Genomic DNA, 83944 nt, shown 5'->3' with positions numbered 1-83944 from the left:
CACGATGTCAGCGTGTCTCGACTTCGCTCGACACGAACGGGTTGATGGGTTCGTTTAGCGCTTCTCGAACCGCACCAGCCCCGCACCCAGCTCATTCGCCCCTATCGCCAGTGCTTCGCCGCTCCAGTCGGCGACAAACACCGATTTGCGGTCCATGCCCGCAGGCAGGGTCGCACGATTGCCCTCGATCACCAGCCCGCGCGACGGGTTCTTGCGTTCCTCGGCGGCGACCGCGATCAGCGCCGAATAATTTTCCTTGTCGCGGCCCTGCACGAACATGTTGTTCGCGATCCGCCCGACCGATCCCGACGGCAGGTCGATCATATAGTTGGTCGCCGTCCCCTGCGTATCGTCGAAGCTGTTGTCGCGCACGTCGACCACGATCCCACGCGACTTGAAATAATGGCCGCCGCTGCCCTTTTCGAAGCGCGTCCGCGTGACGATCACGCGGCCATAGATGCCGGTGTAGACGCTGTGCGCGCAGCTCAGCCCCCGGTCGCAGCGACCGAGGCGCGAGAAGGTCGAGCGGTCGATGGTCAGCGTCGCCTCGGGGTCGTCGGCGGTCAATATGCCTTCCTCGCTGTTACGGAACAGGCTGTTGGCGATGTCGAGATCGCTTTTTTCGAGCCGGATGCCCGCGCCATTGCCGTCGGGCACGCGCATGTTCTGGAACACGATCCCGTCGACCTTCGCGCCCGCGCCGCGCAGCACCAGCGCCGCCTTGCCCTCACAGGTCACGCCGTCGAAGATCGCGCGCCCGGGTTCGGCGGCGACGAAGGCGATGCGTCCCGCCGTCTGCACCGCGCAGTCGCGATGATAGCCGGACGCGATGCTGATAGTCCCCTGCCCGTCGCCGATCGCATCGACCGCATCCTGCAGGCGCGAATAGCCCCGGCCGTCGATGCTGTAGGGCGCGCTGCCGGTCTGGGCGGGCGCGGGGGCGGCAACGACCACGGCAGCGATGAGCAGCGCGGTGATCAGGCTGGGACGAATGCGGATCATGCCAAGACCATAGGCGAAACGGGCGCGCCAGTCGTTTGCAAGGCTGGTTAACGGGCGGCGCGTCCCGAAAGCGGACGCCCCCGATCACGCGGGTTAACGCCAGGGCTGGATCACCATGTCAGGCGAATAATAGGTCAGATATTGCGCGAGCCGTGGCTGGTTCGAACGGTTCGGGCTCGCCGCATGGGGCAGGTCCTGGCGCCAGATGATCAGGTCGCCCGCGTGGCCCGCGACATGCTTTACATCGGCCGACAGATCGACCTCGCGCGGGTTGGCGCCGTTCAGCCCGGCGAGCCAGCCATCGATGCGCTTGTGGAAACCGGGGACGCAGCGGAACGCGCCTTGATCGGCTTCGGTGTCGGTCAGATAGAGCACCGCCTGCGTATGAAACGGGATCGGTTGGACGAGGCTCGCGTCCCAATGGATATCCGAACCGCTGAACGGATGGCCGGGGCGCTCGGGCGGGTTGAAGCCCATGCGGTCGATGATCACCCACAGATTTTCGGCGCCCCAGAGCTGGGCGAACGCCTTATGGACACGCGGGCTGCGGCGCGCGGCTTCGAGCGCGGGGCTCTGGAAATGCGGGACCATGATGCCGTTCGTTTTGGCGCTGTACCAGCTTTCGACATCGTCGGGCGAGGCCTCGATCACCTGCCACAGCAGCGCCTTGACGGCGTCAATCTCCTCCGCCGAAATCGCATCGGGCAGGATGACATAGCCATGCTCGTCCCAGTGCGCGAGCGCGGCTTCGTCGAGCACATCGGGCATCGCCGCGATCGCATCGAGCGCCGCCTGCGCGTCTTCGCCCGGTGCCATTTCATAGAGCCAGGCGTGAAAGCGGTCGACCAGCAGCGGGTCGGGCGCACCGGCGGTTTCGATTATCCACGCCTGAAAGCCCGCATAGTCCGGCTTCACCAGATAGAGCTGCTCGAACACCTGCTGATTGCCGAGCCCCAATGTGTCGAGCAGCAGCTTGCCGACCATCTCGTCGAGCGGTGGTCCCTTGCCGCTGTGCGACGCCCAAAATTCCTCCAGACAGGCGATTTCAAGCACTTCGGACATGATCGGCTTTCGTCAATCCAGATTGGGGCGCAGCCAGCGCGTCGCGGTCTCGATATCGACCCCGCGCCTTTGTGCATAGTCCTCAAGCTGGTCGCTGCCGATCCGCGCCACCCCGAAATACTGGCTTTCGGGGTGCCCGAAATAGAAACCGCTGACCGCCGCGGTGGGCAGCATCGCAAAGCTTTCGGTGAGCACCAGCCCGGCATTGTCGCCCGCCGCGAGCAGGTCGAACAGGATCGGTTTCAGGCTGTGGTCGGGGCACGCCGGATAGCCCGGCGCCGGACGGATGCCGCGATATTCCTCCTTGATCAGCGCCTCGTTGGTCAGCTGCTCGCCGGGCGCATAGCCCCACAAGGTGGTGCGGACATGCTGGTGCAGTCGCTCGGCGAACGCCTCGGCAAAGCGGTCGGCGAGCGCCTTCAGCAAGATGTCCGAATAATCGTCCTTGTCGGCGCGGAAGCGTTCCGAAAACGGCTCGATGCCGTGGATGCCGACGGCGAAGCCGCCCATCCAGTCGCCCGCCGGATCGATGAAGTCGGCGAGGCACATATTGGCGCGGTCGCGGCTCTTCTTGATCTGCTGGCGCAGGAAGGGGAGCGTCACATGGCGCTCTTCCTCGGCGAGATGGATCGTCACGCTGTCGCCGTCGCGCGCGCAAGGCCAAAGGCCGCACACGCCGCGCGCGGTCAGCCACTTTTCGGCGATCAACTGGTCGAGCATCGCGTCGGCGTCGGCCTTCAGGGCCTGCGCGGTCTCGCCGACCACCTCATCGTCCATGATCGACGGCCATGTGCCGTGGAGTTCCCAGGCGCGGAAGAAGGGCGTCCAGTCGATGCAGTCGCGCAAATCCTCGAGCGACCAGTCGTCGAAGCGGTGCAGCCCTGGCTGGAGCGGCGGTGCGGGCTTGTCGCTGAGATAGGCGTCGTAATAATTGGCGCGCGCCTCTTCGAGCGTGTGGAGCACGCTCTGCCCCTTGCCCGCGCGCACGTCGCGGACATGGGCATAATCGTCCTTGAAACCCTTCACATAGGCGTCGCGCCCGGTGTCGCTGACCAGCGCGGTCGCGACCCCGACCGCGCGGCTCGCGTCGAGCACGTGCAGCACCGGCCCGGCATAGGCGGGATCGATGCGCAGCGCGGTATGGACCTTCGACGTCGTCGCGCCGCCGATCAGCAGCGGCATCGTCATGCCCGCGCGCTGCATTTCCTCGGCCACCGTCACCATCTCGTCGAGCGAGGGGGTGATCAGGCCCGACAGACCGATGATGTCGGCGTCATTCTCGTTCGCCGCTTCCAGGATCTTGGACCAGGGCACCATGACCCCAAGATCGACGATCTCGAAGCCGTTGCACTGGAGCACGACGCCGACGATATTCTTGCCGATGTCGTGGACGTCGCCCTTGACGGTCGCCATCACGACCTTGCCCTTGCCCTTCGCGCCCGGTTCCTTCGACGCCTCGATGAAGGGCAGCAGATGCGCCACCGCCTTCTTCATCACGCGCGCCGATTTCACCACCTGCGGCAGGAACATCTTGCCCGATCCGAACAGGTCGCCGACGACGTTCATACCGTCCATCAATGGCCCTTCGATCACTTCAATCGGGCGCGGCAGCAGCAGGCGCATTTCCTCGGTATCGTCGACGACATGGGCGTCGATACCCTTGACCAGCGCATGTTCGAGCCGCTTGGCGACCGGCCAGCCGCGCCATTCCTCGGCGGCCTTTTCCTGCGCCGGATTACTGCCCTTATAGCGTTCGGCGAGCGCGATCAGCCGCTCGGTCGGCGATTCCACCTCTCCTTCAACCTTGCGGTTGAGCACAACATCCTCGACCGCCTGCCGCAGTTCGGGATCGATCGTGTCATAGACGTCGAGCTGCCCCGCGTTGACGATCGCCATGTCGAGCCCGGCGGGGATCGCATAATAGAGGAAGACGCTGTGCATCGCGCGGCGCACGGTCTCGTTGCCGCGAAAGCCGAAGCTGAGGTTGGAGAGGCCGCCCGAAAAATGGACATGCGGGCAGCGAATACGGATTTCCTTCACCGCCTCGATGAAGTCGACCGCATAATTGTCATGCTCTTCCAGACCCGTCGCGACCGCGAAGACATTGGGATCGAAGATGATGTCCTCGGGCGGGAAACCGATCGTCATCAGCAGCTTGTAGGCACGCTCGCAGATTTCGATCTTGCGCTCGCGGGTGTCCGCCTGCCCGACCTCGTCGAACGCCATGACGACGACCGCGGCGCCATAGGCCATGCATTTGCGCGCATGGGCGAGGAACGGCTCTTCGCCTTCCTTCATGCTGATCGAATTGACGATCGGCTTGCCGGGGACGCATTTGAGGCCGGCTTCGATCACGTCCCACTTCGAGCTGTCGATCATCACCGGCACGCGCGCGATATCGGGTTCGGCGGCGATGAGCTTCAAAAAGGTCGTCATCGCATATTCGGCGTCGAGCAGGCCTTCGTCCATGTTGACGTCGATGATCTGCGCGCCATTCTCGACCTGCTGGCGCGCGACCTCGACCGCTGCGGTGTAGTCGTCGGCGAGGATCAGCTTCTTGAACGCCGCCGAACCGGTGACGTTGGTGCGCTCGCCGATATTGACGAAGGTGGAGGAGGCGGCGGGAGTGTCGGTCATCTCGATCTTCTTCTCCCCTCCCGCTTGCGGGAGGGTCGGGGGAGGGCTTGTATGATTCACGGGCGGCGCTGGAGAGGAGCAGGCCCTCCCCTAACCCCTCCCGCAAGCGGGAGGGGAACTAGGCCGCCATCGTGAAGGGCTCCAGCCCGGCGAGCCTTGTCCGCACCGCCACCTCGGGCAGCGCGCGCGCGGGCAATCCTTCGACCGCCTTCGCGATCGCGGCGATATGCGTCGGGGTCGAGCCGCAGCAGCCGCCGAGGATGTTGACCTGTCCATGACCCGCCCATTCGCCGACCAGCCCGGCGGTGGTATCGGGCATTTCGTCATATTGGCCGAGTTCGTTGGGCAGGCCCGCGTTGGGATAGACCATGATCAACGTGTCGGCGATCTCGCTGAGCGTCTTGACGTGCGGGCGCAGCTGCGTCGCGCCGAAGGAGCAGTTGAGCCCGATCGTCAGCGGCCGCGCATGGCGAACGGCGTGCCAGAAGGCCTCGACCGTATGGCCCGACAGGTTACGGCCCGACAGGTCGGTCAACGTCATCGACAGCATGATCGGCAGGTCGCGGCCCAGCGCGTCGCCGGCCTCGATCGCCGCCATGATCCCGGCCTTGGCGTTGAGCGTGTCGAAGATCGTCTCGATCAGGATGAAATCCACCCCGCCCTCGACCAGCGCGTCGATCTGTTCGCGGTACACCTCTTTCAGATGATCGAAGTCGATCTCGCGAAAGCCGGGGTCGTTGACGTCGGGCGACAGCGACAGCGTCTTGTTGGTCGGCCCGATCGCCCCGGCGACGAAGCGCGGGCGGCCGTCTTTCGCCCGGAACTCGTCGGCGACGCGGCGCGCCATCCGGGCGCTTTCGACATTGATCTCGCGCACCAGATGTTCGGCGCCATAATCGGCCTGGCTGATCCGGTTGGCGCTGAAGGTGTTGGTCTCGGCAATGTCCGCCCCCGCCTCGAAATAGGCGCGGTGGATGCTTTCGGGCACGTCGGGCCGGGTCAGCGCGAGAATGTCGTTATTGCCCTTCTGATCGTGGGACAATCCCAGCGTTCCGGCATAGTCGGCCTCGGACAATTTCCAGTTCTGGATTTCGGTCCCGAACGCGCCGTCGGTGATCAGGATGCGATCCTTGGCGGCCGCCAGCAAGGCTTCACGAGCGATGGTCATGCGGCTTTCTCCGTTGCGGGCGCCGCCGGGCGGACCCCCAGCATATGGCAGATCGCATAGCTGAGTTCGGCCCGGTTGAGCGTGTAGAAATGGAAGTCGCGGACCCCGCCCGCATAGAGGCGGCGGCAGAGTTCGGCGGCGGTGGTCGCAGCAACGAGCTGGCGCGCGGCGGGCAAGTCGTCGAGTCCCTCGAACAGCGACGCCAGCCAGCGCGGCACGTCGGTGCCGCACATCGCCGACATGCGCTGGATCGCGGCAAAATTGCTGACCGGCATGATCCCGGGCAGGATGGGCGCGCTGATCCCCGCCGCCGCCGCCGCATCGCGAAAGCGGAAGAAAGTGTCGGGTTCGAAGAAGAATTGCGTCATCGCTCGCGTCGCCCCGGCGTCGAGCTTGCGCTTGAGATTGTCGAGATCGGCCGCCGGGCTCAGCGCCTCCGGATGCATTTCGGGATTGGCGGCGACCGAGATTTCAAACGGCGCGATCTCGAGCAGCCCCGACACCAGTTCGGCGGCGCAGCTATAACCGTCGGGATGGGCGCGGAAGCTCTCGCCCTTCACCGGCGGGTCGCCGCGGAGCGCGACGATGTGGCGAATGCCCGCATCCCAATAGGCCTGCGCCACCTCGGCGATCTCGTCGCGGCTGGCGTCGACGCAGGTCAGGTGCGCGGCGGCGGGGATGCCGGTTTCCTGGACGATCCGCGCGACGGTCGCATGGGTGCGCTCACGCGTCGATCCGCCCGCGCCATAGGTCACCGACACGAAGTTCGGCCCGAGCGGTTCGAGGGTGCGGATCGAGTCCCACAAGGTCTCGCCCATCTTCTCGGTCTTCGGCGGGAAAAATTCGAAGCTGATGCCGACGTCGCCGGCGAGTCCGGCGAACAGCGGCGACGCGGCGGCGCGATGCGCCTCCGACAGCGAATTGAGATTGGTCGTCATGCCGCAAGCCTTTTGCGCTGTCCGTCCTGCTGGACCGGAGATTGATCTTCGTCGCTGCGGCGACGGCCAAGCCAGAGCTTGACCGCAAGGTCGCCGCCTTCGAGCGTCTGCGAGTTTTCGAGCACCATGCCCGCCGAGGCGAACCAGCCGCGGATCTGCGCGTCCGAAAAGCCGAGGCGGGCGTGCGCCGCGAGCGTGCGCATCTCCTCATCCTCGTGCGGGGCGAAATCGACGATCAGCAGATGGCCGCCGCCGCGCAGCACCCGGCTCGCCTCGGCGATCACCCGGTCGGGTTCGTGCGCGAAGTGCAAGGCCTGATGTACCACGATGCTGTCGATGCTCGCGTCGGCGAGCGGCAGGTCGAGGAAATCGCCCTGCACCAGGTCGATCGGCACCGGCTGGTCCGCCAGCTTGGCGCGCGCGATGCGCAGCATTTCGGGGCTGCGGTCGAGCGCGGTGATGCGACGGACGCTCGGCGCGAAGATCTCGGCCATGCGGCCGGTGCCGGTGCCGATGTCGAGCAGATGACCGAGCCGGCGGTTGTGCATCAGCGCCAGCATCGCCGCCTCGACCTCGCTTTCGGGGATATGGCGCGAGCGGATCGCATCCCATTCGGCGGCATGGTCGGCGAAATAGCGTTCGGCGACCGCCGCGCGTTCGGTCCGCACGGCGGCAAGCCGCTGCGCGTCATAACCGATGATCAACGCCTCGCGCGGCGAAAAGGGCCAGAGTTCGGCGCGGGCCAGAATCTGGCCTACCGGCCCGCCCTCGGCGATCCGCAGAAAGACCCAGCTCCCTTCGCGGCGACGCTCGATGATCCCGGCGTCGGCGAGGATGCGAACATGGCGCGAAACGCGCGGCTGGCTTTGCTCGAGAACGACGGCGAGTTCGCCGATCGCCAGCTCCATCTCGCGCAGCAGGGCGACGACTCGCAAGCGGGTCGGATCGGCAAGGGCACGAAAAATGTCGAGCAACTCGGTCATTTAGAGACATATAAAGATTTCTTTATATCCAGTCAACCGAGCGCCGCGCCCTATTTCCGGCGTCTTGCGCCAAGATGAACGAGCGCCTTGTCTCATTTGCGCCGGAGCACGCAAAAACCCCGTTGCACCGCTTTTTGCGAAATTGTAGCGGTGAAGACGGTTGGCAATTCGCCGGGTCGGAATGGACCGTATCCGGAATGCTACCGATCAGTTCACTCGAGAGGGGTATTCCCATATGAAAAAGACCATCACTCTGTCGCTCGTCCTCGCCGCCTCGCTGGGCCTCGCCGCTTGCGGCGAAAAGAAGGCTGACGAAGCCGCGACCCCGGAAGCAACGACCGAAGCAACCACCGAAGGTGCTGCTGACGGCGCGATGGACGCCGCTGCCGGTGCTGCCGACGCGACCGCCGCTGCCGCTGGTGAAGCCGCCGACGCCGCGACCGGCGCTGCCGACAAGGCTGGCGAAGCCGCCGACAAGGCCGGCGAAGCTGCCAAGGCTGCGACCGAAGCGACCGACGCCGCCAAGGCTGCTGTCGACGCTGCCAAGAAGTAAGCTTCTGGCCGGCCTTTTGGTCGAAGGATTTGGGGGTCGTCGGCTTGCCGGCGGCCCCTTTTCCGTTTTGACGTTTTTTCGTTTTGGAACGGGAACGGCCTTCGCGCGTTGCGGCTGCGCGGTTGCCAACGACCCCGTGCGGAGTTAGTCCTGCACGCAAGGGGCCGGATGCCGGTCGCTTTGGTTTTGAAAGGAATATTCATGCGTAAACTCATCATCGCGTCGATCGCCGCTGCGGCTTTCAGCCTGACCGCCTGCTCGGAAAAGGCGAAGGAAGAAACCTCGGAAGCCGGCGCCGCCGTCGCCGATGACGCCGCCGCTGCGGGCGATGCCGTCGCCGCTGGCGCCGCCGATGCGGCCGACGCGACCGCCGACGCCGCCAAGGATGGCGCCGACGCCGTCGTCGGTGCCGCCGACAAGGCCGGCAATGCCGTCGAAGGCACGGTCAACGCCGCTGGCGACGCCGCCGCCAAGGCCGGCGACAAGATCAAGGAAGAAACCGCCAAGGCCGAAGCCAACGACAAGAAGTAAGTCGTTGGCGCGCTGACGCGTGCTATGAAAGGGGCTCCATTCGCGTGCGGATGGGGCCCTTTTTGCGGGAGTGAGAGACGATGCCGAACCGCAAGACCGCCATGGCCGTGACCGCAGCGGCGCTGATCCTGGCCTCGGGGTGCAGCCGGACGGACAACGAGCCCGGGCCCGGCGGTGTGACCGTCAGCGAGGCCAAGGCGCTCGACGACGCCGCCGAAATGCTCGAAAGCCGCGACGGCACGGCAACCGCCGACCAGGATGCGACCAAGAAATAAGCGGCTTTCGCTGGCGTCGTCCCGGCGCTAGACTGGCGGCGTCCCGCGACTGGCGCTGAAGATGGAGTCCCATCGGGAAGCGGGACGGACCATGGGTCCTGCGAGCCGCGCGCCTGGGTGATCCAACGCCAGCGCCAGGACACGCCCATGACCGATACCCAGCCCACCACCATCGTCTTCCTGCTCTTTCCGGGCATCACCCAGCTCGATTTCACCGCGCCCGCACAAGCCTTGTGCCGCATGCCCGGCGCTATACTCGTCGGGGCGGCGGCGAACCGCGATCCGATCGCCACCGACAGCGGTTTTGCAATCCTGCCGACGCATGATTTCGCGTCGGCGCCGCAAGCCGACATCCTCTGCATTCCCGGCGGGCATGGCGTCGTCGAAGCGCTGCGCGACCAAAGGACGATCGATTTCATCGCGGCACAGGCTGCGGACGCCGCCTGGGTGACGAGCGTGTGCACCGGCGCCTTCCTGCTCGGCCGGGCCGGATTGCTCGCGGGCAAACGCGCGACGACGCATTGGGGCTATACACATCTGTTGCCGCTGGTCGGCGCCGAATGGGTGAACGCGCGCGTCGTCGAGGACGGCAATGTCGTGACCAGCGGAGGCGTGACCTCGGGACTCGATTTCGCGCTAACGCTGATCGCGCGGCTGAAGGGCGATGCGATCGCGCAGGCAATCCAGCTCGCGATCGAATATGATCCCGCCCCGCCCTTCGCCGGCGGCCATCCCGATCACGCGCCTGCGGCGATCACCGCAGGGTTGAAGGCGCGGGTCTATGATGCGGCGGCGGCGCGCATGGAATCGGCGCTGGCGGCGGACGGCTAACGGCAGTCGGTCAGCGCAATTTCGAACAGCTGCGGCCAATATTTTCCGGTCACGAACAGGCGTTTCTTCTTCGCGTCCCACGCAATGCCGTTGAGCACCGAGTCGCCGCCCCTTGCCCCTGCGGTCTTTTTCAGGCCGGTGAGGTCGATGAAGGAGGTGACATCGCCGCTGGCGGGGTCGATGCGGACGATCGCGTCGGTCATCCAGACATTGGCCCAGATTTCGCCGTCGATCGTCTCTAGCTCGTTGAGCATCGCGAGCGGTGCGCCGGCGAAACGCACCGTTACCTTGCCCTTTTCGGTCATCGTCGTGGGGTCGAAGAAGCGCAGGTCCGGCGTGCCGTCGCTCAGCACGAGGTCGTCGCCGCGCAGCGTCACGCCCCAGCCCTCGCCCTTGTAGCGGAAATTGCCGATCGGCTTGAGATCCTTGAGCCGCCAGCGGTGGCCGACCCCGCCCTGCCAGGTGACGCCGATGATCTGGTCCCGCCAGCGGACGATGCCTTCACCGAACTCGTCGGCGGGCAAGGCCTTTTCGGCGAGCGCCTTGCCGGTCGCGAGGTCGAGCCGCGCGATCCGTGAGCGGCCATATTGGCCGGTGCCTTCGTACAGATGGCCGTCGTGCCAGAAGAGCCCCTGGGTGAAGCTGGTGCGGTCGTGCGGATAGGTCTGGACGATGCGATAGCCGCAGCGCGGAACCGCCGGCGGCGCAGGCTCGGTTGCCGTCGGGGCCGCCGTCGGCGGCGTGGCCACGGCGGGCAGCGCCAGCAGCGACGCGGCGACCAGAAGCAGGCGCCGCAGGGTCATGCCACCACCGGCGAAGGCGCGGTCGCCGCGCGCCGACGATCCTCGAGCCGCGCATAGGTCGCGAGCAGGGGCGCGGCGGCGGCGCGCAGTTCGGGCGATGCCTCGCGCTGCTTGGCCTCCGAATCGCCCGCGAAAGCCTGCGTCGGAACCTTTGAATAGCGTGTGCCGGCCGCGACGATCTTTTCCAATGCCGCCGCGTCGGGTTCGACCCCAAAATGCGGCAACAGCGCGTCGGCGAGCGCGCCGGGAAGCTGCTCATAGTTGAGGAGCAGGCAGTCTTCATCGATCGCATCGGCGGCCGAACGGCAGATCCGGTCGAGAATCCACGCCGCATAATTGTCCGACGCGGCGGCGTCGGCCGCATCGACGCCATAGGCGTCGAGCGGCAGCACCCCCGGCCGGACGTGCATGCCGGGGCGGCGCTGCTGCGACACCAGCACCTCGACCGGGTCGCGATAGAGGAAAGTCCAGGGCGTGTCGGGCCACACCCCGCGCAGCAGCGGCAGCACGAAACAGTGCCAGGCATCGAGCTTGAGGAAACGGTGCCGTGCCTGCCCGTCGCGGTCGCGGGTCAGCGCGCCCGCCATCGCGCGGATCATCACCGGCGACAGCGTGCCGCGCCCGACAAGCTGGATCATCGTGTCGAGCACCGGGGGTTCGGCCACGACGATATGCCCGGGCGCCGCGCCGAGCATCTGGCCGGCCAGCGTCGAGCCGCAGCGCGACATATGATAGACGATGCCATCGGGCGCGGGGGCGTCGGCGAAGGGTTCGAGCGCCGCCAGCGGCGTCGCGCAGCGCATCAGCCGGTTGAACGGCAACAAGCGCACCTTGCGCCATGTTTCCTCGAAAAAGGGATCGGTGAGCGGCAAGCCCGCGAAATGCAGCCATTCGACGGCGATCGCGCCCTGATAACCGAGAAGGTCGACCGGCAGCCAGTGGCGCGGCGGTGCCTCGGCCAGCCGGAGCGCCGGAAGCTGCTGTTCCATTTGCGGGGTCGCGGCGCGGGCGAGCCCGGCAGCGAAGGTATCGCGGGCGATCGGCAAACCCAGCCCCGCAGCATAAGCGGTGATCGCATCGAGAAACGCCGCCGTGTCGGCGATCGGCGCAAGCCGGAGCTGCGCCGCCTCATCGGCGAGCAGCGCGGCGCGAAGGCGGTCGATGGGGGGCGCGGTGGTCATGGACATGGTCTCTAATGGGCGAACGCCCTGGCAACAAGCTTCTCCCCTCCCGCTTGCGGGAGGGGTCGGGGGAGGGCCTGTTGCCCAGCGCCGAGTCATATCCGACACGCCCTCCCCTAGCCCCTCCCGCAAGCGGGACGCGGACAAAAGGAAAGGGCCGGGAGATCGCTCTCCCGGCCCTTCCTGTCAGCTTGCGCCGAGCGATGGGTGCAGAGGACTTAGAAGTCCATGCCGCCCATGCCGCCCATGCCGCCGCCGCCCATGGGCATGGCGGGCTTGTCGTCGGGCGTTTCGGCGATGCCGGCTTCGGTGGTGATCAAGAGACCGGCAACCGAAGCGGCGTCCTGCAGCGCGGTGCGGACGACCTTGGTCGGGTCGATGACACCGGCCTTGACTAGGTCTTCATAGACGTCGGTCGAGGCGTTGAAGCCGAAGTTGCTGTCGTTCTGGTCGAACAGCTTGCCCGCGACGACACCGCCGTCGAAGCCCGCGTTTTCGGCGATCTGGCGAACCGGAGCCTGCAGCGCACGACGGATGATGTCGATGCCGCGAGTCTGGTCTTCGTTGACGCCCGACATGCCGTCGAGAGCCTTGGTCGCGTACAGCAGCGCGGTACCGCCGCCGGGGACGATGCCTTCTTCAACCGCAGCGCGGGTCGCGTGGAGAGCGTCGTCGACGCGATCCTTGCGTTCCTTCACTTCGACTTCCGACGCGCCGCCGACCTTGATCACCGCAACGCCGCCGGCGAGCTTCGCCAGACGTTCCTGCAGCTTTTCCTTGTCGTAATCGCTGGTCGTGGTTTCGATCTGCGCGCGGATCTGTTCGACGCGACCCTTGATCGCATCGGCTTCACCGGCACCGTCGACGATGGTGGTGTTGTCCTTGTCGATTGTGACGCGCTTGGCCTGGCCGAGCATGGCGAGCGTGACGCTTTCCAGCTTGATGCCCAGGTCTTCGCTGATCATTTCACCGGCGGTGAGGATCGCGATGTCCTGCAGCATCGCCTTGCGGCGATCGCCGAAGCCCGGCGCCTTGACGGCCGCGACCTTCAGGCCGCCGCGCAGGCGGTTGACCACCAGCGTAGCGAGCGCTTCGCCTTCGATGTCCTCGGCGATGATCAGCAGCGGACGGCCCGACTGCACCACGGCTTCGAGGATCGGCAGCATCGCCTGCAGGTTCGAGAGCTTCTTTTCGAAGATCAGGATGTAGGGATCGGCCAGCTCGACGAGCATCTTTTCCGGGTTGGTGATGAAATAGGGGCTCAGATAGCCGCGGTCGAACTGCATGCCTTCGACGACATCGAGTTCGAAATCGAGGCCCTTGGCTTCCTCGACGGTGATCACGCCTTCCTTGCCGACCTTGTCCATGGCTTCGGCGATCTTCTCACCGACTTCCTTGTCGCCATTGGCCGAGATGATGCCGACCTGGGCGATTTCAGCGGTGCCCGAAACGGGCTTCGACTGCGCCTTGATCGTTTCGACAACCTTGGTGACCGCGAGGTCGATGCCGCGCTTCAGGTCCATCGGGTTCATGCCGGCGGCAACCGACTTCATGCCTTCGCGCACGATCGCCTGGGCGAGAACGGTCGCGGTGGTGGTGCCGTCGCCGGCCTTGTCGTTCGCCTTCGATGCGACTTCGCGCAGCATCTGGGCGCCCATATTCTCGAACTTGTCCTTGAGTTCGATTTCCTTGGCGACGGTGACGCCGTCCTTGGTGATGCGGGGCGCACCGAAGCTCTTGTCGATCACGACGTTGCGGCCCTTGGGACCGAGGGTGACCTTCACCGCGTCGGCGAGGGTGTCGACACCGCGCAGAATGCGCTCACGCGCGTCGCGCGAGAATTTGACGTCTTTAGCAGCCATGTGCTTGTTCCTTTGAAAATGAAAACCGCGGAAAACCGCGTAACTTCACACTGAAATCGCATCCGCAAGGGATGCCGGGACCCTTCAGGCGATGACGCCCAGAATGTCCGATTCCTTCATAATCAACAGCTCTTCGCCATCGACCTTGACTTCGGTGCCCGACCATTTGCCGAACAGGATGCGGTCGCCCGCCTTGACGTCGAGCGGGGTCACCTTGCCGTCGTCGGCGCGGGTGCCGGTGCCGACGGAGACGACTTCGCCTTCCTGCGGCTTTTCCTTGGCGGTGTCGGGGATGATGATGCCGCCGGCGGTCTTTTCTTCGGCTTCGATGCGGCGAACCAGCACGCGGTCGTGCAGAGGACGGAATTGCATGGATATCTCTCCAGAGGTGCAAATGATGTCGTTCTTAGCACTCACAAGGCGCGAGTGCTAACAGGCGGGCATATGGGTGGGAGTCCCATGGGCGTCAAGCGCCCGGGATCAAGTTTTTTGCGTCAGGCCGGAAGCAGGCCGAGACGGGCGCGCATCCGCCAGCGCAGCAGCAGCAACCCGGCGACCAGCACCAGCCCGACCGCCAGCCCGATCCATACGCCGACGCCGGCCCATGGAGTCCAGAAGCCGAGGTAGATCGCGGTGCCATAGCCGCCGATCCAGTAACCGCAGATCGCGATGATCATCGGCGTGCGCGTGTCCTGCAATCCGCGCAGCGCGCCCGCCGCCACCGCCTGCGCGCCGTCGAACAGCTGGAAGGCGGCGGCGACGACCAGGAACTGCAGCGCGAAGCCGACGAGCGCCGCGTTCTTTGCAGCATCGACATCGACATAGATCGACAGGACGAGCGACGGGAACAGCCACATCGTCAGCGCGGTCACGCCCATGAAGCCGATGCCGAGGATCATCGCCGCAGTGCCGGCATGGGCGATGCCGCGGTGGTCGCCCGCGCCATAAGCGAGGCCGACGCGGATCGTCGCCGCCTGCGCCACGCCGAACGGAATCTGGAAGGCCAGCGCCGCGACCTGCAGCGCGATCGTGTGCCCAGCCAGCTGCGCCTCGCCGATGCGGCCCATCAGGAAAGCGGCGCCGGTGAACAGACCCGCCTCGGCCAAAATGGTCAGCGCGATCGGCGCGCCGATGCGCAGCATGTCGAAGAAGCGCGTCCATTCGCTGCGCCACCAGTTGCCGAACAGGTGATAGCGCCGCAGCCGCCGGTCGGACTGGATGATGACGACATAGGCGAGCAGCATCAGCGTGCTGGTGATCACGCTGGATATCGCCGAGCCGTGCAGCCCGAGCGCGGGCATGCCGAGGTTGCCGAACACCAGCATCCAGTTGCCGAGCGCGTTCACGCCGAGCGCACCGAAGGTGATCGCGGTCGCGATCGTCGGGCGGCCGAGCGCCGAGACGAAGATGCGAAGCACGCTCGCCGCGATCATCGGGAACATGCCCCAGAGCAGGATGAGCAGGAAGCCCGCAGCGCGCGCCGACGTATCGGCGGCCTGGCCGGTTGCGAGCATGATCGGTCCGCCCGCCGCGCAAATGCCCATGAAGATCAGCGAGATCAGCGCGCTGAGCCAGAGCGCCATCCGCACCGTGCGCCGCACCTCGCGCACCGCATGTTTGCGGCGGCCAAGCTCGGCGGCGATCAGCGGCGCCGCTGCGCCGACAAGACCCGAGCCGGTCCACAGCAAGAGCCCGAAGATCGACACGCCGAGCGACGAGGCGGCGAGGGCGGCGTCGCCGAGCCGCGCCACGAAGATCACGTCGATCGCATGGACGAGCATCTGCAACAGGTTCGCGGCCGCCAGCGGCCAGGCGAGCGCCAGCGTTGCGCGAAATTCGGCGCGAAGACCCGACGGAACATCCGCGGTCAGGGGGGTAGCGGTCTGCAACACAGCCGGCCCGGATAGTCGCGGGTTGCGGGGGTTTCAATCGGGCGTTGGCGCCGGATCCAAGATTGTCGGCGATGGTGGCATATTGGCCACATTCCGCGATCACCGCAGGCCGGGGTGATAGGGCTCCATCAGATAGATTTCGACGCGCCGGTTCGTCGCGTCGCCTGGGTCGTGGCCGGGCAGCGGTTGCCCCGCGCCTTTGCCGGTCCAGGTCAATGTTCCTTCCGGAATCCCCTTCAGCGCGAGTTGTTCCGCCATTTTGATCGCCATGCCGGAGGCGTCGCGGCTGTTACCGCCCTTCTCCACATAACCCTCGACAACAACCAGCCCCGGACAATTCCTCCACGCGAGCCAGACGCGGTCGACCGTCTGCTTCCATTGCGGTTGCAGATCGGTACGTCCGGGCAAGGCGGCGATGCGATAGGGATTGGTTCCGGGGCACCGCGCGGGCTTGTCCTTTGCCGCCGCCACGGTCGCCGCCCGGGCGGCGTCGGGATCGTTCGGCGCAGCCACGCCTTGGGACGGACGTTCGGACCGCGCGCCGGCGATTGCGCCCTTTTGTGTCTGATCGCTGGTCGTGAAACGATCGAAAAGCGCGATCATCGCGAACAACAGCAGCACGGCGATTGCGACGGTCCAGCCGTGACGATGTATCCATGACGGCGGGGATATGGCGGCGGATTCGGTTGGCGCCGGTATCGGGATGGAGGGCGTCGGCGGCGCGATATCGGCTGCGGGCGCCGCGGCTTGCGCTATCGACAAGGCAGGCTCGGGCCGCATCAGCAGCGCCAGCCGCCGCTTTGCCTTGTCGCGCAGCGGATCGCCAAGGTTGCCCGCAATCCATGCGCGCCAGCAATCGGCGTCGGCCTGCTGTTCACAACCAACATAATCGCCGAGGCCGGGGCGACCGACGAGGCGACCGATGCGGCCGACGACCTGACGCCAGCCTTCGCTCGCCTGCCAGTCCCCATCGGAAGAAACGTCACGATGGTCGAACAGGTCGATCGCCTGGACCGACGCAAATTCGAGCGGCGGCAGGCAATCGTCGAGCCGGATCGCGACCAGCCGGTTCGCCTGACGTCCGGTGCGCGCCTCGGCGCGGATCCAGTCGCTGTCGGCGGCGCGTTCGGACCAGAGGACAAGCACCGCGCCGGCAGCGCGCACTTCGCGCTCGATCTCGCGGTCGAAATCGGTGCCGGGTTCGATATGCGCGTCGAACCACACCGACAATTCCAGATCGACGAGCGCGTTATAGATGGCGACGCAGCGCGGGCGCTCTTCGCGCTTGTAGCTGATAAAGACGTCGGTCATTGCTGCCCTAATGCATCACGCCGTCATTTGCTCCACTGCATCGCCATTTCGACCGCAAAAGCGATGAAGGTCGCGGTCAGCCCGACGACGAAAAGCCGATAGGCATAAGCCAGATAACGATATTTGCGCCGCGCGAGCACGATGCCGTTCTGATAGGTGTCGCGCAGCATCGTCTCGTACAAATCTTCCTCGGTGCGCAGCCGCGCCTTTACCGCCTGGATGAACTCATCCTCTTCCATCTGCTCGAACCGGCCGAAGAAGAGGATGTTGCTGTGATCCTTGCCGTCCTTATAGACCACCGGCGGCGCCTTGCCGACGCGCGGCAGCACCGCCGAAATCGCGAGCAGCGCCGACAGGAAGGAAAAAGTCGCGAGGATCGCGAGCGGGATGGCGAGCGCCCCCGCTCCCGCACGCGCCTGCCCGATCGCGAGGGTGAAGACGACGAAGGTCGCGCCCATCAGGATCGACGCCTTCTGGTCGGCCATTTGCGACAGCGTCATCGTCAACTGCTGGTTGGTGCGCACCAGATGAACCGCGTTCGGCGGAAAGCTGATCGCGGGCGGCGGCGCCGCTTTTGTCTCGCTGACCTTGTCGTCCATCGGCTTGCCCCTGCCATGCCTGTGCGGTGCGACCCGCAGCAGCGATGGCACGTCCGTCCGGCGCGGGCAAGATGCTGCCCGAATCCCGCCGCATTCGCTTGCCAAGCGGGGGACGGCGCGGCATGCCCGCGCGCAAGTTTATTTCCTTAAAGGGACGCACCCATGAGCACCGCCCTCACCGACCAGATCCACGGCCTGATCGAACCGTTCAACAAGAAGGGCGTCGAACTGACCGACGCCACGACCTTTGCCGGCGACCTCGAATGGGACAGCCTGACGGTGATGGATTTCGTCGCGGAAGTGGAAGACACCTTCGACATCATCATCAGCATGAACATGCAGGCCGAGATCGAAACCGTCGGCCAGCTGATCGCCGCGGTCGAAAAGCTGCAGGGCTGATCCGCCGATGACCGACCTCTTCTCGAAATTCGACCCGCTGATCCAGCAGCGCGAGGACCTGCTCGCCACCGGCGTCACCGATCCGTTCAGCCTGGTGATGGAGCGCGTCGTGTCGCCGACCGTCGCGATCTGCAACGGGCGCGAGACGATCCTGCTCGGCACGTACAACTATATGGGCATGACCTTCGACGAGGATGTCATCGCTGCGGGCAAGGACGCGCTCGACAAATTCGGCAGCGGCACCACCGGCAGCCGCGTCCTCAACGGCACCTATCAGGGGCACAAGGAGTGCGAAGAGGCGCTCAAGGAATTTTACGCCATGGATCATGCCATGGTGTTCTCGACCGGGTATCAGGCGAACCTCGGCATCATTTCGACGATCGCCGGCAAGGGCGACTATGTCATCCTCGACATCGACAGCCATGCGTCGATCTATGATGGCTGCGCGATGGGCAACGCCGAAATCGTCGCCTTCCGCCACAATGACGTCGAGGCGCTCGAAAAACGGCTGAAGCGCCTGCCCCCCGAGGCGGGCAAGCTCGTCGTGCTCGAAGGCGTCTATTCGATGCTCGGCGACATCGCGCCGCTCAAGGAGATGATCCGCGTCTCCAAGGAAAATGGCGCGATGGTGCTGGTCGACGAGGCGCATTCGATGGGCTTCATCGGCGAGCATGGCCGCGGCGTCGCCGAGGCGCAGGGCGTGATGGACGATGTCGACTTCATCATCGGCACCTTTTCGAAGAGCGTCGGCACCGTCGGCGGCTTCTGCGTCTCGAACCATCCGAAGTTCGAGATTTTGCGCCTCGTCTGCCGTCCCTATGTCTTCACCGCCTCGCTGCCCCCCAGCGTCGTCGCGACCGCCGCGACGAGCATCCGCAAGCTGATGCACGGGTCGAACAAGCGCGCGCATCTCTGGGAAAATTCGAAAACGCTGCACAAGGGGCTGCGCGATCTCGGCTTCACGCTCGGCACCGAGGAGCCGCAGTCGGCGATCATCGCCGTCATCATGCCCGACCTCGAAAAGGGCGCGATGATGTGGGAGGCGCTGCTCGAGGAGGGCCTTTACGTCAATCTCGCGCGCCCGCCGGCGACCCCGGCGGGCATGACGCTGCTGCGCTGTTCGCTCTGCGCCGAGCATAGCAGCGAGCAGGTCGGCGAGATCCTCGGCCGCTTCGAACGCGCGGGCAAGCGCGTCGGCATTATCGGCTGAACCGAGCGCGCGCGCCGACCAGCGGACTCCTTTTCGGGGCGAGTTGATTTGGCGGGCGGCTGGCGACTCGTTCGCGGCTTTGCGATGCCGCGCTTGTCCGGTAAAAGCATCGGGTGTTCGAGCGGGATTTTGACAGCGAAAGCGACAGTCGGCGGGAGCGGGTCCGCTTCTGGCTGACGATCGGCGTCGGAGCGATCCTGGTCGGGGTCGTCGTCGCCCTCGTCCTGCTCGTCACCCGCGCCAACGACAATTATGACCGCTCGCTCGGCTGGCAGGCGCACAGCCTGGAAGTGATCTCGCAAACGCGCAGCCTCGACGCGGCGCTGGCACGCTCGGAAGCGGCGCTCGGGCGCTTCGCGGTCGGGCTGCAGAAAGAGGATGGCCGCGTTTTCCAGCAGCAATGGGGTCTGGCGCAGCAATATCTGGCCTTGCTGCGGCGCAATGTCCGCGACAATCCCAAAGCCGCCGGTCTGGTCAAGCAGCTGACCACCGAACTCGACCGGCGCGGGGCCCAGCTCGGCGACGCGGCGCTCAGCGCCAATTACCGGCAGACCATCGCCGCGATCTCCAAATATAACGCCGCCGGCCATGACGCGGCGCTGGTCCGCATCGATCGGCTGCTGACCGAATTGATCCGCAATGAGCGGGCGCTGCTCACCGAACGCAACCGCATCGCGGCGGCGGACCGCGACAACCTGAGCCAGGCGATCCTGCTCTTCTCGCTGCTCGGGGCGGCAGCGGCGGTCATTGCGATCGCCGCGACCTTCTCGCTGATCCGCGCCGAGGGCGAACGGCGGCTGGCGCGCCGCGAGCAGCTCGCCGAGAGCGACCGCGCGACCCAGCTCGAAGCCGCGGTCGGCGACCGCACCGCCGAACTCGCGCAGGCGAACCTCGCGCTGCGCAACGAAATGACCGAGCGCGCCGTCGCCGAGGACCAGCTGCGCCAGGCGCAGAAGATGGAGGCGGTCGGCCAGCTGACCGGCGGCATCGCGCATGATTTCAACAATATGCTGGCGGTGGTGGTCGGCGGGCTCGAACTGGCGCAGCGCTGGCTGGTCGAGGCGCCCGACAAGGCGCAGCGGCATATCCACAACGCGCTCGACGGCGCCAACCGCGCCGCCGACCTGACCCGCCGCCTGCTCGCCTTTGCGCGGTCCGAACCGGCGCGGCCCGAAATGATGGTCGTCGACGACAGCATCGCCGCCTTTGCCGAGCTGATCGAACGCACAATCGGCGACCGCATCGCGCTGACCCTCGACCTGCGGACGCCCGGGCTCGCGGCGTGGCTCGACCGCCAGCAGTTCGAAAATGCGCTGCTCAACCTTGCGGTCAATGCCCGCGACGCGATGGAGGGCCATGGATCGCTAACGATCCGCACCGTGCGCGACGAAGAGGATCAGCCGGCGGCGCTCGCAGTGCAGGTGATCGACACCGGCTGCGGCATGTCGCCCGAAGTCCTCGCCCGCGTCTTCGACCCCTTCTACACCACCAAGCCCGCCGGTCAGGGCACCGGCCTCGGCATGAGCCAGGTCTTCGCTTTCTGCCGCCAGTCGGACGGCGAGGTGCAGATCCAGTCGACCGAGGGCCAGGGCACCAGCGTCGCGATGCTGTTGCCGGTGGTCCAGCAGCCCCAAGCCCTGCCGCCCGAAATCGCCGCATCGCCGGTAACCGCGAGCGAGACGGCCAGCGAGGCGCTGCATATATTGGTGGTCGAGGACGACCCGCGCGTGCTCACCGCGACGGTCGAGGCGGTCGAGGAGCTCGGCCACCGCGCGGTCGCATGCGGCGACCCGCGCGACGCCGAGGCGCTGGTCGAAAAGCACGGCTTCGACCTCATCCTGTCCGACGTGCTGATGCCCGACCTCACCGGCCCCGAACTGGTCGCCGGGCTCAAACAGCGCTGGCCGGCGCTGGCGGTGTTGTTCGTGACCGGCTTTGCCGGCGACGCGAGCGAGGTCGCCAGCTTCGGCGACCATGATGTGCTGCGCAAACCCTTTACGCTGACCCAGCTCGAACAGGCGATCCGCCGCAGCAGCGACCCGCGCCCGACGGAGAAGATCGCGGCGTTCGGTTAGGGGCGTCTGGAAAGCGCTCTGCTAGCCGAGCCGTCACATTGCCGCTACGGGCAGGCAGCCAGCGTGACGGAATTGGTAGACGTATCGCTACAGCGATCCCGGCAACGGGTGCGGGTTCGATCCCCTGCCGCTGGCAACTTCTGAGACCGGGCTTTGCTCGGACCGTCCTCTATTTTCGTTCGCGCCGAGCAAAGTCGAGACGCCCCGAAGGCGTGCGTTGCTGGGGGTATCTCGACTTCGCTCGACGCGAACGGGATTTGTGGTGCTCTTTCGGCCGCAACCGCCCTACCGGATCGCCCCGCTCCGCATCAAACGCGGCACCAGCGTCAGCGCCGCCACCAGCGGCCAGCGGCGTTGCCAGGGCTTGATCTCGATCTTCGTTCCGGCGTGGCGGTTGATCTTCCACGCCAGATAATCGATCCCGCCGGCATAGGTCAGGCTGGCCTTCGCCAGACGGACGACGCTCAGCGCCTTGCCCTCGGCACGGCGGCGCAGCCAGCCGCCGCTGCGCGCGCCCATCGGAATGGCGGCGATCGCCGCGTTGCTGAAGCGCCGGTAGCGTTCGGGGTCGGCGTCGACCACCGACTGCGCCCGGCTCTTGCGTTCGGCGCGCAGTTCGGCCGAATAAGTGAGCGCGAAGGCGCGGCGCCACCAGTCGAGCGGCTCCTCGCCATCAATGGCGCCAGCGGCGGCGAGCAGGGTCGGTGCGGCGCGCGCCACGGCGGCGATGGCGCGGTCGGCGGCGGTGTCGTCGACCGCCCAGGCGAGCCGCGACGGCTGGGCGAAACGCGCCCACACCGACACGTTGCGCGTCTCGGCTCCGTTGAGGCGGTCGAAATCCCCCTCGCTCAACACCGCATATTTGGCGATCAGCCCGTCATGCTGGAAGGGAAAGACGTTCGGCGGAATCAACCGGTTCGCCGCCGCCATCCAGCGCCGGTCATAAGCGTCGCTGTAATCCGACACGATCAGGTAGAAATCGAGCATCAGCCCGTCGAGCTGCGTCTCACGCAGGCAGCTGCCGTAAAACAGCACCGCCCGCGCCGACCCGGGATATTCGGCCGCCAGCGCCGCCGCCATCGCCCGCGCGCGCGGATCGACAGGAAGCGCCAGTTCGGCGCGGACCAGATCGGTCAGGCGCTCCGCCATGACGACGCTCAGGCGGCGAGACGCAGGAAGGGAACCGGCTGCGTCGAGGTCAGGACGATCGGACGCCCCGAATTGGCCACGAAGATCTCGCCGTCAAGAATGACATTGGACCGCTCGCCCTCGATGCGGATTTCATCGCCCTGCTGGAAATGCACACCTTCGAGATGGTTCTGGCCGAGCGTCCCGCGAAAGGTGGCGCCGAGCATGCGGAACAGCGCGCCGGCGCCGCGCTCGACCGCGAGCAGCTTCATCTGGCCGCGCGGCCCAGGACTGTCGTTGGTGCGGATGCTGAGCAGCAGCTTTTCGAGCGTGGTGACGATCAGCAGCGAGAATTTGCCATGGAGTTCGCCCTGGCGGATCAGCGACACGACCATCGGCTGCGGCTTGGGCGGCAGGCGGCCGCCGCCGATGCCGAGCAGCATCGCGAACAGGCCGAGGATCGCCGCCAGCACATGCGACAACCCGTTGGGCAGACCGAGCGGATAGATGCGGTTGCGGCAATAGAGCATCACGTCGGCGAGATAGGCGCCGCCGAGGAACATGCCGAGCACCGGGCGCTCGTCGCCGCCGCTGTTGAGCGCGATCAGCTGGCGCTGGATGACATGATCCTCGATCCGGCCGCTCTCGACAAGCTCGATCACGCGCTCGAGCGCCTTCAGCGGATCGCCCTCGGCGCCAAGGTCGAGCGCGATCAAATTGGTCTTGCCGTTGGGCAGCACCGCGACCGGCGGCGGCGAACCGCCGAAATAGTCGCCCGAATAGAGCTCGGTCAGCGCCGCCTGAACGGTGCCGTCGCCGCCGTTGACGACGATGATGCGTGGGCTGACCATCGCAATGGTGCGGATCGCCTCGCCGATCTGGTCGACGTCCTCGACCTCGTAATGGAAAATGTCCGGGTGCGCGGCGCAGATTTCGCGAACACGCGGCAGCAGGGCGCGGTTGCCCGTCGAGCGTGGATTGGAAAGGAGCGCAACGCTGGACATAGATCCTTACATATATTTCATGCTGATCGAGATCGTCTTCGGCGCATCGCCGACCGCAAACGCCGTCTTCTTGTAGCTCGGCTTGCCGAGGTTGAAGATGTTGATGCTCGGGTTGTTCGACATGCCGCCACCGTCCGAGGACAGGTCGGTCTTGCCATTGCCGTTGACGTCGTGACGCACCGCGATGCCATAGCTGCCCGCTGCGGGAAGCGGCACGCAGACGGTCATCGATCCGGCGCGCGCGGCGACCTCGGTGCGGGTCACCCAGCGGCCCTTGGCCAGCCAGTCGGCGGATGTGGCGCGATAGCTTTGGATACGGAGCCTGCCGCCGCCGCTCTTGATACCGCTGATCTGAACGAGGGTGGACGGCCCGCTCTTGCATTTCGACAGATCGTTCGACAGGACCTGCCCCTCTGCCTGGGCCGGTCCCGAGACCGCCAGCAGAATGATACAGAGTGACGTCGATACAAATTTCGACATGACGCATTAGCTCCCAGTGGCTATAGCCATGCCAGCCAGAGCCGGCACGGGTCCCTGTCGCCCTTGAATCGGCATATCGGAATCATTTGCGGCCAAATCATGGTGATGGGGCGACGAAAGCTTGAATAGATTGCCCGCCATCGACCGCTACATCGCGCGTCTCATCTTCTTCCCCATGCTCGGCACGCTCGTCCTGTCGGCCATGCTGCTGGTGCTCGAGAAGATGTTGCGGCTGTTCGATTTCGTCGCGACCGAGGGCGGCCCGGTCAGCGTCGTGTGGAAGATGCTCGCCAATCTGATCCCCGAATATCTCTCGCTCGGCATTCCGATCGGTCTGATGCTCGGCATTTTGCTGGCGTTCCGCCGCCTTGCGACGTCGAGCGAACTCGATGTTTTGAAGGGCGTGGGCATGAGTTTCGGGCGGCTGCTGCGCGTGCCCTATGCCTTTGCGATCGCGCTCGCGCTGCTCAACCTGGCGATCGTCGGCTTCATCCAGCCCTATGCGCGCTACGCTTATGAAGGGCTGCAGTTCGAATTGCGCTCGGGTGCGCTCGGCGCGTCGATCAAGGTCGGCGAATTCACCAATCTCGGCTCGCGCATGACGCTGCGCATCGAGGAAAGCTCGAACGAGGGCCGCAGCCTGCGCGGCATCTTCGTGCGCGGCGAGCAGAAGGACGGCCAGAGCGTGTCGGCGACCGCAGCGGCCGGCCAGTTCCTCGCCACCGACGACCCCGACACGATCATCCTGCGGCTGACGCGGGGCGTGCTGATCCACGAATCCCCGAAATTCGCGGTGCCGCGCGTCCTGACCTTCGACAATCACGACCTGCCGATCCCGCTGCCCAAGATCGACGCCTTTCGCACTCGCGGCGGCGCCGACCGCGAGCTGACGATTCCCGAGCTGTTCGTCGTTGGCAAGGATGCGCGCGAGCCCTTGTCCACGCGGCTCGAATCGCGGGCGAATTTCCATTTCCGGATCGTCGAGGTGATGTCGATGTTCCTGATCCCGCTGATCGCGATCGCACTGGCGATCCCGCCCAAAAGATCGACCTCGTCGCTCGGCATCTTCCTGTCGATCGTGCTGCTGGTGACGCAGCACAAGATCAATGAATATGCCGAGGATCTGGGCGCGCGCGGCGGCGTCGACCCGCTGATCGCCTTGTGGGTGCCGTTCCTGCTGTTCGCGGCGCTGGCGATCTGGATGTATCACCAGACCGCGCATGTGCCGGGCGGCCAGCCGATCGGCGCGCTCGAACGCGTCGCAGCGAAGGCGGGCGAGCGCCTCCGCGGGCTGGTCAAGCTGTTCCAGCGCAAGCCGCGGCCCGCGCTGCAGGCCGCCGAATAATGCACCAGCTCTCCTTCTTCCCGTCGCGCACGATGGCGCTGTATGTCGGGCGGCTTTTCCTCGTCCGCACCTTCGCGATCCTGTTCGCGCTGGTGCTGATCCTCCAGACGCTCGACCTGCTCGGAGAGAGCGGCAAGATCCTTGCGGTTCCGGGCAATGGCGATGCCGAGGTGTGGCGCTATGTCGGCATGCGCATCCCGCAGATCGTCGAGACCTTCCTGCCCTTTTCGGTGCTGCTCGGCACGATCCTGACGCTCATCACGCTGAACCAGAACAGCGAGGTGATCTCGATGAAGGGCGCGGGCATGTCGGCACATCAGGTGCTGGCGCCGCTGTTCCTCGCCTCCTTCCTCGTCGCCGGGATCAGCTTCGCGTTCAACGAACGCATCGTCACGCGCTCGGCCGCCGCGCTCGCCGCCTGGCAGAAGGTGCAATATGCGCAGGTGCCGATCGACAATGGCGTGCGCAGCAACATCTGGGTGCGCGCCGGCGACGACCTGATCAACGCCGCGACCGTGCAGACCGGCGGCCCCGTCGTGACGCTGGGCAAGGTCACCATCTATGAACGCACCGGCGGCATATTGTCGTCGATCCTGTCGGCCGACAGCGCGCGCGCGGTCGCCGGCGGGTGGGAGCTCACCAACGCCAAGCGCTTCATCCGCCGGTCGGGCACGCTCCAGCCGCTCGGCACAATCATCGCGGCCAAGGGCGTCGCGCCCGACCAGTTCACGCTGGCACAGGTCAAGGGCGACCAACTGCCCTTCCTCGAGCTCAAGCGGGCGATCGACGATCTGGAAGCGGCGGGGCGTCCGGTCGACGCGCTGAAGGGCGTGCTCTGGCACAAGATTTCGGGACCGCTGTCGGCGATATTGATGCCGCTGCTCGGCGCGGTCGCGGCGTTCGGGCTGGCGCGCTCGGGCAAGCTGTTCGTGCGCGCGATTTTGGGGATGGCGCTCGGCTTCGCCTATTTCGTCGCCGACAATTTCGCCCTCGCGATGGGCGACCTTGGTGCCTACTCGCCGTTTCTGGCGGCGTGGGGGCCGTTTATCCTGTTCGCGCTGATCGGCGAGATGATCCTGATACGGACCGAGGAATAGTCCTTATGCCGTCTCGGCAGCGTCGGTCATTGGTCGTTGATTTCAGACTGGTCGCGTCGCTCGTGACGATCGTCGCGCTTTCCGGGTGCGTGAAAAGTCCGATCAGCGCGCCCTCCATCCCGGTCGTTACGGTAGATGCCCTGCGCGAAGCGCCCGAAGCATGGGACGGCAAACAGGTGCGAGTCACCGGCTGGCTGACCTACGGATTCGAAAATATGAATCTTTATGCCTCGCGACAGTCGGCATGCAGCGTGCGTGGCGACACTAGTGTCATCGGGGCGATTACCGGAAAGCTGCTCAAACCCGGCACAATGCGGCAGGGCATCTTCGAAGGAAGGTTCAGCAATTATTACGGCGTGATGCATAACGATGAGATCGTCGTCAGCACAGGACATGCATCGCCCGGACCACTGAAAGACATACTGGTCGTCCAATGGACCTCACGACCCGAGCCAGTGTGCGATTAGAAGCCTCAGTCGAGCGACGGATTCTCAGGCCGCAGCCCCGCCCCGCGCCGAACCCTGTACCAGCCGCACAACCAGCCCGGGCAGGCCGTCGTAATTCGCGCCATGATATTGCGAATCAGCGGGCAACGCGTCCTTCAGACGGCGGTGCGCCTCGGGCAGCGCGTGGTACGGCACGCCCGGCAGCAGATGATGCAGCGCATGGTAACGCAGCCCGACCGGCGCCCACAATTCGGGCAGCAGCCCCGGCGGCGGCACGTTGACGCTGTCGAGGAACTGCGCGGTGACGGTCAACTCGCCGCCGTCATTTTCCCACAGATGCGCGACGAGCGTGCGGATCTGGTTGAACACCAAGGTCGTCGCGGCGATCGCGCCGAAGATCAGCAGCGCGCGCAGCGGGATCCAGCCGAGGACGCCCGCGACGATCAGCAAGGTCGACCAGGCCCAGGCCCCGCCTTCCTGCCAGGCCCATTGGCGGCGGAACTCGCCCTCGGGCGGGCGGCGGCGGAACAGCGGGTTGATGATCAGCCCCGAATAACGCTCCATCACCAGCTTGCGCAGCGGCGGGATCAGGAAGGACAGCGGCGTCAGCACCGCGAAGCGGAAGACCAGCGCGATCGGCGCAAAGGCCGCAACGACGACAAACAGAGGCACCGTCCACGGCTTCATCAACGCGAGCGGCAGATATTCGGGATCCTCGACCGTCCCATATTTGGTGCGGTTGTGGTGCAGGCTGTGGATGCCTTCGTAAAGAAAGGACGGGATCAGCATCGGCACGCCGACGAGCGCATTCCACGCGAGGCGGAAACCCGGCAGCGCATTTTTGCGGATATGGGTGAGTTCGTGGATGAAGCTGCCCGCGCGATAGAGCGCCAGCACCGCGACCAGCGCCGCAGCGAGCATCCAGCCGGTCGAGGGCGCGAGGATCGCCCCGGCGACGCCGGCATAGCCGAGCAAGGTCGAGACGAGAAAATCGGTCCAATAGATGCGCGCGCTCGGGGTCACCAGGTCGCGCGTCAGTTCGGACGCCGCACGCAGCATCGCCTTGTCGTCGGCGATCGCCGATTTGGGGATCTTCGCCGCACCGGACACGAAGGGGGTCGCGATCCGATCGGCGGGGGGATTGATCGTCGTCATATCCATGTCTTCACCATGATTTCATGGCAGCAAAATGGCCGAATGCGGGTCGCCAGCGCCATCGTCATGCCCTAATGCCTCGCCACAGATATAGGACACATCGTTCAGGAAACCAGTCATGGCCGCACATCATCAGGGCCCCGTCACCATCCACCCGGTCAAGACCAAGGCCGACACGCGCGAATTCGTAGAGCTCGCCTATCGCCTCAACCGCGGCGATCCGGCGTGGGTGCCGCCGCTGAAGGGCGAGGCCTATGCGCTGCTCACCCCGGGCAAAAATCCCTGGTTCGAACATGGCAAGGCGCAATTGTTCACCGCGCGCCGCGATGGCCGGACGGTCGGGCGCATCTCGGCGCATATCGACGACCTCGCGCTCGCCCAGCCGGTCGAACAGGGCATGGGGCCCGGCACCGGCAATTGGGGACTGCTGGAGGCCGAGGATGCCGAGGTCACGCGCGCGCTGCTCGTCACCGCCGAGGATTGGCTGCGCAGCCAGGGCATGCATCGCTCGCTCGGCCCGCTGTCGATTTCGATCTGGGACGAACCCGGGCTGCTGATCGAGGGGTTCGACAATCCGCCGACGGTGATGATGGGGCACAACAGCCCGCTCTATCAGGCCTGGATCGAGGCCGAGGGGTATCGCCCGGTCAAACAATTGTTCAACTATGACCTGCCCGTCGAGGACGGTTTCCCGCCGCTGGTCAACCGCATCGTCGCGGCGGGCGAAAAGAACGAGCGCATCCGTATTCGCCGGGTGAACAAGAAGAATTTCCACGCCGAAGCGACGCTCATCATGGGGCTGCTCAACGACGCCTGGTCGGACAATTGGGGCTTCGTCCCGCTCACCGACAGCGAGATCGCCTTTGTCGGCAAGAAGCTCAAGACATTGGTGTTCGAGGATTTTGTCCGCGTCGCCGAAGTCGATGGCGAACCCGTCGCCTTTATGATCGTGTTGCCCAATATCAACGAATTGCTGATCGACATGGAGGGATCGTTGCTGCCCTTCAACTGGGCGCGATTGCTGTGGTGGCTGCGGAAACCCAAGAGCCGGACGTTGCGCGTGCCGTTGATGGGGGTCGCCAAGCAGCTGCAGAACAGCCGCATGGCGAGCACGCTCGCCTTTATGATGATCGAGCTTATCCGCCGCGACGCGGTCGCGCATTACGGCACGAAACGCGGCGACCTCGGCTGGGTGCTCGACGACAATCAGGGCATGAACGCGGTCGCCAAGGCGATCGATGCCAAGGTCAACCGCGTCTATCAGATTTACGACAAACCGCTGACCTGAGTCCCCTCGCCACGCCCCTCCCCCTCGTGTAGCCTCTTCGTCGTGGGGCCGGAGGGGACAGACGATGTGCCGGGCGATGATGTATCTGGGCGAGCGGGTGACGCTCGACGACCTGCTGTTCAAGCCCGATAGCAGCCTCGTCAACCAGGCCTATATGCCCAAGATGCTGCACATGCTGAACCTCGCGGGGTTCGGGATGATGGCGTGGGACGCCGCGTCGCACGTCCCGCACGAACCGCATCGCTACCGCTCGCCCTCGCTGCCGGTGTTCGACGGCAATTTGAAATCGCTGGCGGTCAAGACGCGCGCCGAATGCGTGATCGCGCATGTCCGCGGCGTCGCTTACTCGACGACGGTCAAGGTCAGCGAGCAGAACACCCACCCCTTCCACTTCCCCGGCGCCGCGGTCGCGATGGCGCATAATGGCGACATCTATCGCATCGGCGAGATGAAGGGCACGTTGATGCCCGACATCGACCCCGATTTGCTCGCCCAGATATCGGGATCGACCGACAGCGAATGGGTCTATGCGCTGCTGCTGTCGCAGCTCGCCGACTGGCGCGCCGAGCCCGGGGGCGACGCGCTGATCGCGGCGGTTCAGGCGACGGTCGACATATTGGAACGCGCGCGGCGCCACCATGGCATCGCCATCTCGTCGAGCTGCAACCTGTTCCTGACCACGGGGCGCCAGATCCTCGGGCTGCGTCACTGTTTCGACTTCGGCCATTACCGCACCGGATCGCCCGACCAGGTCCATGAGGCGAACATGAATTTCCTGTCGATGTGGTTCACCACCGGCCGCGACTACGGCCTCCACGATGGCGAGTGGCAGATGGTCGGCGGCGAGGAGGAGCCGCGCGCGATCATCGTCGCGTCGGAGCCGCTGTCGTCGAACAGCGCGACGTGGATGCCGGTCCCCGAATATGCGATGCTCCACGCCGCCATGGACGGCGATAGGCCGAAGTTCCGCGTGGTGCCGCTGGCGCGGTGAGGCGAATACCGACGCCCCAATGGCGCGCCAATCCAAAGAAACTACTCGTCGAAAATGGAGTGGCGAGCGCCGCTAGGGATCGATCTGATAGAGGTCGAGATGATAAGGCTCGGCCAACACTACCAGATCGCCCTCTTCTGAGAACGATGCCGCGAACCAGTCGCCGGACAGTATCGGAAATTCTATTGTATTTCGTGTCTCGCCCGTGGCGTAATGCAAATGCAGGACGTCAGCGCGAGGATCGAATTCATATGAGATCGTCGATCCGCCTGTTGTCAGAATCGGTGCCGAGTCTTCACGGCCCCAGCCTACAAAGTCTGATCTGGCGGCGATTTCGTATGGCGCATGACTGGTGGGCTCAACGCTAACCGAGACGCCGATGACGACTTCCCATACTTCATCGTGATCGCAAACCAAGAAGCCCTGATTTCTAGGTATCGTAAATCCGATCAGCCGCTCGGACGGTATCGATAGGTCTATTCGCCTCATCGTTCCCCACAGAACATGATATTGGCCTTCGCAGATCCAAAGGCGGAACGCCTTTCGTCAGAAATGAAAATCCGGCAATTCCGCCAGCGCAATCCCCAGCGCCTCGGCCCAGCCGTCAGCGACGCTTTCGAAATAGGGGTCGTTGCGCTCGAAGCGCCGCTCGCGCACGGTGGTGAAATCGTCGCGCTCGTGGATCTTGAGGTCGATCGGCAGGTCGACCCCGGCGTTGGCGCGGATCGTCGAATCGAACGAGACGCAGAGCAGTTTCACCGCATCCTCGAACGACATCGCGGGGTCATAGGAGCGCACGATGATCGGGCGGCCATATTTGGTTTCGCCGATCTGGAAGAAGGGATTGTCCTCGCCCGCCTCGATGAAATTGCCCTCGGGATAGATCATGAACAGGCGCGGTTCAGCCCCCTTGATCTGGCCGCCGACGATCAGCGAGGCGCGAAAGGCCGAGGCCGCCGCCGGCCCCTCGGCATTGTAGCGCATGACGATCTGACGCAGCGTCTCGCCCACCAGGGTCGCGACCTGGAACATCGACGGCGCGGCGAGGATCGACGGGTGGCGATCCTCGGGCGCCTTGGTGCGTTCGTCGAGCAGGCTGACCACCGCCTGCGTCGTCGCCAGATTGCCTGCCGACATCAGGGTGATGACGCGCTCGCCCGGAACGTGCCAGCTGCGCATCTTGCGGACCTGCGCGATGTCGTCGACGCCCGCGTTGGTGCGGGTGTCCGACATGAACACCAGTCCCTTGTTCAGACGCATCCCGACGCAATAAGTCATTTTAGATTCGGCCCCCCAAAACTGCCCGCTATCGCTTATTGCTGCACCTGCAATTGGACAACCAGATTTTCTTGCGCTGCACCATAGCGCATCCCGCGCACCGGCGCCGCATCGTGATAATCGAGCCCCGTCGCGACGCGGATATAGCGCCGGTCGGGCGAATGGCCGTTGCTGACGTCGAAGCCGACCCAGCCGATCGCGTCGAAATGCGCCTCGGCCCAGCCGTGCGTCGCATCCTGCTGCGTGCGGTCGTTCATCATCAGATAGCCCGACACATAGCGCGCCGGATGGCCGAGGTGGCGCATGACCGAGATGAAGATATGCGCATGATCCTGGCACACCCCGCCCGCCCCGCCGAGCGCCTGTTCGGCGGTCGTCTCGGCGCCGGTAACCCCGATGCTATAGGGTAGTTTCTGAAGGATCAGCGCCGACAGCGCATGGGCGCGTTCGATGTCGGAGGCGAAATCGCGCTTCATCTCGGCCGCCAGCGCGCGGACGTGCCGCCCGGCGCGGGTCAGCGGGGTCGGGCGCAGGAAGGTCCACAGCGGCATCGCGCCGCGATGGACGCCGATCACCCCGTCCCAGGTGATCAGTTCGACCTCGCCGACGCAATGGATCACCAGCTCGCGCGCGCCGCTATCGACCGCGACCAGGTCGACGCCATTGCCATGATGGTCGGTGTAGTGGAGCTGGTTGGTGCCGCCGCTGATCTCGACCGCCCAATGGTGGATCAGTTGCTGCCCCGGCCGCTCTTTGGGGGTCAGTTTCAGCTGCTGCAGCGCATAGCTGACCGGGCTGTCATATTCATAACGGGTGGTGTGTTCGACGCGCAGGCGCATGACCTTAAACCCTAAACCACAAATCGGTAGTCGCGCTCGATCTGCTGCGCGAGCGCGGCATTGGCGCGGAGGAAGTCGGTGATATATTCGTGCAGGCCGCCATCGAAGATCGCCTGGATCGGCCCCGCCAGCTTTTTCTGGTGCAACGCCTCGACCAGGTGGCCGGCCTCGGTCTCCTCGCCATAGCCGCGCTGCAGCCAGCCTATATTGTCTTGCATCTTCTGCGCGCAAAAGGCCAGGCTGCGCGGCATCTGTTTATAGAGGATCAGGAATTCGGCGATCTTCAATGCGCTGATCTCGGTCCCATAAAGCCAGTGATAGGCGCGATGCGCCGACACCGAACGCAGGATCGTCTCCCACTGCACATTGTCGATCGAGGTGCCGATATGCGCGACCGAGGGCAGCAGCAGATAATATTTGACGTCGAGAATGCGCGCGGTGTTGTCGGCGCGTTCGAGGAAGGTGCCGAGGCGCGCGAAATTATAGCCGTCGTTGCGTAGCATCGTACCCGAAAAGGCGCCGCGCACCTGCGCGCTTTGCTGGCGGATCGCCGAGAGGACGTCGGGCAGATCGTCGTCGCGCACCTGGCGCTTGAGCAGGCTTCCCAGCGTCATCCAGCTGGTATTGACCGCCTCCCACACCTCGCGCGTCAAATAGGTGCGCGCGGTGCGGGCATTGTCGCGCGCCTGTTTGACCACCGACAATATGCTCGACGGGTTGTGCGTGTCGCGGAGCATGAAGTCGACGACCTTCGCCGAGCTATATTCCTGCCCCGTCGCGGCATAGGCCTGATTCGATCCCGCGGTAACGAGGATCGATTTCCATTCGGCCCTGGCGGTGCTCGACCGGGTCAGCGCGATGCGGAACCCCGCGTCGATCAGCCGGGCATTATTCTCGCTGCGTTCGAGATAGCGTGCCATCCAGAAGAGGCTGCCTGCGGTTTTGCCCAGCATCAGTCTTCCAGCACCCAGGTGTCTTTCGTGCCGCCGCCCTGGCTGCTGTTCACCACCAGCGACCCCTTGGTCATCGCGACGCGGGTCAGGCCGCCGGGGGTGATGGTGACGCCTGCGGGCGACATCAGCACGAAAGGCCGCAAATCGACATGACGCGGCGCGAGGCCGCTCTTGGTGAAGATCGGAACCGTCGACAGCGAGAGCGTCGGCTGCGCGATATAGTTGCGCGGGTTCGCCTCCAGCTTGGCCCGGAAGGCGGCGATCTCCTTCTTGCTCGCGGCGGGACCGACGAGCATCCCGTAGCCGCCCGACCCATGGACTTCCTTGACCACCAGCTCGGGCAATTTGTCGAGCACCTCGCGCAGATGCTCGGGCTCGCTGCAGCGCCAGGTCGGCACATTGGGCAGCAACGCCCGTTCGCCGGTGTAGAATTCGATGATGTCGGGCATGTAGCTGTACAGCGCCTTATCGTCGGCGATGCCGGTGCCCGGCGCATTGGCGATGGTGATCCCGCCGGCGCGATAGACGTCCCAGATGCCGGGCACACCAAGCACCGAATCGGGACGGAAATTGAGCGGATCGAGGAAATCATCGTCGACGCGGCGATAGAGGACGTCGATCGGCTTGTATCCCTGCGTCGTGCGCATCGCGACACGCCCGCCGACGACGCGCAGGTCGTGGCCCTCGACCAGTTCGGCGCCCATCTGGTCGGCAAGGAAGCTGTGCTCGAAATAGGCGCTGTTGTGGATGCCCGGGGTCAGCACCGCGACCGTCGGCGTGCCCTCGCACATCGGCGGCGCGCAGGCGCTGAGCGAACGCAGCAGGTTGATCGGATAATCGCTGACCTCGCGCACCGGCACCTTCGCGAACAGCTCGGGAAACATCTGGAGCATCGTTTCGCGATTTTCGAGCATGTAGGACACCCCCGACGGGGTGCGCGCATTATCCTCGAGCACGTAAAATTCATTGGCCCCGGTGCGGACGATGTCGGTGCCGCTGATATGCGTATAGACGCCGCCCGGCGGGTCCATGCCCATCATCATCGGCAGGAAGGCCTCGTTGCGCGAGATCAGCTCGACCGGGACGCGACCGGCGCGGAGGATCTCCTGGCGGTGATAGATATCGTAGAGGAAGGCGTTGAGCGCGCGCACCCGCTGTTCGATGCCGCGCGAGAGGCGGCGCCACTCGCTCGCCGAGATGATCCGCGGCACGACGTCGAAGGGGATCAGCCGTTCGTCGGCGTCTTCCTGGCCATAGACGTTGAAGGTGATGCCGGTGGTGCGAAAAAACGCCTCGGCCTGCTGCGCCTTGCGGTGGATGCGCGCGGGTTCCTCGGCGTCGAACCACTCGCAAAATTCTTGATAGGGCGCTCGTGTGTCGCCCCCCTGCCCCTGCATTTCATCGAAGAATTGAATGGAGCCAGCCCTTTCCACGCAACATGCCTTAGCCCGCCGCAACCGATCGCGGCGCTCCCTTGTTCCAGCTGCTGCGCGCCCGTCGGCTGCGTGGCCGCCAAGCTTGTGGGAGCGATGCTAGCACTCCGGCACGGGAAGGCAAGATGGGTAAAAGGCCTCAGAAACCAAAGAGCAGGCGGATCGCGACAAAACCCACCAGCAAGGCGGTCAACCGCCGGATCAGCACCGCCGGTCCGGTCTTCACCGCGATCTGCGTCCCGATCGCGCCGCCGATCAGCACCGCGATCAGCAGCGGCCAATGGTCGGCGACCGCATGGAGCATCTCGCCGCCCTTGCCCTTGATGAGCTGGCCGGTCAGCCCGAACAGGCTGTTGACGAGGATGAACAGGCTGGCGGTCGCCGCGACGCTGCGCGCCTCGGCCCAGCGCACGAGGTGGAGGATCGGCGCGAGGAAGATGCCGCCGCCGATGCCGACGACCCCGGCGAGATAGCCGAGCCCCGCCGCGACCGGCAGCAGCAGTTTCGGCGACAGATTGACCGGCTTCGCGGTCTGCGGCTGCACCATCAGCGCGATCGCCGACGCCAGCAACGACAGGCCGAGCAGGATGACAAGCACGCCCTGTTTGACCGGAGTCAGCCCGCCAAGAAAGGCGAGCGGCGCCGCCACGGCGATGAGCGGCAGCGCCTTGGCCCAGGGCATCGCTCCCGAGCGCGCGAAGCGGATGGTGCCGCCGGTCACGACGATGACATTGCACGCGAGGCTGATCGCCGGGACGAGTCCCACCGCGACCCCGCCGAGCAGCAGCAGCGCGGTATAGGTCGACCCGCCTCCGAACCCGACCGCCGCATAGAGCAAGGCGGTGAAACCGAACGCGATTGCCAAGCCTGCCATGAAATCCCCCTTGCCTCTCGGCCTAGGCCATATACAGCGAAATACAGCTTTGCCAGTCCGAAGGATCCCGCGACCATGCCCCGCGCCGCGCTTTTCGCCCTGTTGCTATCGGTCGCCGCGCCCGCGATCGCGGCGGACCCCGCGCCCTGCCCCGCGCCAGCCGACCTCGGCGCGACGCCCTATGCCGGCTGGACCGCAACCGACGGCGATGCGACGGCGGTTGCGGTCGGCACGCCGGTCACCCTGCCGCTCGCGGATGGAGCGGCATCGCGAAGCCTGACGATCGCAACCGCCGGACGTTACGGCGTCGCGGCGGGCAGCAAGGTGTGGATCGATCTCGTCGCGAACGGGGCCACGCAAACCTCCATCGAGCACGGCCACGGCCCTCAATGTTCGGGCATTCGCAAGATCGTGTGGTTCGACCTCACGCCGGGGACCTATGAGCTGGCGCTGAGCAAGGGGGAGGCCGCCAGCGTGCGCGTGCTGGTGGTGCGGGCGCCGTAGCGGGGCCATTTCCTTTCGCCGATTGCCGCTTTGGGGTAGGGCGCGGACGTGGCTCTCCCCTCCCGCAGGCGGGAGGGGTTGGGGGTGGGCCAGCAGCGTTGCGGTCTGCCCACCCCGCTGCGACTAGGGCGCAAGCGCCCAAGTCTCGCTGCCCCTCCCGCCTGCGGGAGGGGGTCAGCTCGATTGTTCAACGTCGCCTTCCGCCCCAAACCAGCCCCTCACGCCGGCTTCAGCAACCCGCCAAGCGCCGCCAGCTCTTGCTCCGCCGCCGCAACCGCTGCCGCCTCGCCCCGGCGATAGGCGGCCAGCACCGCCCGCGCATCCTCGCTGAGCTGCGCGCCAGCGCCGGGCCGCGTCTCCACCAGCGGCGCCGCGAAGCAGCCGTTCATTTCCTCGACCAGCAGCCAGGCGCGGCGATAGCTCATGCCGATCGCCCGCGCCGCCGCCGAAATCGAGCCATGTGCGTCGATCGCACCCAGCAGATCGGCCTTGCCCGGCCCCATCGCAATGGCGTCGCCGAGCCGGATGCGCAGCCGAAGCTCGATCCGGCCGGCGTCCGTCATCACAGGGCAGCCATTACAGCGCGCCGTGGCAGTGCTTGTATTTGCGGCCCGATCCGCACGGGCACGACGCGTTGCGGCTGAGTTCGAGCTCGGCATAGGGGTTGTCGCCCTGCGGCAGGTCCGGGCGCGGGATCTGCATCGGCGGCAGGGTATTGGCGATCGCCCCGAACGATCCGCCGTCGATATCGGCGCTGTTGTCGTCGCCGGTGAACGGATCGATATGCGTCGTCAGGAAATCGGGCAGGTCGGGAAGCGGCATCGGCTCGGGTTCGTCGAAGCGCAGGTCGATCCGCGCGATCGTGCGCGTCACATCCTCGCGGATCGTCGACAACATGCGTTCGAACAAAGCGAACGCCTCCTGCTTATATTCGTTGATCGGCTGTTTCTGCGCATAGGCGCGCAGGAAAACGACCTGGCGCAGCGCGTCGAGGGTCGACAGATGCTCTTTCCAATGATGGTCGAGCGTCTGCAACAGCACCGATTTCTCGATGCTCTTCCACGTATCGGCATCGACCAGCGCCGCCTTTTCGGCGGCGGTGGCGTCGGCGCGTTCCTGGATACGCTCCTCGAACACCTCGGGGTCGACGGCATCTTCCTGCAGCCAGTCGTCGACGGGCAGGTCGAGGTCGAGCACGTTGAGCGCGCGTTCCTTCATGCCCTCGACATTCCACTGCTCGGGATAGCTGCCCGGCGGGCAGGCGTCGGCGACGATCGCGTTCACCGTCTCGGCGCGCATCGCATACATCACCTCGTCGACGGTCTCGCTGTCGATGATCTCGCCGCGCTGTTCATAGATGACCTTGCGCTGGTCGTTCATCACATTGTCGTACTCGACGACCTGTTTGCGGATGTCGTAGTTGCGCGCCTCGACCTTTTTCTGCGCGGTCTCGATCGCCTTCGACAGCCATTTCGACCCGATCGCCTCGCCATCCTCCAGATTCTTGTTCATCATCTTGGAGAAGAGCGTGTCGGGGCCGAAGATGCGTAGCAGGTCATCGTCGAGGCAGAGGTAGAATTTCGACAGGCCGGGGTCGCCCTGACGCCCCGAACGGCCGCGCAGCTGGTTGTCGATGCGGCGGCTTTCGTGACGCTCGGTGGCGAGCACGAACAGCCCGCCTGCGGCCTTGACCGCTTCGCGTTCGGCCCCGACCTCGGCCTTGATGCGCGCGATCGCGGCGTCGCGCTCGGGCCCTTCGGCGATGTCCTTCAGCTCGTCGTCGATGCGGAATTCTTCGTTGCCGCCGAGTTTGATGTCGGTGCCGCGACCCGCCATGTTGGTGGCGATGGTCACCGCGCCGGTGCGCCCCGCCTGCGCGACGATATGCGCCTCGCTCTCATGGAAACGCGCGTTCAGGACGCTGTGCGGTACGCCTTCCTTTTCGAGATAGGACGACAGCAGCTCGGACTTTTCGATCGACACGGTGCCGACCAGCACCGGCTGGCCGCGTTCATTGGCCTCGCGGATCGTCTTGGCGATCGCGCCGAACTTGTCGGTGATATTCTTGTAGAATTCATCCTCGTCATCCTTGCGCGCGATCGGGCGGTTGGTCGGGATGGTGACGCAGTTCATCTTGTAGATGTCGAAAAATTCGGCGGCTTCGGTCGCGGCGGTGCCGGTCATCCCCGAAAGCTTGGGATACATGCGGAAATAATTCTGGAAGGTGATCGACGCCAGGGTCTGGTTCTCGGGCTCGATCTGCACGCCTTCCTTGGCCTCGACCGCCTGGTGCAGACCGTCGGACCAGCGGCGCCCGTCCATCATGCGGCCGGTGAATTCGTCGATGATCACGACCTTGCCGTCCTTGACGATATAATCGGTATCGATGCGGAACATGATGATCGCCTTCAACGCCTGATTGACGTGATGGACGACCTGGGTGTTCTCGATGTCGTAGAGGTTGCTGCCCTGGAGCAGGCCCGCCGCTTCGAGCAGGCGCTCGACATGCTCGGTGCCGTCTTCGGTCAGGCTGATCGACTTGGACTTTTCGTCCTTCTCATAATCCTCCTCGACGAGCTGGTGGACCACCTCGTTGACCCGGATATACAGCTCCGACTTGTCGTCGGTCGGGCCCGAGATGATCAGCGGGGTGCGCGCCTCGTCGATCAGGATCGAATCGACCTCGTCGACGATGCCGAAGTTGAAGGTGCGATGGACCATCTGCGTGCGGTCGAACTTCATATTGTCGCGCAGATAATCGAAACCCAGCTCGTTGTTCGTCGCATAGGTGATGTCGCTGTTATAGGCGTCGCGACGCTGCATCTCGTTGAGGTTCGGGACGATGATCCCGGTGGTCAGGCCTAGGAAGCCATAGACGGTCCCCATCCATTCGGCGTCGCGGCGGGCGAGATAGTCGTTGACGGTCACGACATGGACGCCCTTGCCCTCGAGCGCGTTGAGGTAGCAGGGCAAGGTCGCCATCAGCGTCTTGCCCTCGCCCGTCGCCATTTCGGCGATCTCGCCGCGGTGGAGCACGACGCCGCCGATCAGCTGGACGTCGAAATGGCGCATACCGAGCGTGCGGACCGCCGCCTCGCGCACCGTCGCAAAGGCTTCGGGCAGGATGTCGTCGAGCGTCTCGCCGGCGTCGAGCCGGTCGCGCAGCTTCTGCGTCTGCGCCTGCAGGGTCGCGTCGTCATAGGACTGCATCGTCGGTTCAAAGCTGTTGATCTTGTCGACGATCTTGCGGATCGAGGCGACATAACGGTCGTTGGACGAGCCGAACAGGCTCTTGGCAAGGCCAGCAAACATGGCGGATTTCCTTGGGATATGATGAGAGAGAGGACCGCATCGGCGGTCGTCGGCCGCGCAAGCGCACGGCCGCAACAGGCTTCGGGCGCCGGAACGCCCGGAATTCAGAGTCTATTCGAGCGCGCGATCGCTGCCGATGAGCAGGCCTGGCAGGTGCGGCGCCGCGGCCTTGCGCGGCTTGCGGCCCGAAGTGACGGTGCGCCGGGGCGGCGTCGTCGTGACGGGGCGGCGTTCATTGTCGGTCGTTTCGGTCTGCTGCCCCGTTTCGGCAAGCAGCAGCATCGACCCCATGGCAGCCGGCGTCGCCGGGGCCGCCATGGCGCGATCCGCGCCGGCGAGTCCGGTGAGCAAAGCCAACAGGGTCAGCAACAAACGCAAAGAAAAACGCCCCTTTTTATCCAGTGCGCGGTTTATAGCACGCTGGATACTGAACATAGGGTGAAAGTCGCGCGGCGTCCAGATGCCGCCGACTATTTCGGCGCGAGGCCGGATGCCGACATATCCTCGAGCTTTATGTCCATGCCGATCCGGTAACGCCGGTCTACGGCATTCTGCGCAGCGTCGCGCGGCGGCTGATAGGGTGCCAATTGGCGAATCGCGCTACAGCCGTCGCGCAGTTCCAATCCCTTCGCCCCCCTTGCCAGGAATCCTTCAGTGTGCGCCGCACACTCTGTCACCGTCCCGGCGGAATCGATCACATATTCGAGCAGGGCACTCCCCGCTTCGGTGGGAAAGGGATTCGTCCTGATTGCGGGCTTTGGCAGACTACCAGCCGTCGCGGCGACAGGCGAAGGCAATCGCCAGACGAAATAATGATTCACGCGTCCTGCCACGGGCCGACCCTCGATATCCAGCGCTGGGTCGAACTGTCCTTCGGACTTCAATATCGCGCAGGTCGCGGCGTCCAGCGACGCCGTTCCGCTGCCCAGGGTAACCGTACAGGTCTTGACCGCGCCGGCGGCATCGATGTCCAGGCGAAACCCGACGTCGCCTTCGGCACGGGCGTCGAGCGCGGCCTTCGGATAACGGCCCGCCACATCGATGTTGCGCAGCGCCATCCGTGCGACGGGGCCGCGTGGAAAACTCTCCAAATCACCCTCCCGGCCATAGCCTGACGGAGGCCCTGCCGGGATGCTCCATCTGATCCGGTTGCTATATGTGCCGCCCATTGGATTGCCCGCCCGATCCTTGCCCGGCTGAAAGCGCGCCCGACTCATCGTCAGGTCGCACGTCATCGTGTCCAGGTCGGCATGTCCGCTACTCGACACGATTTCGCATGTTTTCGGCAGACCGCTGTCATCGTAGGAAAGGCGAAAACCGGTCGTGCCTTCACGCTCTTCGCGCATCGCGCGGGCGGGATAGTCGTCACTCGTTACCCAGGTTCCGGGATTGGTCGTCGGGCGTCCGGGTTCGGACAGGTCATCCTGTGCGATCAGCGGCGGCAACGGCGGCGCTTCTTTCGCCTGCATCGTCATCGCCGCAAGCATCAACATCATCGCCCCGCTCGGCATCCCATTCTCCGTCCAACGAAATCCAGCTCCCTTACCTGCCAGCCGTACGCGCCCTTGCCAATCCCGCGATTGCCGCTTGACGTCGCCACGCGCATCGCATCATCTGCCACTGACAATGATGTCAGGAGAGGGCGCGATGGTCGATACGGGAACGAGGAAGGCGATTTTCATTACCGGCGGGGGATCGGGCATCGGCCGCGCCACCGCGCGCCATTTCGCCGGCCAGGGCTGGTTCGTCGGCATCGCCGACGTCAACGCGCAAGGGATCGACGAAACCGCCGCGCTGCTGCCCGACGGCGCCTCGTCGCGCCATGTCATGGACGTGCGCGACCGCGACCAGTGGGCGGCGGCGCTTGCCGATTTCGCCAAGGCCAGCGGCGGGCGGCTCGACGTCTTGTTCAACAACGCCGGCATCGGCACCGGCGGTCAGTTCGTCGACATGCCGCCCGCCGAGGCCGACCGGCTGATCGCGATCAATTTCGGCGGCGTCGTCAACGGTATCTATGCCGCGCTGCCGCTGCTCCGCGCGACGCCCGGATCGACGATCCTCAACACCGGCTCGGCCTCGGGCTTCTATGGCGTCGCGGGGCTCGCCATTTATTCGGCGACCAAATTCGCGGTGCGCGGGCTGACCGAGGCGCTCGAGATCGAATTCGCCAAATATGGCATCAGGGTCCGCTCGCTGATGCCCGGCTTCATCGACACGCCGCTGCTCGACCAGGTCAGCGCCGACAGCAACGAACCCGCGCGCGACCGGCTGGCGTCGAGCGGGTTCGAGATCGTCCCCGTCGAGCGCGTCGGCGAAGCGGCGTGGGAGGCGGTGCATGGCGACAAGGTCCATGTCACCGTCGGCAAGATGGCCAAACGCCTGGCGCGCCTCGCGCGCTGGTTCCCGGGTCTGATTATGAAGCAGTCGAAGAAGATCGACGGTTTGGGGGCCGCAGGGCAGTAGCCCTTATTTCGCCGCCCCGCATTGCACCGTGCCGCTGCCCGCGTTGCGCACCGTGCAGACCGGCTTGCCGAGCACGACCGTCCGGCCCAGCCCGCGCGTGGTGATCGCGGCGCTCTTCACCGCCTGAAAGACATGGTCGCCGGTGCCTTCGCTGCTGGTGACCAGTTCGCCGACCGCGAGCTTGCCGGCATCGACCGCGCCCGCGCCCGACAAGGTCATCTGCGCGATTTTCGCGGTCCCGCCGAGCGTCATCGTGCCGTTGCCGATCATCGCGACCGACAGCCGGTCGGTGGTGACCGCGCCGACGGTGAGCCGCCCCGGCCCGCGCAGCCCGATCTCGACCTTGGTGCCCTTGAGCCGGTCGATCTGCAGCGACCCCGCGCCGACGATCGACGCCGAGCGCAGATTGGCGGCGTTGACGCGCAACAGAACCTGGCCGAGCGGCTGGCGCCGGTTCTCGTCCCCGGCATAGATTTTTTGTCCGATGATCAACCGGCCGTCGCGCGCCTCGACCGTCAGCCGGTCGAGGGCATCGGGCGAACCGGTCGCGACCGCGCTCACCGGCGACCGCGTCACCACCTCGACCGCGACATCGGCGGTGACCTCGATCGTCTCGAAGCTGGTCAGGCCATAGCGTTTCTCGGCCGCCGACGCCGAGGTCGCGGTCAGAAGGGTCGCGGCCGCAAGCGCGGTCCATCGGATCAGGGAAGCCATGACGCCGCTCTAACCCGTCCGGCGGAGCGGCGCCAGTAGTGGCTTATTTGCAGGTCGCGGTGCCCGATCCCATCGTCTTGGTCGAACAGGTGCCACCGCCGGTCAGGTCGACATCGCCCGAGCCCAGGATGCGGATATCGGCCTTTCCGGTCGCCTGCGCGCCGACATTGCCCGATCCGGTGACCGAGATGTCGAGCGTCTGGGCGGCCAGCCCGCCGGCGTCGATGTCGCCCGAACCCGTGATGCCCATTTCGCCCGACGCGATCGCGCCGCCGGCGACCTGGAGGTCGCCCGACCCCGACACCGTCAGCTCGGCGCTCTTGCCGGTCAGCTTCGCGATCTTGAGGTCGCCCGATCCGGTCAGCGCCGCCTCGACCGCGTCGCCGTCGACACTGTCGGCGTCGACCGAACCCGACCCGGTCAGCCGCACCGCGCCAAGCTTGGGCATCGTGATGGCGATCTGGACCCCGTCATGGTCGCCATGGCTGAAGCTGAAGCCTTCGCGCTTGCGCCCGATCGACAGCGTCTGGCCATCGAGTTTGATCTCCAGTTCCTCGACCTCGGCCTTCGGGCCCTTGGCGGTGATCGAAAAAGCGTCGCCCTGGCGGATCGTGACATCATCGGGACCGGTGACTTCGACCCCGGTGAATCCGGTGAGCGCGAAATTCTGCGTCGTCGGCGGACCGGCGTCGGCCGAATGCGTCCTGGCATCGCCGCTGCCCTTGTCGCCATCGGTGGTCACCGTACCGCTGCACGCCGTCACCGTCAGGGCCAAGGCGAGCGGCAGCGCCGCCATCGTCCAGTTACGCATCATCCAATCTCCTTCGTGTATTATTTGGATAACACACGAAGGCGGGCCTGTCCAGATGCTACCAGCGCAGCAGCGGCGCGAGCAGCAGGCGTCCGGCGAGGCCCGACAGCGCGACCGCAAGGCCGTGCCACAGCGCGATATGCATCATGTCGTTCGACGCGCAATGGAGCGCGATGATCGTCGCGCCCGCGGCGCCCGCGGCGATGCCTATCGCCCAGCCCGCGCGCGCCGGAGAGGTCGGCGCCGCGCGCTTCAGCCAGGCGAACAGCGCCACGCCGACGCCCAATCCCGACGCCACGCCCTCCAGCATGCAGCGCAGCCCGTTCTCGGGACGCGCCGCCTCCATCGCGGCGTGATGATCGCCGAAACCGATCACCAGCGCGGTGAGCGGCAGCGCCAGCGCGGCGAGCCCGGCCCAATGCCAGCCGCTGTAATCGCGGCCGACCCCGGGCAATCCCATGCGCAGCGCGCTCCACGCCGCCGCGACGCCGAGCGCGACGATGGTCCAGAAGGCGAGCAGCGGCAGCGCGGGCATCATCGTGCCGGCCGCAAGGTCGTGGCGCATCCCGGTGAGCCACAGCAAGGCGGCGGCGCCGACCAGCCAGCCCACGGCAACCCAGAGCGAGCCACGCGCGATCCGACGCGGTTTCACCGGCTGCAGGTCGCCGGCCAGTCCGTCGATCAATTCGTCGATCGATGCGTCGGTCATCTCATTCACTTTCAATCAGGAGCGCGAGCTTCTTGAGCCCGCGATGGATATTCACTTTGACCAAAGATTCGCTCTGGCCGCAAATCTGCGCGGCCTCGGCGATCGAGGCGCCTTCGATCTTGACCAGAGTGATCGCCTGCGCCTGTCCTGCGGGCAGATGCGTCAGCATGCGGTCGAGACTGAGCCGCGCGTGGACCGCCTCATCCTCGGCCTCGACAAAGGCATCGTCGTCCTGCAGTTCGGCGGCGTCGCGCTGGCGGCGCAGCGCGTCGATCCAGCGATAGCGCGCGATCGCGGCGAGCCAGGGCAGGAACGGCCGGTCGCTGTCCCAGGTCGCCAGCTTGCGATGCATCGACACCAATGTTTCCTGCACCAGGTCGTCGATCTGGTGCGGCGCGATGCGGCGCGCAAAATAGCGCGACAGCCAGCGCCGGCAATCGGTCAGCAGCGCACGATAGGCGGCGCGGTCGCCGCGCTGCGACGCCGCCATCAGCCGCGCGAGCGACGGTTCGTCGATACTCACCGGCCGCGCCATTTCAGCGCCAGCGCGTCGAGCGACAACAGGCCGCCGCCGCGCACGATCAAAACCGCCGCCATCGCCGCCCACAGGCTGTGCACCGGCCACCAGGCATCGGGAAAGACGAAAATCTGGATCACGAGCGTCATCACCAACAGCGCGCCCGCCGAAAAGCGCGTCGCCAGTCCTAGCAGCAGCAACATCGGAAAGACATGTTCGGCGAAGGTGGTCAGCGGCACCGCGATCGACGGGTCGAGCGGCAGCCCCGAAAACTCGCTCTTGAACAGATCATAGGTGCCGGGGTCGATCCGCAGCCAGCTGCCCTCGACGACCTTGGTGCGGCCCGAGCGCCAGAAGACGCCGGCCAGCGCGACACGCAGCAGCAACAGCGCCAACCCCTCGGGCAGGCGCGCGCTGACGAGGCTCACCGCGCGGTCGTAGGAAATCATCGCTTTTGTCATCGTCCGACCCTTTCAAAGGCGCCCGCCGCGATCAGCGGCACGACGGCCGCCCCGTCGCCATCCGGCTGTTCGGCGAGGCTTGCGATCAGGTTACCGAGCGGCGTAATTTTCCGAGCGGCGGCGAGCATCGCGGCGGTCGCGAAGGGGATCGGCGACATGAGCACTTCGGCGTCGGGCCGGGTGATCAGCAGCGCCGCCGTTCCGCCGGGCAGGTCGGGATCGAGGATCGGCGCGGCGTCGCTCACCAGCACCGCCGCCAGGGCGGCCGGATGACGCCGTACGGGCAGCGCGAGCAGGCTCGCCTCGTCCTGTCCCGCCAGGTCGGCGAGCGTCAACGTGGGGACATCGGCAGCATGAAAAACGGTCAGCCAGGCCCATTCTACGCGCGCCAGATCGGCCGCGATGCCATCGCATTGCCGGGCCAGAAAATCGGGAAATCCCGCACCGATCTGCGCTTGAGCGCATCCCAGGGCGCCACCCCGCTCGGTGAAATCGCGCGACACGCGGTTGAAGGCGGCTTCGCCAAGATACGCACGCGTGCGCGGAAATGTCTCCTCCAGCGCGACCAGCCGCGCGTGCGAAATATTGTTGGCGTGCACCGTCATCGCACGCAGCACCTGCGCCCGGTCGCCCGCAAACAGGCCGGGCGGCAGATACGCCGGCCCCTCACGCAGCGCCGTCGCGATCGCCGCCTGGTCGCGTTCAAGCATCGACGCACGCCGCGTCGAGAAGCGCATCGGCGATCCGGACCTCGGCCATCAGCGTCGCGAAATTGGGAACATGGCTGTCCCATTCGACGAGCACCGGTTTCGGCCCGACCCGGCGCAGGAAAGCGGCGAGCCGGTCCCAGCAGCTGGCGCGCACCGCCGAGCCATGATCGTCGATCGCGATATAGCCGCCCCAGCCATCGTCCTTCACCTTATGGCCCGCGACATGGATTTCGCCGACCAGCGCGGGGTCGACGGCGGCAAGCCAGGCATCGGGATCGAGCCCGAGATTATGCGCCGACACCTCGACATTGTTGATATCGAGGATCAACCCGCAACCGCTGCGGCGGCAGAGTTCGTGCAGGAAATCGACCTCCGACCAATCGTCACCCGCATAGGCGACATAGCGCGAGGGGTTTTCGATCAGCATCGGGCGTCCGAGCCGGTTCTGCACCCGGACGACCTGTGCCGCGAAATGATCGAGCGCGGCGTGGCTGTACGGCACCGGCAGCAGGTCGGGGAATTTGTCGCCGCCGCCATTGCTCCAGCTCAGATGGTCGGAGACCATCGCGGGACGATAGCGATCGCAGAGCGACGCGAGGGCTTCGAGCTCGTCCGTATCGACGCCCGCCGCCGAGCCGAGCGACAGCCCGACCGAGTGGAAACTCAGCGGCAGATGCGCCGCGATCGCGGTGAGCCAGCGATGAGGAGGCCCGCCTGCGCCGAAATAATTTTGGGGGTGGATTTCGGCCCAGGCGGGCAGGGTCGCCCGCTCCGCCGCCGCCAGCACGTCGGCATAATGTTCGGGCTTGAGCCCGAAGCCGGCGCGTCGCGGCAAGTCGCGGAGCGGACGGGGGTTCAAGCGGCTCAGCCCTTCCGGGCGACCGGTTTGGCGTTGCCCTTGTGCGCGGTCAGCGTGCCGCCGATCTTGACGCAGCTGCCCTTGGGGACATTTTTCCAGGCGTTGCCCTGATAATCGACGGTCGAGGTGCCGGCACAGCTGGTGCCCGGGCCCGCGGCACAGTCATTCTTGCCCTTCAGCGCGACGCCATAGCATTTTTCCTTGGCGCCGGCGGCGAAGGCGGGGCCCGAAAGCGTGGCGCCGGCGGCCATGGCGAGGATAGCCGAGGCGGCGAGCGATAGTTTGAGGCTGTTCGACATGCTGGATACTCCGATAAAAAACCGTGATGCGGGGGATGGCATCATGCGGCTGTTCGCGGGTCCGCACCGCCGGGTTACGCCGCGCCCGAAATTTCGCGCCATCTTGTCGCCACCTTCCTGCGCCAAAGGCCCCTTTCCCCCTTGATCCGAGAGAGTAACGATGAGTGTCGCATTTCGCCGCGAAAGCGACGATGAGCATATGGAACCCGCGTTCGAATGGCCGATCCCCGTCGGCCCGAACCTGGTCACCCCGCGTGGCTTGCGGCTGCTCGGCGACGAAGCGGCGCGGCTCGCGGACGCCATCGCGGGCGCGACCGAGGAGGAGGCGCGCAAGAAATTGCTCCGCCGGCAACGCTATATCCACACCCGCCAGTCGACCGCCGAGGTGCAGGCCGCGCCCGCCGCCGATGTCGTCGGCATCGGCAGCAAGGTGAGCTTCGCGCTGAACGGCAACGAACGCACGCTGACCATCGTCGGCCATGACGAAGCCGACCCGGCGCAGGGCACCATCGCCTTTTCCTCGCCTGTTGCGCGCGCCCTGATGGGCGCCGAAGCGGGCGAGACACTCGAATATCAGGGCCGCGAGGATGCGATCATCGTCATCGCCGCGACGGCCGATCCGGAGACGCAGGCATGAAAGACAAGTTCGAACGCCACAAGCAGCCGTGGACCGCAGCCGAGATCGACAAGCTGCACACGCTGGCCAAGAAAGGCATGGCGCTCAAAGCCATCGCCAAGGCGCTGACCCGCAGCGAGGAATCGGTGAAGACCCGCGCCAAGGCCGACAATCTGTCGATCGCCAAGCTGCACTGACGCTTCATGTCCGCGACCGAATTTGATGCCATCGTGCTGGGCGCCGGCGCGGCCGGGCTGATGTGCGCCGCGACCGCGGGGCAGCGCGGCAAGCGCGTGCTGCTGCTCGACCATGCCGATGCGCCGGGCAAGAAGATCCTGATTTCGGGCGGCGGGCGCTGCAATTTCACCAATGTGAACACCCAGGCCGACCGCTTCCTGTCGGCGAACCCGCATTTCGCCAAGTCGGCGCTCGCCCGCTACACGCCGTCCGACATCATCGCGCTTGTCGACCTTCATGGCATCGCGCACCATGAAAAGACGCTCGGCCAGCTTTTTTGCGACGGGTCGGCGCGGCAGATCGTGGCGATGCTGCTCGAGGAATGCGCAAAGGGCGGGGTCGATGTCCGTGTCGGCCAGCCGGTTGGCGCGGTCACCCAGAACGACGGCCGCTTCACCGTCCGTTTCGGCGATCAGGACTTCGCCGCCCCCGCCCTCGTCATCGCGACCGGCGGGCCATCGATCCCCCAGATGGGCGCGACCGGCTTCGCCTATGACCTCGCGCGCCAGTTCGGGCTGAAAGTCGTTGAACCCCGCCCCGCGCTCGTCCCGCTGACGCTCGGCGGCGACGATGTGCTGTTCCGCAGCTTGTCGGGCATCGCCGCGCCGGTCGAGGCGCGCGCGGGCAAGGCGGCGTTTCGCGAGGCGGCGCTGTTCACCCACAAGGGGCTGTCGGGTCCGGCCATCCTGCAGGTCAGCAGCTATTGGCGCCACGGCGAACCGGTAACGATCGACTTCCTGCCCGATGCGCCGCAAGGCTGGCTCACCGACGCCAAACGCAGCCGCCCGCGCGCGACTTTGCGCGCCGCGCTCGGCGCCCAGCTTCCCGACCGTCTCGCCGAAACCCTTGCCGACCGGCTGGCGCTGCCCGGCGAACTCGGCGCGCTGACCGACCGCAAACTGGCCGACGCCGAGACGCGCCTTGGCCGCTGGATGTTCCGCCCCAACGGCACCGAAGGATTCGCCAAGGCCGAGGTCACGATCGGCGGAATCGCCACCGCTGGCCTGTCGTCGCAAACAATGATGGCCAAAAGCACCCAAAACCTCTATGCGATCGGCGAAGCCGTTGACGTCACCGGGTGGCTGGGCGGCTATAATTTTCAATGGGCCTGGGCCAGCGGACACGCTGCCGGACAGGCGCTTTAGGAAAAAACCAAGAATATTCCTCGGGATGCTGGCTGGGCGATGGCCCGGCCACTTTGCATCAATTGCCTGATGGCGGCGAGGATACCCAAGAAAACGGCATATCGCCGCTCAGGATAAGAAGAACAATAATGGCTTTCGAAACACTGTCTCCCGTCCTTGCGGACGCTCTCACCGCGCGCGGTTACGAAACTCTCACCCCCGTCCAGGCGCAAGTCGTCGAACCCGACGCAATCGGCCGCGATCTGCTCGTGTCGGCGCAGACCGGTTCGGGCAAGACCGTCGCCTTCGGCCTTGCGATGGCCGACCAGCTGATCGAGGACGGCCGCCTGCCCTTCGCGACGTCGCCGCTCGCGCTGATCATCGCCCCGACCCGCGAGCTCGCGATGCAGGTCAGCCGCGAACTCGGCTGGCTCTATGCCAAGGCCGGCGCGCGCATCGCGACCTGCGTCGGCGGCATGGACGCCAGCAAGGAACGCCGCGCGCTGAACCAGGGCGTGCAGATCGTCGTCGGCACCCCGGGCCGCCTGCGCGATCACCTCGAACGCGGCGCGCTCGACCTCACCGCGCTGCGCGTCGCGGTGCTCGACGAGGCCGACGAGATGCTCGACATGGGCTTTCGCGAAGACTTGGAAGAAATCCTCGACGCGACCCCCGAAACGCGCCGCACCCTGATGTTCTCGGCGACCATTCCCAAGCCGATCGCGAACATGGCGAAGCGCTACCAGCGCGACGCGCTGCGCATCTCGACCGTCGGCGAGGATCGCGGCCATGGCGACATCAGCTATCAGGCGGTGACCGTCGCCCCCGCCGATATCGAGGGCGCGGTGATCAACCTGCTGCGCCTCCACGACGCCGAAACCGCGATGCTGTTCTGCGCGACGCGCGACAATGTCCGCCGCCTCCACGCCAGCCTGACCGATCGCGGTTTCGCCGCCGTCGCGCTGTCGGGCGAGCATAGCCAGAATGAGCGCAACGCCGCGCTGCAGGCATTGCGCGATCGCCGCGCCAAGGTCTGCGTCGCGACCGACGTCGCCGCACGCGGCATCGACCTGCCCAGCCTGTCGCTGGTGATCCACGTCGAAATCCCGCGCGACGCCGAAACGCTCCAGCACCGCTCGGGCCGCACCGGCCGCGCGGGCAAGAAGGGCACGGCGGTCATCATCGTTCCCTATCCGCGTCGCCGCCGCGTCGACGGCATGCTGCGCGGCGCGCGGATCAACGCCGAGTGGATGGATGCGCCGACCGCCGCCGACGTTCGCACGCGCGACCAGGAACGGCTGATCGAGAAATTGCTCGCCCCGATCGAGCATGAGGCCGAGGATATCGAACTGGCGCAGCGCCTGATGGCCGAACGCTCGCCCGAGGATATCGCCGCATCGCTCGTCCGCGCGCACCGCGCGCTGATGCCGGCGCCCGAGGATCTGATCGACAACAGCGCGCGCGGCCGCGAGCGTCCCGACCATGGCGACCGCTTCGAGCGCGAACCGCGCGACCGCGGCGAGCGCCGCGAAGGTTTTGACGACAGCGTCTGGTTCAAGCTCAACATCGGCCGCCGCCAGAACGCCGACCCGCGCTGGATCCTGCCGCTGCTGTGCCGCCGCGGCCATGTGACCAAGCAGGAGATCGGCGCGATCCGCATCGGTCCGAGCGAGACGATGTTCAACATCCCGCGCGCCATCGCCGACCGCTTCGCCGAAGCCGTGGTGCGCAGCGCCAACGAGGATGGCGAGGACGACAGCGGCGTCGCGATCACCCCCGCGCCCGACGGCCCGACCTATCCGCCGCGCCGCGAAAAGGGTTCGGGCGACCGCGCCCCGCGCGCCACGCTGGGCCGTGCGCCGGGCGGCGACCGCGACCGTTCGGGTCCGCGCGGCCCGCGTGGTCCCGGCGGCCTCGGCGGCAACGCCGAACGCTACAAGCCCAAGCCCTACGGCCAGCGCAGCCCGCGCCGCCCGTCGAAATAAGCGAACGGTCATCATCTAAAGCATCGTCCTTGCGAGCGGAGCGAAGCGATCCGGAGCGGCCCTGCCCCGCCCTGGATTGCTTCGCCGCCTTCGGCTTCTCGCAATGACGATGTCGATGGGCGACTTGCCCTTGCACTCCCCCGCCCGCCCCACCAGATGGACGGGACAGCAGGAGCGCGATCATGCAAGCAGTCCAGGCCTTCATCGAAACGCAGGGCGGTCCCGAGGTCATCGACTGGCGCGAAGTGACGCTGGGCGATCCCGCCCCGGGCGAGATATTGCTCCGCCACACCGCGATCGGGCTCAACTATCTCGACACCTATCACCGCGACGGCACCTATCCGATTCCGCTGCCCAGCGGCCTTGGCGTCGAATCGGCGGGTGAGGTGGTCGCGGTTGGCGAGGGCGTCCACGGGCTCCAGCCCGGCGACCGCGTCGCGACTTTCGGCCCCGATCGCAACGCTTACTCGACCGCGCGGCTCCTCCCCGCCGCCTCGCTGTTCAAACTGCCCCCCGGCATCGAAGACGAAACCGCTGCGGCGGGCCTGCTCAAGGCCTGCACCGTCGAGATGCTCGTCGAACGCTGCGCCAAGGTCGAGGCGGGCTGGCCGGTGCTGGTCCATGCCGCCGCCGGCGGGGTCGGGCTGATCCTCGTCCAATGGTTGAAGGCGATCGGCGCCACCGTGATCGGCACCGTCAGCACCGAGGCCAAGGCCCAGGTCGCGCGCGAGGCCGGCGCCGACCATGTGCTGCTCTACAAGTCCGACGATGTCGCGGCGCACGTCCGGAGCCTCACCGACGGCCAGGGCGTTCCCGTCACCTTCGACGGGATCGGCATGGCGACGTGGGAGGTCTCGCTAAAGGCCACCGCGCGGCGCGGGCTGATCGTCAGCTATGGCAATGCCGGCGGGCCGGTGACCGGCGTCAACCTCGGCGTGCTGGCGCAGCACGGCTCGCAATTCGTGACCCGCCCCACCCTGTTCGACTATTATCTGCACCCCGGCGAACGCGCCGCAGGCGCCGCGCGCGTGTTCGAGATGATCGAAAGCGGCGCGGTGAAGATCAATGTCGGACAGCGTTACGGGTTGCAGGACGCAGCGCGGGCGCACGCCGACCTCCAGGCCGGGCGCACGACCGGATCGACGGTGCTAATTCCCTGACCAGATAATCCCTCCCCTTCAGGGGAGGGCAGCGAGACTTACGAACTTGTTCGTTAGTCGCAGCGGGTGGGGTTTCGCGGCCTTGCGCTAAGCCGCGAACCCCACCCCAACCCCTCCCGCCTGCGGGAGGGGAGCAATTACGCCTTCAACCTTTCCGCATGCCACGCGACATGCTCGCCCAAAAAGGTCGAGATGAAATAATAGCTATGGTCGTATCCGGGCTGCATGCGGATCTCGGCCTTTTGCCCGTTGCGCTCGCACGCCGCGACCAGCAGCTCGGTCTTGAGCTGTTCGACGAGGAAAGTATCGGCCTCGCCCTGATCCACCAGCAGATCGGGCACGCGCAGCCCCTGGTCGAGCAGCGCGCACGCGTCATAGGCGTGCCAGTCCTCGCGCGCGTCGCCGAGATAATTCGACAGCGCCTTTTCGCCCCACGGACATTGCAACGGCGCGACGATCGGCGAAAAGGCCGACACCGAGCGGAAGCGGTCCTGGTTGCGGAGGCCAATGGTCAGCGCGCCATGCCCGCCCATCGAATGGCCGGTGATCGCCTGACGCGCCAGGTCGGCGGCCGGAAAATTGCGCAGCACCAGCGACGGCAGCTCGTCCTCGATGTACGAGCGCATCCGGTAATTCGCCGCCCAGGGCTCCTCGGTCGCATCGACATAGAAACCCGCGCCCAGTCCGAAATCCCACGCCGCGTCGGGATCGTCGGGAACACCCTCGCCGCGCGGCGAGGTGTCGGGCGCGATGAAAATCACGCCATGCTCGGCGCAGGCGGCGCGATATTCGCCTTTCTCCATCACATTGGCATGGGTGCAGGTCAGCCCCGACAGATACCAGAGCACGGGCAGCTTAGCGCCCTTATCATGGTCGGGCACGAAGACCGCGAAGGTCATGTCGGTGCCGGTCGTGGTGCTGCCATGCTTGTACACGCCTTGCGTGCCGCCATGGCTGCGAACGGAGGAAAGGGTTTCGAGGGTCATATCATTGTCCTGCTTGTCTTTTCGCGAGCCTGGTTCATGCTGGCGCGACATCAAAAAGGGAGAGGCCGGTTGTTCGATAGTCAAATTCACGGCACATGTCAGGACCGCTTCGCCGCTGTCCGTCTTGGCATGGCGGCGAGCCTCGCGAGCGGGGCCGATATCGGCCTGTCCTTTTGCGCGACGATCGACGGCGAGACGGTGGTCGATCTGTGGGGCGGCCATGCCGACGCGGCGAAGACGCGGGCGTGGGAGGCGGACACGATCGTCAACGTCTATTCGACGACCAAGACGATGACCGCGCTCACCGCGCTGCTGCTCGCCGACCGCGGCGAACTCGATTTTGCGGCGCCGGTCGCGCATTACTGGCCCGAATTTGCGGCGAACGGCAAGGCGGACGTCACCGTCGCCCATCTGATGAGCCACGCTGCCGGCCTGTCGGGCTGGGAGGTGCCGATCGCGCATGATGACCTCTACGACTGGGACAAGGTCACGTCGCTGCTCGCGGCGCAGGCGCCCTGGTGGCAGCCCGGCAGCGCGCCCGGCTATCATGCGATCACCCAGGGCTATCTGGTCGGCGAGGTCGTGCGCCGCATCACCGGCAAGTCGCTCGGCACTATGTTCCGCGAGGAGATCGCCGAACCGCTGGGCGCCGATTTCCACATCGGCCTGCCCGCGTCGGAGGACCACCGCGTCGCCGACCTGATCCCGCCGCCCGAGACGATCAGCGACTTTTCGACCGACATCCAGCGCAAGACCTTCACCAACCCCGGCGTCGATGTGTCGGCGACGCGCACCCGCGCCTGGCGCGGCGCCGAAATTCCCGCCGCGGGCGGCACCGGCAATGCGCGCAGCGTCGCCGAAATCCATGCGCTGCTCGCCAATGGCGGCGTCGCGAAAGGCAAGCGCCTGCTCTCCGAAGCCGGATGCCGCAAGGCGCTGGACCTGCAGGTCGCGGGCACCGACATGATCCTTGGCATCCCGATCCGCTACGGCATGGGTTTCGGCCTGCCCGGCGAGATGGTGCCGCTGCCCAATCCGAACACCATCTATTGGGGCGGCTATGGCGGATCGCTGATCATCATCGACATGGATGCCCGCGCGACCTTCAGCTATGTGATGAACAAGATGAACAGCGGCCTGACCGGCGACCCGCGTTCGTTCACCCTGATCGGCGCGATGTGGATGGCGATGGCCGCGAGCTAGTCCTGTAACGGGATCGCCGCCACCAACGGGTCGTGCCCCCAATGGCGGAGCAGGCCCAAAATCGCCGTGCCGGCCAACCCCAATGTCGCGGTGTTGCGCAGCGGATGGACGTTGACGGTATCGGCCGCCGCAAGTCCCGCGTCGATGACGACGGTGATGCCGCCCGGCGGCGCGTTGATCGCGGCGAGCGGGGTGACCGAGCCCGGCGATATGCCGAGCAGCCGTGCCATGTCCTCGGCCTTGCCAAAGCTGACGCGCTTGCTGCCGATCGCGGCGGGCAGCGCCTTCAGGTCGACGCGCGCCTCGCCGGGCACGGTGACGAGCCAATAGGCCCCGTCTTTATCCTTGAGGAACAGATTCTTGGTGTGCACACCCGGGATCGCGGCGTTCACCGCATCGCTCTCGGCGACGGTGAACACCGCGACATGGTCGAAGGAGGCGAAGGGGATGGCGAGCGCGTCGAGGTCCGCCAGCAATCCCGCTTCGCCCCGCATATCGGGTCAGACGACGCGGTGCAGCGCGCAGAGCTTGTTGCCCGACGGATCGCGCAGATAGGCGAGGTAGAGCGGACCGAAACCGCCTTCGCGCACGCCCGGAGGATCTTCGATCGAGGTGCCGCCATTGGCGACGCCGGCGTCGTGCCAGGCCTTGGCCTGTTCGGGACCGTCCATCGCAAAGCCGATGGTGCAGCCGTTGCCGGCCGTCGCCGCTTCACCGTCGATCGGCGCGCCGACCAGGAACAGCCCGCCATTGTGCATATAGATCAGGCGGCCCTTGTCGTCCTGGATCGCGGGCTTGCCGCCGATCGCCTGGAAGGTCGCGTCATAGAATTTCTTGGCGGCGGCCAGGTCATTCGACCCGACCATATTGTGGCTGTACATGTCTCTCTCCTCTGGTTGATTTCGTATCAGCGGGGCGGCGCGGCGCAGCTGTTGGGGCCGACCGGGTCCCACACGCGGAGCCCGCCGCGCCAGCTGAGATCGGCGCTCTCGCTGTTGAGCATCGACTGGGTGACGCCGGCGATCTTGTAGACCCATTGGCCGGGTTTCAGATAATGGGTCCGGTTCGCGCCCCAATCGATCAGCCGTCCGTCGCGCGTCTCGGTCATCGTCATGTCGACCATGAAACAGACCGGTTTCCGGCTGCTGTTATAGGCGTGATAGAGCATACCGGGCAGTTGCACCGGGGTCTTGCACTTGGCGCAGCTGACCGTGACGATATTGTCCTGCTGCAAAACGACCCGCCCGTCCTTCGATTCATAGCGCTGCGCGCCATGCGCGGTCGTGACATAGCTGGTGTCGGGTTTGGGTCCGGCGTCGAGCTTTTCGGCCGCCCATACCGGCGTAGCGACAAGGACGGCCAGCGCCGTCAGCAAGAGTCGGTCGGTCATCGCGCGAAGTCCCGTCATGCGTTGCGAATCAAGACCCGCATGCTGCCCGTATATTCAGCGGAATACCACCGTCTTGCGGCCGTCGATCAGCACGCGCTGCTCGGCGACCCAGCGCACCGCCTTGGCGAGCACCTGAGCCTCGACGTCGCGGCCGATGCGGATCAGGTCGTCGACCCCGTCGCGGTGGTCGACGCGCTCGACCGCCTGTTCGATGATCGGCCCCTCGTCGAGATCCCCGGTGACGAAATGCGCGGTCGCGCCGATCAGCTTGACCCCGCGTTCGTGCGCGCGGTGATAGGGCTTGGCGCCCTTGAAGCCGGGCAGGAAGCTGTGGTGGATATTGATGCAGCGCCCCGCGAGCTGCGCCGACAGCGCACTCGACAATATCTGCATATAGCGCGCCAGCACCAGATAGTCGGCGCCGCCGCGCGCCATGACATCGAGGATCGCCTGCTCCTGTTCCGCCCGGTTGGCGTCGCCGACGGGCAGGTAATGGAAGGGCACGCCGTGCCATTCGGACAGCCGCCGCTGCGCCTCATGGTTCGACACCACGCCGACGATGTCGATCGCGAGATTGCCGGTCGACCAGCGGTGGAGCAGGTCGTTGAGGCAGTGGCTGCCCTGCGACACCGCGATGACGAAGCGCGGCTTGACCGCGGCATCGCTGATCCGCGCCTCCATCGCGAAGCGCGCAACCACCGGCGCGAACGCCGCCCGCACCTCGGCGAGACCCTGCGGAAAGCGTGGCCCGGCGCCGCGAAACGCGACGCGCATGAAGAAGCGCCCCGTGTCGAGGTCGGCATATTGCTGGCTGTCGAGGATGAAGCCGTCGGTATCGGCGAGCAGCCCGGTGACGGCGGCGACAATGCCAACCGCGTCGTCGCAGCTGAAGGTCAGGACATAGGGTCCGGTCAAATGCTTCCTCCCTCTGACCGGCCCAACGTTTTAATCCGTTCGCCCTGAGCTCGTCGAAGGGCCGTTCTTCTTCGCGCGCCCTAGAACGAAGAACGGTGCTTCGACAAGCTCAGCACGAACGGAAAATTAGAAAGCTCAGTAAACCACCACGCTGCGAATGCTTGTCCCCGCGTGCATCAGGTCGAAGCCCTTGTTGATCTCTTCCAACCCCATGACGTGGGTGATCATCGGGTCGATCTCGATCTTGCCGGTCATATACATGTCGACGATCTTCGGCACGTCGGTGCGGCCCTTGGCGCCGCCGAAGGCGGTGCCGCGCCAGTTGCGCCCGGTGACCAGCTGGAACGGACGCGTCGCGATCTCCTTGCCCGCCTCGGCGACGCCGATGATGATCGAGGTGCCCCAGCCGCGATGGCACGCTTCGAGCGCGGTGCGCATCACTTCGGTATTGCCCGTGGCGTCGAAGGTGTAATCGGCGCCGCCGTCGGTCAACTGCACGATCGCGGCGACCGTGTCTTCGCGGCTCATGCCCCGGGTGTTGAGGAAGTCGGTCATCCCGAACTTGCGGCCCCATTCTTCGCGGTCGGGGTTGATGTCGACGCCGATGATCTGGTTCGCGCCGGCAAGCCGCGCGCCCTGGATCACGTTGAGCCCGATGCCGCCGAGCCCGAACACGACGACATTGTCGCCGACCTGCACCTTCGCGGTGTTGATCACCGCGCCGACCCCGGTGGTCACGCCGCAGCCGATATAGCAGCTCGACTGGAAGGGCGCGTCCTCGCGGATCTTGGCGACCGCGATCTCGGGCAGCACGGTGAAGTTCGAGAAGGTCGAGCAGCCCATATAGTGAAAGATCGGCTGCCCCTTGTAGCTGAAGCGCGTCGTGCCGTCGGGCATCAAGCCCTTGCCCTGTGTGGCGCGGATCGCGGTGCAGAGGTTGGTCTTGCCCGACAGGCAGCTTTTGCACTGGCGGCATTCGGGGGTGTAGAGCGGGATGACATGGTCGCCGGGAACGACGCTGGTGACGCCGGCGCCGACTTCGCGCACCACACCCGCGCCCTCATGCCCCAGCACACTCGGGAAGATGCCCTCGCTGTCGAACCCGTCGAGCGTGTAAGCATCGGTGTGGCAGATGCCCGTCGCCATGATCTCGACCAGCACCTCGCCCGCCTTCGGGCCTTCGAGGTCGAGTTCGACGATTTCGAGCGGCTTCTTCGCTTCGAACGCAACGGCGGCGCGGGTCTTCATGGACGGGTCTCCTCTTCGCTGGCCCCAATCACGCAAACGCCGCGCCAATGCAAGCACCCGATACCCTAGCTTCGTCACACCGGGCTCGACCCAGGGTCCCGCTTTTCACGGTCGCCAGCGGGACCCCGGATCAAGTCGGCATTTATCCCCTTTGCATCCGTATCTGCCCCATCCCACCGTCATTGCGAGCGAAGCGAAGCAATCCAGAGCGGTTACCGCTACTCTGGATTGCTTCGCTTCGCTCGCAATGACGGGAATACGGATGCGAAGGGGATAATCACGAAACAGGTTCAGGGTGACGAAGGTGGAGGAAACACGGCTTCTGCCAGCTTCCCGATTTCTATGTGATGCCGCACCTGCAAAGCGGCGCACTCGCCTCGCTCCTCGTCTCGCTCCACCCGCAAGAGGAGCCGATCTGAGTGGTCTATCCGCAGCGGCGGCATTTGCTGTCAAAGGTGCGGCTGCTGATCGACAAATTGCGCGAGGAATTGCCGGGGGCGTTGCAGCGGAGTGAGGTATCTTAGGCTCAAAAGAGTCTCAGCCCACCGAACCTTCAGATCAGGATAAGTTCGCCGTCCACAAATCCGATTCCGAGGCCGTTCACCGATCTCAGCTTCGTCGACAGTTGGGAGGGTTCGTTCAGCAGCGATGCCACGAGGCCCTTCATTTTATCGAGGCAAGCCTCCCAATCTCCGTCGCAGAAGCTGGAAGGAATAGCAAAATTGCGACCGTTGGAAGGCTCCCAAACTTCTGCGCACGCCCAATCAGGATCATGCGGGTCGAATTCCGAAGCTCCTACGAACTCTACAGCATAGCGAGCATCATCTGAGCTTTTTTCCGAGAGGTTGAACGCGAAAGCAGCAACGGACGATGGCACGCCGTCACTCAACGATTCCTCTAACCACGCTCGAAACTCTTCGTTAAATTTTTCCATCCGAACCCGATCTACGCGCAGCTTTTATCTACAAGCCGCCCCTCAACACTCCACCACACTAACCGCCAGCCCGCCCTTCGACGTTTCCTTATACTTATCCCGCATGTCGCGCCCCGTCTGCAGCATCGTCACGATCACCGTGTCGAGGCTCACCACATGCGTGCCGTCGCCGATCATCGCGATGCGGCTGGCGTCAATCGCCTTGATCGCGCCCATCGCGTTGCGCTCGATGCACGGGATCTGCACCAGACCTCCAATGGGATCACAAGTGAGGCCGAGGTTGTGCTCCATGCCGATCTCGGCGGCATTCTCGACCTGCGCGTTGGTGCCGCCGAGCGCCGCCGTCAGCCCCGCCGCCGCCATCGAACAGGCGACGCCGACCTCACCCTGACAACCGACCTCGGCGCCCGAGATGCTGGCGTTGCGCTTGTACAGCGCACCGACCGCCCCCGCCGCGAGCAGGAAGGTCCGCACCCCCGCGTCATCGCCGCGATAGCCGCGGCGGTAGAAACGGATCACCGCCGGGATGATCCCCGCCGCGCCGTTGGTCGGCGCGGTGACGACCTTGCCGCCCGCGGCGTTCTCTTCGTTCACCGCCATCGCCCACAGGTTGATCCAGTCCATCATCGCGAGCGGATCGGTCAGATTTTGTTCGTGCCGCGCGCGGATGTCGTCGGCGATTTGCGGCGCGCGGCGCTTGACCTTGAGCCCGCCCGGCAAAATCCCGGTGCTACAACAACCGGATTCGATCGACGCGTCCATCGCCCCCGCGATCGCGTCGAGCCCGGCGTTCACCTCGTCGAGGTTGCGGTGCACCAGCTCATTCTCGAGCATCATCTCGGCAAAGCTCTTGCCCGAAGCCGCGCCCATTTCGAGCAAGTCGGCGCCCGAGGTGAAGGCGAAGGGCAGTTCGACCTCATCCTCCGCCCCGCGACTGTTGCGCCCCGCCTCGTCCTCGTCGACGACGAAGCCGCCGCCGATCGAGAAATACATGCGCTTGGCGAGGATTTCGCCGCCCGCGTCGCGCGCGGTGAAGCTCAGCGCATTGCTGTGGAACGGCTGGCGCTGGCGCATCTGGAAATGCAGGTCGCTTTTCGGTTGAAAGCGCACGCGCTGGCGGCCGAGCAGGTAGAGAAAACCATCGCCCTCCGCCCGGTCCCAATGCGCCTTGATCGCGGCGAGGCTGGTCGAGGCGGGGATTTCGCCCGCGAGCCCCGCGACGATCGCGGTGTCGGCGGCGTGGCCCTTGCCGGTCAAGGCGAGCGAGCCATAGAGATCGGCCTCGACATGCGCGGTTCTGGTCAGCAGTTCGGCCTCGTCGAGCCAGACGGTGAAGCGCCGCGCCGCGACCATCGGGCCGACGGTGTGCGAACTCGACGGTCCGACGCCGATCTTGAACAATTCGAACAGGCTGATGGTCATGGCCGGGATTTTTCCGAGGATGTCGGGGTGATCGCTTCGAGCGGCAGCTTCGCCGCCAGGTCGCGCGACGCGCCCAAGGTATAATGGCTGATGTCGAAGTGAAAGGGCGATCCGTCCGACGCGAAAAGCGGGCAGACGCCCTTCGGGCATTCCAGGTCCTGCATCGAGACATAGGTGCCGCCTGCGGCGACCACCGCGTCGCGCATTGCGCGATCCTCGACGAGGAGGTCCATGCGGCGGCTGTCGCGCGCCAGGTCGACGTCGCCGCGCGCCGTCGCACGAGCGAGCAGGCGCGCCAGCGGCTCGTCATATTCGACCGCCGGCCCCAGCACCGTCACCGGAATGCCGCGCGCGCGAAAATGCGCCACCGAGCGCGCCAGGTCGGGCAGCTGGCCTTCGCGCCAACGCGCCGACAGGATCACCCGGTCGATCCGTCCGCTACCCAACAACCTGTCCTCGAAACCGAGCGCCATGACCCGGGTGCAGCGCGGATCGCCGCGCAATGGCAGCACCGGGTCGCATCCCGACGCGGTCAGCCGCAATATGTTCATGCCCCGCAGTCGCTCGGCGATCGCCTGGACGATATGCCCGGCATGGCTGTCGCCCATCACCAATATGTTCGGCCGGTCGGGCCGGCGTGTCGCGCATGTTTTGGGGTCATAGGTCGGTTTTGCGGTGTCGGCCATGCACACGCCGCGCTTGAACTGGAAAAAGGACTGCGGGCTGTCATCATAGTCGAGATAGGTCAGCAGCCGGGCCACCTCCGGATTCTCGATCCGCGCCCCCGCCGCCTGCACCGCGAGCAACGCCGCGACGCCCGCGACGAGCAGCATCGCGGCCAGCGCGCTCCACAGCACGCGCGGCGTCGCCCAGGCCTTGCCGCGCTCGAGGAAGGGCCGCTCGATCAGGCGATAGCTGAGGATGGCGAGCGCGAAGGAGATCGCGATCGTCGCGGCCATTTCCCACGGCTCGAGCGTCAGCCCGCGCTCGAAGCGCCACAAAGCCATCACCGGCCAGTGCCACAGATAGAGCGAGTAACTGATGTCGCCGATGAAGCGCATCGGCGGCAGCGAGAGCAGCCGCGCCGTCCCGCCGACCTCGCCATAGGCGATCAGCAGCGCGGTGCCGACGCACGGCAGCAACGCCCAGGGCACGGGGAAAGACAGGCCTTCTTCGATGACGAACAGCGACACGACGACCAGCGCCAGCCCGATCCACGTCGCGACGGCGCGCAGCCGCGCCCCCAGCGCCGGGAAGCCGCCGGTCGCGACCAGCCCGCCGAGCGCCAGTTCCCACGCCCGCGACGGCAGCAGGTAAAAGCTCGCCTGCGCCTTGTTGATGTGGTTCAGCCCGAACCCGATCGCCAGCGACACGGCCGCGATCACCCACAAAGCCGCGACGATATGACGCGGCAGCCAGCGGCGCAGCGCGATCAGCAACAGCGGGTAGAAGATATAGAATTGCTCCTCGACCCCCAGCGACCAGGTGTGGAGCAAAGGCGTCAGTTCGGCGTCGCCGAAGTAATTGACCGTCCGCCAGAACCAGATGTTCGACCCCGACAGCGCGGTCGCCGCAGCGCTCCACGACAGATCGCGCATATCCTGCGGGAACAGCCGCCACCAGCCGACCGCGAGCACGACCACCAGCAGGACAAGCAGCGCGGGCAGGATGCGCAGCGCGCGGCGGCGATAGAAACCGGTCAGCGTGAAGCGACCCGCGTCCATCTCCTTCAGGATGATGCGGCTGATCAGATAGCCCGAGATGACGAAAAAAATGTCGACGCCGACAAAACCGCCGGGAATCGCGGTAAGCCCGGCGTGGACGAGGAGGATCGGCAGGACCGCCAAAGCGCGCAGTCCGGCGATGTCGTTGCGATACTGCATGATTCCCCAAATTCGCTGGCCGGCGCGCGCTTGCTGCCTAGCCGCTTGGCGTCATTTGGGAAAGGGGGGACGGGGCGGACCGATGGCCCGCCCCGCCGGAATCAGGCCGGATAGGTCCAGCTGCCTTCGCGCGCGAAATTCTCCGCCGCGAAATCCCAGTTCAGCAATTCCTCGACCGCCGCCTCGACATAGGCAGGGCGCAGGTTCTTGCGGTCGATATAATAGGCATGTTCCCACACGTCGACGACCAGCAAAGGCTTGATGCCTGCGGTCACTTCGGTGCCCGCGTCATGCGTGTCGGTGACCGACAGCGTGCCGTCGCGCGAGACGAGCCAGGCCCAGCCCGACGCGAAATGGTTGATCGCGGTCTCTTTCAGCTTCTTCTTGAGCTCGTCGAGCGAACCGAAGTCGCGATCGATCGCGGCGGCGAGGTCTCCCTCAGGCGCGGTCTTGGCCGGCGACAGGCTGCTCCAGTAAAAGCCATGGTTCCACGACTGGGCGGCGTTGTTGAACAGGCCCTTGTTGCCCGACCCTTCGGCGTGGTGGATGATTTCCTCGAGGCTCTTGTCGGCGAGTTCGGTGCCCTCGATCGCGGCGTTGAGCTTGTCGACATAGGCCTTGTGATGCTTGCCATGATGCGTCTGCAGCGTTTCGGCCGAAATATGCGGCGCCAGCGCATCCTCGGCATAGGGCAGGACGGTGAGAGCGATCGTCATGGCAGTCTTCCTTTTTTATCGGGGAGTATGGGCCCCTTAACTCGGGATAGCGCGCCGTGGTTGCAAGGTTTTGGCGCGCAATTTTTCCTTGTTCGCAAGCCACATCGCCTATCCCGGCGGTTACGGGGACGGGCTAGGTCGCCATCGCCAGCAGCGTCGCGATACGGTCGGCTTCTTCCGCCGGCTTGTCGCGGCGGATGCGCGATATGCGCGGGAAACGCATCGCGAGGCCCGACTTGTGGCGCTTCGACGCATGGATCGAATCAAAGGCGACCTCGAGCACCAGCGACTTTTCGACCTCGCGCACCGGCCCGAAGCGGTTCAGCGTGTGGTCGCGCACGAACTTGTCGAGCCATTTCAGCTCCTCGTCGGTGAAGCCCGAATAGGCCTTGCCCACCGGCAGCAGCTCGCCCTGTTCGCTCCAGCAGCCAAAGGTATAGTCCGAATAGAAGCTCGCGCGGCGGCCGTTGCCGCGCTGGGCATACATCATCACGCAATCGGCGGTCAGCGGGTCGCGCTTCCATTTATACCACAGCCCGGCACGCCGCCCCGCCACATAGGGCGCATCGCGGCGCTTGAGCATCACCCCCTCGATCGCGGCGTCGCGCGCGCCCGCACGGCGCGCGGCGAGGTCATCAAAATCCTTCGCGTCGATGACCTGCGACAGGTCGAAATGGCTGGCGGCGAGGCGCGGCACGAAAGCCTCCAGCTGGCGTCGTCGTTCGGTCCACGGCAGGCCGCGCAGATCGTCGCCGTCGACCGCCAGCAAATCATAGACGCGCACGAAGGCGGGATAGTCGGCGAGCATCTTTTTCGACACCGTCTTGCGGCCCAATCGCTGCTGCAAGGCGTTGAAGCTCGCCGCCTCCCCGCCTTGAGTATCGCCGCGCACCAACAGCTCGCCGTCGATCACCGCGTCCTGATCGAACGCCGCGACCAGTTCGGGAAACGCGCCGCTGATCTCCTCGCCGCCGCGGCTGTAGAGCCGCGTCTCGCCGCCGCCCCCCTTCCCACCGCGCACGATCTGGACCCGGATGCCGTCCCATTTCCATTCGGCGGCATAGTCGGCGAGATCGATGCTCTCCTCCTCCAGCGGGTGCGCGAGCATGAAGGGACGGAAGAAGGCGACGTCGGCGAGGTCGGGCCGCGCGGCGCGCCCCTCGCCCCACGCGAAGAGCGGCGCATAGGGCGGCGGGATCGCGTGCCACAGCTCCTCGACATCGTCGACGGGCACGTCAAAGGCCAAAGCAAAGGCCTGTTTCGCGAGCCGCGCCGACACCCCGACGCGCATCCCGCCGAGCGCGAGCTTGAGCAAGGCATAGCGCCCGTCGGCATCGAGCCGGTCGAGCAGGCCCGCGACCACGGCGGGCGCATCGCTGCGGCTGGCGGCGGCAAGAGCATCGACCGCCTGCGCGACGCTGAGGTCGTCCTTCGCCCCCGGCGCATCGGGCCACAGCAGCGCCGCCGTCTCCGCCGTATCCCCCACGAAATGCCGCGACAGGCGGAACAATTCCTCGTCGACACGGCTTCCGAGCAGCGCCCGCACCGTCCCCGCTTTCACCGCCGGAAAGTCGAGGCTCTCGGTCAGCGCGGCGATCGCCCAGCCGCGATCGGGATCGGGGGTGTGTTTCAGATAATCGACGATCAACGCCAGCTTGCTGTTGCGCGAGCGCGTGTAGATCAGCCGGTCGATCAGGGCCGCGAAGCGCTTCACGCTTCCTCCTCCAGATCGCGGCCGACAAGGTGCAGCGCCTTGGCTTTCCGCTGATGCAATTCGCACCAACGCAACAGCCCGTCCTCGCTGCCATGGGTGATCCAGGTCTCCCTGGGGTTCACCTCGACGATCGTCGTCGTCAGTTCGTCCCAGTCGGCATGGTCCGAAATCACCAGCGGCAGCTCGACCATCCGCTGCCGCGCGCGTTGGCGCACGCGCATCCAGCCCGACGCCATCGCGGTCACCGGATCGGGCAGCCGCCGCGACCAGCGGTCGTTCAGCGCCGACGGCGGCGCCAGCACGATCTGTCCGGCCATCGCAGCCTTGTCGGTCTCGCTGACCAGCCGCAATTCGCCAAGATCGACACCATGCGCCGCGTAAAGCTGGCACATTTTTTCGAGCGCGCCGTGGATATAGATCGGCGCCTCCCATCCCGCACCGCGCAATTCGGCGATCACCCGCTGCGCCTTGCCCAGCGCATAGGCGCCGACGAGCACCGAGCGGTCGGGCTCGGCGCGCACCGCACCGATCAGCTTGGCGATCTCTTGCCCCGTCGGCGGGTGGCGGAACACCGGCAGGCCGAAAGTCGCCTCGGTAACGAAGATGTCGCATGGCACGACCTCGAACCGGACGCAGGTCGGGTCGGGCCGCCGCTTGTAGTCACCGGTGACAATGATCCGTTCGCCCGCATATTCCATCAATATCTGCGCGCTGCCCAGCACATGGCCGGCGGGATGGAAGCTGAAGCGCACCCCGCCGCGCTCGAACCCTTCGCCATAAGGAAAAGCTGCATTATGGCTCGCCTCGACATCGACGCCATAGCGCAGCGCCATGATCGCCAGCGTCTCGGGGGTCGCGAACACCGATCCGTGCCCGCTGCGCGCATGGTCAGCGTGGCCGTGGGTTACCGCCGCGCGCGCGACGGGACGCGACGGGTCGATCCACACATCGGCGGGTTTGACATAGATGCCGCTCGGGTGCGGCTCGATCCAGGTCCTGGCGCGGGTCATCCCCGCCCCATAGCACAACGAACAAAGATCGAACAAACCCGCTTCAGTCGCGTCGCCCCAAGCGCATGTGAAACGCATCGAGGTGGAAATAGCTCGGGTCGAAATCGCACATCGCCGCCAGCGCATCGGCGTCGAGGAAGCGGATCCACTGCCGGTTCATCTCGATATAGCCCTCGCGCACCAGCCGCCGCAGCACCCGGTTGGTATGGATCGGGGTCAGCCCGAGCGTGTCGGCAATCTGGGTTTGCGTCATCGGCAGCCGCATCGTGTCTTCGCCCGCCAGATTGACGATCTGCGCGCGGCGGTGGAGTTCGAGCAGCAGATGGCCGATCCGTTCCTGCGCGCTCTGGCGCCCGTTGCGGACGATCTGCTCGCGCAGGAACGCCTCCTCCTGCACCTGTGTCCACCAGAAGGCCATGCTCAGCGCGCCCGACCCGGCGAGCAGGTCGCGTACCGCGCCCGGCGGGATGGCGTAGAGCGATCCGGCGGTGATCGCGAGGACGCTATGGTCGGCCTCCGCCGCGACGAGCACCTGCAGGTCGAAGATGTCGCCGGGGAGCAGGATGTTGAGGATCTGGCGCCGCCCGTCCTCCAGTTCCTTGTAGCGCGCGGCCCAGCCTTCGCGCACCACCAGCACCGCGTCCATCGGTTCGCCGGCGCTGACCAGTTCGGCGTTCGCGGCAAAGCTGCGCACCTTGCCGCCGAGCGCGAGCATCTGCGCGCGGTCGCCGTCGCCGATATCGCTGTAGAAATGCAGGCGCGCGACCAGCGCTTCCAAGGTCATGGGGCCCGCCTCGAAATCATGCGTCGCGCCACCGCGCGGGCAAGGTGATGGTGCAGACCAGCCCGCCGGGCTCCCAGCGTCGCTCGATCGTCCCGCCAAGGTTATTGCGTACGCTACGTTCCATCAACAAGGTGCCAAAGCTGGTCCGGTTGGGGGGACCCGCGATCGGGGCGCCGCCGCTTTCGGTCCAGGTCAGGCGGAATTGCCGGTCGGGCACATCGTCGGCCTCCTGCGTCCAATCCACCGCGACGTCGCCCTGCTCGCTGGCGAGCGCCCCATGCTTGACCGCGTTGGTGGCGAGCTCGTTGAATAGGAGCGCCATAGCGACCACCGCATTTTCGGGCAATTCGAGGTCGGGGCCCGACCAGGTGATGCGCGGAAAGGCGGCCTCGACCTCGCGCAGCAGCGCGTGCATCGATCCGGTCAGGAAATTGGCGCCGAGCAGGACATTCTGTGCGCGATTGAGCGCGTCGAGCCGGCTGCTGATCCGCTCGACATAATCATCGACGTCGGTGGCGGCGTGGCGGGTGAGCGAGATGATCGCGCCGACGGTCGCGAACAGGTTGCGCATCCGGTGGTGCAGTTCGCGCATCAATATGGTGTCATTGTCGCGCCGGTTGCGCTGTTCGGTGATGTCGATGCTGACCCCCGTCAACATCGCATCGTTCGTCCGCACGTCCCAGTCGCCGCGGATCGACAGCCAGCGGATGCCGCGCTCGGGGTGCAGGATGCGATGCTCGACCGCATAGGGGGTGCCGTTGGCGATCGATTCGTCGAGCACCGCGCGCACCACGCCATGATCCTCCGGATGGATGCGCGCAAATGCCTGTTCGGCGGTGGCGAGCGCGGTTTCATAATCGGCGCCCCACAGCTCCGCCACCGCCCCGTGCCAGCGCAGGGCATCGGTGCGCGGATCGAGCTGCCAGGTCGCGACGCCCGAAAAATCGAGCGCGCGTTCGAGCATGTGGCGCGCCGCGTCGCGTTCGATTCCCGCCCGGTGCAGCTCCGCCTCGGCCATGATGATCGCCGCAAAATCTTCGAGCCGTTCGAGTTCGCGCGGCGTCAGCGTCGGGCGCGGCTTGCGGTCGATGATGCACAAGGTGCCCAGGATCGCGCCGTTATAGGCGCGCAGCGGGACCCCCGCATAAAAGCGGATATGCGGTTCGCCGGTAACGAGGGGATTCTGTTCGAAGCGCGGATCGACCTGCGCGTCGGGCACCATGACGGGCTCTGATTCGGCGATGACATATTGACAGAAGCTGATGTCGCGCGCGGTTTCGGGGACATCGAGGCCGAAGGATGATTTGAACCATTGCCGGCAGTCGTCGACCAGCGAGACCAGAGCGATCGGCGCATCGAACAGGTCGGCAACAAGCTTGGTGATCCGGTCGTATCCCGGTTCGCGTGCCGTATCCAGAATGCGATATTCGCGCAGCGTCCGCAGTCGCCTGCTCTCGTCATGCGCGAGGTCCCTGTCCCCACCGTCCGCCAAACTTGCCCCCCTGTCGTCCCCTGGCGTCATCGCGCCGTGCCCCGGGGTCGCTGTGCCATGAAACCGGTCCTCAAAAAAGCATCGCGGCCGTCCGGGTCGAAAAGCCGGAAAACCGACTTTTCGCACCGCAGCCTGTTAACGTCCCGCCCCTTCCTTACGCATCGCACGCCGACAGGTTGCGCAGATTCTGTCGGAGGCGCGGGAACCCGATCGCGCGCAGCGGCGTATGAGCTTATTCAGAGGGAGGTCATTGCATGAGTTTGGGTGAGGAAATCCGCGGCCATCTGCCCTTCCTGCGCCGCTACGCCCGCGCGCTGACCGGCACCCAGCAGCATGGCGACAATTTCGTCCATACGATGCTCGAAGTCATCGTCGCCGCCCCCGATGAATTCCGCTCCGACGACGGCATCCGCATCGACCTCTACCGCACCTTCCACCGCATCTGGGAAAGCGCCTTCATCGACGACGGCGAAGGGAGCGACGATGCCGAAAACCCGATCGTCCGCGCCGCCAACCGCCGCCTGGCGCGGATCACCCCGCTGGGACGCCAGATCTTGCTGCTCACCGCGCTCGAAGGCTTTTCGACCGAGGAAGCCGCGCTGATTACCGGGACCGACGCGCCGACGGTGGAAAGCCTGCTCGCCGAAGCGGTCGGCGATCTCGACCGCGAAGCGCGCACCTCGGTGCTGATCATCGAGGATGAGCCGTTGATCGCGATGGACCTCGAGCAGATCGTCCGCGGGCTCGGCCATGATGTCGCCGGCGTCGCGACCACCCACGACGACGCGGTCGCGGCGTTCACGGCGACCGACGCCGGGCTCGTGCTCGCCGATATCCAGCTGGCCGACGGATCGTCGGGGATCGATGCAGTACAGGATATTCTCGCGCTCGCGCCGGTGCCGGTCATCTTCATCACCGCCTTTCCCGAACGGCTGCTCACCGGCAGCCGTGTCGAGCCGACCTTCCTGATCTCGAAGCCGTTTCGCGAAAATACGGTGCGCGCGGCGATCAGCCAGAGCCTGCTCTTCACCCCGCAACTGGCGGTTTGATCTTCTCCCCTCCCGCTTGCGGGAGGGGTCGGGGGAGGGCGTGTTTTATCAGGGAGTGCGCCGACATGCCCTCCCCTAGCCCCTCCCGCTGGCGGGAAGGGAACCGCGGCCTATCGCTCGCTCGGGCCGTTCGCGGTCAGGCTGTCGACATCGTCCATGATGCTGCGGAAGACTTCGCTCGCGGGCAGCACGTCGCCGCTGCGCCGCGGCATCTGGCCGCCCTCCAATATCTCTTGCAGCGCGGTGCGCGCGCGCGACACGCGGCTTTTCATCGTGCCGACCGCGCATTCGCAGATCGCCGCCGCTTCCTCATAGGATAATTGCCCCGCACCGATCAGCACCAGCGCCTCGCGCTGGTCGACCGGCAGCATCATCAGCCCGCGCTGGACGTCGCCGAGGTGCAGGCTGTCGTCCTGGTCGTCGGGCGCGACGAGCAGCCGTTCGGCGGCGAGTTCGTCATAATCGGCGGTGAATTTCTTGCGCCGCATCTGCGACAGGAAACAGTTGCGCAGGATGACGAAGGCCCAGCTCTTCATGCTCGATGGGCCGGGAATATATTGGGCGCGCGCCTTCCACGCCTTCAGCATTGTTTCCTGCACCAGGTCGTCGGCCAGGTCGGCGTTGCCGCAGAGGCTGCGGCCAAAGGCGCGCAGGTGCGGGAGCATCGCCGCGAGTTCGCGCTTGAACGTCGCGTCGTCGAGCGGCTGGGCGGTGTCGCTGGTCGTCACAGGCGTCGCTCCGGACGCCTTGGCAGAGCCTTGAAGTTAAACATCATCTTGGCATGGCTTAGCCCGTTCGGGTCGCGATGCAAACCGATATGGCGGCCGCACCCGCGCGGCAGAGGGCGGGCCATCGGCGCGATCACGCTCCGCCGGCGCGACCAAGCGCGAGGAAGTTCGTCATCAGCCGGCCGTCCTGCGCGTCGAGCGCCCCGCGCGCCGCCAGCCGCGACAGGTCGGCGTCATGGTCGCGGAACAGCGGGCTGTAGAGCATCGAAAAGGCGGCGAACTCGCGCTCGTCGATCAGGCGGCGGCGAATTTCGATCATGCCATTGTGGCGCAAGTCGGCGCGGATGCGCGCCAGGCACGCCTCGACCCGCGCGACCGGCCCTTCGAGCAATTGCATGAAATTCTGGCCGTTGTAGATCAGCGCGCCGGTCAGCGCGTCGCGGGCGTTGTTCGCCTGCGCCTTGCCGACCAGCGATGCGATATCGGCGGGCGCCAGGCCGGGATCCGCGACGCTGACATAGATAACCGAAAGCAAGAACGACCCTCCCGTGCGCCGCGGCGATGATCCGCAGCATCGCCGACCCTACACAGTCGCCGGTCGGGCCATGCTAACTTGCGTTAATCGCGCGAATCTTTTGTCGCCTTCACAATCCGTCGCAAAAAACCACCTTGTTCGGGAACCTGGGGCCTTTTTCTTCGTTCCTCGGGCATGGCAACGCACGGCGAACATAGGACAAAAGGCGATGGCGCCGCGCAGCGTGTTCGCATGGAGCGCCGGCCGACCCCGGGCAGCTTCCCCGGAACCGGCAGCGACCAATGGTATCGCGCGCTCACCGGGCGGCAGGCCCCCGAGCCGGTCAACACCAAATTGCGCATCATCTATGGCAATATCGTCGCCGAACCCCTGCCCGACGGCATGCTCGACCTTCTTTCGCAGATCGATCAGAAAGCGTCCGATCAGGAATGACCCAGGCCAGTGCCGTTTCATCGCGGGAGGGCGGAAGCCTGTCCGACCGCGAGTTCAAGACCCTGCTCGCCGGCGTCATCCCCCATTTGCGCGCCTATGGCCGCAGCCTGTCGGGCAATCCCGACCTCGCCGACGACCTGACGCAGGATACGATGGTCAAGGCCTGGGCCTCGCGCGACCGGTTCGAGGCCGGAACGTCGATCAAGGCCTGGACCTTCGTCATCCTGCGCAACACCTTTCTGTCGCAGATGCGCCGCAACAAATTTGTCGGCGACTATGACGAGACGGCGGTCGAACGCACCCTGTCGACCCCCGCCAGCCAGGAAGACAGCGGCGAGATGGCCGACCTCCAGCGCGGGCTGATGGAATTGCCGCAGGACCAGCGCGAGGCGCTGATCCTCGTCGGCGCCGGCGGCATGTCCTATGAAGAGGCGGCGAGCATCTGCGGCTGCGCGCTCGGCACGATGAAAAGCCGCGTGTCGCGCGCCCGCACCGCGCTCGAAGAGATTATGACCGAGGGTCAATTTTCGCAGAAACGCGCCGAAGCCGCCCCCGCCAGCGAAGCGATGGCGGCGATCATGGACAGCGTCGAAACGATCGCGGCGCGCCACGACGCCGGAAGCCGCTGACGCTCCCGGCCTTGACAGGCTCGACTTTGCACGGCGGGCGCGGCAGACAGGCCGTCCCCCCAGCAAAGCGAGTTCATCGATGAAAACCGCCCCCCATCTCGCCTCCCATTTCGTCATCGCCGCCGCGATGTTCGTCGGCGCCTGTTCGACCGGCGCGACGCCGAGCGAAGCGGCATCCACCGGCCCCGCCGCGATCGACGCCAATGGCGCCCAGCCCGCGACCCCGCTCGCCGACGCCCCCTTCACGGTGCAGGAGGTCGCCAGCTTCAACGAACCCTGGGCGATGACCTTCCTGCCCGGCACCCCCTTCGCGCTCGTCACCGAAAAGTCGGGCAAGCTGAAATTGTGGAGCGAACGCGGCGCCCCCGTCGATGTCGCGGGCGTGCCCGCCGTCGCCTATGGCGGACAGGGCGGCTTCGGCGACGTCCTCGCCGCGCCCGATTTCGCGACCAGCGGCACCATCTATCTCAGCTGGGTCGAGGCGGGCAGCACCGGCACCTATGGCGCGGTGGTCGGCAAGGCCAAATTCGACCAGAGCGGCGCCCCGACGCTGAAGGACCTGCAGATCATCTGGAAACAGGATCCCAAGGTGACCGGGCGCGGCCATTTCTCGCACCGCCTCGCCTTTTCGCCCGACGGAAAATATCTCTTCATCGGCTCGGGCGAGCGGCAGAAATTCGACCCGGCGCAGGACATGAAAGCCAATCTCGGCAAGGTGCTGCGCCTCAACCCTGACGGCAGCGTGCCCGCCGACAACCCCTTCGCATCGCAAGGTGGCGTCACCGCGCAAATCTGGTCGCTCGGCCATCGCAATATCCTCGGCCTGACCTTCGATGGCGCGGGTCAGCTGTGGAACCAGGAAATGGGGCCGAAGGGCGGCGACGAGGTCAATCTGGTCGCGGCGAAATCCAATTACGGCTATCCGATCGTCTCGAACGGCGACCATTATGACGGCAAGGATATTCCCGACCACCCGACCCGCCCCGAATTTGCCGCGCCGAAACTGTGGTGGAATCCCTCGGTCTCGCCCGCCGGGCTCGCTTGGTACGACGGCGACCTTTATCCGGGCTGGAAGAACAGCCTGTTGATGGGCGCGCTGTCGGGCGAAGGGCTGATCCGCATGGCCATCGACGGCGACAAGCTCCACAAATCCGACCGCTGGGACTTCGGCCGGCGCATCCGCGAGGTCGAGGTGCGCGGCGACGGGTCGGTCTGGCTGCTCACCGACGGCAGCGACGGCATGCTGGTGAAGCTCGTCCCGAAGAGGTAGGCGCAACCGCAGATCTGAACCGTAGCCCTGAGCCTGTCGAAGGGCGCTTCTCGGATAGGCGCCCTTCGACAAGCTCAGGGCTACGGTAAATAGCTGCACGGCTTTCACCGAACGACGCTCGAAGCTATAGGCCTCCCATGCTCCGCGACCTCCTCGCCCGGCGCGCCGAATGGCCGGCGCGCATCGCCGACCCCGATGCGCCGCCGTCGCTCGGGCTGCTGTGGCGCGAGGCGACGTCGCTGATGCGCGCGCTGTGGGGCCGCATCCGCGCGATGCCGCCCGAGCCCAATCCCGACAGCGACCATCCGCCGGTGATGGTGCTCCCCGGCTTCCTGTCGGGCGACTGGGCGACCAAGGCGCTGCGCGGCGACCTCCGCCGTTCTGGGTTTCGCTGCTACGGCTGGGGCCTCGGTTTCAACCGCGGCGCGACGGCGGACATCATCGAGCGCATCGACACCCGCGTGCAATGGATCATCGACCGCACCGGCCATGTCCCGGCGCTCGTCGGGTGGAGCCTCGGCGGCATTTACGCGCGCGAATATGCCAAGCATCATCCCGAAAAGGTCGCGCGCGTCGTCACCCTCGGCTCGCCCTTTTCGGGCAGCCGCCGCGCCAACCGCGCCTGGCGGCTCTATCACCTGATCGCGCGCCACCCGGTCGACAATCCGCCGATCGACTTCCACCCCGCCCCGCGCCCCGAAATGCCGACCTTCGCCTTGTGGTCGGCCTATGACGGTGTCGTCGCGATCAACAGCGCGCGCGGCGCCCCGCACGAAAGCGACCGCCAGATCGAGGTCGACTGCGGCCATATGGGCTTCGCTTATGCGCCGACGTCGGTCGCGGCGATCGCCAAGGCGTTGCGGGAAGAGGTCGGCGAATCAAGCGGATCGGCGGCGGCTTGATCCGATCTTAACGATGAACCGGCATAGCCGGGCCTCTCACTCGGAGGGAAGGCCATGCTGGTTCAACGAAAATTCCATGCCTATGCGCTTGTCGCCCTCGTCGCGGCGGTCCCGATCATCGTCGGCGCCACCACCGCCGACGACGGATTTGCGAACGACAGCACCCGGTTGACGGTCACCGGCCAGGGCCTCGACAGCCAGCCCGCCGAGGTCGTGCAGATCCTGGCCGGGGTCGAGGAGTTCGCCCCGCGCGCCTCCGACGCGGTGCGTCGCAATGCCACGAAGCTCGACGAGATGCGGCGATCGCTCAAACGGCTTGGCGTGAAGGAAGAGGATTTCTGGACCTCGAACATGACGCTGTCGCCCGAGAAGAAATATGACGGGTCCGAAAAAGTCGACGGCTTCATGGTCCGGCACAATCTGATGATCAGCTTTCGCGATCCCAAGAATGCCGGCGAGATGATCGACCATCTGGTCGACGCCGGCGCGACCAATATCCAGGGGCCGATCACCGCATGGGATGCGACCCCCGAATCGGCGGCGCGCGCCCGCGCCGCCGCGATCAAGGACGCGATGGACCGCGCCGACGTCTATGCCCGCACGCTGAAAATGCGGGTCAAGCGCGTCGTGTCGATCACCGACAGTTCGGGATATCGCCCGTATCGGCCCAGCGCCGCCATGGCGCGGGTCAACGTCGGCAGTACCCGCATCGACCCCGCGCCGGAAAATGTCACCGTATCGGTCGGCGTGGTTTTCGAACTCACCAAGAGCTGAAGCCGTCGGCGACACGGGCGCCGCCGCGCGCCAGGCTTCAGCACACATCGATCCCCGTCCCCGCGCGCCAGACCAGCCGCATCCGGCCGGGACGGCGTCCCCGCTGCCCCGTCGAGACAAAACCGATGCGGCGCAGCAGCGCGCGCGAGCGTGTGTTGCCGGGATGGCATTCGGCGACGATCGAACAGCCCGGCCGCGACGCGACCAGCGCGCCGACGACCGCGCGCACCGCCTCGGTCGCGATGCCGCGCCCCCGCGCGCGCGCCGCGAACCAGTAACCGATCTCATATTCCGGCCCCGCGCGCCGATGGACCCCGATCACCCCGTTGAGGTCGAGCCCCTGCTCGTCGCGCACCGCATGAAACACGTCGCCGCCGCCCGACCCCGCGATCAGCGCGCGCGCATCGGCTTCGGTGAAGGGCGTGGGCAGGAAATGCACCTGCGAGGTCACGCTGTCGTCGGTGATCGCGGACAGCGCGCGCGCATCGTCGGCAAAGAGCGGCGTGATGCGGCAATGGTCGGTCGAGAGGGCAAGCAAGCTATCGGTCATGTCGCGTCTTCTTCAAAAAGCGCACGCCGTGACGGGGGGTGGTGGTATGATGATGACCATTCGCCTTGTCCGAACACGGCGGCGATGGTCACAGGTGATGCCATGCCGCTCCTATGTAAAGGAGCGCCAATACGCCTTGAATCGCAGGGATTGGTCGTGGGTCATCATCGGCGGACCTAACAGCGCCGCGCCGGCCGATCAAGTCCCTTGCCATGTCAATTTATACAATATATTGCGCAATATATTGTATAAATCGAATCGCAGGTGAAATCTCCATGAAGACCCGGTGTTGGACCATCCTCCTTGCTGCCACGACCTTTTGGCTCGCCACGCCTGCCGCCGCCGATGAAGCGCCGCTGACCGCCGCCGACAAGCGCGCGGTCGTCGAACAGCTCGGCGCGACGCTCGAGGCCAATTATGTGTTCCCCGACAAGGCGAAGACGATCGCCGCGACCTTGCGTAGCCGCCTCGACGCCGGCGACTATGACGCCGCGCCCGACCGCCGCGCCCTCGCGAGCAAGCTCACCGACGACCTGATCGCCGCGAGCAACGACCTGCATTTTTCGGTCGGAGTCGATCCTGAATGGGTCGCCGACTATGCGGCAAAGCAGGACCCGGCGCGCGCCGCCGCGTTGCGCGAGCAGGACCGCCGCGACGAGGCGCGGACGAATTTCGGTTTCACCGGGCTGCGCTATCTCGACGGCAATATCGCCTATGTCGACCTGTCGCATTTCGCCGATCCCGAACTCGGCTATGACGCCGCCGCCGCCGCGATGCGCTTTGTCGAGAATGGCGACGCGGTGATCTACGACCTGCGCTACAACAATGGCGGCTATCTCGAGATGGCGCAGTTGCTCGCAAGCCAGCTCTTCCCCGGCGACAAGGATCAGGAGCTGTTCGATTATGATTATAATCTCGACGGCCGCCGCGTCGAACGCGGGCAATGGGTCCTCCCCGCGCTGCCCGCGAAGCGGCTGACCGGCAAGCCGGTCTATGTCCTCACCGGTTCGACCAGCTTCTCCGCCGCCGAATGGTTCGCCTATACGCTCAAGAAGCTTGGCCGTGCGACCTTGGTGGGCGAACGCACCGCGGGCGGCGCGCATCCGGTCGACCGCAAGCCCGTCGGCACCGACTTTTTCCTGCAGGTCCCGATCGGCCAGATCCGCGATCCCGTCGATCGCGGCGATTTCGAGGGACAGGGGGTGACCCCCGACCATCTCGTCCCCTCCGCCGATGCGCTCGCCGTCGCGCACCGCCTCGCGCTCGCCGATCTGGTGAAGGCCGATCCGGCGAAACAGGCCGACGCCGACTGGCTCGCCCCCCTGCTCGCCCCGCGCCCCGCGCCGACCGCCGCCGCGCTGAAGGCCGTGACCGGCCGCTACGAAGGGCGGCGCATCGACCTGGTCGATGGCAAATTGCTCTACACCTGGCGCGAACGCTTCCGCCTGGCGCTCGAACCGCTCGGCGACGACCTGTTCGCGATCGAGGGCGTGCGCGACTTCCGCTTTCGCATCGCGCGCAAAGGCGGCAAGATCGTCGCCCTCACCCGCATCGACCGCGATGGAACGACCACGACCTATGCCCGCCTCGACTGATAGCGCTTCCGATCTCGACGACATCTCGTTCCTCGGCCGCCTCAGCGAAGCGCTGAGCCAGCGGATCGAGGAACAGACGCGCGAGCTGTTCGACGATGCGGGCATCGTCATCCCGGTCCGCTCCTGCTCCCTGCTCACCGCGCTGCGTCAGGCCGGTGAAGCGTCGGCCGCCGAACTCGCGCGCGCGCTCGGCCAGTCGCACCAGCTGGTCGTCCAGAAATGCCCGGCGCTGCTGCGGCTGGGCCTCGTCACCCAGCACGCCGACCCCGCCGATGCGCGGCGCAAGCTGTTCCGGCTGACCGACAAGGGCGCCGCGCAAATGGCGCTGCTCGACAGCTATACGGCCGGGATTTCCGCCGTGTATGAGCGCCTGTTCGAAGAGACTGGCGATGCGCACGCCATATTGCTGAAAACGCTGCGCGCGCTCCAGGACCGCCCGTTGCGCGAACGCGCCCGCGACTAGGTCACAGCGTCCGAAACATCACCAGCGCATCGACGGACCCCAGCGCCGGATGGTCGAACGCCGCCGGCAACCGCCCGACGATGGCGAAGCCCAGCGACTGCCACAGCCCGACCGCGCGGGTGTTGCTCGCGACGACGAAGTTATACTGCATCGCCCGAAACCCGCGCGCCTTCGCCTGCTCGAAGCTATGCAGCGCCATCGCCCGCGCCACCCCGCGCCCGGTCGCCGCCGCGCCGGTCATATAGCCGCAGTTCGCGACATGCGCGCCGCCGCCGGCCTGATTGGCGCGGAGATAATAGGTGCCGAGGACGACGCCGTCTTCCTCGGCGACGAACACGTCCTTGTCGGCGCCGAACCAATAAGCGATCGCATCCGCCTCGCCCATGTCGCGATCGAGCGCATAGGCCTCGCCCGCGCGTATCACCGGTTCGAGGATCGCCCAGATCGCAGTGGCATCGTCGGGCGTGGCGGGGCGGATCGAAAGCGTCACGCTTGGGGACCGAGGAACGGCGCCACCACCTCCGCCGTCACGCGCAGCGGCCGCCCGCTCGCCTTGTCGAGCAGCGCCCACACGGTGCGTGCGCGGACATGCACTTTGCCGTCGGCGCCGGTGAATTCCATGAAACGGTCGAACTTCGCGCCCTGCGGCTTGTCGGCGACCCAGGTGCGCGCGGTCACCGTCCCGCCGGGGCCAAGCGCGCGCAGATAATCGATCTCGTGGCGCACCACGACCCAGATGTAAGCGTCCTTATGCGATTGCGGCGCAGCGGCGTCCCAATGCCCCGTCGCGACCTGCTGGATCCACTGGACCCAGACGGCATTGTTGACATGGCCGAGCTCGTCGATGCTCTCGGGGGTGGCGGTGAGGGAGAGGGTGAAGGATTTCATGGGGTGTGCTTAGCCTCGGCGTCTGGCGACAAAAAGCCTCGTCATTGCGAGGAGCGAAGCGACGCGGCAATCCAGAGTAGGAGTAAACCGCTCTGGATTGCTTCGCTCCGCTCGCAATGACGATGGGACTGGAGGCTAAGCCAGCTCGACCGTCGTCACCATATAGCCCGCCTCGCGCAGCGCGGTCACCAGACTGTCGAGATGCTCGCGGTCGCGCGCCTCGCACTCGATGTCGGTGATCAGCCCCTTGGCGGGCAGCGTCGTGAAGATGCGCTGGTGATAGATTTCGATGATGTTGACCTGCTTCTCGTCGAACAGCTTCATCACCTTGAACAAGGCGCCCGGCCGGTCCTGCAAGCGGATGCGCAGCCGCGCGATGCGGCCCGAGCGCGCGAGGTCGCGCAGCAGCACATTGGCGAGCAGCCGCGTATCGATATTGCCGCCGGTCAGCACCAACCCGACCTTGCGGCCCTTGAACTCCTCGGGATGCGCGAGCATTGCCGCGAGGCCGGCCGCGCCCGCGCCCTCGACCACCGTCTTTTCGATCTGCAGCAACAGGCTCACCGCCCGCTCCAGATGGCGTTCGGCGACCAGCACGATATCGTCGTTGAGTTCGGCGACCAGCTTGCGCGTGTACGATCCCGGCTCCTTCACCGCGATACCCTCGGCCAGCGTGTCGCCCTCGCACGCCATGTCGACGCCGTTCAGCTCGGCGTACATCGACGGATACAGCTCGGCCTGCACGCCCACGAGGCGCATGTCGTTCTTGATCCCGCGCGCCGCAGTGCCCATGCCCGCGAGCAGCCCGCCGCCGCCGATCGGCACGATCAGCGTGTCGAGCTCGGGCACATCCTCGAGCATTTCGAGCGCCACCGTGCCCTGCCCCGCCGCGACATGCGGATGGTCGAAAGGATGGACGAAGGTCAGCCCGCGCTCCTTTTCGAGCACGCGCGCATGGGCATAGGCATCGTCGAATTTCTCGCCATGCAGCACGATCGTCGCGCCATGGCTCGCGGTCTGCGACACCTTCACCTGCGGCGTCGTGCTCGGCATCACGATGGTCACCGGCACACCGAGGCGCTTGCCATGATAGGCGAGACCCTGCGCATGATTGCCCGCCGACGCCGCGATCACGCCGCGCGCGCGCGCTTCGTCGTCGAGCAGCAGCAGCGCGTTCAAGGCGCCGCGTTCCTTATAGGCGGCGGTGAACTGGAGGTTTTCGAACTTCAGCCACACCTCGGCGCCGACCATTTCGGACAAGGTCTGCGAATGGAGCGTCGGCGTCCGCACGACAGCGCCGTCAATTCGGCCCGCCGCCGCGCGCACATCGTCCAATGTGATCGCCGGAAGATCGGCGGCGGAGGTCAGGGTGAGTTGATCGGTCATAATGCAGCTGGCCCTAGCCTATCTGGCGCGTCGCGCAAACCATGGTTATGGGTTGGCCCATGAGCGAACAAAAATTGCGCATCAGCTTCCTCGGCATCGGCGTCATGGGCGGCCCGATGGCGGGCCATCTCGCCAAGGCGGGGCACGACCTCACCGTCTACAACCGCACCCGCGCCAAGAGCGACGCCTGGGTCGCCCTCCATGGCGGGCGCGCGGTCGCCACCCCCGCCGAGGCGGCGGACGGCGCCGACGTCGTGATCACCTGCGTCGGCAACGACGATGATCTGGCGCAGGTGACGCTCGGCCGCGACGGCGCCTTTCGCGCGATGCGGCGCGGCGCGCTGTTCATCGACCACACCACCGTCTCCGCCCGCATCGCCCGCCAGCTGTCGGTCGAGGCCGAGGAGCCGGGGCTGCTCGTCGTCGACGCCCCCGTGTCGGGCGGCGAAGCGGGCGCGCAGAACGGCACGCTGTCGATCATGTGCGGCGGCAAGAAGGCGGCGTTCGAGGCGGCAGCGCCGGTGATGCAGGCCTATGCCGGGCGCATGGTGCATATCGGCGGCCCCGGCGCCGGGCAGACGACCAAGATGGTCAACCAGATCGCGATCGCCGGGGTGATCCAGGGCCTGTCCGAAGCGTTGCGCTTTGCGCAGGCCTCGCGGCTCGACACCGACAAGGTGTTCGAGGCGGTGTCGGGCGGCGCCGCCGCAAGCTGGCAGATGCTCAACCGCTGGAAGACTATGGCGAAGGACGAATTCGACTTCGGCTTCGCGGTCGACTGGATGCGCAAGGATCTCGGCCTCGCGCTCGACGAAGCCCGCTCGAACGGCGCGACGATTCCGGTCGCGGCGATCGTCGACCAGTTCTACGCCGATGTGCAAAAGGCGGGGAACGGACGAAAGGATACCAGCTCGCTGGTGACGCGGTTGCCGAAGTGAGCGGGGCGAGCGACAAAAACCACGCCCTCCCCTTCAGGGGAGGGCAGCGAGACTTGGCAGCTTGCTGCCTAGTCGCAGCGGGTGGGGTCCATCGGCCTTGCGCTATGCCGCGAAACCCCACCCCAACCCAGTGTCAGGGAAACCGTCCCCCGGACGGTTTAGGTCATGCCGGGGGCATGACCGACCTGACACTCCTGAAGGGGAGGGGCTTTATGCTCGCCGCCTTGGCCGCCCTCCTCCTCGCCACCCCTGCCCACGCCGACACGCTCGTCGACAATGTCAACGGCATCACGCTCGACAAGGACGGCAAGCTGGTCCGCTTCACCGGGCTGGTCATCGGCAGCGACGGCAAGGTCAGGCAATTGCTCGACCGCAAGGACAAGCGCCCCGAACGCCCCGATTTCCAGGAGGACGGCAAGGGCAAGACGCTGATCCCCGGGCTGATCGACGCGCATGGCCATGTCATGGGGCTCGGCTTTTCGCTGATGCTGCTCGACCTCAGCGAGACGAAATCGCTGGCGGAAGCGCAGGCGGCGATCCGCGCATATGCCGCCGAAAATCCCGAAATGCCGTGGATCATCGGGCGCGGCTGGAACCAGGAAAAATGGGGCCTCGGCCGCTTCCCGACGGCCGCCGACCTCGACGCCGCGGTGTCCGACCGCGCGGTCTGGCTCGAACGGGTCGACGGCCATGCCGGCTGGGCGAACAGCGCCGCGATCGCTGCGGCCAAGGTCACCGCCACCACCAAAGCGCCCGAGGGCGGGCGGATCGAAATGGCGGGCGGCAAGCCGGGCGGGGTCTTTGTCGATGCCGCGATGAGCCTGATCGACCAGGCCAAGCCCAAACCGCAGGCGCGCGACCTCGACCGCGCCTTCCTGCTCGCGCAACAGAAATTGCTTTCGCAGGGGATCACCACGATCGCCGACATGGGCACGACGATCGCCGAATGGCAAAGCTATCGCCGCGCCGGCGACAAGAAACAGCTGGCGATCCGGATCATCAGCTATGGCGGCGACATCGACAATATGGCGCTGATCGCGGGCAGCGAACCGACGCCCTGGCTTTATGACGACCGGCTGCGCATGGTCGGGGTCAAGCTCTATCTCGACGGCGCGCTCGGCTCGCGCGGCGCCTGGCTCAAGGCGCCCTATAGCGACGCGCCGGGGCAGAAGGGCCTGCCGCTGCTCACCCCCGCGCAACTGCGCAACAAGATGGTGCGCGCCAGCTTCGACAAATTCCAGGTCGCGATCCACGCGATCGGCGACGCCGCCAATGCCGAAGCGCTCGACGCGATCACCGACCTCAACGCCGACCTGCCCGGCGAGCGCCGCTGGCGGATCGAACATGCGCAGGTGATCGACCCGGTCGACATCCCGCGTTTCGCGCAATTGAAGGTCATCGCCTCGATGCAGCCGGTCCACCAGACGAGCGACCGGCTGATGGCCGAGGCGCGGCTCGGCCCCGACCGGCTGAAGGGCGCCTATGCCTGGCGCAGCCTGCAAACGGCGGGCGCGCGCCTTGCCTTCGGCTCCGACGTGCCGGTCGAAAGCGCCAACCCCTTCCCCGGCATCGCCGCCGCGATCTCGCGCACCGACGCCGCCGGACAGCCGCTCGGCGGCTGGCACCCCGAAGAAGCGGTGAACCGCGAGACCGCGCTCGACGGCTTCACCCGCACCGCCGCCTTTGCGGGCTTCGCCGAGGATCGCATCGGCACCTTGATGCCCGGCATGCGCGCCGACTTCCTTATCATCGACAGCGACCCGATGCTCGCCAGCCCCGACGAGATCCGCCGCATGACCCCGCTCGAAACCTGGATCGGCGGCTATCGTTATTACAAGAAGGGCAATTGACGGCGTGCCAGCGACCCGTCTGATCCCGCGCCGCGTCGCCAAGCCCTGGGGCCGCGACGACATCGGTCCGCTCTTTGATGCGGGCGGCGAGCGGATCGGCGAAATCTGGTTCGAGCTTCCCGCCGGGTCGGCCGAACCCGCGCTGCTGGTCAAATATCTCTTCACCTCCGAGGCGCTGTCGGTGCAGGTCCACCCCGACGACGCGCAGGCGCGCGCGGCCGGCGCGCGGCAGGGCAAGGAGGAGGCCTGGCTGATCCTCGACGCCGCCGACGACGCGGTGATCGGCCTCGGCCTCGAACAGCGCGTGTCGCCCGAAGCGCTCCACGCCGCCGCACTCGACGGCCGCATCGAGGATCTCATCGACTGGAAAGTCATCGCCCCGGGCGATCATTTCCATGTCACCCCCGGCACGATCCACGCGATCGGCGGCGGGCTGACGCTGATCGAGGTCCAGCAATATGCCGACATCACCTATCGCCTCTACGATTATGGTCGCCCGCGCGACCTGCACCTCGCCGAAGCGATGGCCTGCGCCGAAGCGGGGCCTTATCTCACCGCCAATTTGCGCACGCCGATCGCGGTCGGCATCGACCGCCTCGTCGATGGCCCGAAATTCGGCCTGGTGGACGCGCATAGCGAGGATTTCGCCGCCCTCCCCGATATCGGCGCCCACGGCCCCGTCTGGTTCATTCCCGTCGACGGAAACGGCACAGTCGGTGCGGCCGCCTGGCAACCCGGCGAGTGCTGGCTGCTGGGCGACGCCGCCGACCTCGCCACGCTCGGCGGCCAAGGCCGCGCGCTCATCGCCTGGGCCAAGGCATGACGACGCGCCGCACGCTCCTCGCTGGCCTCGCCGCCTTCCCCGTCGCCACCGCCGCCGCGGCGGCCGAGCGCAAGGAACGCAAGCCGAAGAAACGCAAGCCCGCCCGGCCGACTGTCCAGCATGTCGATGTCGCGGTGATCGGCGCCGGCGTGTTCGGCGCCTGGACCGCCTGGCACCTGCTGCGCGCGGGCAAGAGCGTCCGCCTGTTCGACGCCTATGGCGCCGGCCATGTCCGCTCCTCCTCGGGCGGCGAAAGCCGCGTCATCCGTATGGGCTATGGCGCCGACACCATCTATTCGCAGATGGCTCGTGAATCGCTCGAATATTGGAAGGACCTGTCGGACACCGCCTCCGCCCCGATCTTCCACAAAACCGGAGTCCTCTGGTTCGCGCCGCAGGGTGACAGCTACGCCGCGCAATCGCTCGCCTGGCTGCAGGCGAACCGTATCGGCCACGAACAGGGCGATGTGAGCTGGCTGCAGAATAAATATCGCCAGATCCAATTCTATCAGGGCGAAACCGGCATCCTCGAAACCGAGACCGGCGCGCTGATCGCGGGGCGCGGCGTGCAGGAGGTGATCGCCGACGCCCAGATCGCGGTCGAGCCCGTCGTCATGCCCGCGCCGCTGCTGGCGAAGAAGATTCAGCGTCACACTTTGCCCGACGGCGGCACCGCCGATCATCTCGTCTATGCCTGCGGGCCCTGGCTCGCCGAAATCTTCCCCCAGCATCTGATGGGCAAGATCGTCGCGACGCGGCAGGAGGTCTATCATTTCGGCGCGCCGCAGGGCGACACCCGCTTCGCGCCGCCGAACCTGCCGGTCTGGGCCGATTTCAACAACGGCCGCATCGTCTATGGCATCCCCGACCTTGAGGGTGCGGGGTTCAAGATCGCGATCGACGCCCATGGTCCGGTGGTCGATCCCGACACCCAGGACCGCGCGCTGACCCCGGCGGGCATCGCCGAAGCCCGCGCCTATGTCGCGCGCCGCTTCCCCGGCCTCGCCACCGCGCCGCTGATCGGCGGGCGCGTCTGCCAATATGAGAACAGCTCGAACGGCGACTATCTGATCGACCGCTTCCCCGGCCAGCCGCATGTCTGGCTCGTCGGCGGCGGATCGGGCCATGGTTTCAAAAACGGCCCTGCGGTCGGCAAACGCGTCGCCGCGCATATCCTCGACGAAAGCCTGCCCATCGAACCCCGCTTCAGCTTCGCGAGCAAGGGCACTGTCGCGGCGCGGACGGTTTATTGATGCCCGGCGCGGACATTTGCTGCCGTTCGTGTCGAGCGAAGTCGAGACACGTCGATGCTGCGCCAGACGCATCTCGAC

General features: G+C 66.1%; 87 protein-coding genes, 1 pseudogene and 1 riboswitch. Of the genes and pseudogenes, 33 read left to right on the top strand and 55 right to left on the bottom strand.

Going from position 1 to position 83944, the window contains the following annotated elements; all coding sequences use genetic code 11:
• Positions 1-54: 54 nt before the first annotated feature.
• From ACREB7_RS02365 to ACREB7_RS02340, 6 genes are all read right to left on the bottom strand, one after another.
• Entirely contained in the window at positions 55-1002 is a 948-nt protein-coding gene (locus ACREB7_RS02365) for a right-handed parallel beta-helix repeat-containing protein (RefSeq protein WP_431590705.1), read from the bottom strand.
• A gap of 93 nt (positions 1003-1095) precedes the next feature.
• On the bottom strand, positions 1096-2064 hold the full coding sequence (locus ACREB7_RS02360; protein WP_431590704.1) for a phytanoyl-CoA dioxygenase family protein: 969 nt from the start codon (positions 2062-2064) through the stop codon (positions 1096-1098).
• Between the two features lie 12 nt (positions 2065-2076).
• Positions 2077-4701, bottom strand: a complete 2625-nt coding sequence (gene metH, locus ACREB7_RS02355; RefSeq protein WP_431590703.1) for a methionine synthase — start codon at positions 4699-4701, stop codon at positions 2077-2079.
• 118 nt (positions 4702-4819) lie between these two features.
• Positions 4820-5869: a homocysteine S-methyltransferase family protein gene (locus ACREB7_RS02350; protein WP_431590702.1), complete on the bottom strand. Its 1050-nt coding sequence runs from the start codon at positions 5867-5869 to the stop codon at positions 4820-4822.
• Positions 5866-6807: a methylenetetrahydrofolate reductase [NAD(P)H] gene (gene metF, locus ACREB7_RS02345; RefSeq protein WP_431590701.1), complete on the bottom strand. Its 942-nt coding sequence runs from the start codon at positions 6805-6807 to the stop codon at positions 5866-5868. Before metF ends, ACREB7_RS02350 begins: the two co-directional genes overlap by 4 nt.
• The gene (locus ACREB7_RS02340) at positions 6804-7790 is read right to left on the bottom strand and encodes an ArsR/SmtB family transcription factor (protein ID WP_431590700.1); all 987 of its coding nucleotides are present in this window, start codon (positions 7788-7790) and stop codon (positions 6804-6806) included. The genes metF and ACREB7_RS02340 overlap by 4 nt, the downstream gene beginning before the upstream one ends.
• Before the next feature lie 235 nt (positions 7791-8025).
• Here ACREB7_RS02340 and ACREB7_RS02335 point away from each other — a divergent pair, with 235 nt between their 5' ends.
• The 4 genes from ACREB7_RS02335 to ACREB7_RS02320 all read left to right on the top strand — a co-directional run bounded on the left by ACREB7_RS02335 (position 8026) and on the right by ACREB7_RS02320 (position 9980).
• Positions 8026-8343: a hypothetical protein gene (locus ACREB7_RS02335; protein ID WP_431590699.1), complete on the top strand. Its 318-nt coding sequence runs from the start codon at positions 8026-8028 to the stop codon at positions 8341-8343.
• 201 nt (positions 8344-8544) lie between these two features.
• Positions 8545-8874: an entericidin EcnAB gene (locus ACREB7_RS02330; RefSeq protein ID WP_431590698.1), complete on the top strand. Its 330-nt coding sequence runs from the start codon at positions 8545-8547 to the stop codon at positions 8872-8874.
• Between the two features lie 80 nt (positions 8875-8954).
• Positions 8955-9149 carry a hypothetical protein gene (locus ACREB7_RS02325; protein WP_431590697.1) on the top strand — a complete coding sequence of 65 codons (195 nt, stop codon included), beginning with the start codon at positions 8955-8957 and terminating at the stop codon, positions 9147-9149.
• 35 nt (positions 9150-9184) lie between these two features.
• Positions 9185-9275, top strand: a riboswitch (ZMP/ZTP riboswitch).
• A 21-nt stretch (positions 9276-9296) separates the two neighbouring features.
• Positions 9297-9980, top strand: a complete 684-nt coding sequence (locus tag ACREB7_RS02320; RefSeq protein WP_431590696.1) for a DJ-1/PfpI family protein — start codon at positions 9297-9299, stop codon at positions 9978-9980.
• On the opposite strand, the gene ACREB7_RS02315 is transcribed toward ACREB7_RS02320, so the two are convergent.
• The 7 genes from ACREB7_RS02315 to ACREB7_RS02285 all read right to left on the bottom strand — a co-directional run bounded on the left by ACREB7_RS02315 (position 9977) and on the right by ACREB7_RS02285 (position 17628).
• Positions 9977-10783 (bottom strand): glutaminyl-peptide cyclotransferase, encoded by an 807-nt coding sequence (locus ACREB7_RS02315; RefSeq protein WP_431590695.1) that lies wholly within the window; start codon positions 10781-10783, stop codon positions 9977-9979. The two genes, ACREB7_RS02320 and ACREB7_RS02315, sit on opposite strands and share 4 nt — an antisense overlap.
• A complete protein-coding gene (locus tag ACREB7_RS02310) occupies positions 10780-11964 on the bottom strand; it encodes a hypothetical protein (RefSeq protein ID WP_431590694.1) in 1185 nt (394 codons plus the stop codon). Before ACREB7_RS02310 ends, ACREB7_RS02315 begins: the two co-directional genes overlap by 4 nt.
• Positions 11965-12182: 218 nt before the next feature.
• Complete coding sequence (gene groL / locus ACREB7_RS02305) at positions 12183-13826, bottom strand: chaperonin GroEL (protein WP_431590693.1); 1644 nt, start codon at positions 13824-13826, stop codon at positions 12183-12185.
• 84 nt (positions 13827-13910) lie between these two features.
• Positions 13911-14198: a co-chaperone GroES gene (gene groES / locus ACREB7_RS02300; protein ID WP_037514464.1), complete on the bottom strand. Its 288-nt coding sequence runs from the start codon at positions 14196-14198 to the stop codon at positions 13911-13913.
• Positions 14199-14320: 122 nt separating this feature from the next.
• Complete coding sequence (locus tag ACREB7_RS02295; RefSeq protein WP_431590692.1) at positions 14321-15718, bottom strand: MATE family efflux transporter; 1398 nt, start codon at positions 15716-15718, stop codon at positions 14321-14323.
• A gap of 99 nt (positions 15719-15817) precedes the next feature.
• Positions 15818-17029, bottom strand: a complete 1212-nt coding sequence (locus tag ACREB7_RS02290; RefSeq protein ID WP_431590691.1) for a TIR domain-containing protein — start codon at positions 17027-17029, stop codon at positions 15818-15820.
• 23 nt (positions 17030-17052) lie between these two features.
• Positions 17053-17628: a Pycsar system effector family protein gene (locus ACREB7_RS02285; RefSeq protein ID WP_431590690.1), complete on the bottom strand. Its 576-nt coding sequence runs from the start codon at positions 17626-17628 to the stop codon at positions 17053-17055.
• A gap of 162 nt (positions 17629-17790) precedes the next feature.
• Between ACREB7_RS02285 and ACREB7_RS02280 the strand changes: the two genes are divergently transcribed.
• The 4 genes and pseudogenes from ACREB7_RS02280 to ACREB7_RS02265 all read left to right on the top strand — a co-directional run bounded on the left by ACREB7_RS02280 (position 17791) and on the right by ACREB7_RS02265 (position 21448).
• Positions 17791-18027: an acyl carrier protein gene (locus tag ACREB7_RS02280; protein ID WP_077148728.1), complete on the top strand. Its 237-nt coding sequence runs from the start codon at positions 17791-17793 to the stop codon at positions 18025-18027.
• Between the two features lie 7 nt (positions 18028-18034).
• Complete coding sequence (gene spt, locus ACREB7_RS02275) at positions 18035-19237, top strand: serine palmitoyltransferase (RefSeq protein WP_431590689.1); 1203 nt, start codon at positions 18035-18037, stop codon at positions 19235-19237.
• A 113-nt stretch (positions 19238-19350) separates the two neighbouring features.
• A complete protein-coding gene (locus ACREB7_RS02270) occupies positions 19351-21312 on the top strand; it encodes an ATP-binding protein (protein WP_431590688.1) in 1962 nt (653 codons plus the stop codon).
• Between the two features lie 57 nt (positions 21313-21369).
• Positions 21370-21448: pseudogene (locus ACREB7_RS02265) on the top strand.
• 149 nt (positions 21449-21597) lie between these two features.
• On the opposite strand, the gene ACREB7_RS02260 reads toward ACREB7_RS02265, so the two are convergent.
• The 3 genes from ACREB7_RS02260 to ACREB7_RS02250 are packed head-to-tail and all read right to left on the bottom strand — an operon-like array spanning position 21598 to position 23924.
• Positions 21598-22461: a hypothetical protein gene (locus tag ACREB7_RS02260; RefSeq protein ID WP_431590687.1), complete on the bottom strand. Its 864-nt coding sequence runs from the start codon at positions 22459-22461 to the stop codon at positions 21598-21600.
• 8 nt (positions 22462-22469) lie between these two features.
• On the bottom strand, positions 22470-23444 hold the full coding sequence (locus ACREB7_RS02255) for a diacylglycerol/lipid kinase family protein (RefSeq protein WP_431590686.1): 975 nt from the start codon (positions 23442-23444) through the stop codon (positions 22470-22472).
• Between the two features lie 6 nt (positions 23445-23450).
• Entirely contained in the window at positions 23451-23924 is a 474-nt protein-coding gene (locus tag ACREB7_RS02250) for a DUF2141 domain-containing protein (protein WP_431590685.1), read from the bottom strand.
• A 121-nt stretch (positions 23925-24045) separates the two neighbouring features.
• Between ACREB7_RS02250 and lptF the strand changes: the two genes are divergently transcribed.
• From lptF to ACREB7_RS02235, 3 genes are read left to right on the top strand one after another with little or no spacing between them, the layout of a single operon-like run.
• Positions 24046-25269 carry an LPS export ABC transporter permease LptF gene (gene lptF / locus ACREB7_RS02245; RefSeq protein ID WP_431590684.1) on the top strand — a complete coding sequence of 408 codons (1224 nt, stop codon included), beginning with the start codon at positions 24046-24048 and terminating at the stop codon, positions 25267-25269.
• Positions 25269-26366, top strand: a complete 1098-nt coding sequence (lptG, locus tag ACREB7_RS02240; RefSeq protein ID WP_431590683.1) for an LPS export ABC transporter permease LptG — start codon at positions 25269-25271, stop codon at positions 26364-26366. The genes lptF and lptG overlap by 1 nt, the downstream gene beginning before the upstream one ends.
• A gap of 29 nt (positions 26367-26395) precedes the next feature.
• Complete coding sequence (locus tag ACREB7_RS02235; protein ID WP_431590682.1) at positions 26396-26833, top strand: hypothetical protein; 438 nt, start codon at positions 26396-26398, stop codon at positions 26831-26833.
• Between the two features lie 24 nt (positions 26834-26857).
• Here ACREB7_RS02235 and ACREB7_RS02230 read toward each other — a convergent pair whose 3' ends face one another.
• Entirely contained in the window at positions 26858-27967 is a 1110-nt protein-coding gene (locus ACREB7_RS02230) for a fatty acid desaturase family protein (RefSeq protein WP_431590681.1), read from the bottom strand.
• Positions 27968-28085: 118 nt separating this feature from the next.
• Here ACREB7_RS02230 and ACREB7_RS02225 point away from each other — a divergent pair, with 118 nt between their 5' ends.
• Both ACREB7_RS02225 and ACREB7_RS02220 read left to right on the top strand, forming a co-directional pair.
• Positions 28086-29255 carry an N-acetyltransferase gene (locus tag ACREB7_RS02225; protein WP_431590680.1) on the top strand — a complete coding sequence of 390 codons (1170 nt, stop codon included), beginning with the start codon at positions 28086-28088 and terminating at the stop codon, positions 29253-29255.
• Positions 29256-29319: 64 nt separating this feature from the next.
• A complete protein-coding gene (locus ACREB7_RS02220; RefSeq protein WP_431590679.1) occupies positions 29320-30246 on the top strand; it encodes a class II glutamine amidotransferase in 927 nt (308 codons plus the stop codon).
• 72 nt (positions 30247-30318) lie between these two features.
• Here the strand turns inward: ACREB7_RS02220 and ACREB7_RS02215 are convergent, their stop codons facing one another.
• The 6 genes from ACREB7_RS02215 to ACREB7_RS02190 all read right to left on the bottom strand — a co-directional run bounded on the left by ACREB7_RS02215 (position 30319) and on the right by ACREB7_RS02190 (position 35623).
• Positions 30319-30735: a hypothetical protein gene (locus ACREB7_RS02215; protein WP_431590678.1), complete on the bottom strand. Its 417-nt coding sequence runs from the start codon at positions 30733-30735 to the stop codon at positions 30319-30321.
• A 57-nt stretch (positions 30736-30792) separates the two neighbouring features.
• Positions 30793-31524 (bottom strand): peptidase, encoded by a 732-nt coding sequence (locus ACREB7_RS02210; RefSeq protein ID WP_431590677.1) that lies wholly within the window; start codon positions 31522-31524, stop codon positions 30793-30795.
• Between the two features lie 35 nt (positions 31525-31559).
• Positions 31560-32363: a transglutaminase family protein gene (locus ACREB7_RS02205; protein ID WP_431590676.1), complete on the bottom strand. Its 804-nt coding sequence runs from the start codon at positions 32361-32363 to the stop codon at positions 31560-31562.
• Between the two features lie 11 nt (positions 32364-32374).
• Positions 32375-33316, bottom strand: coding sequence for an alpha-E domain-containing protein (locus ACREB7_RS02200; RefSeq protein WP_431590675.1), 942 nt, complete (start codon positions 33314-33316; stop codon positions 32375-32377).
• Positions 33316-34713: a circularly permuted type 2 ATP-grasp protein gene (locus ACREB7_RS02195; protein WP_431590707.1), complete on the bottom strand. Its 1398-nt coding sequence runs from the start codon at positions 34711-34713 to the stop codon at positions 33316-33318. Before ACREB7_RS02195 ends, ACREB7_RS02200 begins: the two co-directional genes overlap by 1 nt.
• Before the next feature lie 175 nt (positions 34714-34888).
• Complete coding sequence (locus tag ACREB7_RS02190; RefSeq protein ID WP_431590674.1) at positions 34889-35623, bottom strand: sulfite exporter TauE/SafE family protein; 735 nt, start codon at positions 35621-35623, stop codon at positions 34889-34891.
• Positions 35624-35698: 75 nt separating this feature from the next.
• On the opposite strand from ACREB7_RS02190, the gene ACREB7_RS02185 reads away from it, so the two are divergent.
• Positions 35699-36127, top strand: a complete 429-nt coding sequence (locus tag ACREB7_RS02185) for a hypothetical protein (protein ID WP_431590673.1) — start codon at positions 35699-35701, stop codon at positions 36125-36127.
• Positions 36128-36345: 218 nt separating this feature from the next.
• Here the strand turns inward: ACREB7_RS02185 and ACREB7_RS02180 are convergent, their stop codons facing one another.
• The 4 genes from ACREB7_RS02180 to ACREB7_RS02165 all read right to left on the bottom strand — a co-directional run bounded on the left by ACREB7_RS02180 (position 36346) and on the right by ACREB7_RS02165 (position 40935).
• A complete protein-coding gene (locus ACREB7_RS02180; RefSeq protein WP_431590672.1) occupies positions 36346-36690 on the bottom strand; it encodes a winged helix-turn-helix domain-containing protein in 345 nt (114 codons plus the stop codon).
• Between the two features lie 13 nt (positions 36691-36703).
• Positions 36704-39439: a preprotein translocase subunit SecA gene (gene secA / locus ACREB7_RS02175; RefSeq protein WP_431590671.1), complete on the bottom strand. Its 2736-nt coding sequence runs from the start codon at positions 39437-39439 to the stop codon at positions 36704-36706.
• A 111-nt stretch (positions 39440-39550) separates the two neighbouring features.
• The gene (locus tag ACREB7_RS02170; protein ID WP_431590670.1) at positions 39551-39874 is read right to left on the bottom strand and encodes a hypothetical protein; all 324 of its coding nucleotides are present in this window, start codon (positions 39872-39874) and stop codon (positions 39551-39553) included.
• A 35-nt stretch (positions 39875-39909) separates the two neighbouring features.
• Entirely contained in the window at positions 39910-40935 is a 1026-nt protein-coding gene (locus ACREB7_RS02165; protein WP_431590669.1) for an energy transducer TonB, read from the bottom strand.
• 151 nt (positions 40936-41086) lie between these two features.
• Between ACREB7_RS02165 and ACREB7_RS02160 the strand changes: the two genes are divergently transcribed.
• The gene (locus ACREB7_RS02160) at positions 41087-41902 is read left to right on the top strand and encodes an SDR family oxidoreductase (RefSeq protein WP_431590668.1); all 816 of its coding nucleotides are present in this window, start codon (positions 41087-41089) and stop codon (positions 41900-41902) included.
• 3 nt (positions 41903-41905) lie between these two features.
• On the opposite strand, the gene ACREB7_RS02155 is transcribed toward ACREB7_RS02160, so the two are convergent.
• Genes ACREB7_RS02155 through ACREB7_RS02120 form a run of 8 tightly spaced genes read right to left on the bottom strand, consistent with a single transcriptional unit; the run spans position 41906 to position 46982 of the window.
• Positions 41906-42616 carry a head GIN domain-containing protein gene (locus tag ACREB7_RS02155; RefSeq protein WP_431590667.1) on the bottom strand — a complete coding sequence of 237 codons (711 nt, stop codon included), beginning with the start codon at positions 42614-42616 and terminating at the stop codon, positions 41906-41908.
• 43 nt (positions 42617-42659) lie between these two features.
• Positions 42660-43427, bottom strand: a complete 768-nt coding sequence (locus ACREB7_RS02150; protein WP_431590666.1) for a head GIN domain-containing protein — start codon at positions 43425-43427, stop codon at positions 42660-42662.
• 58 nt (positions 43428-43485) lie between these two features.
• Positions 43486-44136: an NrsF family protein gene (locus tag ACREB7_RS02145; protein WP_431590665.1), complete on the bottom strand. Its 651-nt coding sequence runs from the start codon at positions 44134-44136 to the stop codon at positions 43486-43488.
• Between the two features lies 1 nt (position 44137).
• Positions 44138-44659 carry a sigma-70 family RNA polymerase sigma factor gene (locus ACREB7_RS02140; RefSeq protein WP_431590664.1) on the bottom strand — a complete coding sequence of 174 codons (522 nt, stop codon included), beginning with the start codon at positions 44657-44659 and terminating at the stop codon, positions 44138-44140.
• Positions 44656-45114, bottom strand: coding sequence for a DoxX family protein (locus ACREB7_RS02135; protein WP_431590663.1), 459 nt, complete (start codon positions 45112-45114; stop codon positions 44656-44658). The genes ACREB7_RS02140 and ACREB7_RS02135 overlap by 4 nt, the downstream gene beginning before the upstream one ends.
• Positions 45111-45824 (bottom strand): HvfC/BufC family peptide modification chaperone, encoded by a 714-nt coding sequence (locus ACREB7_RS02130; protein WP_431590662.1) that lies wholly within the window; start codon positions 45822-45824, stop codon positions 45111-45113. Before ACREB7_RS02130 ends, ACREB7_RS02135 begins: the two co-directional genes overlap by 4 nt.
• Positions 45817-46683 (bottom strand): MNIO family bufferin maturase, encoded by an 867-nt coding sequence (gene bufB / locus ACREB7_RS02125; protein WP_431590661.1) that lies wholly within the window; start codon positions 46681-46683, stop codon positions 45817-45819. Before bufB ends, ACREB7_RS02130 begins: the two co-directional genes overlap by 8 nt.
• A gap of 5 nt (positions 46684-46688) precedes the next feature.
• Entirely contained in the window at positions 46689-46982 is a 294-nt protein-coding gene (locus ACREB7_RS02120; protein ID WP_431590660.1) for a BufA1 family periplasmic bufferin-type metallophore, read from the bottom strand.
• 160 nt (positions 46983-47142) lie between these two features.
• Between ACREB7_RS02120 and ACREB7_RS02115 the strand changes: the two genes are divergently transcribed.
• From ACREB7_RS02115 to ACREB7_RS02095, 5 genes are all read left to right on the top strand, one after another.
• Positions 47143-47619: a GreA/GreB family elongation factor gene (locus tag ACREB7_RS02115; RefSeq protein ID WP_431590659.1), complete on the top strand. Its 477-nt coding sequence runs from the start codon at positions 47143-47145 to the stop codon at positions 47617-47619.
• Positions 47616-47795, top strand: coding sequence for a hypothetical protein (locus tag ACREB7_RS02110; RefSeq protein ID WP_431590658.1), 180 nt, complete (start codon positions 47616-47618; stop codon positions 47793-47795). The genes ACREB7_RS02115 and ACREB7_RS02110 overlap by 4 nt, the downstream gene beginning before the upstream one ends.
• Positions 47796-47801: 6 nt before the next feature.
• The gene (locus tag ACREB7_RS02105) at positions 47802-48980 is read left to right on the top strand and encodes an NAD(P)/FAD-dependent oxidoreductase (RefSeq protein ID WP_431590657.1); all 1179 of its coding nucleotides are present in this window, start codon (positions 47802-47804) and stop codon (positions 48978-48980) included.
• Positions 48981-49108: 128 nt separating this feature from the next.
• Complete coding sequence (locus ACREB7_RS02100) at positions 49109-50944, top strand: DEAD/DEAH box helicase (protein WP_431590656.1); 1836 nt, start codon at positions 49109-49111, stop codon at positions 50942-50944.
• Between the two features lie 182 nt (positions 50945-51126).
• Positions 51127-52104 (top strand): quinone oxidoreductase family protein, encoded by a 978-nt coding sequence (locus ACREB7_RS02095; protein WP_431590655.1) that lies wholly within the window; start codon positions 51127-51129, stop codon positions 52102-52104.
• A gap of 137 nt (positions 52105-52241) precedes the next feature.
• Here the strand turns inward: ACREB7_RS02095 and fghA are convergent, their stop codons facing one another.
• Complete coding sequence (gene fghA / locus ACREB7_RS02090) at positions 52242-53090, bottom strand: S-formylglutathione hydrolase (RefSeq protein ID WP_431590654.1); 849 nt, start codon at positions 53088-53090, stop codon at positions 52242-52244.
• Between the two features lie 69 nt (positions 53091-53159).
• On the opposite strand from fghA, the gene ACREB7_RS02085 reads away from it, so the two are divergent.
• A complete protein-coding gene (locus ACREB7_RS02085; protein ID WP_431590653.1) occupies positions 53160-54293 on the top strand; it encodes a serine hydrolase domain-containing protein in 1134 nt (377 codons plus the stop codon).
• Here the strand turns inward: ACREB7_RS02085 and ACREB7_RS02080 are convergent.
• From ACREB7_RS02080 to ACREB7_RS02020, 13 genes are all read right to left on the bottom strand, one after another.
• The gene (locus tag ACREB7_RS02080; RefSeq protein WP_431590652.1) at positions 54290-54787 is read right to left on the bottom strand and encodes a prolyl-tRNA synthetase associated domain-containing protein; all 498 of its coding nucleotides are present in this window, start codon (positions 54785-54787) and stop codon (positions 54290-54292) included. The two genes, ACREB7_RS02085 and ACREB7_RS02080, sit on opposite strands and share 4 nt — an antisense overlap.
• 6 nt (positions 54788-54793) lie before the next feature.
• Complete coding sequence (locus ACREB7_RS02075; RefSeq protein ID WP_431590651.1) at positions 54794-55174, bottom strand: VOC family protein; 381 nt, start codon at positions 55172-55174, stop codon at positions 54794-54796.
• A 26-nt stretch (positions 55175-55200) separates the two neighbouring features.
• Entirely contained in the window at positions 55201-55683 is a 483-nt protein-coding gene (locus ACREB7_RS02070) for a hypothetical protein (RefSeq protein WP_431590650.1), read from the bottom strand.
• Between the two features lie 54 nt (positions 55684-55737).
• Positions 55738-56598, bottom strand: a complete 861-nt coding sequence (gene purU, locus ACREB7_RS02065; protein WP_431590649.1) for a formyltetrahydrofolate deformylase — start codon at positions 56596-56598, stop codon at positions 55738-55740.
• A 135-nt stretch (positions 56599-56733) separates the two neighbouring features.
• The gene (locus ACREB7_RS02060) at positions 56734-57846 is read right to left on the bottom strand and encodes an S-(hydroxymethyl)glutathione dehydrogenase/class III alcohol dehydrogenase (protein WP_431590648.1); all 1113 of its coding nucleotides are present in this window, start codon (positions 57844-57846) and stop codon (positions 56734-56736) included.
• 553 nt (positions 57847-58399) lie between these two features.
• Positions 58400-58780, bottom strand: a complete 381-nt coding sequence (locus ACREB7_RS02055; RefSeq protein WP_431590647.1) for a hypothetical protein — start codon at positions 58778-58780, stop codon at positions 58400-58402.
• Between the two features lie 42 nt (positions 58781-58822).
• Complete coding sequence (locus tag ACREB7_RS02050) at positions 58823-60202, bottom strand: L-serine ammonia-lyase (protein ID WP_431590646.1); 1380 nt, start codon at positions 60200-60202, stop codon at positions 58823-58825.
• Positions 60199-62085 (bottom strand): acyltransferase family protein, encoded by a 1887-nt coding sequence (locus ACREB7_RS02045; protein WP_431590645.1) that lies wholly within the window; start codon positions 62083-62085, stop codon positions 60199-60201. Before ACREB7_RS02045 ends, ACREB7_RS02050 begins: the two co-directional genes overlap by 4 nt.
• A gap of 101 nt (positions 62086-62186) precedes the next feature.
• Complete coding sequence (locus ACREB7_RS02040; protein ID WP_431590644.1) at positions 62187-62801, bottom strand: superoxide dismutase; 615 nt, start codon at positions 62799-62801, stop codon at positions 62187-62189.
• 133 nt (positions 62802-62934) lie between these two features.
• Entirely contained in the window at positions 62935-64515 is a 1581-nt protein-coding gene (locus tag ACREB7_RS02035; protein WP_431590643.1) for a cisplatin damage response ATP-dependent DNA ligase, read from the bottom strand.
• Positions 64512-65525 carry a ligase-associated DNA damage response exonuclease gene (locus ACREB7_RS02030; protein WP_431590642.1) on the bottom strand — a complete coding sequence of 338 codons (1014 nt, stop codon included), beginning with the start codon at positions 65523-65525 and terminating at the stop codon, positions 64512-64514. Before ACREB7_RS02030 ends, ACREB7_RS02035 begins: the two co-directional genes overlap by 4 nt.
• 43 nt (positions 65526-65568) lie before the next feature.
• Entirely contained in the window at positions 65569-66309 is a 741-nt protein-coding gene (locus ACREB7_RS02025) for a Crp/Fnr family transcriptional regulator (RefSeq protein WP_431590641.1), read from the bottom strand.
• A gap of 16 nt (positions 66310-66325) precedes the next feature.
• A complete protein-coding gene (locus tag ACREB7_RS02020; protein ID WP_431590640.1) occupies positions 66326-67801 on the bottom strand; it encodes a GAF domain-containing protein in 1476 nt (491 codons plus the stop codon).
• Between the two features lie 254 nt (positions 67802-68055).
• Between ACREB7_RS02020 and ACREB7_RS02015 the strand changes: the two genes are divergently transcribed.
• Entirely contained in the window at positions 68056-68850 is a 795-nt protein-coding gene (locus ACREB7_RS02015; RefSeq protein ID WP_431590639.1) for a response regulator, read from the top strand.
• Between the two features lie 110 nt (positions 68851-68960).
• Here the strand turns inward: ACREB7_RS02015 and ACREB7_RS02010 are convergent, their stop codons facing one another.
• Positions 68961-69515 carry a sigma-70 family RNA polymerase sigma factor gene (locus ACREB7_RS02010; RefSeq protein WP_431590706.1) on the bottom strand — a complete coding sequence of 185 codons (555 nt, stop codon included), beginning with the start codon at positions 69513-69515 and terminating at the stop codon, positions 68961-68963.
• A gap of 196 nt (positions 69516-69711) precedes the next feature.
• Positions 69712-70113: a BLUF domain-containing protein gene (locus ACREB7_RS02005; protein WP_431590638.1), complete on the bottom strand. Its 402-nt coding sequence runs from the start codon at positions 70111-70113 to the stop codon at positions 69712-69714.
• 231 nt (positions 70114-70344) lie between these two features.
• Between ACREB7_RS02005 and ACREB7_RS02000 the strand changes: the two genes are divergently transcribed.
• From ACREB7_RS02000 to ACREB7_RS01980, 5 genes are all read left to right on the top strand, one after another.
• Positions 70345-70545, top strand: coding sequence for a NepR family anti-sigma factor (locus ACREB7_RS02000; RefSeq protein WP_431590637.1), 201 nt, complete (start codon positions 70345-70347; stop codon positions 70543-70545).
• A complete protein-coding gene (locus tag ACREB7_RS01995; RefSeq protein WP_431590636.1) occupies positions 70542-71174 on the top strand; it encodes a sigma-70 family RNA polymerase sigma factor in 633 nt (210 codons plus the stop codon). The genes ACREB7_RS02000 and ACREB7_RS01995 overlap by 4 nt, the downstream gene beginning before the upstream one ends.
• Positions 71175-71253: 79 nt before the next feature.
• Entirely contained in the window at positions 71254-72444 is a 1191-nt protein-coding gene (locus tag ACREB7_RS01990; protein ID WP_431590635.1) for a PQQ-dependent sugar dehydrogenase, read from the top strand.
• Positions 72445-72581: 137 nt separating this feature from the next.
• The gene (locus ACREB7_RS01985) at positions 72582-73346 is read left to right on the top strand and encodes an alpha/beta fold hydrolase (RefSeq protein ID WP_431590634.1); all 765 of its coding nucleotides are present in this window, start codon (positions 72582-72584) and stop codon (positions 73344-73346) included.
• Between the two features lie 54 nt (positions 73347-73400).
• Entirely contained in the window at positions 73401-74120 is a 720-nt protein-coding gene (locus ACREB7_RS01980) for an SIMPL domain-containing protein (protein WP_431590633.1), read from the top strand.
• A 37-nt stretch (positions 74121-74157) separates the two neighbouring features.
• Here ACREB7_RS01980 and ACREB7_RS01975 read toward each other — a convergent pair whose 3' ends face one another.
• Positions 74158-74670: a GNAT family N-acetyltransferase gene (locus tag ACREB7_RS01975; RefSeq protein WP_431590632.1), complete on the bottom strand. Its 513-nt coding sequence runs from the start codon at positions 74668-74670 to the stop codon at positions 74158-74160.
• 275 nt (positions 74671-74945) lie between these two features.
• On the opposite strand from ACREB7_RS01975, the gene ACREB7_RS01970 reads away from it, so the two are divergent.
• Together ACREB7_RS01970 and ACREB7_RS01965 are read left to right on the top strand one after the other, a co-directional pair.
• Entirely contained in the window at positions 74946-76265 is a 1320-nt protein-coding gene (locus ACREB7_RS01970) for a S41 family peptidase (protein WP_431590631.1), read from the top strand.
• On the top strand, positions 76249-76728 hold the full coding sequence (locus tag ACREB7_RS01965) for a MarR family winged helix-turn-helix transcriptional regulator (RefSeq protein WP_431590630.1): 480 nt from the start codon (positions 76249-76251) through the stop codon (positions 76726-76728). Before ACREB7_RS01970 ends, ACREB7_RS01965 begins: the two co-directional genes overlap by 17 nt.
• 1 nt (position 76729) lies before the next feature.
• On the opposite strand, the gene ACREB7_RS01960 is transcribed toward ACREB7_RS01965, so the two are convergent.
• From ACREB7_RS01960 to ACREB7_RS01950, 3 genes are all read right to left on the bottom strand, one after another.
• Positions 76730-77218, bottom strand: coding sequence for an N-acetyltransferase family protein (locus ACREB7_RS01960; RefSeq protein WP_431590629.1), 489 nt, complete (start codon positions 77216-77218; stop codon positions 76730-76732).
• Entirely contained in the window at positions 77215-77616 is a 402-nt protein-coding gene (locus ACREB7_RS01955) for an acyl-CoA thioesterase (protein WP_431590628.1), read from the bottom strand. Before ACREB7_RS01955 ends, ACREB7_RS01960 begins: the two co-directional genes overlap by 4 nt.
• A gap of 135 nt (positions 77617-77751) precedes the next feature.
• Positions 77752-79002 (bottom strand): threonine ammonia-lyase, encoded by a 1251-nt coding sequence (locus tag ACREB7_RS01950; RefSeq protein ID WP_431590627.1) that lies wholly within the window; start codon positions 79000-79002, stop codon positions 77752-77754.
• A gap of 59 nt (positions 79003-79061) precedes the next feature.
• Here ACREB7_RS01950 and ACREB7_RS01945 point away from each other — a divergent pair, with 59 nt between their 5' ends.
• The 4 genes from ACREB7_RS01945 (at position 79062) to ACREB7_RS01930 (ending at position 83866) form a co-directional block, all read left to right on the top strand.
• Positions 79062-79940, top strand: coding sequence for an NAD(P)-dependent oxidoreductase (locus ACREB7_RS01945; protein WP_431590626.1), 879 nt, complete (start codon positions 79062-79064; stop codon positions 79938-79940).
• A gap of 212 nt (positions 79941-80152) precedes the next feature.
• Entirely contained in the window at positions 80153-81790 is a 1638-nt protein-coding gene (locus ACREB7_RS01940; protein WP_431590625.1) for an amidohydrolase, read from the top strand.
• A gap of 4 nt (positions 81791-81794) precedes the next feature.
• Complete coding sequence (locus ACREB7_RS01935; protein WP_431590624.1) at positions 81795-82613, top strand: class I mannose-6-phosphate isomerase; 819 nt, start codon at positions 81795-81797, stop codon at positions 82611-82613.
• Positions 82610-83866: an FAD-dependent oxidoreductase gene (locus ACREB7_RS01930; protein WP_431590623.1), complete on the top strand. Its 1257-nt coding sequence runs from the start codon at positions 82610-82612 to the stop codon at positions 83864-83866. Before ACREB7_RS01935 ends, ACREB7_RS01930 begins: the two co-directional genes overlap by 4 nt.
• Positions 83867-83944 lie beyond the last annotated feature (78 nt).

Origin of the sequence: Sphingopyxis sp. (assembly GCF_050725615.1) — a bacterium.
Taxonomy (GTDB): domain Bacteria; phylum Pseudomonadota; class Alphaproteobacteria; order Sphingomonadales; family Sphingomonadaceae; genus Sphingopyxis.
This window is presented reverse-complemented; position numbering and strand designations above follow the sequence as displayed.

Bases quoted from the DNA above. Each gene is read 5' to 3' on its own strand.
- ACREB7_RS02030 (WP_431590642.1), bottom strand. From the start codon at position 65,525: ATGACCCGCGCCAGGACCTGGATCGAGCCGCACCCGAGCGGCATCTAT.
- ACREB7_RS02230 (WP_431590681.1), bottom strand. From the start codon at position 27,967: ATGACGACGATCAATCCCCCCGCCGATCGGATCGCGACCCCCTTCGTG.
- ACREB7_RS02325 (WP_431590697.1), top strand. From the start codon at position 8,955: ATGCCGAACCGCAAGACCGCCATGGCCGTGACCGCAGCGGCGCTGATC.
- ACREB7_RS02075 (WP_431590651.1), bottom strand. From the start codon at position 55,174: ATGTACAGCCACAATATGGTCGGGTCGAATGACCTGGCCGCCGCCAAG.
- ACREB7_RS01980 (WP_431590633.1), top strand. From the start codon at position 73,401: ATGCTGGTTCAACGAAAATTCCATGCCTATGCGCTTGTCGCCCTCGTC.
- ACREB7_RS02360 (WP_431590704.1), bottom strand. From the start codon at position 2,064: ATGTCCGAAGTGCTTGAAATCGCCTGTCTGGAGGAATTTTGGGCGTCG.
- ACREB7_RS01940 (WP_431590625.1), top strand. From the start codon at position 80,153: ATGCTCGCCGCCTTGGCCGCCCTCCTCCTCGCCACCCCTGCCCACGCC.
- ACREB7_RS02010 (WP_431590706.1), bottom strand. From the start codon at position 69,515: ATGCTCCCGCACCTGCGCGCCTTTGGCCGCAGCCTCTGCGGCAACGCC.
- spt (WP_431590689.1), top strand. From the start codon at position 18,035: ATGACCGACCTCTTCTCGAAATTCGACCCGCTGATCCAGCAGCGCGAG.
- ACREB7_RS01965 (WP_431590630.1), top strand. From the start codon at position 76,249: ATGCCCGCCTCGACTGATAGCGCTTCCGATCTCGACGACATCTCGTTC.
- ACREB7_RS01995 (WP_431590636.1), top strand. From the start codon at position 70,542: ATGACCCAGGCCAGTGCCGTTTCATCGCGGGAGGGCGGAAGCCTGTCC.
- ACREB7_RS02115 (WP_431590659.1), top strand. From the start codon at position 47,143: ATGAGTGTCGCATTTCGCCGCGAAAGCGACGATGAGCATATGGAACCC.
- ACREB7_RS02250 (WP_431590685.1), bottom strand. From the start codon at position 23,924: ATGTCGAAATTTGTATCGACGTCACTCTGTATCATTCTGCTGGCGGTC.
- ACREB7_RS02150 (WP_431590666.1), bottom strand. From the start codon at position 43,427: ATGCGTAACTGGACGATGGCGGCGCTGCCGCTCGCCTTGGCCCTGACG.
- ACREB7_RS02185 (WP_431590673.1), top strand. From the start codon at position 35,699: ATGCCCCGCGCCGCGCTTTTCGCCCTGTTGCTATCGGTCGCCGCGCCC.
- ACREB7_RS01985 (WP_431590634.1), top strand. From the start codon at position 72,582: ATGCTCCGCGACCTCCTCGCCCGGCGCGCCGAATGGCCGGCGCGCATC.
- ACREB7_RS02145 (WP_431590665.1), bottom strand. From the start codon at position 44,136: ATGACCGACGCATCGATCGACGAATTGATCGACGGACTGGCCGGCGAC.
- ACREB7_RS02335 (WP_431590699.1), top strand. From the start codon at position 8,026: ATGAAAAAGACCATCACTCTGTCGCTCGTCCTCGCCGCCTCGCTGGGC.
- ACREB7_RS02330 (WP_431590698.1), top strand. From the start codon at position 8,545: ATGCGTAAACTCATCATCGCGTCGATCGCCGCTGCGGCTTTCAGCCTG.
- ACREB7_RS02040 (WP_431590644.1), bottom strand. From the start codon at position 62,801: ATGACGATCGCTCTCACCGTCCTGCCCTATGCCGAGGATGCGCTGGCG.
- ACREB7_RS02255 (WP_431590686.1), bottom strand. From the start codon at position 23,444: ATGTCCAGCGTTGCGCTCCTTTCCAATCCACGCTCGACGGGCAACCGC.
- groL (WP_431590693.1), bottom strand. From the start codon at position 13,826: ATGGCTGCTAAAGACGTCAAATTCTCGCGCGACGCGCGTGAGCGCATT.
- ACREB7_RS02105 (WP_431590657.1), top strand. From the start codon at position 47,802: ATGTCCGCGACCGAATTTGATGCCATCGTGCTGGGCGCCGGCGCGGCC.
- groES (WP_037514464.1), bottom strand. From the start codon at position 14,198: ATGCAATTCCGTCCTCTGCACGACCGCGTGCTGGTTCGCCGCATCGAA.
- ACREB7_RS02160 (WP_431590668.1), top strand. From the start codon at position 41,087: ATGGTCGATACGGGAACGAGGAAGGCGATTTTCATTACCGGCGGGGGA.
- fghA (WP_431590654.1), bottom strand. From the start codon at position 53,090: ATGACCCTCGAAACCCTTTCCTCCGTTCGCAGCCATGGCGGCACGCAA.
- ACREB7_RS02365 (WP_431590705.1), bottom strand. From the start codon at position 1,002: ATGATCCGCATTCGTCCCAGCCTGATCACCGCGCTGCTCATCGCTGCC.
- ACREB7_RS02195 (WP_431590707.1), bottom strand. From the start codon at position 34,713: ATGCAGGGGCAGGGGGGCGACACACGAGCGCCCTATCAAGAATTTTGC.
- ACREB7_RS01975 (WP_431590632.1), bottom strand. From the start codon at position 74,670: ATGACCGATAGCTTGCTTGCCCTCTCGACCGACCATTGCCGCATCACG.
- ACREB7_RS02165 (WP_431590669.1), bottom strand. From the start codon at position 40,935: ATGATGTTGATGCTTGCGGCGATGACGATGCAGGCGAAAGAAGCGCCG.
- ACREB7_RS02050 (WP_431590646.1), bottom strand. From the start codon at position 60,202: ATGACCATCAGCCTGTTCGAATTGTTCAAGATCGGCGTCGGACCGTCG.
- ACREB7_RS02315 (WP_431590695.1), bottom strand. From the start codon at position 10,783: ATGACCCTGCGGCGCCTGCTTCTGGTCGCCGCGTCGCTGCTGGCGCTG.
- ACREB7_RS02100 (WP_431590656.1), top strand. From the start codon at position 49,109: ATGGCTTTCGAAACACTGTCTCCCGTCCTTGCGGACGCTCTCACCGCG.
- ACREB7_RS02320 (WP_431590696.1), top strand. From the start codon at position 9,297: ATGACCGATACCCAGCCCACCACCATCGTCTTCCTGCTCTTTCCGGGC.
- ACREB7_RS02120 (WP_431590660.1), bottom strand. From the start codon at position 46,982: ATGTCGAACAGCCTCAAACTATCGCTCGCCGCCTCGGCTATCCTCGCC.
- ACREB7_RS02260 (WP_431590687.1), bottom strand. From the start codon at position 22,461: ATGGCGGAGCGCCTGACCGATCTGGTCCGCGCCGAACTGGCGCTTCCT.
- ACREB7_RS02215 (WP_431590678.1), bottom strand. From the start codon at position 30,735: ATGAGGCGAATAGACCTATCGATACCGTCCGAGCGGCTGATCGGATTT.
- ACREB7_RS02060 (WP_431590648.1), bottom strand. From the start codon at position 57,846: ATGAAGACCCGCGCCGCCGTTGCGTTCGAAGCGAAGAAGCCGCTCGAA.
- ACREB7_RS01970 (WP_431590631.1), top strand. From the start codon at position 74,946: ATGAAGACCCGGTGTTGGACCATCCTCCTTGCTGCCACGACCTTTTGG.
- ACREB7_RS02180 (WP_431590672.1), bottom strand. From the start codon at position 36,690: ATGACGGACGCCGGCCGGATCGAGCTTCGGCTGCGCATCCGGCTCGGC.
- ACREB7_RS02070 (WP_431590650.1), bottom strand. From the start codon at position 55,683: ATGACCGACCGACTCTTGCTGACGGCGCTGGCCGTCCTTGTCGCTACG.
- ACREB7_RS02170 (WP_431590670.1), bottom strand. From the start codon at position 39,874: ATGTTCAGTATCCAGCGTGCTATAAACCGCGCACTGGATAAAAAGGGG.
- ACREB7_RS01930 (WP_431590623.1), top strand. From the start codon at position 82,610: ATGACGACGCGCCGCACGCTCCTCGCTGGCCTCGCCGCCTTCCCCGTC.
- secA (WP_431590671.1), bottom strand. From the start codon at position 39,439: ATGTTTGCTGGCCTTGCCAAGAGCCTGTTCGGCTCGTCCAACGACCGT.
- ACREB7_RS02340 (WP_431590700.1), bottom strand. From the start codon at position 7,790: ATGACCGAGTTGCTCGACATTTTTCGTGCCCTTGCCGATCCGACCCGC.
- ACREB7_RS02290 (WP_431590691.1), bottom strand. From the start codon at position 17,029: ATGACCGACGTCTTTATCAGCTACAAGCGCGAAGAGCGCCCGCGCTGC.
- ACREB7_RS02055 (WP_431590647.1), bottom strand. From the start codon at position 58,780: ATGGAAAAATTTAACGAAGAGTTTCGAGCGTGGTTAGAGGAATCGTTG.
- ACREB7_RS01950 (WP_431590627.1), bottom strand. From the start codon at position 79,002: ATGACCGATCAACTCACCCTGACCTCCGCCGCCGATCTTCCGGCGATC.
- ACREB7_RS02130 (WP_431590662.1), bottom strand. From the start codon at position 45,824: ATGCTTGAACGCGACCAGGCGGCGATCGCGACGGCGCTGCGTGAGGGG.
- ACREB7_RS02190 (WP_431590674.1), bottom strand. From the start codon at position 35,623: ATGGCAGGCTTGGCAATCGCGTTCGGTTTCACCGCCTTGCTCTATGCG.
- ACREB7_RS02210 (WP_431590677.1), bottom strand. From the start codon at position 31,524: ATGACTTATTGCGTCGGGATGCGTCTGAACAAGGGACTGGTGTTCATG.
- ACREB7_RS02000 (WP_431590637.1), top strand. From the start codon at position 70,345: ATGGAGCGCCGGCCGACCCCGGGCAGCTTCCCCGGAACCGGCAGCGAC.
- ACREB7_RS02110 (WP_431590658.1), top strand. From the start codon at position 47,616: ATGAAAGACAAGTTCGAACGCCACAAGCAGCCGTGGACCGCAGCCGAG.
- ACREB7_RS02205 (WP_431590676.1), bottom strand. From the start codon at position 32,363: ATGCGCCTGCGCGTCGAACACACCACCCGTTATGAATATGACAGCCCG.
- ACREB7_RS01990 (WP_431590635.1), top strand. From the start codon at position 71,254: ATGAAAACCGCCCCCCATCTCGCCTCCCATTTCGTCATCGCCGCCGCG.
- ACREB7_RS02285 (WP_431590690.1), bottom strand. From the start codon at position 17,628: ATGGACGACAAGGTCAGCGAGACAAAAGCGGCGCCGCCGCCCGCGATC.
- ACREB7_RS02310 (WP_431590694.1), bottom strand. From the start codon at position 11,964: ATGACCACCGCGCCCCCCATCGACCGCCTTCGCGCCGCGCTGCTCGCC.
- ACREB7_RS02280 (WP_077148728.1), top strand. From the start codon at position 17,791: ATGAGCACCGCCCTCACCGACCAGATCCACGGCCTGATCGAACCGTTC.
- metH (WP_431590703.1), bottom strand. From the start codon at position 4,701: ATGACCGACACTCCCGCCGCCTCCTCCACCTTCGTCAATATCGGCGAG.
- ACREB7_RS02080 (WP_431590652.1), bottom strand. From the start codon at position 54,787: ATGCGGGGCGAAGCGGGATTGCTGGCGGACCTCGACGCGCTCGCCATC.
- ACREB7_RS02200 (WP_431590675.1), bottom strand. From the start codon at position 33,316: ATGCTGGGCAAAACCGCAGGCAGCCTCTTCTGGATGGCACGCTATCTC.
- ACREB7_RS02135 (WP_431590663.1), bottom strand. From the start codon at position 45,114: ATGACAAAAGCGATGATTTCCTACGACCGCGCGGTGAGCCTCGTCAGC.
- ACREB7_RS02045 (WP_431590645.1), bottom strand. From the start codon at position 62,085: ATGCAGTATCGCAACGACATCGCCGGACTGCGCGCTTTGGCGGTCCTG.
- ACREB7_RS02220 (WP_431590679.1), top strand. From the start codon at position 29,320: ATGTGCCGGGCGATGATGTATCTGGGCGAGCGGGTGACGCTCGACGAC.
- ACREB7_RS02095 (WP_431590655.1), top strand. From the start codon at position 51,127: ATGCAAGCAGTCCAGGCCTTCATCGAAACGCAGGGCGGTCCCGAGGTC.
- ACREB7_RS02025 (WP_431590641.1), bottom strand. From the start codon at position 66,309: ATGACCTTGGAAGCGCTGGTCGCGCGCCTGCATTTCTACAGCGATATC.
- ACREB7_RS02350 (WP_431590702.1), bottom strand. From the start codon at position 5,869: ATGACCATCGCTCGTGAAGCCTTGCTGGCGGCCGCCAAGGATCGCATC.
- ACREB7_RS02225 (WP_431590680.1), top strand. From the start codon at position 28,086: ATGGCCGCACATCATCAGGGCCCCGTCACCATCCACCCGGTCAAGACC.
- ACREB7_RS02155 (WP_431590667.1), bottom strand. From the start codon at position 42,616: ATGGCTTCCCTGATCCGATGGACCGCGCTTGCGGCCGCGACCCTTCTG.
- metF (WP_431590701.1), bottom strand. From the start codon at position 6,807: ATGACGACCAATCTCAATTCGCTGTCGGAGGCGCATCGCGCCGCCGCG.
- ACREB7_RS01955 (WP_431590628.1), bottom strand. From the start codon at position 77,616: ATGAAATCCTTCACCCTCTCCCTCACCGCCACCCCCGAGAGCATCGAC.
- ACREB7_RS02015 (WP_431590639.1), top strand. From the start codon at position 68,056: ATGAGTTTGGGTGAGGAAATCCGCGGCCATCTGCCCTTCCTGCGCCGC.
- lptG (WP_431590683.1), top strand. From the start codon at position 25,269: ATGCACCAGCTCTCCTTCTTCCCGTCGCGCACGATGGCGCTGTATGTC.
- ACREB7_RS01945 (WP_431590626.1), top strand. From the start codon at position 79,062: ATGAGCGAACAAAAATTGCGCATCAGCTTCCTCGGCATCGGCGTCATG.